Origin of the sequence: Pseudomonas fluorescens, assembly GCF_000967965.1 — a bacterium.
GTDB lineage: Bacteria > Pseudomonadota > Gammaproteobacteria > Pseudomonadales > Pseudomonadaceae > Aquipseudomonas > Aquipseudomonas grandcourensis.
Map to the genome: position 1 here is coordinate 116,004 of NZ_LACC01000012.1, position 115,343 is coordinate 231,346.

The following is a 115,343-nucleotide window of genomic DNA, read 5'->3' on the forward strand; positions in this document are numbered from 1 at the left end:
CATGAACCATCAGGTGGCGACGGCGACAGAAGAGCAGTCGGCGGTGACCGAAGAGATCAACCGTAACGTGCAGGGTATTTCCGATCTGGCCCGGGCGACGGCGGGGGAGGTCAGGGCCTGTCGGGATGATTGCCAGACGTTGCAGCGGTTGGCGGATGATCTGGCGCGGCAGATGGGTGGGTTCAAGCTGAGTTGAGAGACAACTTTGTGGCGAGGGAGCTTGCTCCCTCGCCACAAATACTTGCCGGTCGTCAGAACCACTCATCCTGCATCGTCAGGCACACATCATCCCGCGCCTCAAGAATCGCCAGCTCATGATGGCAACCCGGCACTTCCCACGTCAGGAAGTACCGCGCCGCCTGCAGCTTGCCTTTATAGAAACTGACATCCGCCGCATTGCCCTTGGCTAAACCTTCTTCGGCACGGATCGCCTGCTCCAGCCAGCGCCAGCCAATCACCGTATGACCAAACACTTTCAGGTACAGCGCTGAGTTCGCCAGGCTGCTGTTGACCTTGCCTTGCGCCAGATCGGTCAGCAGGCCGATGGTCACGGTTTGCAAACGAGCAACCAGTTTTTCCAGCGGTTCACGCAGCGGCGTCAATGAAGCAAACGCCTGTGCTCGCTCACCAGTGTCAGCGATCAGGCGGATCAGTTGCTTGAGCCCCGCGCCACCGTTCTGCGCCAGTTTTCGGCCCAGCAGGTCCAGCGATTGAATACCGTGGGTGCCTTCGTGGATCGGGTTCAGGCGGTTGTCGCGGTAGTACTGCTCCACCGGGTATTCGCGGGTGTAGCCGTGGCCGCCGAGGATCTGGATTGCCAGTTCGTTGGCCTTCAGGCAGAACTCCGATGGCCAGGATTTGACGATCGGCGTCAGCAGGTCCAGCAGTTCATGGGCCTGCTTGCGTTCGGCTTCGGTCGCAAGCGTCGTGGTGTCATCGAACAGGCGCGCCGCATAAAGACCCAAGTCAAACGAACCTTCGACGTAAGCCTTTTGTGTCAGCAGCATGCGTTTGACGTCGGCGTGCTGAATGATTGCCACTGGCGCGGTGTTCGGGTCCTTGCTGTCCGGTACGCGGCCCTGCGGACGCTCGCGGGCGTATTCCAGCGAGTACAGATAGCCGGCGTAACCGAGCATCACCGCACCCATGCCGACGCCGATCCGCGCCTCGTTCATCATCTGGAACATGTAGCTCAAGCCCTGGTGCGGTTTGCCCACCAGATAGCCGACACACTCACCGTTATCGCCGAAATTCAGCGCGGTGGACGTGGTTCCGCGCCAGCCCATCTTGTGGAACAGGCCAGCCAGCAACACATCGTTGCGTTTGCCGAGGCTGCCGTCATCGTTGACCAGGAATTTCGGCACGATGAACAGTGAAATACCCTTCACCCCGGCCGGTGCGTCCGGCAACTTGGCCAGGACCATGTGCACAATGTTTTCCGACAGCGAGTGATCGCCACCGGAGATGAAGATCTTGTTGCCCTTGAGGCGATAAGTGCCGTCGGACGCAGGTTCCGCGCGTGTACGAATATCCGACAACGACGAGCCGGCGTGCGGTTCGGTCAGGGCCATGGTGCCGAAAAAGCGGCCGTCGATCATCGGTTGCAGGAAGCGCTGCTTCTGTTCGTCAGTGCCGAAGCTTTCGATCAGGTTGGCCGCGCCCATGGTCAGGAACGGATACGACGTTGAAGCCGCGTTGGCCGACTGAAAGTGCGAAAAACAGGCTTGGGACAGCAAGGTAGGAAGCTGCATGCCGCCGGCGTCGAAACTGCGCGCGGCGTTCAGGAATCCGGCTTCGAGGAAGGCATCCACTGCCGGTTTCACTTCGGGAATCAGAATCGCCTGACCGTTCTCATAGCGCGGCTCGTTCTCGTCACCCTTGCGGTTGTGCGGGGCAAAGAACTTCTCGGCGATGCTGCGGGCGGTGCCAATGGCCGCATCGAAGGTTTCGCGGTTGTGCTCGGCGAAACGCTCACGCTGGGTCAGGCCCTCGGCATCGAGGACTTCATACAGCTCGAAAGCCAGATTGCGGGAACTGAGCAACGTCTCGGACATGGCGGCCTACCTTTTGTTGGAATGGGCCGAGTCTAAGTGGGGGGATAAAGGCTGAACAGGATGATTGATGACCGTGATAATGGGCCAGCGCAGCAACTTTGCAGGCACCACAAAACAACTGTAGGAGTGAGCCTGCTCGCGATGACGGCGGCACATCCGAAACAGATGTGACCGACAGACCGCTATCGCGAGCAGGCTCACTCCTACAGGGATTTGATTGCCAGGCAGCCATTGCAGCTGCCTGGCGTATCGGTTTTAGCCGATGGTCATCAGGCTGGCATTACCACCCGCCGCAGCGGTGTTGACGCTCAACGCACGCTCGATCACCAAACGCTCCAGCGCAATGTTGGTTTCGCCTTGCGACAGACCCTGCACACCGACGATGGCGCCGGCACGCTTGGCAACCTGCTGGCACACCGCACGCAACTGGTCGGAATGGCCGTGATGCACAACCGCATCAAACACCACTTCATCCTTGTTCCAGTCGGAAACCAGCTTGATGCGCGCCTGAATATCCTTCGGCAGACGTGCGAACAAGGCTTTGGTCATGTCAGCTTCAGGCCACACCGCCGAACCACCAACAGCCAATACCGCTGCCAGTTGCGTCAGCAGATCACCTTCGACTTCCGCCAGGCACAGCACGTGTTCACGCGGCAGGATCGCATAGCTGTTGCGCTCGCCGGTCGGGCCAGCCAGTACGCGGGTGATACCGCTTTGCGATTGCGCGGCGAATTGCACGCACAGGGTGCTCAGGTCGGCGAGCTTGTGGCTGTCGGCCCAGGCTTTCAGGGCGGTCAGTGGCTTGCTCATGGCGTCGCGCAGACGAACGTCCGGTGCCGCGGCAGCATCGCCGCGAGCGAAGGATTGTTCGATCGCATCCGCAGGGCGGGTCGACAGCAGGCGGTACAGGTACAGCGGGCCGCCGGCTTTCGGGCCGGTACCCGACAGGCCTTCGCCGCCGAATGGCTGCACGCCTACTACTGCACCCACGATGTTGCGGTTGACGTAGACGTTACCGGCATTGACGTTGTCGATCACCTTGGCGATGGTCTCGTCGATGCGGGTGTGCACGCCCAGGGTCAGGCCGTAGCCGGAAGCGTTGATCTGGCCGATCAGTTGATCGATGTCCTTGCGCTTGTAGCGAACCACGTGCAGCACCGGGCCGAAGATCTCCCGTTGCAGTTCGTCGAAGCTTTCCAGTTCGATCAGCGTCGGCATCACGAAGGTGCCGCGTTTGACTTCTTCGGCATCGGCGATGGCCACCTGGTACACGCTGCGACCTTTGTCGCGCATGGCCTGGATGTGCTTCTCGATGCCGGCCTTGGCTTCGGCGTCGATGACCGGGCCGATGTCCACGGACAGACGCTCAGGGTTGCCGAGACGGCTTTCAGCCATCGCGCCCTTGAGCATTTCGATGACGCGGTCTGCGGAATCTTCCTGCAAGCACAAGACACGCAGGGCCGAGCAACGCTGACCGGCGCTGTCGAAGGCCGAGGAAACCACGTCGATCACGACTTGTTCGGTCAGTGCCGAAGAGTCGACGATCATCGCGTTCTGGCCACCGGTTTCGGCGATCAGCGGGATCGGACGACCCTGGCTGTCCAGGCGACCGGCGATGTTGCGTTGCAGCAAGCGCGCGACTTCGGTGGAGCCGGTGAACATCACGCCTTTGACGCGCTCATCACCCACCAGGCCGGCACCGACGGTTTCGCCACGACCCGGCAGCAGTTGCAGCACGCCTTCAGGGATGCCGGCTTCGAGCAGCAGGCGCACGGCTTGGGCGGCAACCAGCGGAGTCTGTTCCGCAGGCTTGGCCAGTACCGGGTTACCGGCGGCCAGCGCAGCAGCCACCTGACCACTGAAGATCGCCAGCGGGAAGTTCCACGGGCTGATGCACACCACTGGACCCAGCGGACGGTGAGCGTCGTTGGTGAAATCGTTGCGTGCCTGCACCGCGTAATAACGCAGGAAGTCCACGGCTTCACGCACTTCGGCGATGGCGTTGGCGAAGGTCTTGCCGGCTTCGCGGGCCAGCAGGCCCATCAGCGGCTGGATCTCGGCTTCCATCAGGTCGGCGGCACGTTCCAGGATCGCAGCGCGCTCGGCGGGCGGGGTGGCCTGCCAGATCGGTGCAGCGTTGAGGGCGCACTGGATCGCGTTGTCGACGTCTTCGACGGTCGCTTCCTGTACATGGCCGACCACGTCACGCAGATCGGACGGGTTCAAGACCGGTGCCGGCGCTTCGGTGCTGGAGGCGCAACCGAGCATCGGCGCGGCTTTCCAGTGGTTGTGTGCGGTGGCGAGCAGGGCGCAGGACAGGGATGCCAAACGATGTTCGTTGGCCATGTCGATGCCGCTGGAGTTGGCACGCTCGGAACCGTACAGGTCACGTGGCAGCGGAATGCGCGGGTGCGGCAGGCCGAAACCACCTTCCACGGTCGCCATCTGCTCGATGCTGGCTACCGGATCGGCCACCAGTTCCTGGATGGAAATCGACTGGTCGGCGATGCGGTTGACGAACGAGGTGTTCGCGCCGTTTTCCAGCAGGCGACGCACCAGGTAAGCCAGCAGGGTTTCGTGGGTGCCGACCGGAGCGTACACACGGCACGGACGGTTCAGCTTACCTTCGGAAACTTTGCCTACAACCTGTTCGTACAGCGGTTCACCCATGCCGTGCAGGCACTGGAACTCGTACTGACCCGGGTAATAGTTCTGACCGGCGATGTGATAAATGGCCGACAGGGTGTGGGCGTTGTGCGTGGCGAACTGCGGGTAGATGACTTCCGGCACCGACAGCAGTTTGCGCGCGCAAGCGATGTAGGAAACGTCGGTGTACACCTTGCGGGTGTAGACCGGGTAGCCTTCCAGGCCTTCGACCTGGGCGCGCTTGATCTCGCTGTCCCAGTACGCGCCTTTCACCAGGCGGATCATCAGGCGATGACGGCTGCGGCGAGCCAGGTCGATCACGTAGTCGATCACGTACGGGCAACGCTTCTGGTAAGCCTGGATGACGAAACCGATGCCGTTCCAGCCAGTCAGTTGCGGCTCGAAGCACAGGCGCTCGAGCAGATCCAGCGACAGCTCCAGGCGGTCGGCTTCTTCGGCGTCGATGTTCAGGCCGATGTCGTATTGCTTGGCCAGCAGGGTCAGCGACAACAGGCGCGGGTACAGCTCGTCCATCACGCGCTCGTACTGCGCACGGCTGTAACGCGGGTGCAGGGCGGACAGCTTGATCGAAATGCCCGGGCCTTCATAAATCCCGCGACCGTGGGAGGCTTTGCCGATCGAGTGGATGGCTTGTTCGTACGAGGCCAGGTACTTCTGGGCGTCGTGCTCGGTGAGTGCGGCTTCACCCAACATGTCGTAGGAATAGCGGAAACCCTTGGCTTCGAACTTGCTGGCGTTGGCCAGGGCTTCGGCGATGGTTTCGCCGGTCACGAACTGCTCGCCCATCAGGCGCATGGCCATGTCGACGCCCTTGCGGATCATCGGCTCGCCGCTCTTGCCGATGATGCGGCTCAGGGACGAAGTCAGGCCAGCTTCGTTGTGGGTCGACACCAGTTTGCCGGTCAGCAGCAAACCCCAGGTGGCGGCGTTGACGAACAGCGACGGGCTGTTGCCCAGGTGCGGCTGCCAGTTGCCGGTGCTGATCTTGTCGCGGATCAGGGCGTCGCGGGTGCCTTTGTCCGGGATGCGCAGCAGCGCTTCGGCCAGACACATCAGCGCTACGCCTTCCTGGGACGACAGGGAGAACTCCTGCAGCAGGCCCTGAACGATGCCGGCACGGCCGCCGGCGCTCTTCTGGTTGCGCAGTTTTTCAGCAATCGAGGCGGCGAGTTTGTTGGTGGCTTCGGCCATCGGTGCCGGCAGGCGTGCCTGTTCGATCAGCATCGGCACGACTTCCGGCTCAGGGCGACGGTAAGCGGCGGTGATCGAGGCGCGCAATACCGATTGCGGCAGGATGCTTTCGGCGAATTCGAGGAAGCACTGGTGGGCGTGATCCTGAGGCGCGTCGACGCTGTCGTCGGAATCCTTGGTCAAACCGCTCAGCTCGGTCAGGGTTGCACCACCCTCGAGTTTTTCCAGGTAATTGAAGATTGCCTGCTTGATCAGCCAGTGCGGCGTGCGATCAATCGAGGTCGCGGCGGCCTTGAGGCGTTCGCGGGTCGGGTCGTCAAGTTTGACCCCAAGGGTGGTGGTAGCCATGTTTTTATCCTCATGTTTGCCACGACTGCGTGGCATCAGCTGGCGGCAAGATTAGCCGTGCGACTGTTGAGGTGCAACCGGGTGCAACCCTTTTTTTGTCGGAATATTACGCAACTCGTCAGGAAATAAATTCCGGTACGGCAGTGCCGCCTCTGCTTGGTGCTTTTTAGGGTGGTTGGCCCTCTTTCTTGCTCCGAAAAGGAGCAAAAATCGGGGTTTGATATTTATTTCCGACTGGGTGCAACTTATTCTCGAGAAACTGGTTGCACCTTATTTGCTTTGTTGAATAGCATTCGCGCCCAAGGTGCAACCCGGGAAAACCCGGGTGCTCCGGCTGATGGCTTTCCTGGGGAAACATCAGTCATAAATGCGCGGGAATCCGGATCGTCTGTCAAACGTATGCGTTTGCGAGCGGTTCACCAGCCGCCGCTACATAAAAACAAAGCCAGGGCGTAACTTAATGAGCGTAAGCAATCCAACCCTGATCACGTTTGTGATCTACATCGCAGCAATGGTGCTGATCGGCTTGATGGCCTATCGCTCCACCAACAACCTTTCCGACTACATTCTGGGCGGCCGTAGCCTGGGCAGCGTCGTGACCGCACTGTCCGCCGGTGCCTCCGACATGAGCGGCTGGTTGTTGATGGGTTTGCCCGGCGCGATCTACATGTCCGGTCTTTCCGAAAGCTGGATCGCCATCGGCCTGATCATCGGCGCCTACCTGAACTGGCTGTTCGTCGCCGGCCGTCTGCGTGTGCAGACCGAGCACAACGGTGATGCACTGACCCTGCCGGACTACTTCGCCAGCCGTTTCGAAGACAAAAGCGGCCTGCTGCGGATCATCTCTGCGGTCGTGATCCTGGTGTTCTTCACCATCTACTGCGCTTCCGGCATCGTGGCCGGCGCCCGTCTGTTCGAAAGCACCTTCGGCATGTCCTACGAGACGGCGCTGTGGGCCGGTGCTGCGGCGACGATTGCCTACACCTTTATCGGTGGATTCCTGGCGGTGAGCTGGACCGATACCGTACAAGCCACCCTGATGATCTTCGCGTTGATCCTGACGCCGGTTATCGTGCTGCTGGCCACTGGCGGCGTCGACACCACTTTCCTGGCCATCGAAGCGCAAGATCCAAGCAACTTCGACATGCTCAAGGGCACCACTTTCATCGGCATCATCTCGCTGATGGGCTGGGGTCTGGGCTACTTCGGCCAGCCGCATATCCTGGCGCGTTTCATGGCTGCCGATTCGGTTAAATCGATCGCCAAGGCCCGTCGCATCTCCATGACCTGGATGATCCTGTGCCTGGGCGGCACCGTGGCCGTCGGCTTCTTCGGTATCGCCTACTTCTCGGCGCACCCGGACGTGGCTGGCGCGGTCTCCGAGAACCACGAGCGCGTGTTCATCGAACTGGCCAAGATCCTCTTCAACCCATGGATCGCGGGTATCCTGCTGTCGGCCATCCTGGCTGCGGTGATGAGCACCCTGAGCTGCCAGTTGCTGGTGTGCTCGAGCGCCCTGACCGAAGACTTCTACAAGACCTTCCTGCGTAAATCCGCCTCCCAGGTTGAACTGGTGTGGGTCGGCCGTGCCATGGTGCTGTTGGTTGCCCTGATTGCAATCGCGCTGGCGGCCAACCCGGAAAACCGTGTACTGGGCCTGGTGAGCTACGCCTGGGCCGGTTTCGGTGCCGCATTCGGTCCGGTCGTGCTGATCTCCGTGATCTGGAAAGACATGACCCGCAACGGCGCACTGGCCGGTATCCTGGTCGGCGCGATCACCGTGATCGTCTGGAAACACTTCGAACTGCTGGGCCTGTACGAAATCATCCCTGGTTTCATCTTCGCCAGCCTGGCGATCTACTTCGTCAGCAAAATGGGTACGCCGACTGCTGGCATGTTCCAGCGTTTTGCTGCTGCAGAGAATGATTACCGCCTGAACAAGTGATGAGTGATGAGTGATGGGTTGAACTCTTCCCATCCCTGATAAAAGAACGGCTCGCAGCTCTATGCTGCGGGCCGTTTTTTTTTGAGGTCAATCTAGAGCGCGCTTTGGTTCCTGCCTCCGTTTGCGTCACCCTTTTCTTTGGAGCTTGTAGGAAATTTCCTGTTTTGCCCGGCTGCCTTGAATTACCTCTCTGGTCACGTACTTTGCGTTAGCCCACTCATTCCGAGTCGGTGTTACCCATCGTTATCAAGGGCGCGCTTCCCATGACTGGGGCGCCAGTAGAAAGGGAGATCAGCAATGGCAGAGGGATTTTTCATTCGCAAGGATGACAAGACGACCTGCGGTGGCAAGGTTCTGGAGGCTGATACAAACATCATGATGTTTGGTATCGCTCATGCTCGTGCGGGGGATCGGGTTTCCTGTGGCAAGGACGACAAAACCTATGTCATCGAGGGCGGTGTTTCATACATCGTGAGTCACGGAAAGCTGGTGGCGGGCTCGCTGGACAGCTACAGCAGCTGCCCCTGCAAAGCCGGGCTGATCCCATCGTTTTTCACAAATAGCTACATGTCCAGCCGCAATGCTGCGCCGCATGCCACCCGTGCAGCGACTCAACAGACGACCCCCACCGCCTCCAGCAACCCGGTAGCCTCACGACCTTCCAGCTTTGCGCCGGCGCCAAGCGTTCCCAATCCAGTGCGATCAAGCAGTACAGCGGCCGAGGAACCGGGCTTCTACATCGTGCCCAAAAGCACCACCCGCGAACAACTCGAGGCCTCGCTGTTCACCCTGCGCGACCCGGCGGTGATGGGCAAATTCAAGTTGCTCAATCCCAACCTGCGGGACGTCAAAGCTGGCTCGATGATCGTGCTGAGCGATCCCAATAACTACCAGTGCACCCGTGAAGAAGCGCTGCTTATGGATGTGGCAGCCAGGACCAATCAGGTGCTTGAAACGCTTACTCCGGAGGAGGCGGATTTTATGGTGGAACACCGGGATGCCCTTCAGACGATCTTGGGCTTCGGTTCGGGCGCCATAGGTGTCGGCGCGAGCATTTTCAAGAATAATCTGGATAACGTCGGCGATACCTTGCGTGAAATGGAAACGCTGCATCAGCGTTCATTCCTGCGCGATGGACATCTGAACTCACCGACATTTCTGGCCGAGCGCCAAAAGCTGCTGGCACAACTCGATAGTCACCTGACAAGCCTGACGCGCAAAGGCATCGGTTTCCCACACCACCCCAATTTGAACCGTGCAATGTTCCTATCTCCTCCCAGTCTGGTTCACCGCTGGACGGAAGCCGGCGGCGTGGGGCAGATGCCGGGGTATGCGACTCATCTTGATGGCGTGGCCAAGGCTTCAAAGTACCTCAAGTTCGGCGGCTGGGTCGGCACTGCGGTCGGTGGCGGGGCTTCGGCTATGAAGGTTCAGGATGTGTGTACGGCGGGCAGTACTGAAGTTTGCGAGCGAATCAGATTTACTGAGGCGGGTGCCTTTGCCGGGGGAATAGGAGGTGGTGTAGCTACTGGCACGATTTTATCGGCCCCCGTTGTCGGTGCAATATGTGCTGGTTTGAGCATACCTACAGCCGGTATAGGGACATTGGCATGCGGTATCGTAGTGGTTGGTGCTGGTTCTTTTGTCGGCGGCCTATATGGCGGAAAGGGTGGGGAGATAATCGGAGAACTTATATATGAGAATGTGAGATGACAACATCAGAATTAATTGTAGGTGGTTTGTGTGGGGGAGTGTTACTTGGGATCTATATTTGGATCGGGTTTGCGCTATACCTTGGCTATACAAGGGGTGAAGAATTGTCGAAATATTTCAAGAATAGCTCGTCACTGATTACTGCAAAGACGCACAAGCATACAGGCCCTTTTGGGAAGCTTCAGTTAGTGGGCGGCATAGCCAGTGTAGTTACGTTTCCTCGATTTTTTGTGAGATGTGGGTTGGCCAGCGCTGAGGATATAGAAAAATTTCCACTTATATTTAGGCGAAAACTAATTTTTTTGCAATGGAGTGTAATAGGCTTGCTCGCCAGTTTGGTGTTTCTAGTTACATTGTGGGAGTCAGGAGTTCTTAAGTAATATAAGCGTGGGTCAGTAGCTGGCTCGCGTAAGGCAAGACAGAATGCCAACTGCAGCCATTATTTTTGGCGAGTAAATTTGTTGTGGCAGGGCACTTCTTTGGCTGCTGGGGTTGCCTCGGTGAGGCGGGTTAAAAAACTGGCAAATTAAACTACGAGACGCTGACATGAGCGTGAGTGTCGCGCAAAAATTATTTTTGTGTATCAGCCTTACTGGTTTCGGCGGGCTTCTAATTTTCCTTTGCGTATCGTTGCATTTGGCTTACGCCAAAATGGATGTAATGCTGGATCATTTGAAAAACTGCCCGGCTATTATGGTCCGGGCTCCTTTCAAGAACGGCGGAGCTTGGGGAAGGCTATTCGTACTTGGTGCAGTAATGGGCGTGATGACTATGCCAAATTTTTATCTCCGTGATGGCGGGGCCGATGCGAAAGATCTGGAAGCTTTTCCTGGAGGACTTAGGAAAAAACTAATAGTTTTGCATTGGGGCGGGGTTGCTTGTATTGCTCTATTGCTAGCGCTTTTTGCAGTTAACGCGCTTGGCTACATCCAGTAATGCCCGGGTTAAGTTGCAAGAAGCTCTATGGTGGATTGAAATCGCTGCGAATTTTCTGGGCAAGGTCCTAGGACGTTTCCTTCAAAACGTAGCGGCTTTCATGAACTGGTGCCACGAGGGGTCTACCGATAGTCTTTGCCAGCCACTGACAACTCTGTGGCGGGGTGTAGGAACCTCTCAAGACCGTTAGAGCTACATTGGCGTCACTGCCTGGTTTGCGGCCGTTTTCATGCGGCCGTAAGATCAGTTGCGGCGGCTATGCGCGGGCACGCTTCGGCGTGGTCGAGTTTTGCTCTAAGGGTCTCGATATTCCTACCCCGTGCATAGCTGCCACCCTAGCCCGTAGGAAGGCTAATGGCAGGTCCATTTCTTCCTTAGAGCGTTAAAAATGAAATCAATACATCCCGATCCACCCTACGAAAAACCAATCCCCCATCCCGACAACCGCTTCATGGCATTGACCAGCAACTGCACCGATATGCCCACCCTGTTCGTCGACACCCACGCGCCACTCGACATCCTCGCCGATGCAGCCAACTACAGAATCCGCGCAGTCACCCAAGTGCTGGAGAACCTGTCCATGCGCGGTTCGATCGAGTGCGAGTCGTTCATCCTCAGCGATTTCGCCTTGCTCTGCGCCATTACGTTGCGCGATGGCTGTGATGTGCTGGATGTGGTTGGGCGGCGGTTGCGGGCGCGGCCTTTGGCATAGCGCTAGGCGGCTTTTGTGGCGAGGGAGCTTGCTCCCGTTCAACTGCGTAGCAGTTGTAGAACAGGGGAGTGCAGTGTGTCAGACCAGGCCGGGGTTCAGGTTTTGGGGCTGCTTCGCAGCCCAGCGGGAGCAAGCTCCCTCGCCACAGGGGGTGGTTACGGCCGCTCAGCTGCCAACCCCTGACTTGCCGGCCGGTAAAAGGTAAACTTCCCGGCCTTCGCAGGAGCAGCCATGAATTATCGTCACGCCTTCCATGCCGGCAATCACGCCGATGTGTTCAAACACCTGACCTTGACCCGCCTCATCGCCCTGATGTCGCGCAAGGAGCAGCCGTTTGCCTATCTCGACACTCACGCCGGCATCGGTCTGTATGACCTTCAGGGTGACCAGGCCAACCGTACCGGCGAGTACCTGGAAGGCATTGCGCGTTTGTGGGATCAGCCGGATCTGCCGATCCTGACCGCTGATTACATGCAGGTGCTGCACGAGATGAACCCGGATGGCCAGTTGCGCTATTACCCGGGCTCGCCGGAGCTGGCGCGACGCCTGACTCGCCCGCAGGACCGTGTGTTGCTCAACGAGAAACACCCGGAAGACGGCCTGCTGCTCAAGGACAACATGGCCGGTGATCGCCGGGTCAAGGTGCACCTGGGCGAAGGCTGGCATGTGCCGCGAGCCTTGCTGCCGGTGCCGGAGAAGCGTGCGGTGATGTTGATCGATCCGCCGTTCGAGAAGCTCGACGAGATGCAGCGCTGTGCCGCTTCGTTGAAGGAAGCGATCGGCCGCATGCGCCAGACCGTGGCGGCAATCTGGTACCCGGTGAAGGATCAGCGCGCGCTTCGCCGCTTCTATCAGGACCTGGCGGGTACCGGTGCGCCGAAGTTGTTGCGGGTGGAGTTGTTGGTGCATCCGCTGGATACGCCGAACAGCCTGAACGGTTCCGGGCTGGCGATTGCCAATCCGCCGTGGGGGCTGGAGGAAGAGTTGCGTGAGCTGCTGCCATGGTTGTCTGAGAAGCTGGGGCAGACACAGGGTGGGTGGCGGATGGATTGGTTGATTGCTGAGAGTTGATCAGCAATCAACAATCTGTGGCGAGGGAGCTTGCTCCCGCTGGGGTGCGAAGCACCCCTAAAAACCGGTAACTGCGTTCTTTCAGTAAGAACCGGTTCTCCGGTTTTGCGATTGCTGCGCAACCGAGCGGGAGCAAGCTCCCTCGCCACAGTTCAGGGTTAGTTGCCCGCCAGGCTCGGTGGCATGCACACGCCGGTACCGCCGATGCCGCAATAGCCTTCCGGGTTTTTCGCCAGGTACTGCTGGTGATACGTCTCGGCAAAGTAGACGGTCGGGGCCTGGTCGATTTCGGTGCTGATTTCACCGAGACCGGCCTTGGACAGCTCGGCCTGGTAGGTTTCCTTGCTCTTGAGCGCCGCGTCCAGTTGTTCCTGGCTGGTGGCGTAGATCGCCGAACGGTACTGGGTGCCGATGTCATTGCCCTGGCGCATGCCCTGCGTCGGGTTGTGCAGTTCCCAGAACATCGCCAGCAGTGCTTCGTAGCTGACCCTGGCCTTGTCATACACCACCAGCACTACTTCGGTGTGGCCGGTCAGGCCCGAGCAGACTTCTTCGTAGGTCGGGTTCGGGGTGAAACCGCCGGCGTAGCCGACCACGGTGCTGACCACGCCTTCGCGCTGCCAGAAGCGGCGTTCCGCACCCCAGAAGCAGCCGAGGCCGAAGATCGCGAAGTCGACGTCTTCGAAGAACGGGCCGAGCAACGGGGTGTCTTTAAACACAAAGTGCTTTTCAGGCAGGGTCATCGCGGTTTCGCGGCCGGGCAGAGCTTGTTCTTTAGTCGGGAGCACGTTTTTGTTCACCAGAATTTCCGAGCGCAGAACCATGATCAGTCCTCTCAGTCAGGATAATTAGACAGACAAGCAGTTTGCCCGAGAGTTGGATCGCTGTCAGGCGATTGGGCCACGGGGGTAGCGTTTGAGCTTGTCGATCAGCTCGTTGCCCGGGATCGGACGGTCGAACAGGTAGCCCTGGCCGACGTCGCAGCGGTGACGGCGCAGGAACGACAACTGCTCGGCGGTTTCGATGCCTTCGGCCACGACCTTGAGTTTCAGGTTGTGGGCCATGGCGATCACCGCGGAGGTGATTTCCATGTCGTCCTGGTTGTCCGGGATTTCGTGGATGAAGCTTCGGTCGATCTTGATGATGTCGATGGGGAATTTTTTCAAGTAGCTGAGCGACGAGTAACCGGTGCCGAAGTCGTCCATGGCCAGGGTCAGGCCCAGACGCTTGAGCTGGTCGAGCTGCAAGTGGGTGTCTTCGGTGGCTTCCAGCAGCAGGCCTTCGGTCAGCTCCAGCTCCAGCAAATGAGCCGGCAGGGCTTCCTCCTTGAGGATGTTGGCAATGGAGGCCACCAGGTCAGGGTCGGAAAACTGCTTGGGTGACAGGTTGATCGCTACTTGCAGGTTGCCCAGGCCGGCGGCGGTCAGCGCTTTGCTCATGCGGCAGGCCTGGCGGGCGATCCATTTGCCGATCGGAATGATCAGCCCGGTTTCTTCGGCGACGCTGATGAACTGATCCGGGCGGATCATGCCCTTTTCCGGATGGTCCCAACGCAGCAGTGCTTCCATGCCCAGCAGGCGACCGCTACGCAGGCACAGCTTGGGCTGGTAGAACACGTCGAGTTCGTTCTGGGTCAGGGCGCGGCGCAGGTTGTTTTCGACGAACAGCTTGTAGCTGGCCTCGGCGTTCAGCGCTTCGGTGAACACTTGCACCTGGTGCTTGCCGTTGGCCTTGGCCTTGTGCAGCGCCAACCCGGCGTTGCGCATCAGGGTTTGCGGGTCGCGCCCGTGCAGCGGCGCGCAGGCCAGGCCAACGGAGCCGGTGACACTGATCAACTGGTTGTCGACGAACATCGGTTTGTCGAGGGTCGCCAGCAACTGGTTGGCCACTTGCTGGCCGACGGTGAGGTCGCTGTTGTCCAGCAACACGGCGAATTCGTTGCTGGCGAATCGCGCCAGGCTGCCGCTCGGGATCAGGCTGTTGCGCAGGCGTCGGGCCAGGCTGATCAGCAGTTTGTCGCCGGTCTGGTGGCCAAGGCTGTCGTTGATCCGCTTGAAGTTGTCGATGTCCACCAGCAGCAGGCTGATCGGCGCGTCGCTGTCCCGGGCGAAGCGTTCATCGAGGTTGCGGATGAACGCCGGGCGGTTGCCGAGGTTGGTCAGGTTGTCGGTGTAGGCCAAGCGCTCGATTCGCTGCTGAGCGAGCTTGGTCTGGGTGATGTCTTCGTAGATGCCGATGTAGTGGGTCAGCTCGCGGTTGTCGCCGTAAACCTTGGAGATCGACAACTGGCCCCAATAGGGTTCGAGGTTTTTCCGGCGGCTCTTGAACTCGCCCTGCCAACTGTTGCTCTTGGCCAGCGCCGAAGGCGCGTCGAACAGCAGTTCGCTGAGGTTCTCCAGGGCCGGTAGTTCTGACAGGCGCTGACCGTGCACTTCTTCGGTGGAATATTGGGTGATCGCGGTGAAGCTCGGGTTGACGTATTCCACCACGCCGTCGCAGTTGACCAGCAAAAACGCGTTGGCACTCTGTTCGACCGCCCGCTGGAACAGGTGCAGGGCGCTGGTGGCGGTTCGCCGGTTGTGGTTGCTGATGACCTGGGCAAACTGGTCCGCCAGTTCTCCGGCGAAGGCGATTTCATCCGACTGCCAGGCGCGGGTCGCCCCGGTCTGCTCCAGGCACAAAACGCCGACCACCTGGCCATCGACGCGGATACTGGCATCGAGCATTGCGTTGACGTCGCGCGGGCGCATGCTTTCGGCCATCTCCCGGGTGCGCGGGTCGCGCATGGCGTTATGGGCGTCGATGGCACGGCCGGTGTGCAGGGCGTCGAGGTAATCGGGGAAAACACTGACATCGATCGGCTGCGGCAGCAGGTATTCCTGCTTCGTGCGGTGATAGGCCGAGATCGGCACCAGCATCGAGCCTTCGAGGTGCCACAGGCTGGCACTGTCGATTTCGTAGATGTCGCAGGCGCTGCGGGTGATCAGCTCGGCGGCTTCGCGCAAGGAGTTGTTGCTGCTGTAGCGTTGACGGGTGAGCAGCAGGATCAGGTCCTGCTGGGCACGCACCCGCTCCAGGTGCAGCAGTTGCTCCTGCTGGGCCCGCTGATTGAGTTCCAGGGCGATTTGCAGGCGCGAATTCTGGGTTTCCAGATCCAGGGCCGGTTGCAGCGGGTCATCCTCGAACAGGCCGTCGATGACCAGCAGGTAGCCGCGCAACAGGTGTCGATTGTGTTGTTTGTAGGCTTCGCCCAGTTCAAGCAGAGTCAGGGAGCCAGCGGCGGTGTGCAGGGTGTAGCGGATCAGGTAGTGCGTGCTTTCAGTCAGTTGCTGCTGGATCGCGTCGTGCAGTTGATAGCGCGCTTGCGGCTCCATCAGGCTGGCGTAGGGCGAGCCCACCAGCGCGCACAGCTCAACGGCGGGCAGGCCGAACTGGCGTTCGCAATTGGGATCGAGAAACAGCAGTGCCCAGCTGGGTTCATTAAGCCGTTCGAAACGCAGCATGCCGAGCCGCGAAGGCACAGGCAACTGCGTCACTACCTCGGCCACCATACGGCTGGCGGCATCGGGTTGGCTTTTCATGGAGAGAACTCGCTTCGAATATGCTGAACGCGCTGGGCTCTCGCCCTCTTTACTGTTGCCTGCGGCAAGGTTGCATCATTGCGACACCGACTGACAAGAGAGATGAAGGCCAAGTGCTATAAGAATATGTCGGCAGACGACGGGATTTCTTCAGTCGGTGGCAGAAAGTATTGCTATTCGCCGAAAAATCGCAGTTTTGCAAGTATTGCCAATGACTGCGATCTGTTTCCGGGTCAGCGAATCTGGATGCCAACGGACTGCAAAGGCTTGCCCTCCCGGTCGTGGAAATTCACCTGAAGCTGCCCGGCATCGACGACCAGGTGGGCAAAGTTATCCTGGCTGATCACGTTGCTGGTCAGCTCATGTCGATAGTCGCCGGAGGCGGTGCGGACCAAGGGTTGATCGAGGACGAACGTGGAGGCTGTGGCATAGGGCAACATTCTGCTGTTGCACAGCGGTGACGAGACGATGGTGTGGACTTCGAAGTCCGCATCCTCGCTGTGGGTCAGGCGACTGGTCAGCGAGCCGTGGACATCGCCGGAAATGAACACGACGTTTTTGATGCTGTGTGTGCGAATGGTCTCCAGCAACCGTAGCCGTTGTTCGGGGAAGGCTTGCCAGGCGTCATCATCCGAGCGTTTTTGGTCAGGGTAGAACATGACACTGGTGACCACGAATTTGATCCGCGCCGGGCTGTGGATCAGCCAGTCGCACAAGGCCTGTTCCTGGGCTATATCGAGAATGCGTCGGTCAGAGGCCGACAGATTACGTCGGGTTCGACTGTCGGTAACAAACCATTCGATATCACCTTCAGTAAATTGATACCAATATTTGTCCAGTCGTTTATTTATCAGTCCATCACTGGTTAGTGCATGGGCTGGGCTATGGCTGGCCTGATACAGCTCATAGGCCCTGATTGCGTTTGCATATAAGTAGTCATCGGACTTGCTCTTGTTGGCGGGCCAGTTGTCTTCTATTTCATGGTCGTCAAGGATCATGTAAGTGGGCAAGCTGGACATTAACCTGGTGATATTTATCTGCGAAAACGCCACGCGATATTTATGCAGGATTTCCTTGAGCTCCCGATCCGGGGCAATGATGTTCAAATCATCGACATAGATTTGGTCACCCGTCATCACCATCGCACTGACGGGAGGACTGGCTTGCTCCACCAGGCGTGAAATTGAAGCGAAGATTCTGTCGCCCAAGTGAGGGGCGAATGCGATGCCTGCGGTCATGCGCAGGTATCGGCAAGAGCCGATAATGTAGGCCCTTGAAAGGCCGGCCTGGCTGGAGCGGGTATGCAGGTGATAAATCTGTCGTGGCCATCGCAGCGGCAGTTCTTTCACCGTGTCGACGGTGTGCGCCGGGCTCATCGGGCTGAACCACCCGGCCTGATATTCATAGTCGGAGTCGGCGGACAGGTTGTTTAGTGCAAAGACTTCGCACATGTCGTGCTCGGGTTCGAGTTTCGCAAAGTTGCCTTTTGACCAGTGATCTTCGCCTTGTCGTCTATAGCGAATGCCGGCAAATACCAAGGTGTTTTTATTGTGTTCGCCGCGCAAAAAAATACGTGCGTGATTAGTGGTGGTGTGACCAATAATCGGGCCGACAGTTGGTTTGAGCATGTTTGAGTCCATTCGGCTGCTAACGAATTAGGTAGATGATTGTTTCGGGTGTAATAAGTAGTCTTTCGGCCAAGGCTAGTTATTTGGCCCGAAAAAATATCTGGCAGAAACGGATTCGAGTTGTGGGCGATATCAGCCACAAATGTAGGAAGACGTTTTAAGTAAAAAATTCAGGCAAAAAAAAGCCCCGCCAAATTGGCGGGGTTGAGGTACGAGCGTGGCGCTCGGAAACGTGGAACGCAACAGGCCCTCCGGTGAAGGAGGGCCGGTCGGTGTTACAGGAGCATGGTGCGGATGTCGCCCAGCAGATCGCTCAGACGCTTGGTGAAGCGTGCAGCAGCGGCGCCGTTGATCACACGGTGATCGTAGGACAGCGACAGCGGCAGCATCAGTTTCGGCTGGAAGGCTTTGCCGTCCCAGACTGGCTGGATGGTTGCCTTGGAAACACCGAGGATCGCCACTTCCGGCGCGTTGACGATCGGCGTGAAGCCGGTGCCGCCAATGTGGCCGAGGCTGGAAATGGTGAAGCAGGCGCCTTGCATCTCGTCCGACGAGAGCTTCTTGGTCCGGGCTTTTTCAGCCAGGGAAGCAGCCTCGGCGGCCAGTTGCAGCAGGCTCTTCTGGTCGACGTTCTTGATGACCGGCACCAGCAGGCCATCCGGGGTGTCGACGGCGAAGCCGATGTTCACGTATTTCTTGCGGATGATCGCTTTGCCGCTTGGTGCCAGCGAACTGTTGAAGTCCGGCAGTTCCTTGAGCAGGTGTGCGCAGGTCTTGAGCAGCAACGGCAGGATGGTCAGCTTGACGCCGGCCTTCTCTGCAACGGCTTTCTGGGCAACACGGAACGCTTCGAGCTCGGTGATATCCGCCGAGTCGAATTGCGTCACGTGCGGCACGTTCAGCCAGCTGCGATGCAGGTTGGCAGCGCCGACCTGCATCAGGCGGGTCATCGGCACTTCTTCGATTTCACCGAAGCGGCTGAAGTCCACGACCGGAATCGGCGGGATGCCCGCGCCACCGGTTGCGCCAGCAGCAGCGGCCGGTGCTTCCTTGGCCTTCTGCATCATGGCCTTGACGTAAACCTGCACGTCTTCCTTCAGGATGCGCCCGTGCGGGCCGCTGGCGCCAACGGCGCTCAGCTCGACGCCGAATTCGCGGGCCAGTTGACGCACGGCTGGGCCGGCGTGAACTTTTGCACCAGGCTTGGCTGGAGCGGCAGCCGGGGCAGCAACAGGTGCGGCGGCGGCAGGTGCTGCAGCGGCTGGAGCAGGTGCGCTCGGTGCGGCAGCGGCAGGCGCTGTAGCAGCGGCCGGAGCGGCGCCTTTGACTTTCAGTTTCAGGATCAGGTCGCCGGTACCGACTTCGTCATCGAGCTTGATGGAAACGCTTTCCACCACGCCAGCGGCAGGCGATGGGATTTCCATGCTCGCCTTGTCGGATTCCAGGGTGATCAGAGACTGGTCGGCTGCAACGGTGTCGCCGGCCTTGACCAGGACTTCGATGATCTTGGCCTTGCCCGACGAACCGATGTCCGGAACGTGGATGTCCTGAACGCTGTCGGCCACTGGAGCAGCCGGTGCGGCAGCGGCAGGCGCTGGAGCAGCGGCGGCAGGTGCGGCCGCCTGAGCTGGAGCGGCAGCAGCCGGTGCAGCAGCACCTGCCACTTCCAGATCCAGGATCAGGTCGCCGGTGCCGACTTCGTCGTTGAGCTTCACGCTGATGGCCTTGACCACGCCAGCGGCAGGCGACGGGATTTCCATGCTCGCCTTGTCGGATTCCAGGGTGATCAGCGACTGATCAGCTGCGACGGTGTCGCCGACCTTGACCTGGATCTCGATGATCTGGGCCTTGCCCGACGAGCCGATGTCCGGCACGTGCACTTGCTGAACGCTGGCAGCAGCCGGCGCAGCAGGAGCAGGGGCGGCGGCAGGTGCTGCAGCCGGTTTGGCTTCAGCCTTGGCGGCTGGCGCAGCGGCAGCCGCAGGGGCCGCTTGCGCGGCACCTTCGACTTCCAGCTCCAACAGTTCGTCGCCTTCTTTCAGACGATCGCCCAGCTTCACTTTCAGGCTCTTGATGATACCGGCCTTCGGCGCAGGCACTTCCATGCTCGCCTTGTCCGACTCAAGTGTCAGGATGCTCTGGTCGGCTTCGATACGGTCGCCGACCTTCACAAACAGTTCAATTACTTCACCTTCACCGCTGCCGATGTCAGGTACGCGAATGAGTTCGCTCACAGAATCTCTCCTCAGCAGTCCAGTGGGTTGCGTTTTTCCGGGTTGATACCGAACTTGGCGATGGCTTCAGCCACAACCTTAGGTTCGATGTCACCACGGTCAGCCAGTGCTTCCAGGGCTGCCAACACCACGAAATGACGGTCGACTTCGAAGAAATGACGCAGTTTCTTGCGGCTGTCGCTGCGGCCGAAACCGTCGGTGCCCAGGACTTTGAATTCCTTGGACGGTACCCACTGACGGATCTGCTCGGCGAACAGTTTCATGTAGTCGGTAGAGGCGATGACCGGACCTTTACGGCCGTTCAGGCACTCTTCGACGTAGCTCAGCTTAGGCTTCTGGCCAGGGTGCAGACGGTTGGTGCGCTCAACGGCCAGGCCGTCGCGACGCAGTTCGTTGAAGCTGGTAACGCTCCATACGTCGGCGCCGACGTTGAACTCTTCACGCAGGATCTTCGCTGCTTCACGGACTTCACGCAGGATGGTGCCGGAGCCCATCAGCTGAACGTGGTGCGCCGCTTCGCGGTTGTCTTCTTCGAGCAGGTACATGCCTTTCTTGATGCCTTCTTCGGCACCGGCCGGCATGGCTGGCTGCTGGTACGACTCGTTCATCACGGTGATGTAGTAGAAGACGTCCTGTTGCTCTTCGGTCATCTTCTTCATGCCGTCCTGAATGATCACCGCCAGCTCGTAGCCGTAGGTTGGATCGTAGGTGCGGCAGTTCGGGATGGTCGCGGCCAGCAGGTGGCTGTGACCGTCTTCGTGTTGCAGGCCTTCACCGTTCAGGGTGGTACGGCCGGCGGTGCCGCCGATCAGGAAGCCACGGGTGCGGCTGTCGCCAGCGGCCCATGCCAGGTCGCCGATACGCTGGAAGCCGAACATCGAGTAGAAGATGTAGAACGGCAGCATCGGCTGGTTGTGGCTGGAGTACGAAGTACCGGCAGCGATGAAGGAGCTCATGGCGCCCGCTTCGTTGATGCCTTCTTCGAGGATCTGGCCCTTCTGGTCTTCCTTGTAGAACATCACCTGGTCTTTATCGACTGGCTCGTAGAGCTGGCCGACGGAGGAGTAGATGCCCAGCTGACGGAACATGCCTTCCATACCGAAGGTACGGGCTTCGTCCGGGATGATCGGCACGATGCGCGGGCCGATTTCCTTGTCCTTGACCAGTTGCGCGAGGATCCGCACGAAGGCCATGGTGGTGGAGATTTCGCGGTCGCCCGAGCCGTCCAGGATCGCCTTGAGGGTGTCCAGTGGCGGAGTCGGGATGTTGAAGCTCTTGGCGCGACGCTGAGGTACGAAGCCGCCCAGTGCGGTACGGCGCTCGCTCAGGTAACGGGCTTCGGCGCTGCCTTCTTCGGGTTTGAAGAATGGCAGGTTTTCCAGCTCGTCGTCCTGGACTGGGATGTCGAAACGATCGCGGAACAACTTCAGGCTGTCGACGTCGACTTTCTTGGTGTTGTGCGCAGTGTTCTTCGCTTCGCCGGCACCGGTGCCATAACCCTTGATGGTCTTGGCCAGGATGACGGTTGGTTGTTCTTTGTGGTTGACCGCTTCGTGGTACGCCGCGTAGACCTTGTACGGGTCGTGGCCGCCACGGTTGAGCTTCCAGATCTCGTCGTCGGACAGGTCTTCGACCATCGCCTTGAGTTCAGGCGTGTTGAAGAAGTGCTCACGGACGAACGCGCCGTCTTTGGCTTTGTAGTTCTGGTACTCGCCGTCGATGACTTCGTCCATGCGACGTTGCAGGATACCGTGGGTGTCCTTGGCAAGCAGCGGGTCCCAGAAACGGCCCCAGATGACTTTGGTCACGTTCCACTGAGCACCGCGGAACACGCCTTCGAGTTCCTGGATGATCTTGCCGTTGCCGCGAACCGGGCCGTCGAGGCGCTGCAGGTTGCAGTTGATGACGAAGATCAGGTTGTCCAGCTTCTCGCGGCCGGCCAGGGAGATCGCGCCCAGGGATTCCGGCTCGTCGCACTCGCCATCGCCCAGGAAACACCAGACTTTCTGCTTGCCGGCAGGAATGAAACCACGGTGTTCCAGGTACTTCATGAAACGTGCCTGGTAGATCGCCTGGATCGGGCCCAGACCCATGGATACGGTCGGGAACTGCCAGAAGTCAGGCATCAGCCAAGGGTGCGGGTAGGACGACAGGCCCTGGCCGTCGACTTCCTGGCGGAAGTTGTTCATCTGGTCTTCGGTGATGCGGCCTTCCATGAATGCGCGGGCGTAAACGCCTGGCGAGGTGTGGCCCTGGAAGTAGATCAGGTCGCCGCCGTGTTCTTCGGTCGGGGCCTGGAAGAAGTAGTTGAAGCCGATGTCATACAGGGTCGCACTGGAGGCGAAGCTGGAGATGTGACCGCCGAGGTCAGAATCCTTCAGGTTCGTACGCATTACCATGGCCATCGCGTTCCAGCGTACCAGCGAGCGAATGCGGCGTTCCATGAACAGGTCGCCAGGCATGCGTGCTTCGTGGGTTACCGGGATGGTGTTGCGGTAAGGCGTGGTGATGGCGTAAGGCAACTGCGAACCGCTGCGGGTCGCCAGTTCACCCATACGGGTCATCAGATAGTGAGCACGGTCTTCGCCTTCTTTGTCGAGAACCGATTCCAGGGCGTCCAGCCATTCCTGGGTTTCGACGGGATCGAGGTCTTGCATGGCTTGCTCCAGGGCGGAAAGGCTTCCAGAATCGGTTGCCTGAGTTTGCGACTGGCCTTGTGGGCAGACGATATAAATTCTTGGATTGCCGATAGGTTGTTCCGGCGGCGTGTAGTTTTACTACAAATCTTCCGGCATTTCAGCCCGGCTAATGTATATACGAGTAGTAAAACTACAGAAGAGCGGCTTGTGGCCCCCGGCTGCGTTGTGAGAATAATCGTTAAGGTTGGTCTTTTTCCAACTACAAAAGGTAAAAGCTTGATGCTGTCTGCCAAAATTGAAGAAATTTCAGCTATTTCTAACTTTTGTTCGACACTCCCTCAGGTAGTGGGTTTTCGAAAACCACTACATGCAGTCCGTTGTACGCCGATCAAGGATAGACCATGAGCCTCCCTTCGCTTGCCGAACTGCCCGCCATTCTCCTGCCGCTTGTCACCCGCGCCGAGCAGTCGTTCCGGGCTGCCGTCGCCGCCCTGGACGATGACCATTGGCTGTCTGCCTGGACGCCGGAACGCTGGGCGCAATTTGCCCGCGTCACCGCCGCCAGCGATTTCGTGATTGAACAGTGTGTTCGTGACCCTTTGATGTTGCTGGAGCTGGTGCAGTCCGGCGAACTGGACCGTAGCTTCGCTCCCGGCGAGTTGTGCGGGCAGATCGCGGCCGCCGTGAGCGTGGCCGAGACCGAGGATCTGCTTGGCCGCGCCTTGCGCCGCCAGCGTGCACGCCATCAAGTGCGGATCATCTGGCGCGACCTGACCCGCCAGGCCGATTTGATCCAGACCTGCCGCGACCTTTCGGACATGGCCGATGCCAGCATCGATCAGGCCTATCAATGGTTGTACGTGCGCCATTGTCAGCAGTTCGGCGTGCCGACCGGGCGGCGCAGCGGCGAACCGCAGCAGATGGTCGTTCTCGGCATGGGCAAGCTCGGTGCCGTGGAGTTGAACCTGTCGTCGGACATCGACCTGATTTTTGCCTACCCCGAGGGCGGCGAAACCGTCGGCGTCAAACGCCCGCTGGATAACCAGGAGTTCTTCATTCGTCTGGGTCAGCGGCTGATCAAGGCCCTGGACCCGATGACCGTCGACGGCTTTGTATTCCGCGTCGACATGCGCTTGCGTCCTTACGGTTCGGCGGGCGCGCTGGTGCTGAGCTTCAACGCGCTGGAGCAGTATTACCAGGATCAGGGTCGCGACTGGGAACGCTACGCGATGATCAAGTCGCGGGTGGTGGCCGGCGATCAGGTGGCCGGCGCGCAACTGCAAGAGATGCTGCGACCTTTCGTTTACCGACGTTACCTGGATTTTTCCGCCATTGAAGCGCTGCGCACCATGAAGCAGCTGATCCAGCAGGAAGTGCGGCGCAAGGGCATGGCCGACAACATCAAGCTCGGTTCCGGCGGTATTCGCGAAGTCGAGTTCATTGCCCAGGCGTTCCAGCTGATCCACGGCGGCCGCGATCTGAGCTTGCAGCAGCGCCCACTATTAAAGGTGCTGAGCACGCTGGAAGGTCAGGGTTACCTGCCGCCGGCCGTGATCAGCGAGCTGCGTGAAGGTTACGAATTCCTGCGTTACACCGAGCACGCGATTCAGGCGATTGCCGATCGCCAGACGCAAATGTTGCCCAATGGCGAGCAGGATCAGGCGCGTATTGCCTTTATGCTGGGTTTCGCCAACTGGACGGCGTTCCACGAGCAACTGATGTACTGGCGCGGCCGTATTGCCTGGCACTTCGGGCAGGTGATCGCCGATCCCGATGAAGAGCAGGGCGCCGAAAGCGAAGTGGTGGTCGGTGGTGAGTGGTTGCCGCTGTGGGAAGAGGCCCAGGACGATGAGGCCGCCTGCCGCCAACTGGAGGAAGGTGGTTTCAAGGATGCCCCAAAAGCCTTGAGGGCCCTGGCCGGCTTGCGCAGCAGCCCGCAGTTGAGGGCGATGCAGCGTCTGGGTCGCGAACGTCTCGATGCTTTTATTCCGCGTTTGCTGGCGCAGGCCGTGGAACATGACAATCCGGACCTGGTACTGGAACGGGTGCTGCCGCTGGTTGAAGCCGTGGCCCGTCGTTCCGCTTATCTGGTGCTGTTGACCGAGAACCCCAGTGCGTTGCGGCGGTTACTGACGCTGTGCGCGGCGAGCCCGTGGATCGCCGAGCAAATCACCCGCTTCCCGCTGCTGCTCGACGAATTGCTCAACGAAGGCCGGCTGTTCAAGCCGCCACTGGCGCCAGAACTGGCGGCAGAGTTGCGCGAGCGTCTGACACGAATTCCCGAAGACGACCTCGAACAGCAAATGGAAGCCCTGCGTCACTTCAAGCTGGCGCACCGCCTGCGGGTGGCTGCCTCGGAAATCGCCGGCAGCCTGCCGCTGATGAAGGTCAGCGATTACCTGACCTGGCTCGCCGAAGCGATCCTGGAGCAAGTGCTGGCACTGGCCTGGCGCCAGACCGTGGCCAAGTACGGCACGCCGCTGCGCACCGATGGCACTTTGTGCGATCCCGGGTTCATCATTGTCGGTTATGGGAAAGTCGGCGGCCTGGAACTCGGGCATGGTTCGGACCTGGACCTGGTGTTCATCCACGACGGCGATCCGCAGGCTGAAACCGATGGCGTCAAACCCATCGATGGTGCGCAATTTTTCACCCGGCTGGGGCAGCGGATCATTCACTTGCTGACGGCGCAGACCAACTCCGGGCAGCTGTATGAAGTGGACATGCGTCTGCGGCCGTCCGGGGCGTCGGGGTTGCTGGTGAGTTCCCTGGGGGCGTTTGCCCGTTATCAGGAGAACGAAGCCTGGACCTGGGAACACCAGGCGCTGGTGCGGGCGCGGGTGTTGGTGGGCAGTCAGGATGTCGGCCAGGCCTTCGAGAAAGTCCGCGCTGCGATATTGGGCAAGACCCGTGATCTGCCGACCCTGCGCCAGGAGGTCAGTGAGATGCGCGCCAAGATGCGCGATAACCTTGGCAGCAAGAGCACGGCGGCCGGCACCGGGGCAAATGCCTTCGAAGCCACGGTGCCGTTCGATATCAAGCAGGACGCCGGAGGTATCGTCGATATTGAATTTATGGTGCAATACGCGGCCCTGGCGTGGTCCGAAACACACCCGCCATTGCTGCGCTGGACGGACAACATCCGCATTCTGGAAGGGCTGGAGCATGAAGGGCTGATGCCCGTCGAAGATGCCAGCCTGTTGCGTGAAGCGTATAAAGCTTACCGCTCCGCCGCCCACCGGCAGGCCTTGCAGAAGGACCCCGGGGTGATACCGGGCGACCAGTTCGCAGACGAACGGCAGCAGGTCATGCGGATCTGGCGTGAGCTGGGGCTGAGCTGAAACGCTCCGGTTGGAGCGAAGAGATTCAAATGTGGGAGCGAGCCTGCTCGCGATGAGGTCGTCACAACCAGCATCTATGCTGACGGTCAGGCCGCTTTCGCGAGCAGGCTAGCTCCCACGGTAGATCTGCGGTGTTTTGTAGAATTCTCGAGGCGGGGAGGCATAGGCCTCCCCGGTTCGTTTATGGAAACCACATGAAAATTCTGATCGTTGGGCCCAGTTGGGTCGGTGACATGGTGATGGCGCAGACACTTTTCCAGTGTCTGAAACAACGCCACCCGCAATGCGAAATCGACGTGCTGGCCCCCGAGTGGAGCCGGCCGATTCTTGAGCGCATGCCCGAAGTTCGCCAGGCCTTGAGCTTTCCGCTCGGTCACGGTGTCCTGGAGCTGGCAACGCGTCGGCGCATCGGCAAATCCCTGGCTGGCCAGTACGACCAGGCGATCCTGTTGCCCAACTCCCTGAAGTCGGCGCTGGTGCCGTTCTTTGCCGGCATCCCGAAGCGCACCGGCTGGCGTGGCGAATTCCGCTATGGCCTGCTCAACGACGTGCGCACGCTGGACAAGGATCGTTACCCGTTGATGATCGAGCGCTTCATGGCCTTGGCGTTTGAGCCGGGCGTTGAGCTGCCAAAGCCGTATCCGCGTCCGAGCCTGCAGATCGACCCGGTTACCCGCGAAGCTGCACTGGCCAAATTCGGCCTGGCCCTCGACCGTCCGGTGTTGGCCCTGTGCCCCGGCGCCGAGTTTGGTGAGTCCAAGCGCTGGCCGTCCGAGCATTACGCCAAGGTTGCCGAAGCGAAGATCCGCGAAGGCTGGCAAGTCTGGCTGTTCGGTTCGAAAAACGATCACGCCGTGGGCGAAGACATCCGCGCGCGGCTGATTCCCGGCCTGCGTGAAGAGTCAGTGAACCTCAGTGGCGGCACCTCGCTGGCCGAAGCCATCGACCTGATGTCCTGTGCCGATGCGGTGGTGTCCAACGACTCCGGATTGATGCACGTTGCCGCCGCCCTGAATCGCCCGCTGGTCGCGGTCTACGGCTCGACGTCACCAGGTTTCACACCACCATTGGCCGAGCACGTTGAAGTCGTTCGCCTGGGTATCGAATGCAGTCCATGCTTCGACCGCACCTGCCGTTTCGGCCATTACAACTGCCTGCGCCAACTCATGCCGCAAGCGGTGAACGAAGCCCTGCAGCGGTTGCAAGGCACTCCGGTCGAGGTCAAATAGCTTGCGGGTTCTGTTGATCAAGACTTCTTCGCTGGGCGACGTCATTCATGCGTTGCCGGCGTTGACCGACGCGGCGCGGGCGATTCCCGGCATCAAATTCGACTGGGTGGTGGAAGAAGGCTTTGCCGAAATCCCGACCTGGCATCCGGCGGTGGGCAAGGTGATTCCGGTGGCGATCCGTCGCTGGCGCAAAAACATCTGGCAGACCATCAAGAGCGGTGAGTGGAAACGCTTCAAGCAAAGCGTTCGCGCCACCAAATATGACTTGGTGATCGACGCCCAGGGCTTGCTGAAAAGCGCCTGGCTGACCCGTTACGTCAAGGCCCCGGTGGCCGGTCTCGATAAAAACTCGGCGCGCGAGCCCATCGCTGCGCGCTTTTACGATCGACGCCTGGCCGTTGCCCGTGGGCAGCACGCGGTGGAGCGAGTGCGTCAGTTGTTCGCCATCGCGTTGGGCTATGACTTGCCCAAAGGCCTGGGCGATTACGGGCTGAATATCGAGCGCCTGGTGGAGTTGCCGCGCAAGAACCCGTACGTGGTGTTTCTGCATGGCACCACCTGGGACACCAAGCACTGGCCCGAAGCCTACTGGCGCGAGCTGACCGAGCGGGTCGGCTACCTTGGCGTAGGGGTGAAGCTGCCCTGGGGCAATGCCCTGGAGAAAGCCCGGGCCGAACGCATCGCTGCAGGTTTCAAACACGCCGAAGTGTTGCCCAAACTGAACCTGGCCGGTGTCGGCAAGGTGCTGGCGGGCGCGCAAGCCTGCGTGGCGGTGGACACCGGCCTGGGCCATCTGGCCGCCGCGCTGGATGTGCCGACGCTGTCGCTGTTCGGCCCGACGAATCCGGGCCTGACCGGCGCCTATGGCAAGGTGCAGATTCACCTGGCCAGCGACTTCCCTTGTGCGCCGTGCCTGCAAAAGAAATGCACTTATCAACCGACGGCTGAAGATGCCCGTCAATTTGACCTGAAACGCGAGTGGCCCCTGTGCTTCACGCGTCTGAATCCCGAGCGTGTCGCCAGCCGACTGAGCACGTTGTTAATGGCTGAGGAGCTGCGCTGATGCAATTGGCATTTGTCTTGTACAAGTATTTTCCGTTTGGCGGCTTGCAGCGCGATTTCATGCGTATCGCCCTGGAGTGCCAGAAGCGCGGTCATCAGATTCGCGTCTACACGCTGATCTGGGAGGGCGACGTACCGCCGGGTTTCGAAGTGTTGGTGGCGCCGGTCAAGGCGTTCTTCAACCATCGGCGCAACGAGAAGCTCAGCGAATGGATGGAAGCTGACCTGGCCAAGCGCCCGGTGGACCGCCTGATCGGCTTCAACAAGATGCCGGGCCTGGACGTCTACTACGCCGCCGACGGCTGCTTCGAAGACAAGGCGCAGAACCTGCGTAACTCGCTGTATCGCCGTTGGGGCCGCTATCGCCACTTCGCCGAATACGAGCGAGCGGTGTTCGCCAAAGAGGCGAAGACCGAAGTGCTAATGATTTCCGAAGTCCAGCAGCCGCTGTTCATCAAGCATTACGACACGCCGCTGGAGCGCTTTCACCTGCTGCCGCCGGGCATCGCCCAGGACCGTCGCCGACCGGCCGATGCCGATGAAATTCGCGCCGGGTTCCGCGCGGAATTCAACCTCAAGGACGACGAACTGCTGCTGGTGCAGATCGGCTCCGGGTTCAAGACCAAGGGTGTGGACCGCAGCCTCAAGGCGCTGGCGGCATTGCCCGCTGATCTTAAGAAACGCACCCGGCTGTTTGTAATTGGCCAGGATGACCCCAAATTATTCCAGATGCAGAGTGCGACATTGGGGCTCGGCGACAACGTCACGTTCCTCAAGGGGCGCAGCGATATCCCGCGTTTCCTGTTGGGCGCTGACCTGTTGATCCACCCGGCGTACAACGAAAACACCGGAACGGTTTTGCTCGAAGCCCTGGTGGCCGGCCTGCCGGTGCTGGTGAGTGCGGTGTGCGGTTACGCCCATTACATCGCCGAGGCCGATGCGGGCCTGGTGCTGGACGAGCCGTTCGATCAGGCACAACTGACGCAGTACCTGACCGGCATGTTGAACGACGCTCAAGCAAGGGCGGCCTGGAGCCGCAATGGTCTGGCCTTCGCCGAAACGGCCGACCTCTATAGCATGCCGCAGCACGCGGCCGATGTGATTCTGGCGGAGCACGCTTAAATGAAGTTGATGCTGGCTGAACCGTTCAAGAGCCTCTGGGCTGGACGCGACCCGTTCGCCGAAGTCGAGGGGCTCAAGGGCGAGGTGTACCGCGAGCTGGAAGCACGCCGGACATTACGCACGGAAGTCGACGGCAGCGGGTTTTTCGTGAAAATCCACCGTGGCATCGGCTGGGGCGAAATCTTCAAGAACCTGCTCACTGCCAAGCTTCCTGTACTGGGTGCCGGTCAGGAGTGGAAGGCGATTCAGCGCCTGCAGGAAGTCGGCGTGCCGACCATGACCGCCGTCGCGTATGGCGAAAAGGGCAGCAACCCGGCCGACCAGCACTCGTTCATCGTCACCGAAGAGCTGGCGCCGACAGTCAGCCTCGAAGATTTCAGCATCAACTGGACCCGGCAGCCGCCCGAGCCAAAACTCAAGCGCGCGCTGATCGCCGAAGTCGCCCGCATGACCGGCATGATGCACCGCGCCGGGGTCAACCACCGCGACTGCTACATCTGCCATTTCCTGCTGCACACCGACAAGCCGGTGACCTTTGATGACTTCAAGCTCTCGGTGATCGACCTGCATCGTGCCCAGACCCGCCCGGCGATCACCTCGCGCTGGCGCAACAAGGACCTGGCCGCGCTGTACTTTTCCGCGCTGGACATCGGCCTGACCCGCCGCGACAAGCTGCGTTTCCTCAAAGGCTATTTCCAGCAGCCGCTGCGTCAGATCCTGATTGAAGAGGCGTCTTTGCTGGCATGGCTCGACGGCAAGGCCAACAAGCTCTACGAGCGTAAACAGCGATACGGGGATGCGCTCTGATGTCGGGTTGGAAACTGGATCCGGCCTACAGCGAGCTGGCCGATGACTTTGGCAGCCTCGAGGCTGTGTTTGCGCTGCAAGGCGAGCGTTTGACCAGTGACGTGCTCTCGGAGGTCATCCGTGTCGAGCGCAATGGCGTCAACTATTACGTCAAGCGGTATGTGGGCGCTGGCAAAGGCTTGCGGCGTTACCTGGGCAAGCCTCGGGTGAAGATGGAGTGGCAGAACCTCAAGCGCTTTGCCAAGTGGGGGATCCCCACTGCCGAAGTGGTGGCCTGGGGGCTGGAGCGGCGCGGTGCGGCCTACGCTCGCGGCGCGATGATTACCCGGGAGCTGCCGCGCACCGAGGACTTGTCGGCACTGGCCGAGCGCCGCGACCCGAAACTGTCGGATCGCGCCTGGGTCGATACCGTCAGTCGTCAGCTGGCCCAATACACCCGGACCATGCACGACCACCGCTTCACCCATAATGATTTGAAGTGGCGCAACCTGCTGATCGACGATGAGGCTCGAGTGTTTTTGATCGATTGCCCCAACGGCGATTTCTGGCGCGGTTTCTGGCTCAAGTACCGTATTACCAAGGATCTGGCGTGCCTGGACAAGGTCGCCAAATATCAATTGTCGGCTACCCAGCGCCTGCGCTTTTACCTGCAATACCGCAACCGGACCCGGCTCAACGCTGCGGACAAAAAACGTATCCGGCATGTGGTGAGATTTTTCGAGGGACGCGAATGACTGATTTTCTGGCCGCTGAGGACCGAGCGCTGCTTGAGCGCCATGGCCTCGGCACGTTCGAGGCACTCTGGGCCAAACAGCTCGATGCGGTGGACGAGCCCAACACCGGTCGCGGCGGCTGGAGCAGCGTGTTTCGGCTGGATCTGGAAGGTCATGGTTTCTACCTCAAGCGCCAAAGCAACTACCTGACCCGCACCCTGCGCGCACCATTCGGTGAGCCGAGTTTCGCTCGCGAGTTTCGCAACATCTCCCGTTACCGAAAGATGGGCATTCCGGCGCTGGAAGCGGTGTTCTACGGGGAGCGCAAGGTCAATGGCGAAGTCCGCGCGATCCTGATGACCCGTGCCCTGGACGGTTGGGACGACCTCGACTCGCTGTTGCAGCGCTGGGCTGACTTGAGCCCTGAGCAGCACTTGGAAATCCTCAAGGCCAGTGGCGAACTGGCCCGGCAGCTGCACGCTGCGCGCCAGGTGCACGGGTGCTTCTATCCCAAGCACATTTTCATGCGCGCCACCGGCAATGGCTATCAGGCTCAATTGATCGACTTGGAAAAGACCCGGCCGCTGCTGTACGGGCAGCGTGACCGAATCAAGGATCTGGAACCGCTGGCACGCCGCGCGCCCGAGTGGGGCGAGTCGCAACTGCGGCAATTACTGGCCGCTTATTTGGACCAACCGCAGGACAGCTTGTTGATCGACAGCTGGCTGCGGCGTTTGACGACGCGGCGCAGCCAAAAGGGACCACGCTGATGCGTTTATCCGAGTTGAAGTCCGCCGGCCGCAATCCGGCGTTGCCGCTGAGCGTTTCGCTGGCTGATGCCGCCGGCCCCGCCGAACTGCAACTGCTGAGCCTGTTGCGGGTGTTGCCGGGGCAGCGTTATGTCGGTGCCGGCGTCTGGCGTGGCCGGCCGGTGTTGGCCAAATTGCTGGTTGGCAGCAAGGCCGCACGGCATTTTCAGCGTGAACTGGACGGCGTGCGCCTGCTCTCTGCACAAGGGCTGACCACGCCGCAGCTGTTGGCCGATGGCCTGAAAGAAGGCGAGGGTGGCTGGCTGCTGTTTGATTTCCTTGAGCATGCCGAGAGCCTTGGTGACACCTGGAAGCAGGTTGAGCAGCAGCCCGTGCTGTCCGATGGACAAGGGGCTGTGCTGGCCGAGGCGTTGGGTGCAATCGGTCAGATGCATCGCAAGGGCCTGTGGCAGGAAGACCTGCACCTGGACAACTTGCTGCGCCAGGGCGGTCGCCTGTACCTGATCGATGGCGCGGGCATCTGCTGCGAGACGCCTGGCCAGCCGCTGTCCCGGCAGAAGGTCCTGGAAAACCTCGGGGTGTTCTTCGCCCAGTTGCCGAAGTCGATCGAACCCTTCATTGAAGAGTTGCTGGTGTATTACCTGCTCAGCAACGGCGAACACGCCTTGCCTATGGAAGCGTTGCAAAAGCAGATCGACAAGGTCCGCAGCTGGCGCCTCAAGGACTTCCTGATCAAGGTCGGCCGCGAGTGCACGCTGTTCAGCGTCCAGCGCGGGGCGTTCGGCTTGCGGGCGATTCGCCGCGAGGAAGAAGCGGCCATGCTGCCGGTGCTGGAGCAGGCTGACGCCTTGCTCGATCAGGGGCATCTGTACAAGACCGGCGGTGCGGCGAGCGTCGGCAAGGTCGAGGTGGATGGCCGCACGCTGGTGATAAAGCGCTACAACATCAAGGGTTTTGCCCACTGGCTCAAGCGTTTCTGGCGCCCGAGCCGGGCCTGGCATTCCTGGCGCGAAGGCAATCGCCTGGCGTTCCTCGGGATTGCCACGCCCAAGCCGCTGGCGTTGCTGGAAAAGCGTTTCCTGTGGCTGCGCAGCCGGGCTTACCTGATCACCGAGTACCTGCCGGGGCCGGACATCATCGAGCGTTTTGCGCCGTATGTGGAGCGTGGCGATGCACCGGAAGCCGAGTTGGCGGCACTGGATCATTTGTTCGCCGAGTTGATTCGTCTACGCATCAGCCATGGCGACTTCAAGGGACATAACCTGTTCTGGCAGCAGGATCACTGGGCGTTGATCGACCTCGATTCGATGTGCCGGCACGGCTCCCTCGGCAGCTTCGCCCCGGCGTATGCCAGGGATCGCGCGCGGTTCATGCGCAATTGGCCTGAAGGCAGTGCCCTTTATCAGGTCATCGATCAGCGTTTGCCCAAGGACATCTCCAGCGCGGCCTGAATCGGACCTTCGGTACTTTCGCGAGCAAGCCCGCTCCCACATAGCTCTCCAGCGAACACAAAATTTGTGCGCGACATGGATCAAGTGTGGGAGCGGGCTTGCTCCGGGCGGCGTTCCGACGAAGGGGCCGGAACTGCCAACCGAGAAGGGCGACAGGTTCTTGTGAACCGTCCTACGCGATCTTGGGAAGTCATGAGCTGTGGCTGAAACCGCCCCGATGCTAGTTTGCCTGACGTTCTCGGAGGGCAGGCTGTGACGATCAAAATGGCAGTTTCAGCGGGTGTTTTATCAGTGTCGCTAACGGGCTGCGGGACCGCTGCCACCGTCCTGCAGGATGAGGCCGACGCAGCGCGGGGGTTACGCAGGCAAAAGACCTATTGCCAGTCCATTCCCCGGGTCTACAGCGGCCTCGCTTACGACTTCTGTGTGTTAAATGCTCCGCCAGACCCTACGGGTATCCTTGTGCCGCTGGTTTTGGTGGACCTGGTCGTGTCTGGCGCGCTGGATACCGTTGTCTTGCCGTACACGATTTACCGGCAAAGCGTGGACGGTAGTATCTCCATCTATTGGCGACCTGTGCGCGGATAAAAAATGCCGCGAGGCCCCGGCCGTAGTTGCATGCCGCTTGCAGCTAGAGGTTTGCCGCCGCTTTTACGCTATAATCCCGCCCTTTAGCTGTCTCTCGCCCCTTGCGAGGGCACATTAATTTTTGAGGCGCTTGCGCCTGCATGCAGACTAAAGAGGCTAGACCCCTGTGGCATTGACGATTCTTGGCCTGTCCGGCGCCCTTAGCCATGATCCTTCCGCAGCCCTGTACATCGACGGCAAGCTGGTCGCGGCGGCTGAAGAGGAGCGCTTCGTACGCGATAAACATGCAAAGAACCGCATGCCCTACGAATCGGCGAAATTCTGCCTGGAACAGGCCGGTATCAAGCCGTCCGACGTTGACGTGGTCGCGATTCCGTTCGCACCGATCAGCCTGTTCGGCAAGGCCCGCTGGCAGTACGCCAAGCGTTACTGGTACGCCCCGGACCGCGCACTCGACGCAATCCTGATGGGTAACCGTCGCTACAAGCGCTATCGCAACAAGATCGTCTGGTGCCTGGAGCAACTGGGTTTTGATCCGAAGAAGATCAAGATCGAGCCGGTCGAACACCACCTGGCCCACGCCTCCAGCGCTTATCACTGCTCCGGTTTCAAAGAGAAAACCGCGATCCTGGGCATCGACGGCAAGGGCGAGTACGCCACGACCTTCTTCGGTTACGGCGAAAACGGCAAGATCCACAAGATCAAGGAATTCTTCGATCCGGACTCCCTCGGCGGCCTGTACGGCGCGATCACCGAGTTCCTCGGTTTCGATATGCTCGACGGTGAGTTCAAGGTCATGGGCATGGCGCCGTACGGCGACGCCAGCAAATACGATTTCTCGCGCCTGGCTTCGTTCGAAAACGGCGAGCTGGTGATCAACACCGACTACGCCAACGTCATCGGCCTGCGTCGCTACAAAGAGAAGGGCAAGGGTTACTACTTCTCGCCGAAGCTGATCGAGTGGCTGGGTCCAAAGCGCGAAGGCGACATCGCCGACGAGCCTTACATCCACTACGCCGCCAGCATTCAAGCGCTGTTCGAAAAAATTGCGCTGCAGATGATCGACTACTACCTGGGCAACGTGCTCAAGGAAACCGGCAAACTGGCCTACGCCGGTGGCTGTGCGTTGAACGTCAAGCTCAACCAGAAAATCATCGCCCGTGACGACGTCAAAGAGCTGTTCGTACAGCCGGCATCCGGCGACGCCGGTACCGCAGTGGGCGCGGCAGCCTATGTGTCCCACGCCCGTGGCGTACCGGTCGAGAAGATGGAACACGTCTACCTCGGCCCGTCGTACAGCAACGAAGACGTGATTGCCGCATGCGCCCGTCACGAGAACAAGCCGACGTGGCGCAAGCTCGACAACATGCCGGAGCAGATCGCCAAAATCATGGTCGATGGCAACCCGGTGGCCTGGTTCCAGGGCCGCATGGAGTTTGGTCCGCGTGCGCTGGGCGGTCGTTCGATCATTGGTTGCCCGAGCATTCCCGGCGTGGCTGACCGCATCAACCACCAGATCAAGTTCCGCGAGCGCTGGAGGCCTTTCTGCCCGTCGATGCTCGATACCGTCGCTCCGCAGATGATCAAGATCGATCACCCGGCTCCGTTCATGACCTTCACCTTCGAAGTGGCGGAAGAGTGGAAGACCCGCGTGCCGGAAGTCGTCCACGAAGACGGCACCTCCCGCGCCCAGGTGCTCAAGCGCGAATACAACCCGCGTTACTACGACATGATGAAAGCGTTGGAAGTGCTCACCGGCAACGGTGTGTCGCTGAACACCTCGCTCAACCGTCGTGGCGAGCCGATGATCTGCTCGCCGACCGACGCCCTGAACATGTTCTTCGGCTCGGATCTACAGTATCTGATCATGGAAGATATCCTGGTGGTCAAAGAGGGCGCGAACGCCTATGACACGTTCGGCTGAACGCCATGTGCTGCAGTTCTGCCACGGCTATGACGGGCCGTTCCTCGACTGCGCACGGCAGTACGCCAGCCTGTTCGCGGGGGCCGGTTATCGCGTGACCACGGTGTTTCTCACCGGGGTTGCCGACACCGAAGTCGCTGCGGGCTGTGCTTGCGATGAAGTGCTGTTCATGGAGTACAGCTCCAAGGCCATTCGTGGCCTGAAGCTGGGCGCCATCGGCGATCTGCGCAAGATCGCCGCTTCGCGCAACTTCAGTTTCTGCATCGCCCACCGCTTCAAGCCGATCTATATCGCCTTGCTCGGCACGTCGTTGCCGGTCATTGGCGTGCATCACGCTTTTGACGATTACAAGCGTGGCAGCCGCAAACTGTTCGCGCATATTTTCCGCAAGCGTTTGAGTCTGCTCGGTGTGTCCGACGCTGTGCGCGACGACATGCGCCAATGCCTGCCGAAGTGGCCGGCTTCGCGGATCCAGACCTTGTATAACCGTATCGATGTGGACGCCTTGCAGGCGACCCAGGTGTCGGCTCGCGAGGCCCGGGAAACCCTCGGTTTGTCGGCGGATGCCTGGATCGTCGGCAACGTCGGACGGCTGCATCCGGACAAGGACCAGGCCACGCTGCTGCAGGGTTTCGCCGAGGCGCTGCCGGGTTTGCCCGCCAACAGCCAGTTGGTGATTCTCGGCAAGGGGCGCCTGGAGGAGAACCTCAAGGCCCAAGCCCGGGAGCTAGGTATCGGTGACCGGGTTCTGTTCCTCGGTCAGGTGCCGGATGCGCGTAACTACTTCCGGGCCTTCGATGTGTTCGCCCTGAGTTCCGATCATGAACCGTTCGGCATGGTGCTGCTGGAGGCCATGGCCGCTGGCGTTCCATTGCTCGCCACGGCGTGCGGCGGAGCGAAAGAGGTGGTCGAAGGCGTGGGCATCCTGTTCCCGTTGGGCGATGCCGAGCGTCTGGCCCAAGGGCTGCAACATCTGGCCGGCATGGATGATCAGCAACGCCGGCAGTGTGCCGAGTTGATGCTCGAGCGCTTGCGCGAACGCTTTTCCGACCGCGCAGTACGCGATGCTTTCTGGCACTTGCCGCACGTTACCGAACTGGCACAGAGGGGCTGATGCTCAACCGATTTCAAGGCTGGCGCGAGCGTGGCTGGGCGGTAGTCGACGCCTCGACTTACACCGAATCCTGGCAGCGTTATGGCGGCAGCGTCGCGACGCATCCCATGGTGGTCGAGCGACTGGCGCAACTGGCTGACATTCCGGTGCGTTACCTTGCCTGGGTGCAGGGCGATGAGGTCAAGGCGGCGATCCCGACCTGGGGTCGCGACCTGGCCTTGTCCAAGGACGTACTCAAGCGTCGCGGCAAAAAAGGTCTGTTCGACCTGGGCAACGCCGAAATCATCCTGCCGGCCGCTGCCGATACCCAGGCGCCTTTGCGCCATCGCGCGCGGTATCTGTCGGCGCTGAACGAAGGTCGTTTCACTGGCATCAGGTTGCAGACCGAACAACTGGCCATGGCCCGCACGCCCGAAGAACTGTCGAAAAAATTTCGCTATAACCAGCGCCGCGAATTGCGCTTGCTGGAGGAGGCCGGCGGTGTGGTGCGGCCGGTGTCCGAATTTTCCAGCGCTGAGCTGGCGGCGATTTATTGCGACCTGTTCCAGCGCCGCTGGGGTTTCCCGGCGACGGGTGCCGAACGCATGGCCGAGGTCATCGAGTTACTGCGCGAGTTGCTGATCGGTTCGGTGATTTTCCTCAATGATGCTCCGATTGCGATTCAACTGGTGTACCGAGTCGAAACCCCGCAGTGGATCAGCGTCGAGTACATCAACGGCGGGGTCGATCCCGAGACTCGCGATTTCAGCCCTGGCAGTGTGTTGAGTTTCCTCAATACGCAAAGTGCCTGGGAGCATGCCCGGGCGCAGGACAAACCGTTGCGCTTTTCCTTCGGTCGCGCCGACCGTGAATACAAGGATCGCTGGTGCAACCCCGTGCCGGTCTTCACCGTATGAGCCAAGCCATGAGCCGCAAACAGCAACTGCTCAAGCGCCATCGGCGCAATAAACGTATCGGCCTGCTGATTGCGCTGGTGCTGTTGATTGTCATGGGTGTGCTGGTGGCTTGGTGGTTGCCGCTGGTGCTGGCGGTACTGGGCTGGATTGCCCACGAAGCCTGGTTTGCCGACCATCTGTTCTACTCACCGAAAGACGATTACCAGTACAGCTTTCCCCCCTACACGCCCCAGCCCAAGGTGCACCTGAACGGTGAACATTTGCGGCTGGACGAGGGCGTGATGCTGGTCGACGACGCGACGCTGGTGCTGGCTCTGCGGGTGAAAAGCACCTGGCTGGGTCGTTTTTTCGATCCGGTGGTCGAGTTGGCGGGGGGCGAAAACCCTGACCGACAAACCTTCGAACGGGGCGTGAACGGCCTGCGTTATCTCAATCTCAGTGGTCAGGCTCAGGCGCTGTCCCGTGGTGACCTGCGCTTGCGCGGGCGTTTCTGTCGCGTGTTCGGTGAGCCTGTGCTGTGGGCACTGGAACATCCGGATTACCGGCGTCAGCGGGTAATGGTCATCGCGCCCCACGCCGATGACGCCGAGCTGGCGGCCTACGGTTTGTACAGTCAGGCCGACGAAACCTGGATCGTCACGCTGACAGCGGGCGAAATCGAAGCCGAACACTACCAGCAGATGGGCCTGAGCAAGGTCGATGCGGCCCGTTTGAAAGGCCGCCTGCGTGCCTGGGACAGCATCGCCGTGCCACGTTGGGCCGGTGTAGCCGAGGCCCGCTGCGTACAACTGGGTTACTTCTGTCTGCAGCTGGCGAGCATGCAGGCTGCGCCTGCGGTGGCGGCGGGATCGCGGGAAGCAGACCTGAGCGACACCCGGCTGTTCCGTCAGTTGAATCCTTTCGCGCTGCCCGGCGATGCCGATGGTGCGCCGACCTGGAACAATCTGCTGGCGGATCTGCGAGAGTTGCTGCTGCGGGCCCGGCCCGAGGTCATCGTCCTGCCGCATCCGACCCTGGATCCGCATCCCGATCATATCTGCGCCCAGGCGGCAGTCCTCGAAGCCTTGCAAGGCCTGGACTGGCAACCGACCACGCTATTGGGCTATGCCAACCATCTGCACGACAACGACCGCTGGCCGATGGGCGATACCGGTGATGGCATCGCCTTACCACCTGCCTTCGATCCGGCCCAGGCGATGCAGCCTTATTGCCTGCCCTTGCCGCTGGAGCAGCAGCGAGACAAGGCCATGGCGATGGGAATGATGCACGACCTGCAGCCGGCGATGCCGTTCAAGCGTCGCTTGCGTCGGTTGATACAGCGCTTGTTGGCCGGCCGGTTGCCGCCCACCTATGGCCAGAACGAATTCTTTCGCAAGGCAGTCCGGCGCCACGAGCTTTTGTGGTCCATCAAGCACACACCAGGCAATGTTTCTCAGCGGGGAGAGTTATGAGTCAGCGGTCAAAGGTCCTGCAACTGCAGCCTGACTACAACGTCAAAGCCCATGATTTCGCCGACCTCGCGGAGCAAATCGTCAAGGCCCTGCCCAGTGATCGCTATGAAGTGACCGCTGCGTTTCTGCGCGGTAAGCCCGGGTCGGGCGAAGCGGTGAGCCGAGCCGACCGTTCGGTGTACTTCGAATTTTCAGACAAATCCCTCAAGGGCATGCGCCTGCGGGCCATGTGGCAGCTGTACAAGTTCTGCCGTCGGGAAAAATTCGATGTGGTGATCTGCAACCGCTTCAAGCCGGTGAACATGATGCTGGCGCTCAACCGCTGGTTGAAAGTGCCGTTATGCATCGGCATTTCCCACGGCTTTGGCGAGTACGACCGTTTTTACCGGCGCCGCCAGACCCAGCGCCTGATCGATCGTCACTGGCGCTTCGTCGGTGTGTCGCCTGCGGTGAAACAGTATCTGCTGGACTGTGACTGTGGCTTCACCGACCAGAATACCTACGCCATCACCAATGCCATCGACATCGAGCAGGCCGAAGGTCTGCAACACAGTCGTGAAAAGGCCCGTGAACTGTTGGGCATCGATCCGTCAGTGCGGCTGATCGGTGCGTTGGGGCGACTGGTGCCGGTCAAGGGCCATATCTATTTGCTGCAGGCCTTTGCCGCACTCAAGGACAAATACCCCAATACCCAGCTGGCGATCATTGGTGCCGGCCGTGAAGAGTCGCGCCTGGCGGCGGAAATCGACCGCCTCGGCCTCAGTGGTCGCGCCCATTTGCTGGGGTTCAAGGAAATTGCCCTGCAGTACATTCGCGCTTTCGATATCTGGACCATGCCCTCCCTGGCCGAAGGCCTCGGGCTGGCGCTGCTTGAAGGCATGAGCGGGCATTTGCCTGTCATTGCCTCGAACGTGCCGGCCATGTTGCCACTCATCGAGGGTGCCGGTGGCCTGGCGATTACGCCGAAGGATGTGCCGACGTTGCAGGCGGCGCTGGACACTTACCTTGGCCTTTCGGATGACGAACTCAAGGCCAAGGGCGAGCAAGCTTTCCGTTATCTGCAGCAACACCATGACATCGAGGAGTTCCGTCGCGAATACCTCAATCTGATCGAATCCGGCCTGGAACAGGCCCGCAAGGAACAGCCATGAACGACGCGCAACCCATCGTCACGGTCATTATCGCGTCGTACAACCACGCCCCTTACATCGAGGAAAGCATTCTCAGCGTCCTCAACCAGACCTATCAGAACATCGAGTTGCTGGTGGTCGACGATGGCTCGAAAGATGACAGCGTCGAGCGGATCAAGGCGTTGCAGGCCATCCATGGTTTCGACTTTCGGGTTCAGGAAAACCAGGGGCTGACCAATACCCTCAATGGTGCGATTGCCCGGGCCAAGGGCAGCCTGATCGTGCCGTTCGGTTCGGATGACATCATGTTGCCGGAGCGAATCGCCACCCAGGTCGCGCATATGGACGGCAAGCCCGAGGTCGGCATTTGCGCCGGTAACATCGAATTGATCGATGCCGACGGCAATCTCTATCCCGAGAAGCGCCAGCGCCGGGATGTGCCGTTCCGTCGCCTGGACTTCGATGACATGTTTCTGGAGCGCAAGCCCTATCCTCCGGCACCCACCCTGATGATCCGCCGCGAAGCGCTGGACAAGGTGGGCGGGTTCGACCCGACCATTCGCCTGGAAGACTTGCTGATCGAGTTGAAGGTGACCCATGCCGGTTACTTCATCGATGGTCTGAATGTATTGATGGCACGCTATCGCAAGCATGCCACCAACTCCTACAAGAACCACCGCTTCATGATCGACAGCATCCTGCGCACCTACGCGCTCTTCAGCGATCACCCGCTGTATGACGAGGTGCGCTACAAGTTTCTCAATTCCATGTTCCTCAAGACCGCCAACCGTGATCGCAAGCTGGCGCGCGAGTTGCTGGCGCAGATTCCGTTCAAGGCCTGGAACAAGAAAACCTGGCGTGGGCTGGGCCGGATGTATTTCTCACGGCTGGAGAAAGACTGAGCCAAAGACTGGATTCAAGGGGGGGGGAAGGCGGGGCATTGTCCTTGGTGACATGCCCCGGCAATGGCTCACCGTTATTGAGCCGTCTCCTCTGGAAGTTCTTTCCTCGGCTTCCTGGTCTGGCGCAACCAGTGCAGGGTTTTCTTGCCTGCATTGATACCGGGCTTTTCAATGTACAGGTAAGTCAGGCTGCTGATGATGATCAGCAGGCAGCTGCACACGGCCAGCAACGGCAGGAAGACCCAGGCTTGCCGGGCGTCCAGGTGCAATATCGGCGGCAGTCGCTGCACCAGTACCCAGAGCACGAATCCGTGCAGCAAATACGTGCTGTAGCTGATTTCCCCCAGCCAGCGAATGCTGCGTGGTCTCAGGGCGCCGAACAAGGTATTGCCGGACGCCACGATCACAAAGAATAGTGAAAGCAGCAGCAGCGCTACCAGGTTGAATGCCCGGTTGAACGCCGTAAAGGCGATCGTCAATGCGAGCAGGGCGATGATGCCCGCCAGCGGAGACAGGCTCCAGGCGACCCATTGTGGACGGCGAATCCAGTACGCCGCAGCGATGCCGCCGAGGAAGCTGGCCAGGTAGTGCTTCTTCAGCGAGTGTTCCCAGCCGACCACCTGGTACAGGGTGTAGATGCCGATCAGGCACAGCACCGTCTGCATCCAGCCGCCGCGGTATATGAACACCAAGGCGGCCAGTGGCAGGGCCAGGTAGAAAAACACCTCGTACCCCAGCGTCCAGGTGACGTTGGAGATCATCATGCCGGTCTGGTGGTATTGGTTGACGTCTGGCCGGTCGAAGGTCAGCCAGGCCAGGGCTTGGCCGATGACCTGGGCGCCGGAGTCCTTGAGTTCCCAGTCCTGCAAATAGAACACACAGACAAATACGGTCAACATCAGCGGCAGGTAGAGCGGATAGAGGCGAAACACCCGCGATACCGCAAATGCCAGCCAGTCGTGTTGCCGCCCGTGGGTGAGCAAGCGGTCCCAGAACAGAAAGCCGGTGATCATGAAAAAGAGGGCGACGCTGCCCTGGCCGAGCTGCGAGTAGAAGTTGCTCGGCGGAAAATCGATCACGCCGGTTTGCAGAAAGATCCACGTAATGATCGAGTGGTGAACGAACACGCCGAAGGCCAGATACCCGCGTAAGCCGTCGATGCCGGCAAAGCGGCTTTCGCCGGAATGTTCCAGCTGTCGGGTGATTCTCGGCACGTTGCGCAACAGTAGCGCAGCAGTCGCGATGGCGAGCAGGTAGGCCGTCATCGCGATAAGCGGGTTGGTTTCTATCATCCGTGAGCCCGGGCCGGAGGAATCCCGGCCAGCACGTGCCTGTTCAAATTATCCACGTCGGCTTTCGAAGCCGTCGCGGCGTATCCCTGCAGCAGCGCTTCGAAGTGATCCTCGAACAGCCAGTGCCGATCTGACGCATAGCGCTGCATGTGGCGCAGATTACGCCGACGCAGGGAAGGGCTCAATGATGATGGGTAAATTCGCAGGTCGGCCAGGTCGATCAGGCCGAACTCGCCGTCCTCCAGCACCAGTACATTGCCCAGGTGCAGGGAACGGAAGTAGACCCCTTGCTGGTGCAGTTGAGCCATGAATTTGCCGAAACGCTCCACCAGTGCCTGGCGTACCGCTGGCGCGGTGATACCTTGCAGGATCTGGCGCAGCGTGTTGCCCGGCAACGGGGAGTAATGCACAGCGCTGCTGCCGTCTTCGAACCGGTAAAGGTCGAGGATGTGCGGTGTCGGGATGCCCATGCTGCGCAGTTGCATGCTATTGACGGCAAAGCGATCGGAGTAGGGCGTGAAACTGCCCGAGGTATACCAGCGGCGGCGGCGGAACAGCTTGAGAAAACTGCCATCTGTCAGGCGCAGGACCTTGGGGCCCAGACCATCCTCTTCGATGATCCGGGCATCGGCAGTCAGCTGTTGCAGGGCGCTTGGTGTCGCGGTTTTGATCGGCATGTCCAGCAGGCGCCGGGCCCGTTGATTGATGCTCAATGCGGCAATCAGCGCCAAGGGGATCCACAGCAGGAACCAGTGCTCCTTGGGGCGAGAGATGATCCCGCCACCTTCAGTCAGGCCTGCACCGATACCGAAGGCCAGCCAGGCTGAGGCAATGATAAACAGCGGTTGCACGCGATGGCGCCGGCTGCTGATGAAGCCCCATGCGAGAAAGAACAGCCATGGCAGCAGGCCGATAAAACCGACGTAGTAGAGCACGCCCAAGGCAAAGCTATGGGGTTCCTGAAGGCTGTAGCCGACGCCGGGGTCCAGGGTCAGTTTGGCGTTGTAGCCGTGCCCGATCCATGGGTGTTCAGCGATCCTGCCCAGGGTCAATTGCCAGAGCTCGATGCGGAAGGAACTGCCTCTTTCGATGATCTTGTTCGAAAACAACGCGAACGTCGCCGTACCGGCGAAGAACATGGCGCCAAGCATGAAGGCCGAGCGTCGGCTCCAACAGATAAAGCACAGCCACAGCGTAGCCAGCGTCAGTGCAACCAGTGGCGTCCTGGAGCCGGTGGCCACTACTGTGGCGAACATGATCGCCATCGCCGGTACGCTCAGCCAAAGTACCTGGCGTCGCCTGCAGGTCATGCTCAGGCTCAGCCAGTAGGTACAAAAAAAGCCGAAAACGTGGGAGCTGAGCAGTGGGTTGTCGAAAGCGCCTAGACCGATCAGGCGCATTTCCGGTTGATAGATCTGGTCGAACCAGTACAGGTTGTAGACAGACATGACCAGCGCCACAGTCGCGGCGCAGAACAGCAGGGGCTGGATGATTTCGCTGCGATAGCGCACCAGCAGGTAGCAGCCAACGAACAGCAACAGGGTATGCAGTGGCGGTTTGAACTGACCAAAGTCGATTTCATCGCCTGGCCCCCAGGACAGGCTGAGCAATGCCCACGCCACAAACAGCAGGGCTGCAATGACGATCGGTTCGTGCAGCAGCTCTTTGCCGATCCGCGGACGCAAGCACAGTGCAATCAGTGCGGGAATGCTGAACAGGCCATAGTAAAGCTTGTGATGCACACTGCGCCCCGGCAGGAAAAACAGCGCACAAAGCAGTAATAAATAACCGAGCGGAAGGATCCACAAACAAATGAAATCGAAGATTCTGTTGGACGTGCTGTTCAAAGCGTTTAATTGCATGCTGGGTAACTTATTCCTGAATTGAGCGATCATACCAAGGCAGGGACATCTGGTGGCTATTTGACGCGTCACAATACACAGACTGTATGCGATTGCCAGAACCCAGGGGAAGCTGTGGTAAAGTCAGCGTCCTTTTCATCGACATTCGCGTGATATGGCCGACTCCAGTCTCTCCGCAAGCCCATCGAGCTTGAAAATCTACTTCCGCCTGCTCGGCTATGTCCGGCCGTATATCAGCCTGTTTCTGATCAGCATCGTCGGTTTTCTGATTTTCGCTTCGACGCAGCCAATGCTGGGCTACATCCTGAAGTACTTCGTCGACGGTCTATCCAACCCTGAAGCGGTGCTGTTTCCAAGTGTGCCCTATCTGCGGGATCTGCAACTGCTGCAGGCGGTGCCATTGTTGATTATCCTGATCGCCGCGTGGCAGGGGTTGGGGTCGTACCTGGGCAACTACTTCCTGGCCAAGGTTTCCCTCGGCCTGGTCCATGACTTGCGGGTCCAGTTGTTCAACAACCTGCTGGTGTTGCCAAACCGGTATTTCGACAAGCATAACTCGGGGCACCTGATTTCACGTATCACCTTCAACGTGACCATGGTCACGGGGGCGGCAACAGATGCGATCAAGGTCGTAATCCGTGAAGGCATGACGGTGATCTTCCTGTTTGCCTCGCTGTTGTTCATGAACTGGCGCCTGACGCTGGTCATGGTCGCCATCCTGCCGCTGATCGCCCTCATGGTGCGCACGGCCAGCAAGAAATTCCGCAAGCAGAGCAAGAAAATCCAGCTGGCCATGGGGGACGTGACGCATGTGGCGTCCGAAACGATCCAGGGCTATCGCGTGGTGCGCAGCTTCGGCGGTGAAAAGTACGAAGAGAAACGCTTCTTCGACGCCAGCCAGGGCAACACCGACAAGCAGTTGCGCATGACCCGCACCGGCGCCATCTACACGCCGCTGCTGCAATTGGTGATCTACACCGCCATGGCTGTGCTGATGTTCCTGGTGTTGTTCCTGCGTGGTGATGCGTCTGCCGGCGACATGGTGGCCTACATCACTCTGGCCGGCCTGCTGCCCAAGCCGATTCGCCAACTGTCCGAAGTCAGCTCGACCATCCAGAAGGGTGTGGCCGGTGCTGAGAGTATCTTCGAGCAACTGGATGTCGAGCCCGAAATCGATACCGGCACCATCGAGCGCGATGTCGTCAGCGGTCGCCTGGATGTGCGCAACCTCAGCTTCACCTACCCGGACACCGAGCGTCAGGTACTCAATGACATCAGTTTCTCGGTCGAACCCGGGCAAATGGTGGCACTGGTGGGACGTTCGGGCAGCGGCAAATCGACCCTGGCCAACCTGATTCCGCGTTTCTATCACCACGACAAGGGCGAAATCCTCATCGATGGCGTCGAAGTGGAGCAGTACAAGTTGTTGAACCTGCGTCGGCATATCGCCCAGGTGACTCAGCACGTGACCCTGTTCAGCGATACCGTGGCCAACAACATCGCCTATGGCGACCTGGCTGGCGCACCTCGTGAAGACATTGAAAAGGCGGCCAAGGATGCCTACGCGATGGACTTTATTGCTCAATTGCCTGAAGGCCTGGACACCCAGGTCGGGGAAAACGGCGTGCTGCTGTCCGGTGGCCAGCGTCAGCGCCTGGCGATTGCCCGGGCACTGTTGAAGAATGCTCCGCTGCTGATTCTCGATGAGGCGACTTCGGCACTCGATACCGAGTCCGAGCGGCATATTCAGGCAGCCCTGGATCAAGTCATGAAAGGTCGCACTACGCTGGTGATCGCTCACCGTCTGTCGACCATCGAGAAGGCCGACCTGATCCTGGTCATGGATCAAGGGAAAATCGTCGAGCGCGGCACCCATGAACAACTGCTGGCGCAAAACGGCTACTACTCGCGCCTCAATGCGATGGGCCTCGACGCCCCGGCTGAAGACATCGCCTGACCCCGAAAGGGCGAGCCTGGCTCGCCCTTTCGCACACCTGGCGTGCAACGCGTCAGGTGATTTGTATCCAGACCTTTACGCTTCTTGACCAAACCGGAATAAATCTCGGCAACGTGCTTGTTAAGGTTCCTGAACGAACTTTGACTTGAATCGAGAGGGCCCTCCCTTTCGTGCGGGTATCTGCATGTTGCAACGTTATCTCTGGAAGCTGTTGCCAAAATCGCAACGGGCTTTTTTGCTGGGGCGCCTGTCGGTCGTGGACCGTCAAGTGGTGAACAAGTCGATGTCGGCCAACGTCAGTTTCCCTGAGCCCTTCGAGCAGCGTTCCTGCCTGTTCATCCACGTCCCCAAATGTGCCGGCAGCAGCATCTGTGCGGCCATTTTTGACGACTGGAGCCCGGGCCACTTGCCGTTGTACTGGTACGAGCAGCAATTTCCCGAGCAGTTTGCCGCCAGCTTCAAGTTCGCGTTCGTTCGCGATCCCCTGGAAAGGGCCTACTCGGCCTACGCATTCCTGCGGGGCAACGCCTTGGGGAAGCGGGATCACGCGGCGCAGAAACTGGTCAGCCACTACCGTGACTTTGATGACTTCGTCGGCCGCTGGCTGCACTCCGAAACGATCCAGCGACAGTTGCACTTCGCCGCGCAAACGGATTTCCTGACGGATTCCATGGGGCATCTGGCGCTGGACTTCGTCGGCTACCAGGAGCACCTGGAGCGGGATTTCAGGCTGGTTTGCGAGCAATTGGGCTATCCGGTGGAGCTGCCCCACGTGAACAGGTCGCAGCAGCGGCGCCCGATGCTGGCGCGCGAGTTCTGCACGGTACGCACCCGCAGGCTGGTTCGGCGGGTCTATCAGCGTGATTACGAGGTGCTTGGATATGAATGAAGCCGTTTCGTTGTCCCGCCACTCGATCATGCCCTACCCGTTATTGCTGTCGAGCGAGGACCGTGCGGCCCTCAAGTCGCAGGCACCACGCTGTCTCTGGCTGACGGGGTTGTCAGGGGCCGGCAAGTCGACCCTGGCCAATGCCCTGGAGTTGCAACTCAATCTACAAGGGCTGCACACGTTCGTGCTCGATGGCGACAACCTGCGCGCCGGTCTGTGCCGTGACTTGGGGATGGGGGTTGAATGCCGTCGGGAAAATATCCGGCGCACCGCCGAGGTGGCACGCCTGATGGTCGACGCGGGGCTGATTGTGATCGTCGCGGCGATCTCGCCGTTCCGGGCCGAACGCGAGGCGGCGCGTCGATTGTTTGCCGACGGAGACTTCATCGAGGTGTTTGTGAGCACGCCGTTTGCGGTTTGTGCGCAACGAGATCCCAAGGGATTGTACCGGGCTGCCCGGGAAGGCCGGATCAAGGATTTCACCGGCATCGACAGTCCCTATGAGGCGCCGCTGCACGCGGAGTGCGAAATCGATACACAGGCGATGGATATGAGCGAGGCGTGCTGTCGTCTCGCGGGTTTTCTGCTCAAAAAATGAGCAATAAAACCCGGCGAATCATCCGGTTGCAGCCACCGCACAAGCCGACACCAACCCTGTGTTAATATCGCGCCCCTGTTCATTCTGTATGTGGGTTGCACCATGAAGTTGTCCATGCCGCGATTCGATCAAGCCCCTGTCTTGGTAGTCGGCGATGTCATGCTCGACCGTTACTGGCATGGTGGTACCTCACGGATTTCTCCTGAGGCACCGGTGCCGGTGGTCAAGGTCGATCACATCGAAGACCGCCCGGGCGGTGCTGCCAACGTTGCCTTGAACATTGCCGCCCTGGGGGCTCCGGCCTCGCTGGTCGGTGTCACCGGCGACGATGAAGCCGCCAACAGCCTGGTCAACAGCCTCAAGGGCGCAGGCGTGCGGGCCATCTTCCAGCGCATTGCGCACCAGCCGACCATCGTCAAGCTGCGGGTCATGAGCCGTCACCAGCAATTGCTGCGCATCGACTTCGAAGAACCCTTCGCCACCGACGCGCTGGCGCTGGCCGCGCAGGTCGATGAGTTGCTCGAAGGCATCAAGGTGCTGGTGCTGTCCGACTACGGCAAAGGCGCGCTGAAAAACCATCAGGCACTGATCCAGGCCGCCCGTGCCCGTGGCATTCCGGTGCTGGCCGATCCCAAGGGCAAGGACTTCTCGATCTACCGCGGTGCGAGCCTGATCACGCCAAACCTCAACGAATTCGAAACCATCGTCGGTGGTTGCGCCGATGAGCACGAATTGGTGAGCAAGGGCGCGCAGCTGATGCACGACCTGGACCTCGGTGCCTTGCTGGTGACCCGTGGCGAGCACGGCATGACCTTGCTGCGTCCGGATCATCCGGCGCTGCACTTGCCGGCCCGTGCCCGTGAAGTGTTCGACGTGACCGGTGCCGGCGACACAGTAATTTCCACCCTGGCGGCCGCGATTGCCGCTGGCGAAGAACTGCCACACGCGGTGGCCCTGGCCAACCTGGCGGCGGGTATCGTGGTCGGCAAGCTCGGTACGGCGGCCATCAGTGCGCCGGAATTGCGTCGTGCGATTCAGCGCGAGGAGGGTTCCGAGCGTGGAGTGCTCGGCCTTGAGCAGCTGTTGCTGGCGGTCGATGATGCCCGCGCGCACAACGAGCGGATCGTGTTCACCAACGGGTGCTTCGACATCCTGCACGCCGGTCACGTGACCTATCTGGAACAGGCGCGAGCTCAAGGCGATCGCCTGATCGTGGCGATCAACGACGATGCATCGGTCAGCCGCCTGAAAGGGCCGGGTCGTCCGATCAACAGTGTCGACCGACGCATGGCCGTACTGGCCGGTCTGGGTGCGGTGGACTGGGTCATCAGCTTCTCGGAAGGCACTCCGGAAAACCTGCTGAGCGCGGTCAAGCCGGACGTGCTGGTCAAGGGCGGCGACTACGGGATCGATCAGGTGGTCGGCGCGGACATCGTGACGGCCTACGGCGGTACCGTGAAAGTGCTGGGGCTGGTGGAAAACAGCTCCACTACTGCGATTGTCGAGAAGATCCGCAAGTCCTGATTGTGATGCGGGCTTGTTGTGGCGAGGGGGCTTTGTGGCGAGAGGGCTTGCCCCCGTTCGGCTGCGAAGCAGTCGTAGAACCATGCTCTGTGGTGTATCAGGTAGAACACGGTTGCAGGTTTTAGGGCCGCTTCGCGACCCAACGGGGGCAAGCCCCCTCGCCACAAAAGCCTCTTTGTCCCTCTTATCGTGCCGCCTTGCGCGGCACGATTTTCTTCAGCAGCAATTTTGCCTTGCCGCGCAACCGCGCCAGACCCGAATCCTTCCCCGGCGGGGTCAGACCCTGCTGCCTCACCCAGTCCTTCCAGCGAATTCGTTCATCGCGAACCAGCCAGCCTTCCTGTCGGGCAAAACTCTCGGCCAGGTACAGTCCGCGCGTGCTGGCCGGGTACAGCTGATCCTTTTTCAAGGTGTACAGCTCGGCCATGGGGTGGCCGTCCTGCAAGGGCATCAAGTACAGATCGGGGCGCTTGCGGTCGAGACGGGCGACGAGTTGATCGCCTTCCAGTCGTTCATCGACATGGAACAGGCTCAGGGATTTGGCTTCCTTGGGTACGTCCAGGCGCAAGTCGTAGATCAGTTGCAGCGAGGCCGTTGGCAAATGCACGTAAGCCCGCGGGCGCTCCATCAGCATCAGGTTGGCGCAGCGTACCGGCCGCGCCGAGCCGGACAGTGGTGACAAGCGAAACGGCAGGGCTTCACGGTAATGCAGGGCGGCCGAGTAGGGTGCCGGCAACCAGGTGTCGTTGAACCGCCCGCCGAGCCAACCTTCCGGGGTTTCCAGCAGGCATTCTTCGGCTATCTCCTGGATCGCTGTGTGCAAGGGCAGGTTCAGTTCATGGGCCGGCACGTACCCGGAGATCAGCTTGAGCACCACATCGCCACGGTCCTGCCGGCGTTGGCGCACCAGCACCCAATAGTCGCGATTCTGCCAATGCAGGGTCAGGCGCACCGAAACCCCAAGGTTGGCCAGTTCCAGGGCAAACCGTTCGCTGTCGCCGACCGTCACCGGGCGACGACGTTGCAGGGTCTGGGAGAAATTCAACGGCCTGCCGACGCTCTGGTAAGCCAGGCCTTCGGGGGTCGCTTCGACAAATAACGGTAGGGTCTTGAAGTTGCTCGGGTTCTTTCTGATGAGCGTACGCGACATGTCGGCTCCTGCTTAAGGCCGCGTGGGCGGCGTCAGTGGCTACGTAGGACCTGGGCAACGGTCGCGACATTGTGGGCGAGGTGCAGCGGATTGATGGTCCCGACAATAGCACTGGCAACACCCGGATGTTCAAACAACAACTCGAAACTGGCGCGCACCGGATCCACTCCCGGACTCAGGCAGACATGACCGCTGGCGAGGGCTTTCTTGACCAGAATGGCTTTGCCGTGTGCAGCAGCATAGTCAATGACGGCCTTTTCGTTTTGTTCGTTCAGATTGTAGGTGACCATCGCGCAGTCGCCTTGCTCCAGTGCCTTCAGGCCACCGTCGACGGTTTTGCCGGAAAAGCCGAAACCGCGAATCTTGCCTTCGGCCTTGAGCGTGGCGAGGGTCTCGTAGACTTCGCAGTCATTGAGGATCGCCAGGTCGTTACCATCGGAGTGCACCAGCACCAGGTCGATGAAGTCTGTTTCCAGGCGTTGCAGGCTGCGTTCCACCGACATACGTGTGTGTGCGGCGCTGAAATCGTGACGGGACTGACCGTCGGCAAACTCTTCGCCGACCTTGCTGACAATCACCCAATCCTGACGTTGACCGCGCAGCAACGGGCCCAGGCGTTCTTCGCTGCGACCATAGGCCGGGGCGGTGTCGATCAGGTTGATGCCCAGGTCGCGGGCGAGTTTGAGCAGCATGCGTGCTTCATCGTCATCGGGAATCTGGAAGCCGTTGGGGTACTTCACCCCTTGGTCGCGGCCCAGTTTCACCGTGCCCAGGCCCAGGGGGGAAACCAGCAGGCCGGTGCTGCCCAGCGGGCGATGCAAGTCGTGCAGGGTCGGTTGGCTCATGGCAGCAGTTGCTCCCAGGCCGGTACGCCCATCGGCGGCTTCGGCAGTTCAGGCAGTGCTGCCGGGTGGCTTGGCTGGATACCGTCGCGGGTCAGGCTGGCGATCACGCGGTCGGCGAAGTCCGGAGCCAGGGCGAGTTTGGTCGGCCAGCCCACCAGCAGTCGGCCTTCCTCGGCCACAAAGGCGTTGTCGGGACGGGTCAAACCTGATTGCAGCGGTTCGGCGCGATCCACGCGCAAGGTGGCCCATTGCACCGTGCTCAGGTCGATCCATGGCAGCAATTGGCCGAGTTCTTTCTGTGCGGTGGCGATCTGCTCGGCGGGCTCACGGGTCACGCCTTCGGATTCTGCGATATCGCCGCCCAGGTACCAGACCCATTGGCCATCCGCCGCCGGGTGCGTGGTCACAGTGATGCGCGGTTTGGTGCCACCGCCCAGGCAGTGGGCGTACAGCGGTTTGAGGCTTGGCCCCTTGGCGATGATCATGTGCAACGGGCGGCGCTGCATGGCGGGCTGGCTCAGGCCCAGCGTTTCAAGCAATGCCGCGGTTCCGGCACCGGCGCTCAGGACGATGCGCTGGGCACGGATCTCGCGCCCGTCCACCTTCAGGCCGACCAGCACGCCGCCTTCCAGCAACGGCTCGATCTTCTGCCCGGCGAGCAAGCCATCTCCGGCCAGGTCGGCCAGGCGCTGGATCAGGCTCGGCACGTCGACCACCAGTTCCGCCAAGCGATAGACCTTGCCCTTGAAGCGCTTGTCTTGCAGGGCCGGCGGCAATTGCTCGCCCTTGACCTGATCGACGCGACCGCGCACGGCTTTGCTGGCAAAGAAACTGGTGAGGTTGCCGGCGAGGGTGCCGGGGGACCAAAGGTAATGGGCTTCGGACAGCAGGCGTACGCCGGACAGGTCCAACTCGCCGTCACCGGCCAGGGCTTCACGCCAGCGGCGCGGCATGTCGGCGATGGCTTCCGAGGCGCCGGTCAGGGCGCCGTGCAGCGCGTATTTGGCGCCGCCGTGGATGATGCCCTGGGACTTCACACTCTGCCCGCCGCCGAGGCTGGCGCTTTCCACCAGCACGGTCGAAAAACCCTGGCGACGCAGTCGCGCATTCAGCCAGAGGCCGGCGACACCAGCGCCGACAATCAGCACGTCGGTGGAAATAACGGATGGCATGCAGCGACCTCTGTGTTCAAAGCGAAGCCGCAAGTTTCAAGCTTCAAGCTTCAAGCTGCAAGCAAGAGTGGGAGAATATCCCTCTTGCAGCTTATGGCTTGCAGCTTGTAGCTGCTCTTAATGCCCCGCAGTTTTGGAGAACAGCTGGATGACCACAACACCCAGCACAATCAACGCCATCCCCAGCATCGCCGGCACGTCCAGCTTCTGCCCATAGATAAACAGCGCCGCGACGCTGACCATCACGATCCCCATACCGGCCCACACGGCGTACGCTACGCCCACCGGAACGCTGCGCACCACCAGGGTCAGCATCCAGAAGGCGATGCCGTAACCGACGATGACCAACACCAGTGGCAGCGGGGTGCTGATGCCTTTGACCGCTTTCATCGAAACAGTGGCAATCACTTCGGCGCAGATGGCAATGGCCAGGTAGTAGTAAGCGGTCATGGGTCAATCCTCGTGTGAAGTGTTGCTCTCTGAGGTCGGCATTCTAGAGATTCGCCAGATGCGGTAAAGTCATTACCTATCTGTTTTGAAGATGGGTTGAGCCATGAGTATGCAATGGAATCTGGAGCAGCTGCGGTTGTTTGTCAGCGTAGCGGAGCAGCGGTCGTTTTCTGCCGTGGCGCGGGATCAGCGCAAGGCGCAGTCGGCGGTCAGCAGTTCGATAGCGTTACTGGAGGAAGACCTGGGCGTCAGCCTGTTCGACCGCAGCAGTGGCCGTCAGCCGAAACTCACTGAAGCCGGCACGGCTTTGCTGGACGAAGCACGGGAGGTGTTGCGCCAGTGCGAACGACTCAACGGCCGGGCGCTGGCGATGATGCGCGGGCAGGAGGCGCGACTGCGTGTGGCGCAGGATGAAGCGATGCCTTATCAGCCGATCATCGAGAGCTTCGAGGCCCTGGCGGAAAAATTCCCCAGCCTTGAAGTGCAACTGACCAGCGCGGCCCAAGGCGATGTTGCGCGCAAGCTGGTGGAGCGGCGCGCCGATCTGGGGCTGCTGTTCTTTCACGATCAGATTCCCGAGGCACTTGAGCGACGGGTGCTGGGCAGTGTGGAAATGGTGACGGTGTGCGGCAAGGATCATCCGTTGGCGCTCAAAGGCGCAGTGGACGGCCAACAACTGGCGCAACATCGGCAGTTGCTGATGTCCACGGAGTCGAGCATTTATCCCGGCAGTGATCCTGCCAGCCCGCAAGTCTGGCGCGCCGACAGTTTCTATGTGATGGCCGAATGGCTGGTGCGCGGCCTCGGCTGGGCCTGGTTGCCACGCCACGTGGTGCAGTACCCGACCTATCAGAACCAGATGGTCGAACTGGTCAGCGAATGGACCCCGCCGGCCCTGGTGGTGGAGCTGGTATGGCGCCGGGATGAACCGCTCGGCCCGGCCGCGCGCTGGCTCGCCGAACGTTTTGCCGTGCACTTGCAGGCGATTGGCGAAAAAAGCCGATAAACTCCGCCGCCATGAATAGAACTCTCTACACCGCGCTGTTTTATCTGGGGCTGCCATTGGTAGCGATTCGGCTTTGGCTGCGCGCGCGCAAGGCGCCGGCGTACGCCAGGCGCATCGGCGAGCGCTTTTCCTGCGGGATGCCGGCGATGAAACCGGGCGGTATCTGGGTGCACGCCGTGTCGGTGGGCGAAAGCATTGCGGCCGCACCGATGATTCGCGCCTTGCTGGCGCGTTATCCGGATCTGCCGATCACCGTGACCTGCATGACCCCGACCGGTTCGGAACGCATCCACGCACTGTTCGCCAATGAGCCGCGCATCCAGCACTGTTATCTGCCCTATGACTTGCCTTGCGCTGCCCGGCGCTTCCTCGATCGGGTCCAGCCGAAACTGGCGGTGATCATGGAAACCGAATTGTGGCCCAACCATATCCATCAATGTGCCAAACGCGGGATCCCCGTGGCGCTGGCCAATGCGCGGCTGTCCGAGCGTTCGGCCAAGGGTTACGGTCGGTTCCCCAAGCTGACCCAGCCAATGCTGGCCGAGATGAGTCTGTTCGCGGTGCAGACCGAGGCCGAGGCGCAACGCTTGCGCAACCTGGGCGCGCGGACCGAAACCGTCGAAGTGACCGGTTCGATCAAGTTCGACCTGACCATTGACCCGCAACTGCTGGAGCGCGCCGTTGAATTGCGCGGGCAATGGCAGGCGCTGGAGCGACCGGTGTGGATCGCGGCCAGTACCCATGACGGCGAAGACGAGGTGGTGCTGGCGGCCCACCGTCAGTTGTTGGCCAGTCACCCCGATGCCCTGCTGATTCTGGTGCCGCGTCATCCGGAACGCTTCAATTCGGTGTTCGGGTTGTGCCAGCAACAAGGGTTTGCCACGGTCCGGCGTTCCAGAGGCGATGCGGTCAGCGCGAATACTTCAGTGCTGCTTGGCGACACCATGGGCGAGTTGCTGTTTCTCTACGCCCTGGCTGACAGCGCATTCGTCGGTGGCAGCCTGGTGCCGAATGGCGGGCATAACCTGCTGGAACCGGCGGCCCTGGCTAAACCTGTGTTGAGCGGTCCGCATCTTTTCAACTTCCTCGAAATCGCCGCGCAGTTGCGCAGTGCCGGGGCGTTGCAGGAAGTGGAGGATGCCGAAGGGCTGGCGGTGGCGGTGCAGCGGCTGTTCGAACTGCCGCGAGATGCGCAGCGCATGGCAGAGGCCGGGTTGAAAGTGATGCGCGCCAATCAGGGGGCATTGCAGCGGTTGCTGGATGGGTTGGGGCGGTTGATCAAGCGGTAGACCGAGTCGTATTCATTCGCGAGCAGGCTCGCTCCCACACTCGAAACACTGTGGGAGTGAGCCTGCTCGCGAAGCTTTTGCTTTTACTGATCAGGCCGCGCTTTCAACTGCTCCTCTGCCGCCTTGGCCAGATCCGGTGGCAGGAAGTCCTTGTCCGGGTTGTAGTTCGGATTGAGCCAGCGTGCCAGGACTTGCAGGTCCCCCGGATTCAATGTGCCGGCCTGTTGCTTCAAGCGCAGGTTGTCGAGGATGTAGTCGTAGCGGGTGTTGTTGTAGTCGCGCACCGAGGTGTAGAGCTGACGCTGCGCATCCAGCACGTCGACGATGTTTCGCGTACCCACCTGATAGCCGATTTCAGTCGCTTCCACCGCGCTCTGGTTGGAGATGATCGATTGCTTGCGCGCCTGTACCTGCTCGACATCGGTGTTCACCGCGCGGTGCAGGTCGCGGGTGTTTTCCACGATCTGTCGGCGCAGGGATTCGCGTTGCTGCTCGGTCTGGTCCAGTTGTGCATAGGACTGACGCACCTGGGAGTTGATCAGGCCGCCGCTGTAGATCGGGATGTTCAGTTGCAGGCCCAAGGTCGTTTGCTCGACGTTGCCGCCGTATGCCTGGGGCAGGTTGTTCGGGTTGCTGAAGCCCAGTGCATCGTTGTCACCTTTCTCGTACTTGGCGACCGCATCAACCGTTGGCAAGTGCCCGGACCTGCGCTGCTTGAGGGTCTGCTCGGCGGCGCTGACGGCATAGTTGCTGGCCAACAGATTGAGGTTCTGCCTGCCCGCCGTTTCGACCCAGGCCTTGGCGTCGTTCGGTACTGGCGGCAGGATCGGCAGGTTATGGCTGATGCCCCAGATTGAGTTGTACTGACGGTTGGTCAGGGTGATCAATGCTTCAAAGGCGTCGTCCACCTGGCGCTGAGCAACGATGCGGTTGGCGCGCGCGGTGTCGTAGCTGGCCTGTGAGTTCAAGACGTCGGTCTTGTCCGAGAGGCCGACATCGAAACGTTCGTTGGATTGGTCGAGCTGGCGTTTGAACGCCGCTTCTTCGGCCTTGGTCGAGGCCAGGTTGTCCTGGCTGCGCAGCACGTTGAAATAGCTGTCAGCGGTTTGCAGGATCAGGTTTTGCTCGGTCGCCGAGAGCTGCAGGGCAGCCTGTTCGTTGACTTCCTTGGCGGCCTGGAACTGGAACCAGCGATCGGCGCGGAACAGCGGCTGCGCCAAAGTGGCCTGGTAGGAATGAGCATCGCGGTTGGTCGTGCCCGAAGGTTGATCGAGCGAGGTGCGCACCTCGGCAACATTGGCGCCGCCCGAGAGGTTCGGCAGCAGCCCGGCGCGGGCCTGGGGTACGACTTCTTTCTGCGCGCCGTATTGGGCGATGGCAGCCGCCAGGTCGGCGTTGTTGTTGACGGCTTCCTGATACACGCTGACCAGGTCCGTCTTGGCCGATAAGGGCACATCTGCTGCCCAGGCCATTCCGTTGGACGCACAAGACACGGCGAGGGCCAGTGAGAGTTTGCGCAGCATAGACGATCCCTAGAATTGATATTACAGAGGTAATTTGAGCGCCAAGGCTAAGGCCCCGCTTTGACAGCGTCAATGCCGGCTCAGCGTAGCGAGTGTAGTTGTGCATTGGGGCGGCAACAATCCTGATACTGCGTGTAATTACGCCATTCATCACGGTATTTGCAGTGGGGTTGGCGTTCTTTGCCAGTTGTGTCTAGACTGGCCGGGTTCTTGTCGGGGTGCCTTGCTATGAGGCTGAGATCGAATAATTTCGGATCCCGTTGAACCTGATCAGGTTAGCGCCTGCGTAGGGAACAAGATTTCTCGTCACCCGGCGAGTCCTCTTGTGCTTCGTCCGGGATGTTGTTCGACAATCGAACACCCCTCGAGCACTGAGCACAGCACAGCTGGTCTTCCCAGCGCCCGTGCGTCCATTCGTTTACAGGTTCGCTCCGACAAAAATCCACTGCCTGGATGTGTGTCTGGAGAGCCCGTGATGACTACAAAAGCAAAAATCGCCACTAACCTGAGTGACTCGGCCAAGGTCGATCAGCAATCGGTTCAGCCGTTTACCCGCTCGCAAAAAATCTATGTTCAGGGCACACGCCCGGACATCCTCGTGCCGATGCGCGAAATCAGCCTGGACGTGACGCCGACCGACTTCGGTGGCGAGGTCAACGCACCGGTAGTGGTGTACGACACTTCGGGCCCGTACACCGACCCCAATGTCATCATCGATGTGCGTAAAGGCCTGGCCGACGTGCGTTCGCCGTGGATCGAATCCCGTGGCGACACCGAGCGCCTGAGCGGCCTGAGCTCGAATTTCGGCCAGGAGCGCCTTGCCGATCCGGAGCTGACCAAGCTGCGCTTCGCCCACGTCAACAACCCGCGCCGCGCCAAGCCGGGTGCCAACGTCAGCCAGATGCACTACGCGCGCCAAGGCATCATCACCGCCGAGATGGAATACGTTGCCATCCGCGAAAACATGAAGCTGGAAGTGGCCCGCGCCGCCGGCCTGCTGGACCAGCAACACGCCGGCCACAGCTTCGGCGCCAGTGTGCCGAAAATCATCACCCCCGAATTCGTCCGTGACGAAATCGCCCGTGGCCGCGCGATCATTCCGGCCAACATCAACCACACCGAACTGGAACCGATGATCATCGGCCGTAACTTCCTGGTGAAGATCAACGGCAACATCGGCAACAGCGCACTGGGTTCGTCGATCGAAGAGGAAGTGGCGAAACTGACCTGGGGTATTCGCTGGGGTTCGGACACGGTCATGGACCTGTCCACCGGCAAGCACATCCACGAAACCCGCGAGTGGATCATCCGCAACTCGCCGGTGCCGATCGGTACGGTTCCGATCTACCAGGCCCTGGAAAAAGTCGGCGGCGCGGCCGAAGACCTGACCTGGGAGCTGTTCCGCGACACGCTGATCGAGCAGGCCGAGCAGGGCGTCGACTACTTCACCATCCACGCCGGCGTGCTGCTGCGCTACGTGCCGATGACCGCCAAGCGCGTGACCGGCATCGTCTCCCGTGGCGGTTCGATCATGGCCAAGTGGTGCCTGGCGCACCACAAAGAGAACTTCCTCTACACCCATTTCGAAGACATCTGCGAAATCATGAAGGCCTACGACGTCAGCTTCTCGCTGGGCGATGGCCTGCGTCCGGGCTCGATTGCCGACGCCAACGACGAAGCGCAGTTCGGCGAACTGGAGACCCTCGGCGAGCTGACCAAGATTGCCTGGAAGCACGACGTGCAGTGCATGATCGAAGGCCCGGGCCACGTGCCGATGCAGCTGATCAAAGAGAACATGGACAAGCAGCTGGAGTGCTGCGACGAGGCGCCGTTCTACACCCTCGGCCCGCTGACCACCGACATCGCGCCGGGCTACGATCACATCACCTCCGGTATCGGCGCGGCGATGATCGGCTGGTTCGGTTGCGCCATGCTCTGCTACGTGACGCCGAAGGAGCACTTGGGCCTGCCGAACAAGGATGACGTGAAGACCGGGATCATCACCTACAAGATCGCCGCGCATGCCGCCGATCTGGCGAAGGGGCACCCGGGCGCACAGATCCGCGACAATGCCTTGAGCAAGGCGCGTTTCGAGTTCCGTTGGGAAGACCAGTTCAACCTGGGGCTCGATCCGGACACCGCGCGTTCGTATCACGACGAAACCCTGCCGAAGGATTCGGCCAAGGTCGCGCACTTCTGCTCGATGTGCGGGCCGAAATTCTGCTCGATGAAGATCACCCAGGAAGTCCGCGAGTATGCGGCCAACCAACGGATCGAAGCGGTCGACGTGGACGTCGCCCAGGGCATGGCCGAACAGGCCGAGCGCTTCAAGCAGGAAGGCAGTCAGCTGTACCAGAAAGTTTGATTCGGCACTGATAACCCTGTGGCGAGGGGGCTTGTCGGGCCGCCGCACCGCCCCGTTCGGCCGCGAAGCGGTCGTAAATCCGGCGATGAGTTCTCACAGGCAGAATTCAGTTGTCTGTTTTGGGGCTGCTTCGCAGCCCAACGGGGGCAAGCCCCCTCGCCACAAGGGCGTGTGTGAACAACACAACAACAAATGTCCCTCTGAGATAACACCCTTGAGCATTCAACCCAGCACTTATTCTCCCGATATCGCAGTGCCGACCGACAAACGTGTCTTCGGCGGCCGCGACCTGTTTTCCCTGTGGTTCTCCCTCGGCATCGGCCTGATGGTCCTGCAGACCGGTGCATTGCTCGCGCCGGGCCTGGGCCTGTCCGGATCGTTGCTGGCAATTTTTCTCGGCACCCTGGTCGGCGTTCTGCTGCTGGCCACCGTCGGGGTGATCGGCAGTGACACCGGCCTGTCGTCGATGGCCGCGCTCAAGCTCAGCTTAGGCGCCAAAGGCGCGAGCCTGCCGGCGGTGTTGAACCTGCTGCAACTGATCGGCTGGGGTTCGTTCGAAATCATCGTCATGCGCGATGCCGCCAGCCTGTTGGGCGCGAAGGCTTTCAGCGAAGGCAGCCTGCTGTCCAATCCCGTGCTGTGGACGCTGTTCTTCGGCGCACTGGCGACCTTGCTGGCCGTCAGCGGTCCGCTGACTTTCGTGCGGCAGATCCTGCGCAAATGGGGCATCTGGCTGCTGCTGGCCGCGTGCACCTGGCTGACCTGGAACCTGTTCGCCAAGGCTGACCTGGCCGCGTTGTGGGCCCAGGCCGGTGACGGGTCGATGCCGTTCGCCGTGGGGTTCGACATCGCCATTGCCATGCCGCTCTCGTGGTTGCCGCTGATCGCCGACTACTCGCGCTTCGGCAAACGGGCGAAAAACGTCTTCGGTGGCACCGCCATCGGTTTCTTCATCGGTAATTTCTGGCTGATGAGCCTGGGCGTGGCCTACACCCTGGCGTTCGCGCCGAGCGGTGAAGTCAATGCCTTGCTGCTGGCGCTGGCCGGTGCCGGCCTGGGGATTCCGCTGCTGCTGATTCTTCTGGATGAATCGGAAAACGCCTTTGCCGATATTCACTCGGCGGCGGTGTCCAGCGGGATTCTGCTGCGCGCCAAAGTCGAGCACCTGGCACTGGCCATCGGCGTTATCTGCACGCTGATTGCCCTGCTGGCGCCATTGGCTCAGTACCAGAACTTCCTGTTGCTTATCGGTTCGGTGTTTGCGCCGTTGTTCGGCGTGGTGTTGGTGGATCACTTCATCCTGCGCAAGCGCAGCGCCCAGGTGGCCTCGGCCGCACTGCGCTGGCCGGCGCTGCTCGCCTGGCTGGGCGGGGTCAGCACCTATCACTTGTTGGCCAACCTGTATCCGGACATCGGTGCAACCCTGCCGGCACTGGTAGTGGCAGGGTTGCTCCAGCTCGTGCTGGGCCGGGCCTTCAGTTACGGCCGGGAAACAGCTCGGGCTTGATGATGCCGTTCAGGCGAGGGTAGGGGATCTTCAGTTCGACATGGCCCAGCGCGTAAGGCGCGATGGTGCTGGTTTCGTACTTGAGGATCACCCCTCCGTAGGTCAGCGCCACGTTCTGGGTTTTCTGGAACGGCCAGCTCTTCACGAACTCCGGTTCCTGATCGAGCTTGGTGCTGATCAGCCAGCTGTTGTGTGCCACTTGCGCGGCTTTCCAGAACGCGTCTTCCTGCCCTGGCACCAGCATGTCCGACAGCGTCAACACTTTATGCTGCTGGCGCGAATAGTTGATGAAACCTCGACCTGGGGTGCCATGGGCACCGCCAGTGTCCAGGTAGCTGGACAATTCGACGATCACCAAGCCGTCATGCTGCTCGCGTACCTTTGCCTGCAGATAGCTGCTGTTGCGCGGGCCGGCGGTGCGCAAAAACTCATCGCGATAGGCTGCCAGGGTCGGCGCGACGGGGGCGTCAGGCGAGGTACGGGTCAATTGCAGCAGGCGTTTTTCGATGATGCCGTCCAGTGCAGGCTCGTCCGGGAAGTGCAGGGTGTCGATGTTGACCAGCGGGCAATCCGGGTTGCTGCAACCGGGCTTGAGTTGCTCGGAGGCGTCGCGGGTGGTTTCCAGCGGCGTCCGGTAGTTGGGCTGGAACAGGCTCGCGCAAGCGCCCAGGGTCAGGGCGATAGCGGCCACGGAGGCGATTTTGAAAAGCGACATGAGCGTCCTTTCTGAAACAGGGGAAGGCAAAAAGTTACCGGCTTCGACTCTCAACAAAGCAGTCAGTTCGCCACTAAGCTAATTAGAGTGGGTTTCGCCCTCACCGTCTATCCCGCTGACGGGAAAGGGGCTGCATCAAACGTCACGGGCGCGTTAGGATGGCGCGAAGTCGAGGCCCAGGAAAAAAGCAACCTCGAACAGGATTTGCAGTAAAAGAGGATAGTCATGACGGATTTTGCCAACGCCATTCCGACCGCCGTTGATATCGTGCGGCGCGAAAAGTGCTACGAGGGCTTCTACAAACTCGAACGCGTGCACTTGCGCCACGAATTGTTCGCCGGGGGCATGAGCCGCGAGATCAATCGTGAAGTGTTCGTTCGCCATGACGCGGTCTGCATGCTGCCTTACGACCCGCAGCGCGATGAAGTGGTGCTGATCGAGCAGTTTCGCGTCGGTGCCATGGGCAAGACCGACAACCCGTGGCTGATCGAACTGGTCGCTGGTCTGATCGACAAGGATGAAGTGCCGGAAGCAGTTGCTCACCGCGAGGCGCAGGAGGAAGCTGGGCTGGTAATCGGGGCGCTCTGGCCGATGCTCAAATATTTTCCATCGCCGGGCGGCAGCAACGAGTTCGTGCATTTGTACCTGGGGCGTTGTGACACCACCGGGGTTGGCGGCCTGCATGGGCTGGAGGAAGAGGCAGAAGATATTCGCGTCACGGTCTGGGCTTTCGAAGATGCCCTGCAAGCCGTGCGCGACGGACGTATTGCCAACGCGGCGAGCATCATTGCCTTGCAATGGCTGGCTTTGAACCGTGTTGAAGTGAGGGGGTTATGGTCGTAAACAAGCTGCGCGATCGCTATCGGGTGGACCTGGTGGGGCTGCAAGCGTCCTGCGAGGCGAACTACGCGCGCCTGATGCGACTGCTGCCGGACATGCGCAGCGAGCCTGCCGCGCGGCGCATCGCCGTGACCCATGGCGACCAGATGCTCGGCGTGCTGGCCCTGGAAGTGCTGCTGACCTGTCCTTACACCACGACCCTGCAAGTGCGTCAGGAGCACAGCCTGCCCTGGCTGCCGGTGCCGCAACTGGAAGTGCAGGTCTATCACGACGCGCGCATGGCCGAAGTGGTCAGCGCCGAACATGCACGACGCTTTCGCGGCATCTATCCTTACCCGAATGCCTCGATGCACCAGCCGGACGAAAAGGCCCAGCTGAACATGTTTCTGGGCGAATGGCTGAGCCATTGCCTGGCGCTGGGGCATGAGTACGAAGTAGTACGTTAGTTGTGAAGCGCAGTTGTGAACTGTGTCAGGTTCACAGGTTTCCCCTTTTGATCGTCCCCCAGCATAATTGCGGCACTTATCCATCCCCGTGATCACGCCCTGGGAGAACGCCTTGCCGAGCGTATCCACATTGACCACCGCCGATCCGGCGTTGCTGGTGCAAATCTCCGACAGCCACCTGTTTGCCGAAGCGGACGGCGTGTTGCTGGGCATGAACACCCGCGACAGCCTGCAAAAGGTCATCGAACTGGTGCGCGCGCAACAGCCGCGGATTGACTTGATCCTGGCCACAGGTGACCTGTCCCAGGACGGGACGCTGGAGTCCTACCAGCTGTTTCGCGACATGACGCGCCAGCTCGATGCGCCGGCGCGCTGGATTCCCGGCAATCACGATGAGCCGCAGATCATGGCCGAGGCGGCGGTGCAGAGCGCTTTGCTGGAACCTGTGGTGGATATCGGCAACTGGCGGGTCACCTTGCTCGATTCGGCGGTGCCAGGCTCGGTGCCGGGTTATTTGCAGGATGAACAGCTGCAGTTGCTCGCCCGCTCGTTGAGCGAAGCGCCGGAACGCCATCATCTGGTGTGCTTCCACCATCACCCGGTGTCCATCGGTTGTGCATGGATGGAGCCGATTGGCTTGCGCAATCCCGAGGCGCTGTTCGCCGTGCTGGACCGTTTCGAACAGGTGCGTGCAGTGTTGTGGGGGCATGTGCATCAGGAAGTCGACCAGATGCGCAATGGTGTGCGGTTGATCGCCTCGCCCTCGACCTGCATCCAGTTCGAGCCGGGGAGCGAGGATTTCAAGGTCGGGGAACAGGCGCCGGGCTATCGCTGGTTGCGGTTGCTGCCCGACGGGCGGCTGGAAACCGGGGTGGAGCGGGTCACCGGGTTTGATTTCACCGTGGATTACGGTTCCAACGGCTACTGAAACACCCCCCCCTGTAGGAGCAGCCGGTCGACGCTCGATTGCTCGCGATTAGCCTGAGAGCGCCGCAGGGCGCCAGGTTTTCACCGTTATCGTTGACGACCATCGCGAGCAAGCTCGCTCCTACAGTAAACTCCGCCTCTTTAGCCGACGCACAGGGAGCTCAAATGTCCGGTTCGATCCTTTATATCCACGGCTTCAACAGCTCGCCGTTGTCGAAGAAGGCCTGCCAGTTGATCGACGTGATGGAGCGACTGGGCCTGAGCGAACACTTGCGTGTTCCGGCATTGCACCACCACCCGCGCCGCGCTATCGAGCAGCTGGAACAGGCGATCGCCGAGCTGGGGCGACCACTGCTGGTCGGCAGCTCGCTCGGCGGCTACTATGCCACTCACTTGGCTGAGCGCCTTGGCTTGAAAGCCCTGTTGATCAACCCTGCCGTCAGCCCGCACCGGATGTTCGACGGCTTTCTGGGGACGCAGAAAAACCTGTATACCGAAGAGACCTGGGAAATGACCCACGACCACGTGACGGCCCTGGCCGAACTGGAAGTGCCGGCACCCCAGGAACCGCAGCGTTATCAGGTATGGTTGCAGACAGCTGACGAAACGCTGGACTATCGCCTCGCCCAGCAGTATTACCGGGCATGCGCCTTGCGTATCCAGGCCGGCGGCGACCACAGTTTCCAGGGTTTTGCCACGCGACTGCCGGCCATGTTGAGTTTTGCCGGCATTGGCGCCGATTTGTATCAGGCAATCGATTTCACCGCATTGTGAGCGATAGCCCATGAATTCTTTTTTCACCGAACACTGACGACGAGACCCCATGGCCACTCCCAGCGCTAGCTCTTATAACGCAGACGCCATCGAAGTCCTCTCGGGCCTCGACCCGGTGCGCAAACGCCCCGGCATGTACACCGACACCAGTCGGCCGAACCACCTTGCCCAGGAAGTCATCGACAACAGTGTCGACGAAGCCTTGGCCGGGCATGCCACATCGGTACAGGTGATCCTGCATGCCGACCATTCCGTAGAAGTCAGCGACGACGGCCGTGGCATGCCGGTGGACATTCACCCCGAGGAAGGAGTTTCGGGCGTTGAGTTGATCCTCACCAAGCTGCATGCCGGTGGCAAGTTCTCCAACAAGAACTACCAGTTCTCCGGCGGTCTGCACGGGGTGGGTATTTCCGTGGTCAACGCCTTGTCCACCGAAGTGCGGGTGCGGGTAAAGCGTGACGGCAACGAATACCAGATGACCTTCAAGGATGGCTACAAGGCCACCGAGCTGGAGATCATCGGTACGGTCGGCAAGCGCAACACCGGCACCAGCGTGTTCTTTGCGCCGGATCCGAAATACTTCGACTCCCCAAAATTCTCCATCAGCCGCCTCAAGCATGTGCTCAAGGCCAAGGCCGTTCTGTGCCCGGGCTTGCTGGTCAGCTTTGAAGACAAGGCCACCGGCGAGAAAGTCGAATGGCATTACGAAGACGGCTTGCGTTCCTACCTGGTGGATGCGGTCAGCGAATTCGAGCGCCTGCCGAACGAACCGTTCTGCGGCGCTTTTGCCGGTAACAAAGAAGCCGTGGATTGGGCGCTGCTGTGGCTGCCGGAAGGCGGCGATGCGGTGCAGGAAAGTTACGTCAACCTGATCCCGACCGCCCAGGGCGGTACCCACGTCAACGGCTTGCGCCAAGGCCTGCTCGACGCCATGCGCGAGTTCTGCGAGTTCCGCAGCCTGCTGCCGCGTGGTGTGAAGCTGGCGCCGGAAGACGTCTGGGAGCGCATCGCCTTCGTGCTGTCGATGAAGATGCAGGAACCGCAATTCTCCGGCCAGACCAAGGAGCGCCTGTCTTCTCGTGAAGCGGCGGCGTTCGTCTCCGGTGTGGTCAAGGATGCGTTCAGCCTGTGGCTCAACGCCAACCCGGAAACCGGCATGCTGCTGGCGGAACTGGCGATCAACAACGCCGGTCGTCGCCTCAAGGCCAGCAAGAAGGTCGAGCGCAAACGCATTACCCAAGGCCCGGCGCTGCCGGGCAAGCTGGCCGATTGTGCCGGGCAAGACCCGATGCGTTCCGAGCTGTTCCTGGTCGAAGGTGATTCCGCTGGCGGCTCGGCCAAACAGGCGCGGGACAAGGAATTCCAGGCGATCCTGCCGTTGCGCGGCAAGATCCTCAACACCTGGGAAGTCGACGGCAGCGAAGTGCTCGCCAGTCAGGAAGTGCACAACATTGCCGTGGCCATCGGCGTCGATCCAGGCGCGGCGGACATGAGCCAGCTGCGCTACGGCAAGATCTGCATCCTCGCCGACGCCGACTCCGACGGTCTGCACATCGCAACTTTGCTGTGCGCCTTGTTCGTCCAGCATTTCCGCCCGTTGGTGGATGCCGGTCACGTCTACGTCGCGATGCCGCCGTTGTACCGCATCGACCTGGGCAAAGAGATCTACTACGCCCTCGATGAAGCCGAGCGCGATGGCATCCTCGATCGCCTGGTGGCCGAGAAGAAGCGCGGCAAGCCGCAAGTCACCCGATTCAAGGGGCTGGGCGAAATGAACCCGCCGCAGTTGCGCGAGACCACCATGGACCCGAACACTCGGCGTCTGGTGCAGTTGACCCTGGAAGATTTCGAGGCTACCTCGGAAATGATGGACATGCTGCTGGCGAAGAAACGCGCCGGTGACCGCAAGACCTGGCTGGAGTCCAAGGGCAACCTGGCCGAGGTGCTGGGCTGATGCGTCTGGGCTTTGCCCTGGCCTGTGGGTTGCTGCTGACGTCGATTACGGTATTTGCCGAGCCGGCGCCACAGCTGCGCCTGTTGTCCGGGCATGCCGTCGAAGGCATGCGCGGCGGCAACCTGTCCGGGCTGGCGCAGTGCGGCAATGACCTGTGGACGGTTTCCGACCGTGATGATGACCAGATCTACCGCCTCGATACCCGCGAATCCGTATGGCAGGCCGAAACGGTGCACATCGACGTACCGACGGTGCCTGACAGCGGTTTGCCTTGGGGGCTGAAGGCTCGCGTCTGGGGGGCTTCGTTTGTGCGTGGCGGTGATCTGGACTTCGAAGGCATCACCTGCGACAGCGCCGGCAATCGCTACATCGTCAGCGAAGGCCATGCCGCTGTCTTGCAAGTGCCGCCAACGGGGCCTGCCACCTGGCTGAAAGTTTCGCCGATGATGGTTCGCGAAGCACGGGCCAGAGGCCTGCTGTTGCAATTCAATGCGCTGTTCGAAGGGCTGGTGATCAATCCGGCGGGGGATCAGATGTGGCTCGCCGCCGAGCGTCAAGGCCGGGGACTGCTGATGATCAAGCGCCAGCAGACGTTGTGGGATTGCGACGGTGGTTGCGTGTTGCTGAGCGAGGCGGGCATGGAAATGCAGCCCGAGCAGTTTCCCCATGCCAAGCCTGTCCCGCGGGATTTTTCTGACCTGTCGCTGTTCAACGGCAAGCTGTTCACCCTTGAACGCAATGCCTTCCAGATCTGCCGCCGTGATGCACAGACGGCCAAGGTCGAGCGCTGCTGGTCGTACGCCGACGAGCTGTTGCAGGAAAACCGTCGTTATTCACAGAATTACGGGTTGGAAGAAGCGTTGATCGTGGATGCCGATGGCGCCTGGATCGGCGTTGACAATAACTTCGGCGCGCGCGCCGATGGCGAAGTCCGCCCGGTGGTCTGGCGCTTCGCTGCACCGGACGGTGGCTGGAGTGCCAATCCATGAGGCAACAAAGCCCGGGGCAGCGAATCGGCCGGGTGTTCATGGTGCTGGCCTGGTGTGCGGCGCTGTTTCTGGCCACGCGTTTTTTCGGCCAGTGGGAAGCGCGTCAGCAAAATCCGAATGTGGTAGTCAGTTCGGAGCAGGGCGAAGGTTTCATCGAGGTGAAACTGGTGAGCAATGTGCAGGGGCATTTCGTCGCCAGCGGCCAGATCAACGGCCAGCCGGTGGACTTCATGCTCGATACCGGGGCGACCGATGTATCGATCCCTCTGGACCTGGCCAAGCGTTTGAAGCTCGAAGAAGGATTCGGCGTGACCCTGAGCACGGCCAATGGCCTGAGCCAGGGCTATCGCACCCGTATCGAACGCCTGCAACTGGGCGACATCGTGCTGCGGGATGTACGCGCACTGGTGGCCCCGGGGCTGCATGGCGATCAGGTGTTGCTCGGCATGAGCGCACTGAACAAACTTGAATTTACCCAGCGCGGTGGCACCATGCTGCTGCGCCAGACAACGAACCGATGAGGCCCGCATGAGCGACTCCCTTGATCTCAGCCTGGACGGTGTAGAACGCCGGTCACTGGCTGACTTCACCGAAAATGCCTACCTCAACTACTCCATGTACGTGATCATGGACCGTGCCCTGCCGCATATCGGCGACGGCCTGAAACCGGTACAGCGTCGCATCATTTATGCGATGAGCGAGTTGGGGCTGGACGCCGATTCCAAGCACAAGAAATCGGCGCGTACCGTCGGTGACGTGCTCGGTAAGTTCCACCCCCACGGCGACTCGGCCTGCTACGAAGCCATGGTGCTGATGGCCCAGCCGTTCAGCTATCGCTACACGCTGGTCGACGGCCAGGGCAACTGGGGTGCGCCGGACGATCCCAAGTCCTTCGCCGCCATGCGTTATACCGAAGCGCGGCTGTCGCGTTATTCCGAAGTGCTGCTCAGCGAGCTGGGCCAGGGCACGGCGGACTGGGGCCCGAACTTCGACGGCACGCTGGACGAGCCACTGGTGTTGCCGGCCCGTCTGCCGAACATCCTGCTCAACGGCACCACGGGTATCGCCGTGGGCATGGCCACCGACGTTCCGCCGCACAACCTGCGGGAAGTCGCCACGGCGTGCGTGCGTTTGCTCGACGAGCCGAAGGCCACGGTCGAGCAGCTCTGTGAACACATCCAGGGCCCGGACTACCCGACCGAAGCGGAAATCATCACCCCGCGCGCCGACCTGCTGAAAATCTACGAAACCGGTCGTGGTTCGGTGCGCATGCGCGCCGTGTATCACATCGAAGACGGCGACATCATCGTCACCTCGCTGCCGCATCAGGTCTCGGGCGCCAAGGTGCTGGAGCAGATCGCCGCGATGATGCAGGCCAAGCCGTCCAAAGCGCCGCAAATTGCCGACCTGCGTGACGAATCCGACCACGAAAACCCGTGCCGGATCGTGATCATTCCGGGTGCGCGGAAAAACTTCGACCACGATGCGCTGATGCAGCACCTGTTCGCCAGCACCGAGCTGGAGTCGAGCTACCGGGTCAACATCAACATCATCGGCCTGGACGGCAAGCCGCAGCTGAAAAACCTGCGGGCGCTGCTGGTCGAATGGCTGGAGTTCCGGGTGCAGACCGTGCGTCGTCGCCTGCAATTCCGCCTCGACAAGGTCGAGCGTCGCCTGCACCTGTTGGATGGTTTGTTGATTGCCTACCTCAACCTGGATGAAGTGATCCACATCATCCGAACCGAGGAGCATCCGAAAGCTGCGCTGATCGAGCGTTTCGCCCTGAGCGAAATCCAGGCTGACTATATCCTCGACACCCGTCTGCGTCAGTTGGCGCGACTGGAAGAGATGAAGCTGCGTGCCGAGCAGGATGAACTGCTCAAGGAACAAGCCAAGCTGCAGGCCCTGCTGAGCAGCGAAACCAAGTTGAAAAAACTGGTGCGCAGCGAACTGATCAAGGACGCTGAAACCTACGGGGATGACCGTCGGTCGCCTATCGTCGAGCGCGCCGAAGCCAAGGCCCTGACCGAGCACGATCTACTGCCGAACGAGAAAGTGACGGTCGTGCTGTCGGAAAAAGGCTGGATTCGCTCCGCCAAGGGCCACGAGATCGACGCCACCGGGCTTTCCTACAAGGCCGGGGACGGTTTCAGGGCGCTGGCAGCCGGGCGCTCCAACCAGTTTGCCGTGTTTATCGACTCCACCGGCCGCAGTTATTCGGTGGCCGCCCACACCTTACCGTCGGCCCGTGGCCAGGGCGAGCCGCTGACCGGTCGCCTGACGCCGCCGCCAGGGGCGAGTTTCGAATGTGTGCTGATGCCGGAAGACGATGCGCTGTATGTGATTGCCTCCGACGCCGGCTACGGCTTCGTGGTCAAGGGTGAAGACCTGCAGGCCAAGAATAAGGCGGGCAAGGCCCTGCTGAGCCTGCCGAACAACGCCAAGGTCATGCTGCCGCGCCCTGTGGCCGATCGTGAGCAGAACTGGCTGGCGTCGGTGACGACCGAAGGTCGCCTGCTGATCTTCAAGATCAGCGACCTGCCACAATTAGGTAAGGGCAAAGGCAACAAGATCATCGGGATTCCCGGTGAGCGAGTGGCCAGTCGCGAAGAGTATGTGACGGACATCGCCGTATTGCCGGACGGTGCAACATTGGTGTTGCAGGCCGGGAAACGTACCTTGTCACTGAAAGCGGACGACCTCGAACACTACAAGGGTGAACGTGGCCGTCGTGGCAATAAGTTGCCGCGTGGCTTCCAGCGGGTAGATGCGCTGCTCGTCGAAAACCTCAATTAGGCGACCTAGGGGGCGTTCTCGACTGGTTTCACCACCGCGCCGGGTCTGCTGTTGAGCAGGGCAAGGCGCGAGAAGCGAGGTTTGGTCATTCCAAATAAGCTTCGAGCAACACAGCCCAGCACAACAGCAGGCCCGGCCCTTCGGGTTGTGCCTTAAAGCGGGCCAGGCTGCGTTGGAGGCCTTGGAAAGGGAACAACCATTACCAGCGGCCTGCGCCTTGCCTGGCCCGCTTTAAGGCGACAACGCGGTGGTGAAACCAGGCGAGAACGCCCCCTGGAAGCGCCGAACTACGAATTAACCCGTAGTTCGGCGCTTTGCGCTGGAGTCGGAACGCATATTCACGGATGATATGGCCTTTCAAACGCCGGCATTGCCGCGCGTTCTTCATATTTGTTGAGTATTTTCACTGTGGTCAGCCTTTTAGCAACCACCTGGATGGGACGATGACTGCTCTGCGCCTTCCTTTTATTCTTTTGCTCGCCGGCGTTCTTGGCCTGGCGGGTTGCAGCGTTCACCAACCGGTGTCGCTGTATCAGCTGGACGCTGGTAGTCCGGTTCAGCCTGCGCAGAACGCGGGCATGGCGGTATTGTTGGGGCCGGTCACGGTGGCCGACTACCTGCAACGCGAAACCCTGTTGCAGCGCCAGCCGGATGGCAGCCTGCAAGCCTCGACCGACGGTCGTTGGGCTGGCAGCCTTTCGTCGGATATCGATCAGCTGCTGCTGCGTCAGGTTGCAGGTCGCCTGGACAGCCAGCGCGTAGTGCTGGCCCCGGCGACAGTAGGCTTCACCCCAGACGTTCAGGTGCTGCTGACCATCACGCGCCTGGATTCAGGTGAAAAACAACCGGCGATTCTCGACGCGCAATGGCGCCTGATCGACCGTCGCGGGCAGGTTCGCGAAAACCGCATCATCCATTTGCAGGAGCAGCATGCCGGCAGTACGGCGGCTCAGGTTCAGGCACAGGGTGTGTTGTTGCAACGCCTGGCCGAACAACTGTCGGTGGCGCTCAAGCCCCTGGCCAATCAGCCACCGATCGCCGAAGTCCCGCGCAAGCCGGCAGCCAAGGCGGCAGCACCTGCGGTAGAACAGGAAAAACAGCCGAAGATTCCGATGGCCGCGCCTATTCGTACGGATATGGAAGTGTTCCGCTTCTAAGCCTGGATGGATTTGAAACAAAGCCCGCATTGATGCGGGCTTTGTTGTTTCTGCAGGTTGGAGATATCTGGTGTCAGTTCCGGCCTCTTCGCGGGCAAGCCCGCTCCCAGAATTATCTCTGTGAACACAGATCTTGTGTACGACCACGTCCCCTGTGGGAGCGGGCTTGCCCGCGAAGGCGTCATGACAGGCAACAAAAAAGCCCGCAGACGATCGCTCATCTGCGGGCTTCTTCACATCGGGGTCAAGGCTTAAGCGCGACGCTCGTGCATCCGCGCCAATTGCCGTTCAAGCATCGATGGATACGGCTCCATCAACCGTTCCACGCAGCACGCACCTTCAGGGCTGGCAATCGGGCGGATCCGTGCGCGTTGGCGGATCAACGCGTCGTCACTGATCTTGCGCTCCACCAGCAGCAGGTTGCGGCTGTGTTGCGACAGGGCCAGTGCGTCCTGGGCGGGATCAGTCAGCAGCAGGTCGATCTGGCTCAGGCCGAACAGTTCCTCACCCAGTGTCAGGCCCAGCTGCAATTGCAGGGTGATGCCGCTGTCCGCGACTTCGATCTGCAACTGGTGGCCCAGGGCCCGCAGCAGCTCGCCACAGCAAATGGCGTTGGTCAGGTAGTCGTCGCCGCTGTCTTCGGTGTGGAACAGCATCAACGTGCTGCCATCGTTCAAGGTTTCCACTTCGCCTTGATACAGCGACGCGGCCTGGTCGAGGCAGTCGCGATAGCGTTCGAGCAGTTCTTCAAGACGCGCCCGCGGCAGGCGTCGCAGTTGCTCCTGGGAGCCCAGTTGCACCGCCAGCACCGCGCTGTGTTGCGGCACGCTCGGTGTGGCCTTGCGAATCACCGGTTGCGGGGTGCTATCCAGCGACTCGTCGCGCAGATCGGCGAACGGGTCTTCATCATCGTCATCTTCGACGGTGCTGACGATCTGCCGTGGGGCTGGCTTGAGCGCCGCTACCGGGCGGCTCTCGTCGAAACTCGGATCGCGCAGGTTACGGACTTCGAAGGCCGGGTCGGCCTCGTCATCCATGTCGTCGAATTCCGGTTCCGGTTCCGGTTCCGGCACAGGGGCGGGCTCCGGGGCGAAGTTGGCGTGCAGCTGACGCGCCAGGTCGCCGATTTCGTCCTGGCGGTCGGTGGCCGGGGTGTATTCATCGATATTGCGCAGCCACACCCGCAATTGCAGCAGCGGCGTGGAGAGATAACGCCCCATGCGCAGGCTCAGTGCCAGGGACAAAGCCAGCAGGATGGCGCTCAGAATGCCCATGCTTTGCAGGCTGATGGTCATCGGTTGCTGGAACTGGTCCATGTCCAGGCTGATGCGCAATTGCCCGGCAGTCACGTCCTGGAAGGTGATCTTGCTCTGGTACATGCCCTCGGCTTCGCCCAGCAGGCCATGCTTGGGACGCTGGCCGGACTCGGCGAGGATGCGGTTGTCCGGGCTGTAGATGGCGGCGTGGGCCACCAGCTTGTTCTTGGTCAGGTTATTGAGCAGCACATTGAGGCTGAGGATGTCGTTGGACACCAGCAGCTCGGTGGCCGAGGTGGCCGTCTGCGTGGTCAGGCTTTCGCCCAGCGCATCCGCCTGCTCGTGCATGGCCTGCTTGAACTGCAGGCCCATCACACCGGCATAGATGACCAGGGCCAGGGCGACCAGGATCACGTTATGGCTGGCGATGCGCAATGCAATCGGTACACGGCGGTGGCGCAGTGCCCGGAAGATCAGCAGGAAGAAGTTGTCGGTTTTTACTGGCGTAGGCCGGTTCACTTGAGCTCGGCTCTTTTGTCCGTGGAGTTGACGCGCAGTATAGCGACAGGCCCTAGGCCGTCAAAGCGCTCACGGTGCCCGATGGTCACTGAAAGTGGGTAGAATGCGGTTTTTTTCCACCTGCGGGGGTGCGCCTTGCGCGAAATCGTCCTGATAAACATCACGGGAGTCGACCGTCCGGGTCTGACTGCGGCCATTACCGGCGTTCTGGCCCAGGGTGGTGTGAATATTCTCGACATCGGTCAGGCGGTGATCCACGACACCTTGTCGTTCGGCATCCTGGTTGAAATTCCCGACACCGAGCAAGGCAAGTCTGTGCTCAAGGACATCCTGTTCAAGGGTTACGAGCTCGATCAACAGGTGCGTTTCACGCCAGTGTCCGAAGTGGATTACCAGCAGTGGGTCGGCAACCAGGGCAAAAAGCGCCACATCGTGACCCTGTTGACCCGCAAGGTGACAGCCGGGCAGTTGCAGGCCGTGAGCTCGATCACCGCCAAATATGGCCTGAACATCGATCACATCGATCGTCTGTCCGGGCGCATGCCGCTGGACACCCCGGCCGACAAGGGCAAGGGCTGCATCGAGTTTTCCGTGCGTGGCGAAGCGGCTGATCCGCAGGCGCTGCGTGCCGAATTCCTCAGCGTCGCCCAGGAACTGAACGTCGACATCGCCTTCCAGGAAGATTCGCTGTTCCGTCGCAACCGTCGCCTGGCAGTGTTCGATATGGACTCAACGCTGATCGAAGCCGAAGTGATAGATGAGCTGGCCAAGGCTGCCGGCGTCGGCGACAAAGTGTCGGAAATCACCGAGCGGGCGATGGCAGGTGAACTGGACTTCCGCGCCAGCTTCAAGGAGCGCCTGGCCTTGCTCAAAGGTCTGGACGTCAATGTGCTGGATTCCATCGGCGCCTCGCTGCGCCTGACCGAAGGCGCCGAAACCCTGTTCGCCGAACTCAAGCGCCTGGGCTACAAGACTGCGATTCTGTCGGGCGGCTTCACTTACTTCGCCAAGCAATTGCAGGCCAAGCTGGGTATCGACTACGTGTTCGCCAACGAACTGGAAGTGGTCGACGGCAAAGTCACTGGCGTGGCGGTCGAGCCGATTGTCGATGCGCAGCGCAAGGCGGATTTGCTGAAGGAACTGGCACACAAGGAAGGCTTGCGCCTGGAGCAGACCATTGCGGTCGGCGATGGTGCCAATGACTTGCCGATGCTGGCGATTGCCGGGTTGGGCGTGGCGTTCCGCGCCAAGCCGCTGGTGAAGCAGTCGGCCAAGCAGGCGATTTCCACCTTGGGCCTGGATGGCGTGCTGTACCTGCTGGGCTTCCGCGATCGCGACGGCCAGCTCTGATACACCCGATACAAATGTGGGAGCGGCGGTGCGGCGATCCGACTTGCTCGCGAAGGCGTCATCACATTCAACATCTATGTTGACCGTAAGTCCGCTTTCGCGAGCAAGCCCGCTCCCACAGGGGTACAGCTCGGTCCTTAGGCTTTTGGAGAGCCCATGCCCTGCCCCATCTGCACGGCTGAACCGGCGGTCATTTCTTCAGCCCACTTCACCTGATCCGGCCCGAACAGCACGACGGCGGTCGAACCCAGCTTGAAGCGTCCCAGTTCCGCACCTTTTTCCAGATGGATCGGCGCGCGCGCGGCTTCGTCGTAGCGGAAGGTTTTCAGCTCGCGTTTCGGCGGCGTAACCAGGCCGGCCCACACGGTTTCAATCGACGCAACGATCATCGCACCCACCAGCACCACAGCCATCGGCCCGCGCTCGGTGTCGAAAATGCACGCCACGCGCTCGTTGCGGGCGAACAGTTCCGGAACGTTTTCAGCGGTGGTCTGGTTGACCGAGAACAGGCGACCCGGGATGTAGACCATCTCGCGCAGGGTGCCGGCCAGCGGCATGTGCACGCGGTGGTAGTCCTTCGGCGACAGGTAGATGGTCGCGAAGTCGCCACCCATGAACGGCGCAGCGTTTGCCGCGTCGCCACCCAACAATTCCAGCACGCTGAAGCTGTGGCCCTTGGCCTGGAACACGCGGCCGTGCTCGATCGGGCCGAGCTGGCTGATCGCGCCGTCGGCCGGGCTGAGGATCGCGCCCGGGGTTTCGTCCAGCGGACGGGCGCCGTCTTTCAGGGCGCGGGTGAAGAAGGCGTTGAAGTGCTCGTAGGCGGTCAGGTCTTCGACCAGCGCCAGGGACATGTCCACCTGATAACGCTTGGCGAACCAGGCGGTAAAGGCATTCTTGAACCAGCGCACGCGGCATTCGGCGATGCAGCCGGCCAGTCGCGAGAGCAGGTTGTGGGGCAGCAGGTACTGGCCGAGGAGAAACAGACGCTTGTTCATTAACGGTCCTTAAAAATCTTAAATTTCTACCGGGGTATCGGGATGGTTGCCCCATTCGCCCCAGGAGCCGGCGTAGCCCTTGACCCGCGGATAACCGAGAGCCTTGGCCACCAGATAGGTGAAGCCAGAGCGATGGTGTGTCTGGCAGTGGGTAATCACTTCTTTGTCTTTGCTGATCCCGAGTTGTTCGAGAATCTGCGGCATGTCGGTGCGGATGCGCAGCTGGCGCGTCTGATCCATGCCGGCGGTCCATTCGAAATTGACCGCGCCGGGAATGTGCCCGCCCTTGGCTGCCAGGACTTTCTCACCGGAGTACTCCAGCGGCCCGCGTGCATCCCAGATCGCCAGGTCGGCGGCGCCGAGACGGCTTTGCAGGTATTCGCGGGTGGCGGTGGGTTCGTCGTGCAAGGTCAGTGGAACCGGGCCGCCCACGGATGGCGGGATCTGGATCGACATGGGCAAGCCTTCCGCCAGCCAGGCCGGCAGGCCGCCATCTATATAGTGGTACTTGCTGTGGCCGATGACATCCAGCAGCCAGATGAAGCGCCCGGCCCAACCGCCGCCTTCGTCGTCATACACCACGTAGACCGCATCGGGGTTGTGTCCCAGCTCACCAAACAGCGCTTCGAGTGCTGCCTGCGGAGGCATCAGCCCCGGGGCGGGGGCCTGGCCGAGCTGCGTGCGTTTCGGATCGACAAAGCGCGCGCCGGGAATGTGCCCTTCGGCGTAGCGGGCGGGACTGGTCAAGTCCACGAGAATCAGTTCGCGGGCGTCGAGTCGAGGGAGCAAGTCGCTCGGCTCGATCACCAGCGGCAAGCCAGAGAAGTCAGACATGTGAGGTCTCCAGAGCACAAAAGGGAGGATTGTAACGCAGCTTATTGGCCTCGGTGGCTAAAGCTGTGCAGGGCTTTTTCGATGCACTGTGCGGTTTTACCGAAGGCCTGTACGGAAATTTCCGAAAATGGCCCGCCGCCCTGATCCGCCACGACGATCATGATCACCCGGCCATTGTTGACCAGCGAACGCAGCAGCAAGTGTTCGCCGCTGAACTGCGAACGCAGGCTGTTGGGCAACAGGGCCGAGAATTGCGCGTTGTTGGCGGGCGTCAGGCGCACCTGGGCCTGCTGCGCGAGCAGGCGCTGCAACACGTTGCTCTGGCTGACCACGAAATTCAACCCGGCTGCCTCCTTCGGCAGCCCGGCCGTCTGGTGCACGCGCAGGTTGGCGTGGGTGCGGTCGGCCATCAGGATCATCACCCGGCGCATGCCGCAGGCCACGAGGGCGTCCCGGGCGGCGATGGTCAAGTGCATGGCGTTGGTGAAGCGACTCGGCTCGACCAGTAATTCGGCGCATTGCTTGCGCCACTTCGCCAGGTCTTCGGCGGTGGGTGCCGCCGCCGGCAGCAAGCCTGCGTGGACACGGGTCATGCCCCATGGCCAGATCAGCGACTCGGCGGGGTGCCAGAGGTCGGGCATGGCGTGTTGGCGTGCGCTGTTTGCGGCCTGCTGGTGCAATTGTTGCTGCAGTTCGTCCATCGGCATTTGCAGGTAAAGGCTGGTCAGGTACTGCCAGCGCTCACTGTGGGGGCTGTCCCAGGCGTGTTGCGCCGACAGTGCCAGCCCGTTGGCCAGCAGCACCGTATTGGCTGGTTGATTGAGCCAGCGGCGAAGGGTCGGATCGTCATCGAGGCGGTTCTGCTGGCGCAGTGGATGCCCGCTGTCACGGGCAATGCGCAGCACTTTCACCAATTCCCGCTGCTCGGTGAGCAGCAGTCGATAGCCTTGCTGCACCCAGATCGGCAAGCGCCAGGCCTCCACCAGCGCCTGGCCGATGTCCAGCAGGCGTACGCCAAACAGTTGCTGCTCGACTTTGTGTGCCGACTCGCCTTTATGGATGACCCGCAGCTCCCAGTCTTCGAGCAGTTTTGGATGGGTCAGTGCCAGTGGCCACAGGGGCGAAAGAAACAGCAGGCTGCCCCAGTGGATGTCCTGCCACAGGCGCGCCAGGCGACTGGCAAAAAAACCGTTGGCCTGTTGCGTGGCGTGCTGGCTGATCATCTGCAACTGACGCAGGGCTTTGGGAATCTCGGACTGGGGTTCGGCGGGCAGGCGCGCGAGCAGTTCTTCGGTGCGTTTCAGGCCGAGGCGATTGATCGCGACCTCAAGGTTTTCCGCAGGCTCGGCCATGCCGCCATGGGGGTGCCGGTTGGCTTCGCGAATCACGCTCAAGGCCAGGGCCGGGCTGCTTTGCATGAGGTCGGCGATATCGCGTAGCGAGCTGCGATTGTCGCGGATGGCCCTGCAAACCAGGTCGTGGCTGGCTTGCGGAACCGGCAGGCGCACGCCATCGAGAAGCTTGACCCAGCCTTCGAGAGTGGTCGGTTTCGGGGTTGGGACGTTCGTTTCGTTAACCATGGTGGGAGGCGATCATCGTCAACATTACCTATGCCCGCAAGGGGTCAAATTAGCTTTTCGCCTGAACTGGCTATAGTCTGGCGCAGTTTTGCCGATAAGTAGAAGAAGAGATTTTTTAACTTCCGAATATGACCTTGAACCCGACTCAGTAAGTGCTCTCCTAACCTATGGCTAAAATTATCGGCATCATCGTCGTATTCGCGAGCGTGCTCGGCGGATACGTGCTTTCCCACGGCAAGATTGCCGCCCTGATCCAGCCTTTCGAGGTCATGATCATCGGCGGTGCGGCCCTCGGCGCCTTCTTGCAGGCCAACCCCGGCTACATGACGATGCACGTGCTCAAGAAGTCCCTGGGCATGTTCAGTTCGCGTTTCAACCACGCCTTCTACCTTGAAGTGCTGGGCCTGATCTACGAGATCCTCAACAAGAGCCGCCGCGAAGGCATGATGGCCATCGAAGGTGACATCGAAGATGCCGCCGCGAGCCCGATCTTCGCCAAGTACCCGACGGTGCTAAAGGACGAGCGCATGACTGCGTTCATCTGCGATTACCTGCGCATCATGTCCTCCGGCAATATGGCTCCCCACGAGCTGGAAGGCCTGTTCGACATGGAACTGTTCAGCCTCAAGGAAGACCTCGAACACCCATCCCACGCGGTCAACGGCATCGCCGACGCCATGCCTGGTTTCGGTATCGTCGCGGCGGTACTGGGGATCGTGGTGACCATGGCCTCGCTGGGTGAAGGCGACCAGAAGTCCATCGGCCTGCACGTGGGTGCGGCACTGGTGGGTACCTTCTTCGGTATTCTCGCCGCCTACGGCTTCTTCGGCCCGCTGGCCCATTCCCTGGCCCACGATGCCAAGGAAGAGCTGAACGTCTACGAAGCCATCAAGGCCTCGCTGGTGGCTTCGGCTTCCGGCATGCCGCCATCGCTGGCCGTGGAGTTCGGGCGCAAGGTCCTGTACCCGGCGCACCGTCCAAGCTTCGCCGAGCTGGAACAAGCGGTTCGCGGTCGTTAAGCCATGGAAAATAACCAGCCGATAATCATCAAGCGCGTCAAGCGCATCGCCGGCGGGCACCACGGGGGCGCCTGGAAAATCGCCTTCGCCGACTTCGCCACGGCGATGATGGCGTTCTTCCTGGTGTTGTGGCTGCTGTCCACCGCCACGCCGGAACAGAAGATTGCCATCGCCGGTTACTTCAAGGACCCGATCGGCTTTTCCGAAAGCGGCACGCCCTACATCATCGATCTGGGCGGCACGCCGACCCTGGCGCCGGAAAACACCCTCAACCCCGAGGTGAAGTCCCAGCCGCAGCCGGACAAGGTCACCGTCGATACCGATCAGGTCGAAGGCATGGCCGAGCAGGTCGAAAAAGAGCGCCTCGAACTGTTGCTGCAAGAACTGCAGAACAAGGTCGAAGAAAACCCGCAGATGCAGAAGTTCAAGGATCAGATCCTGTTCGAAATCACGCCGGACGGCCTGCGTATCCAGATCATGGACGCGGAAAACCGCCCGATGTTCGACTCTGGCTCAGCTCGCTTGAAGCCGTATTTCGAAGACATCCTGCTGGCTATGGCAGACACCATCAAGGCGGTGCCGAACAAGATCAGCATCAGCGGCCACACCGATGCCAAGCCATACACCGGCACCGGTGACTTCGGTAACTGGGAGCTTTCGGCCAACCGTGCCAACGCCGCACGGCGTGCGCTGGTGGCGGGCAGTTATCCGGATGCTCAGGTGGCGCGTGTGGTCGGCTATGCCTCGTCGGCGCTGTTCGATCGCGAGCATCCGTTCAACCCGGTGAACCGCCGTATTGACATCGTGGTGCTGACCAAGAAAGCCCAGCGTGCGATCGAAGGTTCGCAAGGGGCGGAGCCTGCTCCTGATGCGCCGCAAGGTTCGGCTGTTCCGGGGGCCGCACCGGCTGCACCGGCCGACCCGAACGCGTTGCCGGCGGACAAGGAACCGCTGCCGGCCCACGAACTGCGCGAGCGTCTAAACCTGTTCGACGACCCGGCACCGAAACCGGGCGAGCCAGCTAAACCGGCTGAACCGCCCAAGCAGTGACCCACAAAAAAGCCGACAGCGATGTCGGCTTTTTTGTCGGCGTTCTCTCCGTTAAAAGCCGCGGATGACTCGGGACTTGAGATCGGCGTGAAAACGATCCGCATTGGATTTGTTGACGCTGCGCGCCGACTCGCTGCCGGTCACTGATTCCAGTGACATCGAGCGCTTGAGTGTCGCTTCGTTGCGATAAGCATCGATAAAGAACTCGATGTCCCGGTCGCTGGTCAGCTTCGGCCATTTATCGAGGTACAGCGGCAGCTCTGTCGGGCCGGTCTTGAACGAGCATATGCGTCGGTTGGTAATGGTCGCCTCGCCGATTTCGAACGGCACCCACCAGGACAGCGCGGTTTTCTCCGACACCACTGCCAGCAGGTGCGTGCATTCGCTGATGTTGCGGGTGATCACCCCGGTGATGTCGTCGGTGGTCTGGGATTCGGCATCCAGTACGTCGAGGTAGGTCTTGATGTTGGCCTGGATCAGGCGCGCGTTGATCTTGACCGCGTGGGCGCGGTCCATGTGGCGGTAGCTGATAAACACTGGCATCAGAAATGTCCCTTGATCGCGAGTTCGCGGTAATAGGCACCGAGGGCGGTGAGGCGGCAACCGGTGGAGTGGATGGCGGCGTAGTACATGTGTTCGGCGTCCACCGGTTCGACCAGGCTGTGGCGGTTGCACTTTTGCAGTTGGGCGAAGACCTCGCCCTGTTCCGGGTTGAACTCGGGTTCGGTGGGCTCAAAGCTGGGGGCAAGGGGGTACACTGACTCTGCTTCGGCAAACCATTCGGGGAGTTTGCGCAGGATTTCCTTGGGGATCAGCGGTGACACTTCACGCAGGGAAATGAACTGCGAGACGTTGGTCTTGAACACCGGACGCTGTTCCCAGGCATCAAGGGCGTTGTCGACGAAGGAATAGAGGCTGCCGGGGGTGATCTTGCCCAGGATGTTCGCTGCTCCACCGTGCAGGGCCTGGAGCAGCAATCCGGTGAACACGCCGTGCTGCACGCCCTCCATTGCCGGCTCTTCCTTTTTGCAGGCGGTCAGAATCGTCATGCCTTCTCCGACCACGCTGCCCTCACTGCGCAAGGCGCGCAGTTCGCCGGCCGAGCCGCTCTGGCAGCAGTCGAGAATGATCACTTTGTTTTTGATCTTCGTGGCCTTGCTCGCCCAGTTGAGAATGTCGCTGAGGCGTATCCCGTCCTTGGCGCTCTTGTAATCCTGCGGGATCAACATGCCTTCGTCGGTGTCGGTATCGAAGCTGCCGTGGCCGGCGAAATACAGCAGCGCGACATTGCAGTCCCCGGAAAACAGCTCGACGATCTGGTCTTCGAGTTTTTCCCGGCTCAGGTAGTCCTCGGCGGAGGTCAGTACGATGTTCTTGAAGTTCGGATCGCCATTGGCGTCGGTCCTCAACACCGAGGCCATGGCCATGGCGTCATTGCTGCAACCGCTCAGGCGCGACACATGGGTGTAGTCGTTGATGCCGATAAACAGTCCCTTGCGCATGGTTACACCGCCGTATGCTTGCGAATCGCATCGATGATGCTGTTGGTGTTCCACGCACATTCGGCATGTGCCGCGTCACGCACCACCGTGGAAATGCGCTCGGCACCGAACGGCTTGATCGCAATGATCACCTTGCCCATGCGCTTGGCGATCTCGATTTCCTTGTTGATCCACTTGCTGTACGTGGAATACATCCCGGCCATGATCAATACCGCCGAACACGGGCGGATCTTGTTTTCGATAGCCTCCTCGAGTTGTTTGTCGGTTTTTGCGCCGACAATCGGGTTGTCCGGTGGCACCGAAAAATTCTTGTAGGTGAAACCGGGCTTGGCGTTGAGCAGGCGCACGAGATTGTCGTGGGCGTCGGAGTAGTTCCACGAATGGCTGATGAACAGGTGGTAGGTTTGCATGGGTGTCCCTCGGAGTCGCTGGAGTGCGAAGAGGGTCTGAAACTAGGCTATTGGCTGGCGGCTACAAGGGGATGTGATTTAAAGAGAAATGCCCTACAAGCGTCGGTGCGGGTGTCTTACAGAAAAGTCTGATGTTTAAGCGGGGGGGGGGCGATCCAGCCGCCGACCGCCCCGCTGCAGGCAGGGCGGTCGGCACGTCTGTTTAGTAGCCGTTTTCCGGCAGGCTGGCGATGATCGAGCGGTAGCTGTTCATCCGTTGCTGCTGCACGCGGCCGTCTTCAAGGGCCTTGAGCAGGGCGCAACCGGGTTCGCGGTCATGCTTGCAGTCACGGAAGCGGCAGGTGCCGAGCAGATCGTTGAACTCGATGAAGCCGGCTTCGACGTCGGCACGGCTGACGTGGCCCAAGCCGAATTCGCGGATACCCGGGGAGTCGATCAGCTCACCGCCGCCGGGGAAGTGGAACAGGCGCGCGGTCGTCGTGGTGTGCGTACCCTGGCCAGACAGTTCGGACAACGGACCGACGCGGGTTTCGACATCCGGCAGCAGGCTGTTGACCAGCGACGACTTGCCGACACCGGACTGGCCGACGAACACGCTGATGCGCCCGTCCAGTTGCGTCTGCAATTGCTCCATGCCGTTACCATGATGCGCCGACACTTCCAGCACCGGATAGCCGAGGGTGCGGTATACGGCGAGCAAGGCATTCAGCGCAGGAGCGTTGTTTTCGTCGATCAGGTCGAATTTGTTCAGCAGCAACAGCGGTTTGATGCCCGCATGCTCGGCCGCCACCAGATAGCGGTCGATCAGGTTGGCGTGGGGCTCGGGCAGCGGTGCAAACACGATGACGATCATGTCGACGTTCGCCGCAACAGGCTTGAGCTGACCACGGCTGTCCGGGCGACACAGCTCGGTGTTGCGCGGCAGTTGTGCCACGATCACGCCGATGCCCTGGTTGCCGGCACGCCAGACCACCTGATCACCGGTCACCAGCGCCGGCAGGTTGGCGCGCAGGTGACAACGGAATACCTGGCCGGCCAGTTCGCCGTCGCGGGCCTCGACTTCGACCTGCACACCGAAGTGCGCGATCACCAGGCCGTGCTGTTCCGGGCCCAGATCGCCGCCCTCAAGCGCCTCGACAGCCGAGGACTCGCGTTTGGCGGCGCGGGCAGCGCGTTCGCCCTGAATCTTTTCGATGCGCCAGTTTTGACGACGATTGAGTTGGCGTTTGGCCATGGGTGTTCCGTATCAAGAATGCAGCGATTAGGTAAAACGGCCGCGAGTTTAGCACGCCCGGCTACCGGCCTAGGCTAAACTGCGCAGCATTGCCTAGGAGCCGACACATGCAAAACCCACAGAACCTTATCTGGATCGACCTGGAAATGACCGGTCTGAACCCGGACACCGATGTCATCATCGAAATGGCCACCATCGTCACAGACAGTGACCTGAACACCCTGGCCGAAGGCCCGGTGATCGCCATTCACCACAGCGACGCAATCCTCGCCGGTATGGATGAGTGGAACACCCGTCAGCACGGCGGTTCCGGGCTGACCCAGCGGGTTCGCGACAGCCGCATCAGCATGGCCGAAGCCGAAGCCGAAACCATCGCCTTCCTGGAGAAGTGGGTGCCGAAGGGCAAATCGCCGATCTGCGGCAACAGCATCTGCCAGGACCGTCGCTTCCTTTATACCCACATGAAATCTTTGGAAAGCTATTTCCACTACCGTAACCTCGACGTGTCCACGCTCAAAGAGTTGGCTGCGCGCTGGGCACCGGACGTGCGTGACAGCTTCAAGAAGGGCAGCACCCACCTGGCGCTCGACGATATCCGTGAATCCATCGCTGAGTTGCAGCACTACCGCAAGCATTTCATCAAGGCTTGAAGATGCCCGGCGAGGGCTTCTGTGGCGAGGGGGCTTGCCCCCGTTGGGGCGCGCAGCGGCCCTAAACCAGCCAGCGTGTTCTATCAGGCAAGCCGCGCGTGCTGGTTTACGACTGCTTCGCAGCCGGACGGGAGCAAGCTCCCTCGCCACAGGGTGTGTCTGCCCTCTTTTGGTGCTCCAGCGAAGTCAGTAGACTGCGCGCCTTTCTGCAAGGACCGCCACTATGCTGCTGATGCTCTATCTGATTGCCATCACCACCGAAGCCATGACCGGAGCCCTGTCTGCCGGCCGTCGTGGCATGGACTGGTTTGGTGTGGTGCTGATCGCTTGCGTCACGGCGCTGGGTGGCGGGTCGGTGCGCGATGTGCTGCTCGGGCACTACCCGCTGACCTGGGTCAAACACCCGGAATACCTGGTGCTGACCACGGCTGCCGCCATGATCACGGTGTTCACGGCGCGCTGGATGCGGCATCTGCGTTCTCTGTTCCTGGTGCTCGATGCCATGGGCCTGGTGGCGTTCACCCTGATCGGCTGCATCACCGCCCTGGAAATGGGCCATGGCATGTTGGTCGCCTCCGTCAGTGGCGTGATCACCGGCGTCTTCGGCGGCATCCTGCGGGACATTTTCTGCAACGATATTCCGCTGATCTTCCGGCGTGAGCTCTATGCCAGCGTTTCGTTTGCGGCGGCATGGTGTTACATGCTGTGTATCTACCTGCAATTACCCGGTGAACAATCGATTCTGATCACCCTGTTCGGTGGATTTTTGCTGCGCTTGCTGGCGATCCGCTTTCACTGGGAAATGCCAAAGTTTGTTTATAACGACGAGCAGTGAGTGTTGTGACTCTTACTGCTTCAAGAAAATGTGCGGTAATTATTTAACACTTTATGAACTATTACTTTTTATAAACTGATTTTTCATTTCAGTTTATAGGCTACTTGTAATGGTTGATGCATGTTCAGAGAGTTGCACTGGTAATAGTCGTAATCGACTCATCGAAGAAAAAATCCCGGACTGGCTAATCCAGGCATCAGCTCACAGACGCTTGGCGCTGCGTCGAGCGCCTGTCGCCGTTGCTGATTGGTACAGAACCGCATCAGAGGCCTCTCACGCCACCCTGGCTCAAGCTATCAAGACTGCCTGGTTGTCGCAGTCCAGGCTGGATAGAGTGTTCGAGCCGCTTGCCGATGTCCGTCGGTTTGCCGAGCCTTTGCTCCAGAAGGCATTGAAAGATCGTTTTGGTGTTGAGCTGGATGTCTCCCGAACGTTTCTGCGACTCTACCTGCCAACGGGCATTGTGAAGGGGTATCAAGTTAAAACCCTTTCCCTGCTTGATGCCGCTCTGCATAACTTCGAAATGAAAGAATCGGCGGCGAATTACTTTGACAGTGCTTCCTGTTTTATCAGCGAGCCCGATACTCGTGGCCACTTCAATGTACTGTCGATTAATGAGCGAATAGGTATTGATGTTTTTATTTCGATTTGTCGCGACCTGGATATCGGTGGCCAGTACTCACAGCAATTGGAAGCCATATTATTACCGAAGGATGCGGTAGCCAAAGCCGGCCTTGAATACAGAGTCAAAAGCAGTCAAAAGGACGCGTTCAGAGCGGCTGTGTTGTTGGCGCGGATGAACGGGGATATCGGCGCGGATTCACAGGCCTTGCTGCTGCGCCTGCTTGATGGCGTGCGCAGCCCGGCCATGCATTGTTATCAATTGCAGATCATGACGGCCCGGCTGACCGGGATCATGCTGTTGGCGGGTGATCTGGAGCGTTCTTCCAGGGTTGAGCCGCTTTTGGTGTACATACCCGATGATCCACAGCACCCGATCAAGGAGTATCCGTCGACGCTGGCGTTCAAGGCAGTATTGACAGAGCAACTGCGCTCACCGGCCTACCAAAGGTTTTTTGCCCGGTTTATCGCCCATGAGCAGCGCGGGGCATTTTTTGCCGCGCTCGACCAGCAATTGAACGTTGTGAAGTGGCATCCCCCGCAACCAGCAGACCCACGACCTGCCTGGCGCAATACGCCAATTGATAAACCCGTACTGCGATTTCACGTGCATAAGGTTCAGAGTGACCCGTGGCAATGGCTGTACCAGGGCGCGCTCAACAAAATCCTCAACGATGCACGCACCATCGCTGTGCCCACGGCGGACGAAGACCGCCAGTCGCGCTGGGCGTTTTGGGACAGTGTGCAGAGGGTGGCATCCATCATCCTTCAGGTCGCCACCCTGGTAGCCATGCCGTTCGTGCCTTTCGCGGGCGAGTTGATGTTGGCCTACACAGCCTATCAACTGTTGGACGAGACCTTCACCGGCATTCTCGATTGGGCCGAGGGACAGGTCGCCGAGGCGGCCGATCATCTGCTGGGCATTGCCGAAAACCTGGCTCAGCTTGCGGCCTTCGGAACGGCGGCGGCCGTGGTTGGCAGAGTTCTGGCGGTCAAGCCATCGGCATTTGTCGAGGGGCTCAAACCGGTGATACTGCACGACAGCCGCACTCGTTTGTGGAGTCCCGACCTCGCGCCTTATGAGCAACCTCTCTCACTACCGACGGGAGGTGCTACGGACGAACTGGGGCTTGAGCATCACGCTGGCAAGACTTTCCTCACGCTTGAAAGTCGCACCTATGAAGTGGCTGTCGACCCTGACAGCAGCGCCTACCACGTGCGCCACCCGGAGCGGCCGAACGCCTATCGGCCGCGCCTGACCCACAACGGCGAAGGCGCCTGGGCCCATGAAGTCGAGCGCCCAATGGAGTGGCAAGGTGCACAACTGTTCCGGCGCCTGGGGCACTCGGTTGCGGAATTCTCCGACGAGACGGCGCGACGCATCCTGACGGTCAGCGGTATCGACGAAGCCATGTTGCGGCACTTGCATGTTCACGCACATCGCCCACCAGCCTTGCTGGAAGATACGATCCGACGGTTCAAACTCGATCAGCGCATTCAGGTTTTTCGAGAGCAAATGCTCAGCTCTGATCCGGACATCCATGCCAAGGCTGAAGTTCAACTGCAAAAACGTTTGTTGCAGATGCAGCAGGTCAGTCTGCCCGAAGGTCAGTCAGGCGATGGCCATCTATTGGAAGCCTTGTGGGACGTCCTTGACGAGCGCGAGCAGAAACATCTTCTGGGTTTGAGCCCGGCACCGGACGACCCGCTACCAGCGCGGCATGTTCGAGCCACGTTGCTGCGTAAGAGGATGGCTCGATGGACAGAGGAATTCCGAACGTCGCTGTTCACGTTTATGGAAGAGGTGTTCGAGTCGGCGGCGGATATGGATACTCAGCAGATGCGCCGGATTTTTCCGGATCTGCCTCGAACCATTGCTCAAGAGCTATGGCGTGAAGCCAGCGCCGCCGAACGACTGCACCTGCTGAACAGGCCGGGAATGCCTCGGCGCATAGCGCATGAGGCGTTGTTTTACTTGCGCGAGTTACGGCTTAACCGCGCCTGTGAAGGGCTTTACCTGCATGCGTTATCCAGCGCAGACACCGACAGACTGGCTTTGCACATGCTCGAGTCCCTGGAAGGCTGGAAAGCCGATATTCGCCTGGAGGTGCGTGACGGGCACTTCGAAGGCTTGCTGCTGGACAGTATTGGAGCGGTCGACACGCCGACTCGTAAAGTGTTGGTCAGGCGGGGTGGGCTATATGAGGCCCATGATGAGCGGGGCGAGCTACTGCACGGCCCCGACGATCTTTTTGGCGCGATCCAGCATGCACTTCCGCAGACATGGCGCGATGCTCTGGACCTGCCGCATGTAGGTCAGGGCCGCGATCTCGAACAAGCGCTCAGGCGTCTTCCCTTGCTGCCTCGCCCTGAAGTGAGGGCACTGTTTGGGCAGCCACCACTGGAGCCTGGCAGTCGCTCTCCCATGCGGCTGGCTATCGGTCGTACCGGTTATCTGCTGGGCGGTGGCGATAGTCCTCCAGCGGAGGCCGGGTCAATCACCCAGCGTCTTCGAAGGCTGTTTCCAACGCTTGACGAAGAGCAACTCGACATCATGCGTCGAGAGCACCTGTCCGGCGATCCATCAGGGGCGGTGGCTCGCCTGGAAGGTGAACTCCTTACATTGGTCAATGACCTGGAGACCTGGGCCGCGGATGTCCCTGCCGTTCACCCGCTGACCGGGACATCCCTGAATGCCGGAGAGGTCGCCGTGCAGCGCCAGCGCCGGACGCTGTTTGCTCAGACCGTGCAGGCGAGTTGGCGTCGGCAGCTCACTGATCACAATCGTTTTGATACCGGCCGGTTTTATTCCAGGCTGGATATGCTCGGCGAGCTACCGAAGGTGACGGCCGACTTCAGCCATGTTTCCGAGTTCCTGCTGATCAATGACAGTCCGTATCTGCTCATGGGCGATTTCCTCGAAAATTTCCCCAACCTGAGGTTTCTGGCCCTCAAAGGTTTGCGACTGGACAGGTTTCCAGGTGCAGCCTTGCGTATGCGCGAATTGGTCAGCCTGAGTCTCGAAGGTTGCCATCTGCGTTTGGACGAGGCGTCCGTGGACGGTCTGGCGCACATGGAGCGACTTGAACGGCTTGACCTGGACAACAACCCGTTGGGGGTGACGCTGCATGTGGGGCACATGAAGGGGCTGGAGGAGTTGCGACTCAGATCAACGGAGTTGACGGTAGTCCCTGAAGGGTTGTTTGACCTGGAAAAACTGCGCTATGCCGACTTGAGCGGCAATCAAATCGTGGAACTGCCGGACGAATTGTTCGAGGTCGAAGACGTGCGCGAGGTCGAATACAACTTTGCTGACAACCCATTGAGTGAGTCGAGCAAAATTCGTATTGCTGCATATGATGAAAACTCCAGTCTCGACAGAAAACTATTGATTCAGGTTGATGATGGAGTTGAGGGTTTTAGTGAAAGTGAATCATCGAGTGATTCCGAGGTTGATGATAGTGGGGTGGGTAGTCCCAGTGAGGTGTCCGATGAGGAAAATTGAATATTGTTGTTTGATGTTTATTTGGGTAGCTAAAGATGCATGGAAACAATGTTTTTGGTTTTGGAAATAACCTGTAGTTCAGTGTCTGGTTTTGTCTTCTGTAGGTGTTTAGGTCGTTAATTTTAGTCGGTTGAAATGACGCAGGCTGTTTGCTATTGGTTGTCAGCGTAATGCGGGTTCTGGGTTTTTTGTTAATGCCAGGGTCTGAATTAAATGACGTTGATAAATAATGAGGCTGACTTATGAACGATATGAAAAAACCAACAGTGGCGGGTTATTCGACCCAGGATGAAATTACGATATCGAGCCTGAAAGTAAGATTCGACGCTCCCGGAGTCGAGTCTAAAAGAATTTTTGCCAACGGCAGGATGCAAGTCCGGATCTTGGTATTTGTCGTCGCGGTCAACCAGTCCGGTGCGCCGGTGCCCTTGCAGTATTTTCCGGACTTGATCAGTACACGGCTGATTCGGTTTCATGACGGCCAGCCGTTGGCACAGGACGCCTATGCAGGCGTGCCAGTGCCAGGCTGGAGCGTAAGTGTACTGGAGAACAGATATGCCCATGACATGCCGGGAACGACTCCAGCCACTGGAGGGACTGGCGGAACTACGGGCACCCCGCTTGAGTTCTGGGTGTCATCTTCAGAGATAGGGCAATTGCATATTGCGGCTGAGGTGACGGTGCAGGGCAAGGTCTATAGAAGCAACAATACGGTGAACCCTGACGGTACAATGAATAATGAAAGCATTGTCGTTAGTGCTGAGCGGAGTCCGGAATACAGTCATGAACTGTTTTCCTGGAGGTCGCATGAAATCTTCGGTGCATGGAATGGTGTCCGGTTGTTCCGTTATGACCTTGGCCTGTACTTGGGCGGGCAACAAGTAAAGCTGATTGATTGGGATACTCATCAGTACGGTGAGTCGGGCCGATGGCCGGTCAAGTTTTGCTACACAGGCATGCTTACATCGCTTCGGGGCTCAAGGTCTTTTACGGGGATAATGCTTCCCGTACGAGCAGCAGAAGTTGATGTTGTCGGTGTCAGGTTGCCTGTTATTCAACGCGTCGGAGAACTGGTTGCTTTTAAAGGTATTCCTCCGGTGTATAAATTCAGTCGTGAAGAGCTGAGGCTGGACCCTTTCTTTTTTACCGCGTTGGATGAGTTTGGCAACACTCATCATCTGTCATTGGTTGTTGATATTCAAAGCAATGAGTTTTTGTTGGTTAGAGGTTGAGTCGAGGTTTCGGCGGTTTTTCAGCTTTATGAAGAACCATTCGCACATGACATTTGAAAGGAGTTCAAATGGCTGCTTTAAAACAGGAGAATTTTCATTCTGCGGCATTCAACTTTGAAGGTTTTCTGGCCGGGGGAGTCGATCCCCGTACGGGTATCTATACCTGTTCTCTGACGCTGGGCGAGTTGACCTCCGGAGTCATGAACGGCCCATCCTTGCCGGTCAGGCTTTTCTATAGCCCGCTCAATGGCGGCGATGACGGTTTGGGGCAGGGCTGGTCCCTGGCATTGACCCGTTACGACATCGTCAGTGGCATGTTCACGCTGTCGGCGGGGGAGCGTTACAAGGCGCGGCAGACATCAACGCAACTGGTGTTTGATGAGTTGAAGCTGGAGACGCTCAAAGTTCAGCGCTCCGGTCCAGGGCGCTTTGACGTTGTGCACAAGAGTGGTTTGCGTGAGCAGTTGCGTGTTTATGGCGACAGCGATCTGGCGGTGCCAATGAAGATCGTTGCCGCCAATGGTACGGCGATCCTGCTCGATTACACGGCGATCAATGGTGAGCCGGTCCTCGCGGCGGTGCGAGACGAACATCGGACGTTGCTGAGCATCACCCGCACCGCAGGGCAGGTGAGACTGACCCAGAATCCCGGTACTCCATGCGAAGCGACCTTTGTACTGAAGTTGGCTAACGATGCAGTGTCCACCATTCGTTTGCCGGACGGTGGGCTCTGGTCGATGACCTACGAGACCATCAAGGGGCTCGAGTGCCTGACACAAATGACCTCGCCATTGGGCGCCCGTGAGTTGATTCGCTACCAGAGTGACGGCCATCGCTTTCCTCCGGGAGCGCCGGTCCCCGCCATTCCCTATGTGATTTCACACACGGTGTTCCCCGGGCAAAAGCAGCCTGCAATCACGACGAACTACACCTACTCGCGACAGAATTTCCTGGGCTTTGATGACCCGGATATCCGCTGGTCCAAAGACGGCGATACGCTTTACCAGAGCTCGTCGGATTACCACTATGCCTCAACCGAAACGTTGATGAGGGGGCCCGTGGTGCACCGTTCCATCAAGCGAACCTACAACAAATACCATCTGCTGGTCGCGCAAGTGAGGACCTGCAATCAGAAGCTGACGTCCCAATCGATTGAGTACCACCTTGAGCCCGGCAAGAGCTTCGATCGGCAGCCGGCGCAGTTTCGGATGCCCAAGGCCCGGACGCTGCGCTATGACAATCGCAAGACCGGGGCCTCTCGCGAAGAAGTGATCAAGACCGAGTTTGACGCCTGGGGCAACCTGCTCAAACAGGTGGAAGCGAACGGCGTTGTCACCCTTTCGGAGTTTTATCCGGCGGCGGGTGCTGACGGTTGCCCTGCTGATCCTTTGGGTTTTGTGCGTTTTGAAAAGCAAAGAACCGTGCTCCCCGCATCAGGTTTTGCCGATGCCGCGACTATGCTGGTTCGCTTTCGCTACCGTTCGCTCGGGCAGGCCGGGCAGGCCGGTCACGATGTAGTCCTTGAGCAGAAAGTGCTTTATGAGCAGGCGACGGCCGGTGACCTCCGGTGTTCACAGGTCGACCTGATGTATGTCGATCAGCCAACGGACACCCTGCGTCACGGTCTGCTGAAAAAACAGACCACCACCCGTAACGGTATGGCCAATGAAACCGAGTTTTACTACACCTTCAACGATGTCTCGCTCGACCTGAAAACCATTGAGACCAGTTTTGATGGCGCCCGCAAAACATCGACCCTGACGTATTCGACACTCAACGGCTTGAAGTTGGCGGAGCAAAGCGAAGACGAAGGGCAAGTCGAATACACCTACGACGGCCTCGGTCGCGTGCTGAGTGAAACGGTCGCTTCCACATCGGCCTTCGCGGTGACGCGCAGTACGCAATATCAACTGCCGAGCATTGGTAATGTGCCGGCGGCGACGCTGACGACGGATGTCAACGGCGTACAGCAAAAGACCTGCTTCGACGGTCTTGGCCGGGTGATCTCGATCGATGAGCAGGATGCCGATCAATCAACACTGGGTGAGTTTCGCCAGGTTTATGCCACGCGCTACGACAGGCTAGGACAATTGACTGACGAAACGCTGACCGACTGGTGGCCGGGGCAGACGCGAATGCTCAACACTCATTTCGATTTCGATGACTGGGGGCAACTCAAAACCACAGTCCACCCCGATGGTCGCCAGGAACATTGCGATTATGATCCGGTCAGCAGGCAGGAGGCGAAATGGCAGGAGGGCATGGGCAAGTCGGTCACCACCTACAATGCATTCGGAAAACCCGACAGCGTTGAGCTGTTCGATACCGGTGGGCAACGCCAGGGCAAGCATCAGTATGAGTACGACGGACTGGGCCGCAGTGTCGGGCAGACCGACCCGGTCGGCAACCGGACGACTTTCGAGTATGACGTCTTCAATCGCCTGACCCGCAGCGTTCTACCCGATGCTCATGTGGTGCAGACTGAATATGCCGCTCATAGTGATGAGCCCTTGCCCATTGAGGTCACGCTGGCCGGTCGCAGTCTGGGGCAACAACGTTTTGACGGACTTGGGCGCCTGGTTCAGAGCCGTTGTGGCGGCCGGACGACCGATGCCGGATACGAGGCCGGTTTCAGCCAGCCAGCCTGGAAGCAGATGCCCAGCGGCGAGCGGATCGAGTTTCAATATGAGCACCACTTGGGTGGCCGCGTGAAGGAGCGCAAGGCGACCGGTCTGTTGGCCCGTTACGAGTATCACCCGCGACTCGGCGAATTGACCAAGTGCGTCGAGCAACAGCGCGAAACCCGACTGGAGTACTACCGGTCCGGGCGTCTCAAGCGTGAGACCTTGAAGGTGGAGGCGGTCGAGAAGAGCCTCTCCTACACGTATACGCTGCTCGGTCGGCCGCTCAGTTGCACCGATGTGCTGGGTGAGGAACACAAGACTGAATACGACGAACAAGGGCGCCCGAAATCCTTTGCGCAGCCTGCGCTCAAAGCCACGTTTGCCTACAACGCACTGGGGCAACTGTCGACCGTTGATGCACGAGCAACCGATGGCCAGGGTTCGATGGTGACCCGGTTGATCTACGATGATCTGGGGCGTGAAGTCACGCGCACATTCGAAGTGAGTGGTGGCATTACGCGGACCCTGTCGTCGAGCTACACCCTGGCGGGGAAGCTGGCGCAAAAGACCCTGAAGCAGGGAGATGAAGTCGTGCGCAGCGAGCAGTTCTCCTACGACTCGCGCGGCCGGCTTGGCAACTATTCCTGTACGGGCACACAACGACCGCTGGACGCCCAGGGCAAAGAAATCATCCGGCAGTGCTATGTGTTCGACGCCTTCGACAACATCGTGTCCCTGGAAACCGAATTTCCCGGTGGCCGCAATCTCGAGTTGTTCGAATTCAGCGCCAGTGATCCGACCCAATTGACGGGCATTCGCAACAGTCATGCGGATTACCCGGCGCCCGTCGTGTTGCAGTACGACGCCAACGGTCACTTGATCGTCGACGAACAAGCGCGTCGGCTGACTTACGATGCGTTAGGGCGCCTGACTCAGGTGGCGGGTGCCGTCGGGGCGGTGGTACGCAGCTATCACTACGATGCGCGGGATCAATTGGCGGAACTGTCGCAGCCGTCAGGCACGGCGATCCAGTGTTTCTACCGGGCCGGGCGGGCGATCAACGAAATCTGTGGTCCGGACGCCAGCACTTCATTGCGTCAGGACGACATTTTGCTGGGCCAGGACCGCAAGGGCGACGCTGCCGGCGTTCGCTTGCTGGGTATCGATCAGCAACAGACCACGCTGACCGAGCTTCTGGCTGGACAGAGTCGCCATGTGGCCTACAGCCCTTATGGACATAGTCCGTCAGAAGGCGGGCTGTTGAGCCTGTTGCGCTTCGCCGGCGAGCCACTCGATCCTCTGACCGGTTTGTATCTGCCGGGCAATGGCTATCGAGCCTACAGCCCAGCACTGATGCGCTTTATCAGCCCGGACAACCTCAGCCCCTTCGGCGCCGGTGGCTTGAACCCCTACGCCTACTGCGCGGGCGACCCGATTAATCGCATAGACCCGACCGGGCACATTTGGCAGTCGTTGCTTGGCATCACCCTGTCTGTTGTCGGCCTGGCACTCAGTGTTGCCACCCTGGGTGCGGCCACGCCCTTGGCATTGTTGAGCATATCGCTCGCGGCCACATCGACCGCGTTAGCAATTTCCGGGATTGTCGTGGATGAACTTGCGCCGGATTCTGGCGTTGGTGACGCACTGGGCTGGGCGAGTCTGGTCACGGGCGGGTTGTCCGCAGCCTGCGGGGTAGGTGCCTTGGGTCGAAGTGCGGTCAAGGCAGGCAACAGGCTGGCCGGGGCCTACAAGTCGGGGCTGAGCAGCGATCCAAAAGCGGCGGCCAAGGCGATGGCCAGCGGGATGGGAAAGGCCAAAAAAGCCTCGGGCATCGTCAAGGGCAAGGGGGCCAAAAAGGCCGCGAAGGCAGCCCAGGCCGGTGAAAGCGGTCCGAGTACCCCGACGCGGTGGACGCGAACCGGTATTGGTGACGAGTCAATCCCGTCAGACCTGAAGCCGGCCTACCGGGGCGAATGGGAGAAGTTCAAAGGCGGTCTGGATCAGGGGCTTCATCCCAAGCAGGCGGCCGAGCTGATGGATGACCCGTTTTTCAAGAAACTGAGTGGCGCCAATAATCAATGGACGGTGCGCATCGGAGGCAAGGACCGTGTTTCGTTCGCGATCCACGACAGAAGCCACGAAGTGCAGATCCTGCAAATCGGCGGGCATCCCTGATTTGTTTACATTGGCGCAGGTTACAGCGGCGTTGCCTGCCGCTCGGCATGCTGGCGTAGCGCCCACTCCACATGCTCCCTGACCAACTCCGACGGATACTCCCGTCGCGCCTTCAGCGCCTCCAGCACCGGGATCGTTGAAGGCGCATTCCCCAGCCCCACCGCCAGGTTGCGCAACCAGTTTTCGTAACCGGTCCGGCGCAGCGGCGAGCCTTCGGTGCTGCTGAGAAATTTCTCTTCATCCCACATGAACAGTTCCGCCAGCCCGGCATTGTCCAGATTGTGCCGCGGCTTGAAGTCGCTTTCACCGGACGGGCGGGCGAAGCGGTTCCATGGGCAGACGATCTGGCAGTCATCGCAACCGAACACCCGGTTGCCGATCAGCGGCCGCAAGTCTTCAGGGATCGCGCCTTTGAGTTCGATGGTCAGGTAGGAAATGCAGCGTCGGGCATCCAGCACATAGGGGCCGACGAAGGCGTTGGTTGGGCAGATGTCGAGGCAGGCGCTGCACCGCCCGCAGTGTTCGGTGGCGTGGGGCGGGTCGACCGGCAGCGGCAAGTCGACGAACAGTTCGGCGAGGAAGAAATAGCTGCCTGCCTTGCGATTCAAGACCAGGGTATTTTTGCCGATCCATCCAAGACCCGCCTGTTCGGCGATGGCTTTTTCCAGCACCGGCGCGCTGTCGACGAAGGCACGAAAGCCGAACGGGCCGATCTCGGCCTGAATTTTTTCCGCCAGTTGTTGCACGCGTTTGCGGATCAGCTTGTGGTAATCACGGCCCAGAGCATAACGGGAGACGTAGGCTTTTTCCGGTTGGGCCAACACTTTCGCCATTTGGGTGTCGCCGGCCAGGTAGTCCATGCGCAGCGAAACCACGCGCAACGTACCCGGCACCAGCTCTTCCGGGTGCGAGCGTTTGCTGCCGTGGGCGCCCATGTAGTCCATTTCGCCGTGGTAGCCGGCTTCGAGCCAGCGTTCCAGGTGCTGCTCATGCTCGGCCAGGTCGAGGCCGCTGATGCCGACTTGCTGGAAGCCCAGCTCGCGACCCCAGTCCTTGATGGATTGGGCGAGAGCAGGCAGGTCTGTGGTAATAGCGGGCATGAGACGAGAGAAACCGGAGCTGAGGTGCGTATAATTCTGCCAGACATCGGAGCCCGAAGACGCATGCCGCACACTAAAGATGAATTACCCGACGCGCTGTATAGCGCCGCCCAGGTACGAGCACTCGACGCGAGCCTGATTGCCGCCGGCACAGCGGGCTTCGAATTGATGCAGCGCGCGGCGCGAGCGACGTGGCGGGCGCTGGTGCGGCAATGGCCGACAGCGAACGAACTGAGCGTGCTGGCCGGACATGGCAACAACGCCGGGGACGGGTATCTGGTGGCCGTATTGGCCCAGCGTGCCGGTTGGTCGGTGCGGGTGCTGGCGGTAGGGGAACCGCAGCGCTTGCAGGGTGATGCGGCGTTGGCCCATGCCGAGGCGGTGTCTCAAAATGTGCTCATCGAGCCTTGGACGGCACAATCCGGATTGCGCGGCATTGTGCTGGATGCTTTGCTTGGCACTGGTCTGAGCGGCGATGTCCGTGAGCCGTATACCAGCGCCATCGCCGCGATCAATGCCAGCGGGCTGCCGGTTGCGGCGGTGGATATTCCGTCAGGATTGTGCGCGGATACGGGGCGCATCCTTGGTCATGCCGTGCATGCCGACCTGACGGTCACGTTCATTGGCTTGAAGGTGGGGTTGTTCACCGGCGAGGCGGCCAATGTGGTCGGTGAACTGCTGTTCAACGACTTGCACGCTGACCCACAGCTGATAGAAGGCGCTGCTTTCACCGCCCGTCGCCTGACCGCTGCTAACCTGCAGCGTCCAACGGCGCGGGCACAGGCTTCCCATAAAGGTAAGTTCGGCCATGTGTTGCTGATCGGTGGCGACCGTGGGTTGGGTGGCGCGATTCTGCTGAGCGCGCAAAGTGCGCTGCGCAGCGGGGCGGGCATGGTGTCGGTGGCGACTCGCAGCGAACATGTGTGCGCCGCGCTGGCGCGGATCCCCGAGGCGATGGTACTGGGCACTTCGTCGGCCAATCAGTTGATGGGTTTGCTTCAAAAAGTTTCTGTGTTGGTTGTCGGTCCGGGGCTGGGCCAGGCTGGCTGGGGGCGCAGCTTGTTGTCGGCCGCTGCCAATGCACCGCTGCCGCAAGTCTGGGACGCCGATGCGCTGAACATGTTGGCCGAGGAGCGTGTGAGTTTGCCCGGCAATTGCGTGATCACTCCGCATCCGGGCGAAGCGGCACGTTTGCTTGGGGTGAGCACTGCCGACGTTCAGTCTGACCGTCCCGCCGCAGCCCATGCCTTGAGTAAAAAATATACAGCTGTCGTCGTACTGAAAGGTGCCGGCAGCCTGATCGCTCATCCCGATGGGCGTCTGGCGCTGTGTCGTCAGGGGCACCCGGCCATGGCCACCGCTGGTTTGGGCGATGTGCTGGCCGGTTTGCTCGGCGCATTGCTGGCCCAGGGCATGGAGCCATTCGACGCAGCATGCCTGGCGGTCTGGTTGCACGCCAATGCCGGCGAGCAACAAGGAAAATTCGGCCGTGGGCTGGCGGCCAGTGATCTGATTCCAGCCATTCGTCAGTTGTTGGAGGAGCAAGCACCGTGTCTGAAGTAACCCTGTACCTGGCTGATGAGCAGGCCATGAGCGACTTTGGCGCACGCATTGCCCGAATCACCCAAGGCCATGGCCTGATTTTCCTTGAGGGCAACCTGGGGATGGGCAAAACCACGTTGTCCCGAGGCATCATCCGCGGTCTGGGGCATGTCGGGGCAGTCAAAAGCCCGACCTTCACCCTGGTCGAGCCTTACGAGATCGGCGACATTCGCGCCTTCCATTTCGATTTGTACCGTCTGGTCGATCCGGAAGAGCTAGAGTTCCTCGGTATCCGCGACTACTTCGAAGACGATGCCCTGTGTCTGATCGAATGGCCCGATAAAGGTGCAGGCTTTTTGCCAAAGCCTGACCTGACCATTACCATTAGCCCGCAAGACAGCGGGCGTTCGCTGAAAATTTTATCCCAGGGCTCGCGTGGCGAGGCCTGGTGTGCCGCTTTGGCATTGGAATCCAAATAGATGATGGGGTTAGGTATGCGCTTTCGCGCGTTGGTGGCTGCCGTAGGGGTGTTGTTTTTGGCGGTGACCGTCGACGCTGTGGCCGATTCGAAGGTCAACAGTGTTCGTCTGTGGCGGGCACCGGACAACACTCGACTGGTGTTTGACCTGACTGGCCCGGTGCAACACAGCGTCTTTACCCTGACGGCTCCGGATCGCCTGGTCATCGACATCAATGGCGCGACCCTCGGTGCGCCGCTCAACGTCAACACCTCGAACACCCCGATTACCGCCATGCGCTCGGCCCAACGCACACCGACCGACCTGCGGGTGGTCATCGACCTGAAAAAGGCCGTGACGCCGAAAAGCTTCTCCCTGGCGCCGAACGCCCAGTACGGCAACCGGTTGGTGGTCGATCTGTTCGATAACGCCGCAGACGCCGCGCCTCCTCCAGCACCGACACCGTCGGTCGCCACGGTGCCCGCCGTGCCGGTCTCGCCTGTGGAACCGGCGATCAAGCTGCCGCCGGCTCCGGCCGGCAAACGCGACATCATTGTGGTAATCGACGCCGGTCACGGCGGCGAAGACCCGGGTGCCTCGGGCTCCCGCGGTCAACGGGAAAAAGACGTGGTACTGGCCATCGCCCGTGAACTGCAACGGCAGGTCAGCGGTATGAAAGGCTTCCGCGCCGAACTGACCCGTACCGGCGACTACTTCATTCCGTTGCGCGGCCGTACTGAAATCGCCCGCAAGAAAGGCGCCGACCTGTTCGTCTCGATCCACGCCGACGCCGCACCCTCCGCTGCCGCGTTCGGTGCCTCGGTGTTTGCCCTGTCCGATCGCGGCGCGACTTCCGAGACCGCCCGCTGGCTGGCCGACAGCGAAAACCGTTCCGACTTGATCGGTGGTGCCGGCAACGTCAGCCTCGATGACAAGGACCGCATGCTCGCTGGCGTATTGCTCGATTTGTCGATGACGGCATCCCTGACCTCCAGCCTGAATGTCGGCCAGAAAGTTTTGAGCAACATTGGCCGGGTGACACCGTTGCACAAGCAACGGGTTGAGCAAGCCGGGTTCATGGTGCTGAAGTCGCCGGATATTCCGTCGATCCTGGTGGAAACCGGGTTCATCTCCAACGCCAACGAAGCCTCGAAGCTTGCGGCGTCGAGCCACCAGCAGGCGCTGGCGCGTTCGATCAGCAGTGGCGTGCGCCAGTTCTTCCAGCAGAACCCGCCGCCGGGCACTTACATTGCCTGGCTGCGCGATTCCGGCAAGATTGTGCAGGGGCCGCGTGACCACCGCGTCAACCCGGGCGAGACCCTGGCGATGATCGCCGTGCGCTATCAGGTATCGCCCGCGACCCTGCGCAGCGCCAACAACCTGTCGAGCGATGAACTCAAGATCGGTCAGCACCTGACGATTCCGGGCACTGAACTGGCGGCCAAAGAATGAATCAGGTTGTGAACAGCGGCGCTCGAATCGAGCTGCTCAGCCCGCGACTGGCGAACCAGATTGCCGCGGGTGAGGTGGTCGAGCGCCCGGCTTCGGTGATCAAGGAGCTGCTGGAAAACAGCCTCGACTCCGGCGCCAAACGCATCGACGTCGATGTGGAGCAGGGCGGCGTCAAGCTGCTGCGGGTGCGCGACGATGGCAGCGGCATTTCCGCCGATGACCTGCCGCTGGCCCTGGCCCGTCACGCCACCAGCAAGATCCGTAACCTGGAAGACCTCGAACAGGTCATGAGCCTGGGGTTTCGCGGCGAGGCCCTGGCATCGATCAGTTCCGTCGCGCGCCTGACCCTGACCTCCCGAACCCGCGACGCCGATCAGGCCTGGCAGGTCGAGACCGAGGGTCGTGACATGGCGCCCCGTGTGCAGCCTGCGGCCCACCCGGTGGGCACTTCGGTTGAAGTGCGCGACTTGTTTTTCAACACGCCGGCGCGGCGCAAGTTTCTCAAGACCGAAAAAACCGAATTCGATCACCTGCAAGAAGTGATCAGGCGCCTGGCCCTGGCGCGCTTCGATGTGGCGTTCCATCTGCGCCACAATGGCAAGACCATCCTCAGCCTGCACGAGGCCCATGATGATGCGGCCCGTGCCCGGCGCGTGGCGGCGATCTGCGGTCCGGGTTTCCTGGAGCAGGCACTGCCAATCGAAATCGAGCGCAACGGCCTGCATCTATGGGGCTGGGTCGGTTTGCCGACCTTCAACCGCAGCCAGGCGGATTTGCAGTATTTCTTCGTCAATGGCCGTGCCGTGCGCGACAAACTGGTGGCCCATGCAGTACGCCAGGCCTATCGCGACGTGCTGTTCAACGGCCGGCACCCGACCTTCGTGCTGTTTTTCGAAGTCGATCCGACCGGCGTCGACGTCAACGTGCACCCGACCAAGCACGAAGTGCGCTTCCGTGAAGGGCGCATGGTCCACGATTTCCTCTACGGCACCTTGCACCGCGCCTTGGGCGATGTGCGCCCCGACGATCAACTGGCGGCACCGGTTGCCACGGCCATCGTCCGGCCTACCGGCCTCGAAGCCGGTGAATTTGGGCCCCAGGGAGAAATGCGCCTGGCCGCCAATGCGCTGCTGGAACAGCCCCAGGCTCAGCCGTCGTTCAATGCACCGGCGGGTTCGGGAGCTGGCGCGGGTTATCAGTATCAATACACGCCGCGACCGCAGTCCGGTGTGCCTGTCGCCGAAGCACAGGCCGCCTATCGCGAGTTTTTTGCGCCGCTGCCCGAGGCCAATGCCGTCGCGCTGCCGGCCGGGCAGGACGACATCCCGCCGCTGGGTTATGCGCTGGCACAACTCAAGGGCATCTACATTCTTTCGGAAAACGCCCAGGGCCTGGTGCTGGTGGACATGCATGCGGCCCACGAGCGGATCATGTACGAGCGTCTGAAGGTGGCGATGGCCAGTGAGGGCCTTAGCGGCCAGCCATTGCTGGTGCCGGAGTCCCTGGCCGTCAGTCAGCGTGAAGCCGATTGTGCCGAGGAGCACGTCGCCTGGTTCCAGCGCCTGGGCTTTGAGTTGCAACGCCTGGGCCCGGAAACCCTGGCGATCCGGCAGATCCCGGCACTGCTCAAGCAGGCCGAAGCCAACCGGCTGGTCGCCGACGTCCTGGCTGATCTGATGGAGTTCGGCACCAGCGACCGCATTCAGGCGCACTTGAACGAATTGCTCGGGACCATGGCCTGCCACGGCGCGGTTCGTGCGAATCGGCGCCTGGCTCTGCCGGAAATGAACGGTCTGCTGCGTGACATGGAAAACACCGAGCGCAGCGGTCAATGCAACCATGGCCGACCGACCTGGACCCAGCTGGGCCTGGACGATCTGGACAAACTGTTCCTGCGCGGTCGTTGATGAGCCAGTTCCCACCTGCGATTTTCCTGATGGGCCCGACCGCCGCCGGCAAGACCGACCTGGCTATCGAACTCACCAAGGTCCTGCCTTGCGAGTTGATCAGTGTCGATTCGGCGCTGGTCTACCGTGGCATGGACATCGGCACCGCCAAGCCTTCCAAAGAGCTGCTGGCGCAATACCCGCATCGCCTGATCGATATTCTCGACCCGGCCGAGAGCTATTCGGCCGCGGATTTCCGCCGTGACGCCCTGGAAGCCATGGCCGATATCACCGCGCGCGGAAAAATTCCGCTGCTGGTGGGCGGCACCATGCTCTATTACAAGGCTTTGGTTGAAGGCCTGGCAGATATGCCGGCCGCCGATCCCGAGGTCCGCGCGCAAATCGAAGAAGAGGCTGCACGCCTTGGCTGGCAAGCCTTGCACGAACAATTGGCGGTGATCGATCCGGAGTCCGCGGCGCGAATACATCCGAACGATCCCCAGCGATTGAGTCGAGCACTGGAAGTTTATCGTGTCAGCGGTCAAAGCATGACCGCCCTACGATTGCAACAATCTGTGCAAAGTACTGAAGCAGCCGCTTCGGGACTGCAACAATTGCCCTATACTGTCGCGAACTTGGCCATTGCTCCGGCAAATCGCCAGGTACTGCATGAGCGAATTAAACAAAGATTCACTTTAATGTTGGAACAGGGATTCATTGACGAGGTCGTAGCCCTGCGTAATAGAGGTGACCTGCATGCCGGGTTGCCGTCTATACGTGCAGTAGGCTACCGCCAAGTCTGGGACTACCTGGATGGCAAGCTGACGTCAGCCGAGATGCAGGAGCGTGGAATCATTGCCACGCGCCAATTGGCGAAACGCCAGTTCACCTGGCTGCGCAGTTGGACTGATCTGCATTGGCTGGACAGTCTGGATTGCGACAATCTGCCGCGCGCCTTGAAATACCTTGGGACCATCTCCATATTGAGCTGAGTCCTTGCAATTGCCGTCTATCCTTGGGGGTGTGGCGGCCAAAGCCATCTGATTACCTATTTTTTTATATTGAATCCTTAAAGGAGTGCGGCACATGTCAAAAGGGCATTCGCTACAAGACCCTTACTTGAATACTTTACGTAAAGAGAAAGTTGGGGTGTCCATCTACCTGGTCAACGGTATCAAGCTGCAAGGCACGATCGAGTCTTTCGACCAGTTCGTTATCCTGCTGAAAAACACCGTCAGCCAGATGGTCTACAAACACGCTATCTCTACAGTGGTGCCGGTTCGTCCAATTCGTCTGCCTAGCGCAACCGAATCCGAAGCAGGTGATGCTGAGCCAGGTAACGCCTGATAGGAGTCTCCTTTGTTCTTTGAGCGCCACGGTGGTGGTGAGCGAGTAATCCTCGTTCACTTGGATGGACAGGACCCTGAGGCGCGCGAAGATCCGCAGGAGTTTCAGGAATTGGCTAATTCGGCGGGTGCCGAGACCGTCGCGTTTTTCAACGTGCCGCGTCATCGGCCAACCGCCAAGACCCTGATTGGCAGTGGCAAGGTCGAGGAACTGCGCGACCTGGTCAAAGCCGAACAGGCCGATCTGGTGATTTTCAATCACATCCTCACACCCAGTCAGGAACGTAACCTCGAACGTGTTTTCGAGTGTCGCGTGATCGACCGTACCGGTCTGATTCTCGATATTTTCGCCCAGCGCGCCCGTACCCATGAAGGCAAGCTCCAGGTCGAACTGGCCCAGCTTGACCACATGAGCACCCGGCTGGTTCGTGGTTGGACTCACCTTGAGCGCCAAGGTGGCGGTATCGGTATGCGTGGCCCGGGTGAAACCCAGCTGGAAACCGACCGCCGTTTGCTGCGGGTTCGCCTGCGGCAGATCAAGGGTCGGCTGGAGAAAGTGCGCAGCCAGCGAGAACAGTCGCGCCGTGGCCGATCGCGTGCGGATATTCCTACCGTGTCCCTGGTGGGGTACACCAACGCCGGTAAATCCACGCTCTTCAATAACGTGACGAAATCCGACGTCTACGCAGCTGACCAATTGTTCGCCACGCTGGACCCGACGCTGCGTCGTCTGGATATAGACGATTTGGGGCCGATTGTCCTGGCGGACACTGTGGGTTTCATTCGCCACTTGCCCCACAAGCTGGTCGAAGCATTTCGGTCTACCCTCGAAGAGTCGAGCAACTCCGATCTGTTGTTGCACGTGATCGATGCGGCCGAACCAGATCGCATGTTGCAGATCGAGCAGGTAATGGTGGTGCTCGGCGAGATTGGTGCTCAGGACTTGCCGATCCTCGAGGTCTATAACAAACTCGATTTGCTTGAAGGCGTTGAGCCACAAATCCAGCGTGACGAAAACGGCAAGCCCCAACGAGTTTGGCTTTCGGCGCGTGATGGCAGTGGTCTGGAATTGCTTGAGCAAGCCATTGCCGAGTTACTGGGCAGTGAATTGTTTGTCGGTACCTTGCGCTTGCCGCAACGATTCGCTCGACTGCGTGCGCAGTTCTTCGAACTCGGTGCGGTGCAGAAAGAAGAGCACGACGAAGAAGGCATCAGTTTGCTGGCCGTTCGTTTGCCCCGGGTCGAGTTGAATCGACTGGTAAGCCGCGAGGGATTGCAGCCGATGGAATTCATCGAGCAACACACTTTGCAATAAAAGCCTGGGAAAGCGGTTGTGCCGTGGTGACAGGCATTCTGTAGCATTGGTCGGCGCGCCGTGGGTGCGTCTTTGCTTTATCAGATGGAGAGCGCTATGGCTTGGAATGAGCCGGGTGGCAACTCGAATAATCAGGATCCTTGGGGTGGCAAGCGTCGTAACAACGGCGACCGCAAGGGGCCACCGGATCTCGACGAGGCCTTCCGAAAGCTGCAGGAAAGCCTGAACGGTTTGTTCGGTGGCGGTAAGAAACGTGGTGGCGACGACGGCGGTGGTCCGGGCAAGAGTGGCGGCTTTGGCGGCCTGCTCGGCATCGGTCTGGTCGTGTTGGCCGCCGTTTGGCTGTACAGCGCGGTTTATGTCGTCGACGAGCAGGAGCAGGCCGTGGTGCTGCGCTTCGGCAAGTACTACGAAACCGTGGGTCCGGGCCTGAACATCTACTTCCCGCCGATCGACAAGAAGTACATGGAGAACGTCACGCGTGAGCGTGCCTACACCAAGCAGGGCCAGATGCTGACTGAAGACGAGAACATCGTCGAAGTGCCGTTGACCGTGCAGTACAAGATCAGCAACCTGCAGGACTTCGTGCTGAGCGTCGATCAGCCGGAAATCAGCCTGCAGCACGCGACCGACAGCGCCTTGCGCCATGTGGTGGGTTCCACCGCGATGGACCAGGTACTGACCGAAGGTCGTGAGTTGATGGCTAGCGAGATCAAGGAGCGTCTGCAACGCTTCATGGACACCTATCGCACCGGTATCACCGTTACCCAGGTCAACGTGCAGAGCGCAGCGGCACCGCGTGAAGTCCAGGAAGCCTTCGATGACGTGATCCGTGCCCGTGAAGACGAGCAGCGTTCGCGCAACCAGGCCGAAACCTATGCCAACGGCGTCGTGCCGGAAGCTCGTGGTCAGGCCCAGCGCATCCTTGAGGATGCCAATGGCTACCGTGACGAGACCGTCTCGCGCGCCAAGGGTGAGGCCGATCGCTTCACCAAGCTGGTCGCCGAGTACCGCAAGGCTCCTGAAGTCACCCGCCAGCGTCTGTACCTCGACACCATGCAGGAAGTCTTCAGCAACACCAGCAAGGTTCTCGTGACCGGCAACAAGAACGGCCAGAGCAACCTGCTGTACCTGCCGCTGGACAAGATGGTCGAAAGTGGTCGCAACACCGGCACTCCGGTGACCAGTGCGGCAGCCACCGGCAATGAAGCGAATGCGCGTGCGGCAGCAGATCTGCAGCAACAGCAAGCACGTACCAGGGAGAGTCGCTGATGAGCAATAAATCGCTGATCGCCCTTATTGTCGGCGTCGTCGTGGCGATCGCTGCCTGGAACTGCTTCTACATCGTGGCTCAGACCGAGCGTGCGGTGTTGCTGCAGTTCGGTCGCGTGGTCCAGACCGATGTTCAGCCAGGCCTGCATGTGAAAGTGCCCTACGTTAACCAGGTGCGTAAATTCGACGCACGCCTGATGACGCTGGATGCACCGACACAACGCTTCCTTACGCTGGAAAAGAAAGCCGTGATGGTCGATGCCTACGCCAAGTGGCGCGTGAAGGACGCAGAGCGTTTCTACACCGCGACTTCCGGCCTCAAGCAGATCGCCGACGAGCGTCTGTCTCGTCGCTTGGAATCGGGCCTGCGTGACCAGTTCGGTAAGCGCACCCTGCACGAAGTGGTGTCGGGTGAACGTGATGCGCTGATGGCGGATATCACGGCTTCGCTGAACAAGATGGCCGAGAAAGAGCTGGGAATCGAAGTGGTCGATGTTCGGGTCAAGACCATCGACCTGCCGAAAGAAGTGAACCGCAGCGTGTTCGAACGTATGAGCACCGAGCGTGAGCGTGAAGCTCGCGAGCACCGCGCCAAGGGTAACGAACTGGCCGAAGGCATCCGTGCCGACGCCGATCGTCAACGCCGCGTGCTGCTGGCTGAAGCCTATCGTGAATCCGAAGAGGTTCGCGGTGACGGTGATGCCCAGGCTGCTGCGATCTACTCCAAGGCCTACGGTCAGGATCAGGAGTTCTACGCGTTCTACCGTAGCCTGCGCGCCTACCGTGAAAGCTTCGCGAACAAATCCGACGTCATGGTCCTCGACCCAAGCAGCGACTTCTTCCACTATCTGGAAAAAGCCAAGCCTTGATACGGCGTTGACCTGAATTATCCCCCGCCGGGCGGCTAAAACCTCTGGCGGGGTGATCCTTTGGGAAAACGTGTGTATGATGCGGCAGCCGGGAAATTCCCGGCTTTTTTGCGTCTGCATGTTTGATTGCTGTTTTAAAGCAGATGCCGGGCCGATTGGCTCGACAGTTTTTCGAGGAAAGTGGTTGGCGAAGCCGGTAGAAGGGCTTTTCGCTCCGTCGCTCATGCGCGTGGTTTGTGCGCAAGCCGATCATTTTCTGCTTCACTCAAGGCTCGCCGACAGGCTGGTCGCCCGGAGATAGGGGAAGGCGTAATGGCAACGGTAGACCGCTGGCTTCTGCCAGATGGCATCGAAGAAGTACTGCCACCGGAAGCTGCGCGTATTGAAATCGCGCGTCGTCAGGTGTTGGATCTGTTCCAGAGCTGGGGTTACGAGTTTGTCGTGACTCCCCATATCGAGTACCTGGAATCCCTGCTGACCGGTGCGGGCCAGGACCTGGATCTGCGCACCTTCAAGGTCATCGACCCGCAATCGGGCCGTCAGATGGGTTTCCGTGCCGACATCACGCCGCAAGTGGCGCGCATCGATGCGCATACCCTGCGCCGTGAAGGCCCAAGCCGCCTGTGCTATGCCGGTAGTGTCCTGCACGCTCAGCCTCGTGCCTTGTCGTCCTCGCGCAGCCCGATTCAACTGGGTGCCGAGTTGTACGGCGACGGCAGCCCGAGTAGCGACGTCGAAGTCATCAGCCTGATGCTGGCCATGCTGCAACTGGCCGATGTGCCGGATGTGCACATGGACCTCGGTCATGTTGGCATCTATCGCGGCCTGGCCCGTGCCGCCGGGTTGTCCGGTGAAGTCGAGCAGCAGTTGTTCGATGCCTTGCAACGTAAGGCCATCGACGAGGTCATTACCTTGACCGAAGGCTTGCCTGCCGATCTGTCGGGCATGCTGCGGGCGTTGGTTGATCTGTGTGGCGATCGTGAAGTGCTGGCTGCGGCCCGCGAGCGCTTGGCCAAGGCGCCGGCCCCTGTTCTGGCAGCGCTGGACGACTTGCTGGCGATTGCCGAGCGGCTGTCCGTGCGTTTCCCTGAGCTGCCGCTGTATTTCGACCTGGGCGAGCTGCGTGGTTACCACTACCACACCGGTGTGGTGTTCGCCGTGTTCGTGCCGGGCGTTGGCCAGTCCATTGCCCAGGGCGGTCGTTACGACGACATCGGCGCCGACTTCGGTCGCGCCCGTCCGGCGACCGGCTTTTCCACCGATTTGAAAACCCTGGTGACCCTGGGGCGTGCTGAGATCGAGCTACCGTCTGGCGGTATCTGGATGCCTGACAGTACGGATGCGGCACTCTGGCAGCAGGTTTGCCAGTTGCGCAGCGAGGGTCAGCGTGTCGTTCAGGCCTTGCCTGGACAACCTTTGGCCGCCGCCCGTGAAGCGGACTGCGACCGGCAATTGATTCAGCAGAACGGGCTTTGGCAAGTTTCGCCACTGGCTTCTTGAGTTTTCCCGCCGGCTGCCGCCGGCACCAAGTTTGCGCGAATGAGGACAAGTGTTATGGGTAAGAATGTCGTAGTCCTGGGCACCCAATGGGGTGATGAGGGCAAAGGCAAGATCGTTGATCTGCTGACCGAACATGCTGCCGCCGTAGTGCGCTACCAGGGTGGCCACAACGCTGGTCACACTCTGGTGATCGATGGCGAAAAAACTGTCTTGCACCTGATCCCGTCGGGCGTGCTGCGCGAAGGCGTGCAGTGCCTGATCGGCAACGGCGTGGTAGTTGCACCTGACGCTCTGCTGCGCGAGATCACCAAGCTGGAAGAAAAAGGTGTGCCAGTGCGCGAGCGCCTGCGTATCAGCCCGTCCTGCCCGCTGATCCTGTCCTTCCACGTTGCGCTGGACCAGGCCCGTGAAAAGGCCCGTGGCGAGCTGAAGATCGGTACCACCGGTCGCGGCATCGGCCCGGCCTACGAAGACAAGGTTGCACGTCGTGGCCTGCGTGTGGGCGACCTGCTCAACATGCCGCGCTTTGAAGACAAGCTGCGTGAACTGGTGGATTACCACAACTTCATGCTGGTGGGTTACTACAAAGAGCCAGCCATCGAATTCGACAAGACCCTGGCCGAATGCAAAGAATACGCTGAGCTGCTCAAGCCGCTGATGCTGGACGTGACTGCCGAGCTGCATGACCTGCGTCGCGCTGGCAAAGACATCATGTTCGAAGGCGCCCAGGGTTCGTTGCTGGACATCGACCACGGTACCTACCCGTACGTGACCAGCTCTAACACCACCGCTGGCGGCGTTGCTACCGGTTCGGGTGTTGGTCCTATGTTCCTGGACTACATCCTGGGCATCACCAAGGCTTACACCACGCGTGTAGGTTCGGGTCCATTCCCGACGGAGCTGTTCGACGAAGTCGGTGCGCACCTGGCCAAACAAGGTCACGAGTTCGGCGCGACTACCGGCCGTGCTCGTCGTTGTGGCTGGTTCGACGCTGTTATCCTGCGTCGCGCTATCGATGTGAACAGCATCTCGGGCATCTGCCTGACCAAGCTGGACGTACTCGACGGTCTGGAAACCATCAACATCTGCGTTGGCTACAAAGATGCAGAAGGCAAGGCCGTTGCCCCGACTGACGCTGACAGCTACGTGGGCCTGCAGCCTGTGTACGAAGAAGTGCCGGGCTGGACCGAATCGACCGTGGGTGCCAAAACCCTGGAAGAGCTGCCAGCCAACGCCCGTGCTTATATCAAGCGCGTTGAAGAGCTGATCGGCGCGCCGATCGACATTATTTCGACGGGCCCGGACCGCAACGAAACCATCGTTCTGCGCCATCCGTTTGCTTAATAAGCCGTTGATGTAAAACACAAAGGCCCCTTAATTGGGGCCTTTGTCGTTTATGCCTGTTGGACGGCATGACCTTTGCTGTGAACATAAAAAAAAGCATTGCTTCCGGCGTGCTATCAATTTAATGGCGCCAAAGCAGAGGGATTTCAGATGTCGGCCGTTCTCTCATTGTTACAAAGCCGTTTGTTGCGGCCCGTGTTCGTTACCCTTGGTATCGCCCTTTTGGTGCAGGTGCTGGTGGCTGTCGCTCTGACCCGGAGCACGGTGACCGCGCTGGAAGCCGATCTGGGCATGCGCCTGGGTGCGGACAGCCAAAAGCTTTCCGCTGAGCTTGAGCAGGCGGGGCGCGAAGTCACGTCGAGCCTCGACAGCCTCTCCACCAGCACGCGTCAACGCCTGACGGCCGGTTTGTCCTCGCGACTGAAGGACGAGCAGGCGCAGTTGCGCTCAACGCTGGAAAAAGACCTGAAGGACTCCGCCAGCGACATGGCGCAGCTTCTGGCTTCCGTCGCGCCCCGCGCCATGTGGGACAACGATGTTCCGACACTTTCCGAGTTCGCCCGCCGGGCCCAGCGCAATCCCAATGTGCTGTTCGTGGTGTATGACGACGCCACCGGCCAGCACCTGACGCGCTACCTCAACCGGGAAAACCCGATCAACAAGGCGCTGCTGGAAAAAGGCCAGGGCGAGCGTGCGCTGGACAAGGTGCTGGATGCTGCGAAGAACGATCCTTCGGTGTTCTACATCGAGGCCCCGATCAATCCTAACGGCGTAGAAATCGGCAAGGTCCTGATGGGGGTCTCGACGGCTTCGGTGGAGACTGACTTGGCGGCCCTCGACAAGCGCTTCTCGGCCTTGATCGCCAGCAGCGATCAACTGGTGGGCGACAGCCTCAAGGGCGCGGCCGCCGACAGCGCAGCGGCCATGCGCTCGCGGCTGCAGTCGGCGCAGTCCACGGCGGCTGAAATGAAGGCCAATACCACCAGCACCGTGCAGGAAGCCGCTACGACACTGCGCTGGCGCATCGGCGTGTGCCTGGCGGTGGTGGGCTTCGGTGTCCTGCTTTTGTTGGCGGTGGTGCTTGGTCGCCGAGTGGTCAATCGCCTGAAAATGCTGATCGTTGCCATGGATGACCTGGCGGCGGGCGAGGGCGATCTGACCAAGCGTGTGCAGATCAACAGCAAGGATGAAATCGGTGACATGGCCTCGGCGGTCAATCGCTTTGTGGATAAGTTGCAGCCGATCGTGCGCGAGGCGGGCGATGTAGCCCAGCGTACCGGTGTGGAAATCGGTGCCATGACCTTGCGCAACGCCGGTGCGGATGCGGCGGCTGGCATGCAGCGCGACGAGGTGGCGGAGAGTTTGCGCGCGCTGTCGCAAATGGCTGATGAAGCCCAGTCGGAAAGCCATGCCATGCAGGCGGCGCTGAAGCAGGTGGTGGACATTCGTCAGGCCACCGATGAAAACACCCGGACCTCGGCGAAAGTCGGCAGCCTGATCGAGGCGTTGGCCGGTCAGGTCGACACCGGGGCGCAAGTCATCGAGCGGCTGGCGCAACAAAGTGAACAGATTGAGGTGGTGCTGACGGTGATCCATGGCATCGCTGAGCAAACCAACCTGCTGGCGCTGAACGCGGCGATTGAAGCGGCACGTGCCGGCGAGACCGGGCGCGGGTTTGCGGTGGTGGCCGATGAGGTGCGGGCGCTGGCGAGCAAGACGCAGAGCTCCACCGGCGATATTCAGGCGCACATCGTGGCGTTGCAGCAGGGTGCGCGTGAAGCGGTGGCGGCAATCGGTCAGGCCGGGCGCCAGGCCAGTGAGGGTTTGCTGGTGCTGCGTGACAGTGCGCGGTTGCAGCAATCGGTGCAGGCATCGGTCGAGCAGGTCCATGCGGCGATCGGTCTGGCGACCCAGGCGGCGGCGCATCAGGCACAGGGCGCGCAGGCAGTGCGGGGGCGGGTCCAGACCATTCACGCCCAGGCCGAGAAAGCGGCGCAAGCTGTCGTGGAGACCACGGCGAGCGGCAAGGTGCTTGATGGTCTGGCGGCGCAGTTGAAGGCGAGCCTGGGGCAGTTCAGGGCTTAAAAGATCAAAGGGTCGCAGTCTTCGGCAGCTCCACAGGGGGCTTTGCGTTTCTCTGTAGGTGCTGCCGAAGGCTGCGATCTTTTGCTTTGTCAGCGGCTCAGATACATCCGGGTCGTGAGCAAATAGACCGGCAACCCCGACACCAATATCAACAACGCTGCATAAGGCGCAGCCGCCGCAAACTCCACATTCGCGGTGTGCGCCCAGACTTCCGTCGCCAGGGTGTTCAGCCCGGTGGGGCTCAACAGCAAGGTCGCCGTCAGTTCCTTCATCGCATCCAGGAACACCAACGCAAACGCCGCCCCCAACGCCGGGAAAATAATCGGCAGCGTCACTCGGCAGAAGGCGCTGAATGACGAGGCTCCCAGTGTGCGAGCGGCCTCCTCAAGCTGCGGTGCTGCTTTGTTCAGGGCGGTGCGGATTGGCGCCTGGGCCAGTGGCAGAAACAGCAGGGCGTAGGCGATCAGCAGCAATGCCGAAGTCTGGTAAAGCATCGGCACGTAGTGCAGGGCGAAATACACCAGGGTCAGGGCAATGACCAGTCCCGGCAGCGCATGCAGCAGATACGGCAGGCGCTCGGCCCAGATCGCCAGTTGGCCTTTGTAGCGCACGACCAGCAGGCCGACCGGCACCGCCAGCACCAGGCACAGTGCAGCGCCACCCAGCGACAGTGCGAGGGATGACATCAATGCCTCGCCGATTGCCGCCACGGGAAAGGCTGCCGATGATCCCACTGCCAGCCAGTAGGCGAGCATGCCCAGCGGAATCCCGCTGCCAATGATTGCCAGTAGCAGGCAATAAAGCTGTCCCGCCACTGCCCAGGGGCCCAGTTGAACCTGTTCCGCGCGTCGCGCCGCACCTTGGCCGGTGCGTACGTGTCGACCCTTGCCGCGAACGCGCAGCTCCAGCCACAGCAACGCCAGGCACAACATCAGCAGTACGGCGGAGAGCATCGCCGCGTTGGCATTGCTGAACTCCAGCTCGAACTGCTGATAGATCGCCGTGGTGAAGGTTTGCAGGCCGATGATCGACAAGGCGCCGAACTCCACCAGCATGTGCAGGGCAATCAGCAACGAGCCCGCCAGCAGCGAAGGCCAGAGCAGGGGCAGGGTGACCTTGAAAAATACGCCCCAACGATTCTGCCCCAGCGTGCGCGCGGACTCTTCGAGGGACGGGTCAAGGTTGCGCAGGGTCGCCGCCACGGGCAGAAAGATCAGCGGGTACTTGGACAGGCTCATCACCAGGATCGCCCCGCCAAGTCCCTCAAAATGAGCGCTGAGGGAAACCCAGGTGAAGCTGCTGACAAAGGCCGGAACGGCGAACGGCAGGCAGAGGATCACGCCCCACAATCGTCGGCCCGGCAAATTGCTGCGCTCCAGCAGCCAGGCCAGTGTCAAGCCGATTACCCCGCAAACAACGGTGACCCCGATCATCAACGCGAGTGTGTTGCGCAGCAGGCCGAACACATAAGGTCGCCATAGCAAATGCAGTGCTTCTGCCCAGCCTGCCTGCCAGGCTTTCAGGCCGACATACAGCAGAGGCAGGAGGCTGAGCGCTACCAACAGCAACACGGGCAGTATCAGCCAGATAGACGGCTGCTTGCGTCGTGGTGCGTATGCGTGATGCGCGGACAGTGAGGCGCCCATCAATTCAGGCCAACGTCACGTTCCAGGTCCAGCGCTTCTTCGGCGTTGCCGAGGTCGGCAGGCGTGACTTTTGGTGCTTCCAGTTCGCTGAATGGCTTGAGCCCGCGATCTGATTCCATGCCTTTGTGCAGCGGGTATTCGGCGGTGGTCTGGGTGATCACGCGCTGGCCTTCCTCGCTGGCCATGTAGGCGAGCAATTGCTGTGCTTCCTTGGGGTGTTTGCTGGATTTGAGCACGGCAGCACTGGAAACCGTGATGAGTCCACCGACGTCGCCGCCAGTGAAGTAATGCAGTTTCGAGTCGAGCTGGCCTTTTTCACGCTGCAGGGCGAACCAGTAGTAATTGTTTACCAGCACGGTGGCGACTTCGCCATTTTCCACTGCTTTCAATGCGACCATGTTGTTGCTGTAGGTCTTGCCGAATGCGCGCAGACCGGTCAGCCATTCTTCGGCTGCGTCCATGCCGTGCACCTTGATGATCGCTACCGCTTGCTCCTGGAAGGCACCGCTGGTGGGTACGAAGCCGACCTTGCCTTGCCATTTCGGATCGGAGAATTCCATCACCGAGGTCGGCAGGTCTTTTTCATCGATCAGCTTGGGGTTGAACGCAACGACGCGCACCCGGGCAGTCACGCCAATCCAGGTGCCGTTGCCGGCGACGTATTCCTTGGGCAGAACGGCCAGCGTGGCGTCATCCGTCTTGGCCAGCAGGCCTTGTTCGCCGAGTTTGTTCAGTGGTGGCGACTCTTCGGTGTAGATCACGTCGGCGGGGGAGCGATTGCCTTCTTCGACGATCTGGCTGGCGAGCTGGTTGCTGCTGCCTTTGCGCACATTGACGTGGATGCCGGTCTTGGCTTCGAAAGCTTTGGCGACCGCGTCGCCGACTTCTTTGTGCTGGCCGTTGTAGAGGGTCAGGGCAACCGGATCGGCGGCTTGGGTGAGGGGAGTGGCCAGTGCCAGGCCGAGCAGGGTGATTGTCAAGCCGCGGCGCAGGGTATTTCGAAACATCATTCGCAGGGTTCCTCACTGTCGCATTGCAAAAACTTGCAACAATGATAAACGATATTGTTTCTCAAATGCGCGCTGCGATGTTGAAGGGCGTTTGGTAAGTGCGGTAAATGGGGGGGCTTTTGTGGCGAGGGGGCTTGCCCCCGTTCGGCTGCGAAGCAGTCGTAAACTCGGCAAATGCGGTGTAGCGAAGTATGCGCTGGCGCCGCTTCGCGACCCAACGGGGGCAAGCCCCCTCGCCACATGAATGGTGGTGGTTCGAGCATTTTCAAATGCCAGAAACGCAAAAACCCGCTTTCGCGGGTTTTTGTGAAATCCAAGGTCGTAACCTTGAATTTGAATTGGTGCCCAGAAGAAGACTCGAACTTCCACGACCTTGCGGTCACCAGCACCTGAAGCTGGCGTGTCTACCAATTTCACCATCTGGGCATTCATCTTCAGCGTTGCCGCTGTTGATGTGGCGCACTATACGGAGAGCGTTTTGATCTGTAAACCCCTGATTCTAAAAATAATAAACCAGTGGTCAAAAATGCAAAAACCCGCTTTCGCGGGTTTTTGTGTGAGCCTTGAAATTGAACTAATCTCAAGCTCGAAATTGGTGCCCAGAAGAAGACTCGAACTTCCACGACCTTGCGGTCACCAGCACCTGAAGCTGGCGTGTCTACCAATTTCACCATCTGGGCAGTATCGGCAACGTTGTCCGTCGTCGATGGCGCGCACTATACGGAGCGTCTTTTTAACTGTAAACCCCCAGGGTCAAAAAAACCTGGAAAATTTCGCCAGTGGTCTTCAAAACAGCTTTGCGGTGTCGATACAGGGCTTTAGAAGGGGCGTCTTAGCCTGAAATTTCCCGTTTCATTACGCCTATGCCAAACTAACCCGCATATAGACAAGGTGAAAACTCTCTAATGGCCGATTGGCAGTCCCTCGATCCCGAGGCCGCTCGTGAAGCGGAAAAATATGAAAACCCTATTCCTAGCCGTGAACTGATCCTTCAGCACCTTGCTGATCGAGGTTCGCCTGCTAACCGCGAGCAACTGGTCGAAGAGTTTGGTCTGACCACAGAAGACCAGATCGAAGCCCTGCGCCGCCGTCTGCGCGCCATGGAGCGCGATGCTCAACTCATCTATACCCGCCGCGGCACTTATGCGCCGGTGGACAAGCTCGACCTGATCCTGGGCCGCATCAGCGGTCACCGCGATGGCTTCGGCTTCCTGGTGCCGGACGACGGCAGCGACGACCTGTTCATGAGCCCGGCGCAGATGCGCCTGGTGTTCGATGGTGACCGTGCGCTGGCCCGGGTTTCCGGTCTGGACCGTCGTGGTCGTCGCGAAGGCATGATCGTCGAAGTGGTGTCCCGCGCTCACGAAACCATTGTCGGCCGCTACTTCGAAGAGGGCGGCATCGGTTTCGTGGTTGCCGACAACCCGAAAATCCAGCAGGAAGTGCTGGTGACGCCAGGTCGTAACGCCAACGCGCAGATCGGTCAGTTCGTCGAAGTGAAGATCACTCACTGGCCGACGCCACGCTTTCAGCCGCAAGGCGACGTGGTTGAAGTCGTGGGCAACTACATGGCGCCGGGCATGGAAATCGATGTCGCCCTGCGCACCTACGACATTCCTCACGTCTGGCCTGACGCCGTGCTCAAGGAAGCCGGCAAGCTCAAGCCGGAAGTCGAAGAGAAAGACAAAGAGAAGCGCATCGACCTGCGTCATCTGCCGTTCGTCACCATCGACGGCGAAGATGCCCGCGACTTCGATGATGCGGTCTACTGCGAAGCCCGTCCGGGCAAGCTGCGTCTGTTCTCCGGCGGCTGGAAGTTGTACGTGGCGATTGCCGACGTATCCAGCTACGTGAAACTCGGTTCGGCGCTGGATGCCG

General features: G+C 60.3%; 85 protein-coding genes, 2 tRNA genes and 1 riboswitch (2 of these 88 cut by a window edge). Of the genes, 59 read left to right on the forward strand and 28 right to left on the reverse strand.

Annotation, left to right across the window (positions count from 1 at the left end; genetic code table 11):
* Positions 1–196, forward strand: the 3' portion of a protein-coding gene (locus tag VC35_RS30320; protein WP_404942355.1) for a methyl-accepting chemotaxis protein. The gene continues 536 nt to the left of window position 1, outside the view; the window shows 196 of its 732 coding nt (coding positions 537–732); its start codon lies beyond the left edge, outside the window; it ends in the stop codon at positions 194–196.
* 55 nt (positions 197–251) lie between these two features.
* Here the strand turns inward: VC35_RS30320 and VC35_RS10260 are convergent, their stop codons facing one another.
* The gene (locus VC35_RS10260) at positions 252–2,054 is read right to left on the reverse strand and encodes an acyl-CoA dehydrogenase (RefSeq protein ID WP_046039715.1); all 1,803 of its coding nucleotides are present in this window, start codon (positions 2,052–2,054) and stop codon (positions 252–254) included.
* A 255-nt stretch (positions 2,055–2,309) separates the two neighbouring features.
* Positions 2,310–6,260, reverse strand: a complete 3,951-nt coding sequence (gene putA, locus VC35_RS10265; RefSeq protein ID WP_046039716.1) for a trifunctional transcriptional regulator/proline dehydrogenase/L-glutamate gamma-semialdehyde dehydrogenase — start codon at positions 6,258–6,260, stop codon at positions 2,310–2,312.
* Positions 6,261–6,720: 460 nt separating this feature from the next.
* Between putA and putP the strand changes: the two genes are divergently transcribed.
* The 5 genes from putP to VC35_RS10290 all read left to right on the forward strand — a co-directional run bounded on the left by putP (position 6,721) and on the right by VC35_RS10290 (position 12,637).
* Entirely contained in the window at positions 6,721–8,205 is a 1,485-nt protein-coding gene (putP, locus tag VC35_RS10270; protein WP_046039719.1) for a sodium/proline symporter PutP, read from the forward strand.
* 297 nt (positions 8,206–8,502) lie between these two features.
* The gene (locus VC35_RS10275; RefSeq protein WP_046039721.1) at positions 8,503–9,918 is read left to right on the forward strand and encodes a PAAR domain-containing protein; all 1,416 of its coding nucleotides are present in this window, start codon (positions 8,503–8,505) and stop codon (positions 9,916–9,918) included.
* Positions 9,919–10,464: 546 nt separating this feature from the next.
* Positions 10,465–10,854, forward strand: a complete 390-nt coding sequence (locus VC35_RS10280; protein WP_046039722.1) for a hypothetical protein — start codon at positions 10,465–10,467, stop codon at positions 10,852–10,854.
* A 388-nt stretch (positions 10,855–11,242) separates the two neighbouring features.
* Complete coding sequence (locus tag VC35_RS10285) at positions 11,243–11,566, forward strand: hypothetical protein (protein ID WP_046039724.1); 324 nt, start codon at positions 11,243–11,245, stop codon at positions 11,564–11,566.
* A 231-nt stretch (positions 11,567–11,797) separates the two neighbouring features.
* On the forward strand, positions 11,798–12,637 hold the full coding sequence (locus VC35_RS10290; RefSeq protein ID WP_046039726.1) for a 23S rRNA (adenine(2030)-N(6))-methyltransferase RlmJ: 840 nt from the start codon (positions 11,798–11,800) through the stop codon (positions 12,635–12,637).
* A 158-nt stretch (positions 12,638–12,795) separates the two neighbouring features.
* Here VC35_RS10290 and msrA read toward each other — a convergent pair whose 3' ends face one another.
* From msrA to aceE, 5 genes are all read right to left on the reverse strand, one after another.
* Positions 12,796–13,461 (reverse strand): peptide-methionine (S)-S-oxide reductase MsrA, encoded by a 666-nt coding sequence (gene msrA / locus VC35_RS10295; protein WP_046039728.1) that lies wholly within the window; start codon positions 13,459–13,461, stop codon positions 12,796–12,798.
* Between the two features lie 63 nt (positions 13,462–13,524).
* The gene (locus VC35_RS10300) at positions 13,525–16,218 is read right to left on the reverse strand and encodes a putative bifunctional diguanylate cyclase/phosphodiesterase (RefSeq protein ID WP_046039730.1); all 2,694 of its coding nucleotides are present in this window, start codon (positions 16,216–16,218) and stop codon (positions 13,525–13,527) included.
* Positions 16,219–16,451: 233 nt separating this feature from the next.
* Complete coding sequence (locus tag VC35_RS10305; protein ID WP_046039732.1) at positions 16,452–17,846, reverse strand: alkaline phosphatase D family protein; 1,395 nt, start codon at positions 17,844–17,846, stop codon at positions 16,452–16,454.
* Between the two features lie 275 nt (positions 17,847–18,121).
* The gene (gene aceF, locus VC35_RS10310) at positions 18,122–20,080 is read right to left on the reverse strand and encodes a dihydrolipoyllysine-residue acetyltransferase (RefSeq protein WP_046039735.1); all 1,959 of its coding nucleotides are present in this window, start codon (positions 20,078–20,080) and stop codon (positions 18,122–18,124) included.
* Positions 20,081–20,091: 11 nt separating this feature from the next.
* On the reverse strand, positions 20,092–22,737 hold the full coding sequence (aceE, locus tag VC35_RS10315) for a pyruvate dehydrogenase (acetyl-transferring), homodimeric type (RefSeq protein ID WP_046039738.1): 2,646 nt from the start codon (positions 22,735–22,737) through the stop codon (positions 20,092–20,094).
* A 383-nt stretch (positions 22,738–23,120) separates the two neighbouring features.
* Between aceE and glnE the strand changes: the two genes are divergently transcribed.
* From glnE to VC35_RS10390, 15 genes are all read left to right on the forward strand, one after another.
* A complete protein-coding gene (gene glnE / locus VC35_RS10320) occupies positions 23,121–26,060 on the forward strand; it encodes a bifunctional [glutamate--ammonia ligase]-adenylyl-L-tyrosine phosphorylase/[glutamate--ammonia-ligase] adenylyltransferase (protein ID WP_046039740.1) in 2,940 nt (979 codons plus the stop codon).
* Between the two features lie 194 nt (positions 26,061–26,254).
* Positions 26,255–27,289, forward strand: a complete 1,035-nt coding sequence (waaF, locus tag VC35_RS10325) for a lipopolysaccharide heptosyltransferase II (protein ID WP_046039741.1) — start codon at positions 26,255–26,257, stop codon at positions 27,287–27,289.
* A 1-nt stretch (position 27,290) separates the two neighbouring features.
* Entirely contained in the window at positions 27,291–28,352 is a 1,062-nt protein-coding gene (waaC, locus tag VC35_RS10330) for a lipopolysaccharide heptosyltransferase I (RefSeq protein WP_046039742.1), read from the forward strand.
* Positions 28,352–29,473 (forward strand): glycosyltransferase family 4 protein, encoded by a 1,122-nt coding sequence (locus VC35_RS10335; protein ID WP_046039743.1) that lies wholly within the window; start codon positions 28,352–28,354, stop codon positions 29,471–29,473. The genes waaC and VC35_RS10335 overlap by 1 nt, the downstream gene beginning before the upstream one ends.
* The gene (gene rfaP / locus VC35_RS10340) at positions 29,474–30,280 is read left to right on the forward strand and encodes a lipopolysaccharide core heptose(I) kinase RfaP (protein WP_046039744.1); all 807 of its coding nucleotides are present in this window, start codon (positions 29,474–29,476) and stop codon (positions 30,278–30,280) included.
* On the forward strand, positions 30,280–31,014 hold the full coding sequence (locus tag VC35_RS10345; RefSeq protein ID WP_046039745.1) for a lipopolysaccharide kinase InaA family protein: 735 nt from the start codon (positions 30,280–30,282) through the stop codon (positions 31,012–31,014). The genes rfaP and VC35_RS10345 overlap by 1 nt, the downstream gene beginning before the upstream one ends.
* Positions 31,011–31,763, forward strand: a complete 753-nt coding sequence (locus VC35_RS10350; protein WP_046039747.1) for a lipopolysaccharide kinase InaA family protein — start codon at positions 31,011–31,013, stop codon at positions 31,761–31,763. Before VC35_RS10345 ends, VC35_RS10350 begins: the two co-directional genes overlap by 4 nt.
* Positions 31,763–33,214 (forward strand): lipopolysaccharide kinase InaA family protein, encoded by a 1,452-nt coding sequence (locus tag VC35_RS10355; protein WP_046039748.1) that lies wholly within the window; start codon positions 31,763–31,765, stop codon positions 33,212–33,214. Before VC35_RS10350 ends, VC35_RS10355 begins: the two co-directional genes overlap by 1 nt.
* Positions 33,215–33,466: 252 nt before the next feature.
* Entirely contained in the window at positions 33,467–33,802 is a 336-nt protein-coding gene (locus tag VC35_RS10360) for a YceK/YidQ family lipoprotein (protein ID WP_046039986.1), read from the forward strand.
* Positions 33,803–33,968: 166 nt separating this feature from the next.
* The gene (locus tag VC35_RS10365; protein ID WP_046039750.1) at positions 33,969–35,726 is read left to right on the forward strand and encodes a carbamoyltransferase family protein; all 1,758 of its coding nucleotides are present in this window, start codon (positions 33,969–33,971) and stop codon (positions 35,724–35,726) included.
* On the forward strand, positions 35,710–36,840 hold the full coding sequence (locus VC35_RS10370; RefSeq protein WP_046039751.1) for a glycosyltransferase: 1,131 nt from the start codon (positions 35,710–35,712) through the stop codon (positions 36,838–36,840). The genes VC35_RS10365 and VC35_RS10370 overlap by 17 nt, the downstream gene beginning before the upstream one ends.
* Complete coding sequence (locus tag VC35_RS10375; RefSeq protein WP_046039752.1) at positions 36,840–37,736, forward strand: antimicrobial resistance protein Mig-14; 897 nt, start codon at positions 36,840–36,842, stop codon at positions 37,734–37,736. The genes VC35_RS10370 and VC35_RS10375 overlap by 1 nt, the downstream gene beginning before the upstream one ends.
* A gap of 8 nt (positions 37,737–37,744) precedes the next feature.
* The gene (locus tag VC35_RS10380; RefSeq protein ID WP_046039988.1) at positions 37,745–39,187 is read left to right on the forward strand and encodes a PIG-L deacetylase family protein; all 1,443 of its coding nucleotides are present in this window, start codon (positions 37,745–37,747) and stop codon (positions 39,185–39,187) included.
* Positions 39,184–40,338 carry a glycosyltransferase family 4 protein gene (locus VC35_RS10385; RefSeq protein WP_046039753.1) on the forward strand — a complete coding sequence of 385 codons (1,155 nt, stop codon included), beginning with the start codon at positions 39,184–39,186 and terminating at the stop codon, positions 40,336–40,338. The genes VC35_RS10380 and VC35_RS10385 overlap by 4 nt, the downstream gene beginning before the upstream one ends.
* The gene (locus VC35_RS10390; RefSeq protein ID WP_046039754.1) at positions 40,335–41,219 is read left to right on the forward strand and encodes a glycosyltransferase; all 885 of its coding nucleotides are present in this window, start codon (positions 40,335–40,337) and stop codon (positions 41,217–41,219) included. The genes VC35_RS10385 and VC35_RS10390 overlap by 4 nt, the downstream gene beginning before the upstream one ends.
* Before the next feature lie 74 nt (positions 41,220–41,293).
* Here VC35_RS10390 and VC35_RS10395 read toward each other — a convergent pair whose 3' ends face one another.
* Entirely contained in the window at positions 41,294–42,511 is a 1,218-nt protein-coding gene (locus VC35_RS10395) for an acyltransferase family protein (RefSeq protein WP_046039756.1), read from the reverse strand.
* Positions 42,508–44,373: a bifunctional O-antigen ligase/aminoglycoside phosphotransferase family protein gene (locus VC35_RS10400; RefSeq protein WP_046039758.1), complete on the reverse strand. Its 1,866-nt coding sequence runs from the start codon at positions 44,371–44,373 to the stop codon at positions 42,508–42,510. The genes VC35_RS10395 and VC35_RS10400 overlap by 4 nt, the downstream gene beginning before the upstream one ends.
* Before the next feature lie 154 nt (positions 44,374–44,527).
* Here VC35_RS10400 and msbA point away from each other — a divergent pair, with 154 nt between their 5' ends.
* The 4 genes from msbA to hldE all read left to right on the forward strand — a co-directional run bounded on the left by msbA (position 44,528) and on the right by hldE (position 49,341).
* Positions 44,528–46,330, forward strand: a complete 1,803-nt coding sequence (gene msbA / locus VC35_RS10405) for a lipid A export permease/ATP-binding protein MsbA (protein WP_046039760.1) — start codon at positions 44,528–44,530, stop codon at positions 46,328–46,330.
* 184 nt (positions 46,331–46,514) lie between these two features.
* Complete coding sequence (locus VC35_RS10410; protein WP_046039761.1) at positions 46,515–47,219, forward strand: sulfotransferase family 2 domain-containing protein; 705 nt, start codon at positions 46,515–46,517, stop codon at positions 47,217–47,219.
* Positions 47,212–47,817, forward strand: coding sequence for an adenylyl-sulfate kinase (gene cysC, locus VC35_RS10415; protein WP_046039762.1), 606 nt, complete (start codon positions 47,212–47,214; stop codon positions 47,815–47,817). The genes VC35_RS10410 and cysC overlap by 8 nt, the downstream gene beginning before the upstream one ends.
* A 102-nt stretch (positions 47,818–47,919) precedes the next feature.
* A complete protein-coding gene (hldE, locus tag VC35_RS10420; protein ID WP_046039763.1) occupies positions 47,920–49,341 on the forward strand; it encodes a bifunctional D-glycero-beta-D-manno-heptose-7-phosphate kinase/D-glycero-beta-D-manno-heptose 1-phosphate adenylyltransferase HldE in 1,422 nt (473 codons plus the stop codon).
* Positions 49,342–49,525: 184 nt separating this feature from the next.
* Here hldE and VC35_RS10425 read toward each other — a convergent pair whose 3' ends face one another.
* The 4 genes from VC35_RS10425 to VC35_RS10440 form a co-directional block, all read right to left on the reverse strand.
* Positions 49,526–50,491: a hypothetical protein gene (locus VC35_RS10425; RefSeq protein WP_046039764.1), complete on the reverse strand. Its 966-nt coding sequence runs from the start codon at positions 50,489–50,491 to the stop codon at positions 49,526–49,528.
* A 32-nt stretch (positions 50,492–50,523) separates the two neighbouring features.
* On the reverse strand, positions 50,524–51,336 hold the full coding sequence (locus tag VC35_RS10430) for an aldo/keto reductase (RefSeq protein ID WP_046039765.1): 813 nt from the start codon (positions 51,334–51,336) through the stop codon (positions 50,524–50,526).
* Complete coding sequence (locus tag VC35_RS10435) at positions 51,333–52,508, reverse strand: NAD(P)/FAD-dependent oxidoreductase (protein WP_046039767.1); 1,176 nt, start codon at positions 52,506–52,508, stop codon at positions 51,333–51,335. The genes VC35_RS10430 and VC35_RS10435 overlap by 4 nt, the downstream gene beginning before the upstream one ends.
* A 117-nt stretch (positions 52,509–52,625) precedes the next feature.
* Positions 52,626–52,958 (reverse strand): DMT family transporter, encoded by a 333-nt coding sequence (locus tag VC35_RS10440; RefSeq protein ID WP_046039768.1) that lies wholly within the window; start codon positions 52,956–52,958, stop codon positions 52,626–52,628.
* Between the two features lie 103 nt (positions 52,959–53,061).
* Here VC35_RS10440 and VC35_RS10445 point away from each other — a divergent pair, with 103 nt between their 5' ends.
* Both VC35_RS10445 and waaA read left to right on the forward strand, forming a co-directional pair.
* Positions 53,062–53,964: a LysR family transcriptional regulator gene (locus VC35_RS10445; protein ID WP_185754764.1), complete on the forward strand. Its 903-nt coding sequence runs from the start codon at positions 53,062–53,064 to the stop codon at positions 53,962–53,964.
* Between the two features lie 11 nt (positions 53,965–53,975).
* On the forward strand, positions 53,976–55,253 hold the full coding sequence (waaA, locus tag VC35_RS10450) for a lipid IV(A) 3-deoxy-D-manno-octulosonic acid transferase (RefSeq protein WP_046039772.1): 1,278 nt from the start codon (positions 53,976–53,978) through the stop codon (positions 55,251–55,253).
* 83 nt (positions 55,254–55,336) lie between these two features.
* Here the strand turns inward: waaA and VC35_RS10455 are convergent, their stop codons facing one another.
* Positions 55,337–56,776 (reverse strand): TolC family outer membrane protein, encoded by a 1,440-nt coding sequence (locus tag VC35_RS10455; RefSeq protein ID WP_046039773.1) that lies wholly within the window; start codon positions 56,774–56,776, stop codon positions 55,337–55,339.
* Between the two features lie 204 nt (positions 56,777–56,980).
* Positions 56,981–57,086, forward strand: a riboswitch (TPP riboswitch).
* Positions 57,087–57,251: 165 nt separating this feature from the next.
* Here VC35_RS10455 and thiC point away from each other — a divergent pair.
* On the forward strand, positions 57,252–59,141 hold the full coding sequence (gene thiC / locus VC35_RS10460; protein ID WP_046039775.1) for a phosphomethylpyrimidine synthase ThiC: 1,890 nt from the start codon (positions 57,252–57,254) through the stop codon (positions 59,139–59,141).
* Positions 59,142–59,355: 214 nt separating this feature from the next.
* Positions 59,356–60,648, forward strand: a complete 1,293-nt coding sequence (cytX, locus tag VC35_RS10465) for a putative hydroxymethylpyrimidine transporter CytX (protein ID WP_046039777.1) — start codon at positions 59,356–59,358, stop codon at positions 60,646–60,648.
* Here cytX and VC35_RS10470 read toward each other — a convergent pair.
* The gene (locus VC35_RS10470) at positions 60,617–61,363 is read right to left on the reverse strand and encodes an RsiV family protein (RefSeq protein WP_046039779.1); all 747 of its coding nucleotides are present in this window, start codon (positions 61,361–61,363) and stop codon (positions 60,617–60,619) included. The genes cytX and VC35_RS10470 overlap by 32 nt on opposite strands.
* Positions 61,364–61,588: 225 nt before the next feature.
* Between VC35_RS10470 and VC35_RS10475 the strand changes: the two genes are divergently transcribed.
* The 9 genes from VC35_RS10475 (at position 61,589) to VC35_RS10515 (ending at position 71,246) form a co-directional block, all read left to right on the forward strand.
* Complete coding sequence (locus VC35_RS10475) at positions 61,589–62,206, forward strand: NUDIX domain-containing protein (protein ID WP_008016925.1); 618 nt, start codon at positions 61,589–61,591, stop codon at positions 62,204–62,206.
* Positions 62,197–62,649, forward strand: a complete 453-nt coding sequence (locus VC35_RS10480; RefSeq protein WP_007977461.1) for a DUF1249 domain-containing protein — start codon at positions 62,197–62,199, stop codon at positions 62,647–62,649. Before VC35_RS10475 ends, VC35_RS10480 begins: the two co-directional genes overlap by 10 nt.
* A gap of 112 nt (positions 62,650–62,761) precedes the next feature.
* On the forward strand, positions 62,762–63,577 hold the full coding sequence (cpdA, locus tag VC35_RS10485) for a 3',5'-cyclic-AMP phosphodiesterase (protein WP_046039783.1): 816 nt from the start codon (positions 62,762–62,764) through the stop codon (positions 63,575–63,577).
* A 164-nt stretch (positions 63,578–63,741) separates the two neighbouring features.
* Positions 63,742–64,350, forward strand: coding sequence for a YqiA/YcfP family alpha/beta fold hydrolase (locus VC35_RS10490; RefSeq protein WP_046039786.1), 609 nt, complete (start codon positions 63,742–63,744; stop codon positions 64,348–64,350).
* Between the two features lie 49 nt (positions 64,351–64,399).
* Positions 64,400–66,304: a DNA topoisomerase IV subunit B gene (gene parE, locus VC35_RS10495; protein ID WP_046039788.1), complete on the forward strand. Its 1,905-nt coding sequence runs from the start codon at positions 64,400–64,402 to the stop codon at positions 66,302–66,304.
* The gene (locus VC35_RS10500) at positions 66,304–67,293 is read left to right on the forward strand and encodes an esterase-like activity of phytase family protein (protein WP_046039789.1); all 990 of its coding nucleotides are present in this window, start codon (positions 66,304–66,306) and stop codon (positions 67,291–67,293) included. The genes parE and VC35_RS10500 overlap by 1 nt, the downstream gene beginning before the upstream one ends.
* Complete coding sequence (locus VC35_RS10505; protein ID WP_046039790.1) at positions 67,290–67,814, forward strand: retropepsin-like aspartic protease family protein; 525 nt, start codon at positions 67,290–67,292, stop codon at positions 67,812–67,814. Before VC35_RS10500 ends, VC35_RS10505 begins: the two co-directional genes overlap by 4 nt.
* Before the next feature lie 7 nt (positions 67,815–67,821).
* Entirely contained in the window at positions 67,822–70,089 is a 2,268-nt protein-coding gene (parC, locus tag VC35_RS10510; RefSeq protein ID WP_046039792.1) for a DNA topoisomerase IV subunit A, read from the forward strand.
* Between the two features lie 443 nt (positions 70,090–70,532).
* Positions 70,533–71,246, forward strand: a complete 714-nt coding sequence (locus VC35_RS10515; protein ID WP_046039793.1) for a PqiC family protein — start codon at positions 70,533–70,535, stop codon at positions 71,244–71,246.
* A 251-nt stretch (positions 71,247–71,497) separates the two neighbouring features.
* Here the strand turns inward: VC35_RS10515 and VC35_RS10520 are convergent, their stop codons facing one another.
* On the reverse strand, positions 71,498–73,021 hold the full coding sequence (locus tag VC35_RS10520; RefSeq protein WP_046039795.1) for an AhpA/YtjB family protein: 1,524 nt from the start codon (positions 73,019–73,021) through the stop codon (positions 71,498–71,500).
* Positions 73,022–73,156: 135 nt separating this feature from the next.
* Here VC35_RS10520 and serB point away from each other — a divergent pair, with 135 nt between their 5' ends.
* Entirely contained in the window at positions 73,157–74,371 is a 1,215-nt protein-coding gene (gene serB, locus VC35_RS10525; RefSeq protein WP_046039796.1) for a phosphoserine phosphatase SerB, read from the forward strand.
* A gap of 137 nt (positions 74,372–74,508) precedes the next feature.
* Here serB and asd read toward each other — a convergent pair whose 3' ends face one another.
* Genes asd through VC35_RS10540 form a run of 3 tightly spaced genes read right to left on the reverse strand, consistent with a single transcriptional unit; the run spans position 74,509 to position 77,783 of the window.
* On the reverse strand, positions 74,509–75,369 hold the full coding sequence (asd, locus tag VC35_RS10530; protein ID WP_046039797.1) for an archaetidylserine decarboxylase: 861 nt from the start codon (positions 75,367–75,369) through the stop codon (positions 74,509–74,511).
* A gap of 18 nt (positions 75,370–75,387) precedes the next feature.
* Positions 75,388–76,203 (reverse strand): thiosulfate sulfurtransferase, encoded by an 816-nt coding sequence (gene rhdA / locus VC35_RS10535; RefSeq protein WP_046039798.1) that lies wholly within the window; start codon positions 76,201–76,203, stop codon positions 75,388–75,390.
* Positions 76,204–76,244: 41 nt separating this feature from the next.
* A complete protein-coding gene (locus tag VC35_RS10540) occupies positions 76,245–77,783 on the reverse strand; it encodes an HDOD domain-containing protein (protein ID WP_046039799.1) in 1,539 nt (512 codons plus the stop codon).
* A gap of 167 nt (positions 77,784–77,950) precedes the next feature.
* Between VC35_RS10540 and motA the strand changes: the two genes are divergently transcribed.
* Together motA and motB are read left to right on the forward strand one after the other, a co-directional pair.
* Complete coding sequence (gene motA, locus VC35_RS10545) at positions 77,951–78,802, forward strand: flagellar motor stator protein MotA (RefSeq protein ID WP_046039800.1); 852 nt, start codon at positions 77,951–77,953, stop codon at positions 78,800–78,802.
* 3 nt (positions 78,803–78,805) lie between these two features.
* Positions 78,806–79,852 carry a flagellar motor protein MotB gene (motB, locus tag VC35_RS10550; RefSeq protein WP_046039802.1) on the forward strand — a complete coding sequence of 349 codons (1,047 nt, stop codon included), beginning with the start codon at positions 78,806–78,808 and terminating at the stop codon, positions 79,850–79,852.
* 51 nt (positions 79,853–79,903) lie between these two features.
* Here motB and VC35_RS10555 read toward each other — a convergent pair whose 3' ends face one another.
* The 4 genes from VC35_RS10555 to rsgA all read right to left on the reverse strand — a co-directional run bounded on the left by VC35_RS10555 (position 79,904) and on the right by rsgA (position 82,998).
* Positions 79,904–80,395 (reverse strand): toll/interleukin-1 receptor domain-containing protein, encoded by a 492-nt coding sequence (locus VC35_RS10555; RefSeq protein WP_046039803.1) that lies wholly within the window; start codon positions 80,393–80,395, stop codon positions 79,904–79,906.
* Positions 80,395–81,354, reverse strand: a complete 960-nt coding sequence (locus VC35_RS10560) for a caspase family protein (protein ID WP_046039804.1) — start codon at positions 81,352–81,354, stop codon at positions 80,395–80,397. Before VC35_RS10560 ends, VC35_RS10555 begins: the two co-directional genes overlap by 1 nt.
* A 2-nt stretch (positions 81,355–81,356) precedes the next feature.
* Positions 81,357–81,764, reverse strand: a complete 408-nt coding sequence (locus tag VC35_RS10565; RefSeq protein WP_046039806.1) for a TIR domain-containing protein — start codon at positions 81,762–81,764, stop codon at positions 81,357–81,359.
* 202 nt (positions 81,765–81,966) lie between these two features.
* Entirely contained in the window at positions 81,967–82,998 is a 1,032-nt protein-coding gene (rsgA, locus tag VC35_RS10570) for a small ribosomal subunit biogenesis GTPase RsgA (RefSeq protein ID WP_007978809.1), read from the reverse strand.
* Positions 82,999–83,105: 107 nt separating this feature from the next.
* Between rsgA and orn the strand changes: the two genes are divergently transcribed.
* The 5 genes from orn (at position 83,106) to VC35_RS10595 (ending at position 94,640) form a co-directional block, all read left to right on the forward strand.
* A complete protein-coding gene (orn, locus tag VC35_RS10575) occupies positions 83,106–83,648 on the forward strand; it encodes an oligoribonuclease (RefSeq protein ID WP_046039808.1) in 543 nt (180 codons plus the stop codon).
* 223 nt (positions 83,649–83,871) lie between these two features.
* Positions 83,872–84,483 carry a trimeric intracellular cation channel family protein gene (locus VC35_RS10580; protein WP_046039809.1) on the forward strand — a complete coding sequence of 204 codons (612 nt, stop codon included), beginning with the start codon at positions 83,872–83,874 and terminating at the stop codon, positions 84,481–84,483.
* A gap of 334 nt (positions 84,484–84,817) precedes the next feature.
* The gene (locus VC35_RS10585) at positions 84,818–88,609 is read left to right on the forward strand and encodes a dermonecrotic toxin domain-containing protein (RefSeq protein WP_259674433.1); all 3,792 of its coding nucleotides are present in this window, start codon (positions 84,818–84,820) and stop codon (positions 88,607–88,609) included.
* A gap of 242 nt (positions 88,610–88,851) precedes the next feature.
* The gene (locus VC35_RS10590; RefSeq protein WP_046039812.1) at positions 88,852–89,841 is read left to right on the forward strand and encodes a hypothetical protein; all 990 of its coding nucleotides are present in this window, start codon (positions 88,852–88,854) and stop codon (positions 89,839–89,841) included.
* A gap of 68 nt (positions 89,842–89,909) precedes the next feature.
* Positions 89,910–94,640, forward strand: coding sequence for an RHS repeat-associated core domain-containing protein (locus tag VC35_RS10595; protein WP_046039813.1), 4,731 nt, complete (start codon positions 89,910–89,912; stop codon positions 94,638–94,640).
* Between the two features lie 20 nt (positions 94,641–94,660).
* Here the strand turns inward: VC35_RS10595 and queG are convergent, their stop codons facing one another.
* Complete coding sequence (gene queG / locus VC35_RS10600) at positions 94,661–95,740, reverse strand: tRNA epoxyqueuosine(34) reductase QueG (RefSeq protein ID WP_046039815.1); 1,080 nt, start codon at positions 95,738–95,740, stop codon at positions 94,661–94,663.
* A 63-nt stretch (positions 95,741–95,803) separates the two neighbouring features.
* Between queG and VC35_RS10605 the strand changes: the two genes are divergently transcribed.
* From VC35_RS10605 to VC35_RS10660, 12 genes are all read left to right on the forward strand, one after another.
* Entirely contained in the window at positions 95,804–97,303 is a 1,500-nt protein-coding gene (locus VC35_RS10605; RefSeq protein ID WP_046039817.1) for a bifunctional ADP-dependent NAD(P)H-hydrate dehydratase/NAD(P)H-hydrate epimerase, read from the forward strand.
* Entirely contained in the window at positions 97,291–97,761 is a 471-nt protein-coding gene (gene tsaE / locus VC35_RS10610) for a tRNA (adenosine(37)-N6)-threonylcarbamoyltransferase complex ATPase subunit type 1 TsaE (protein WP_007973252.1), read from the forward strand. The genes VC35_RS10605 and tsaE overlap by 13 nt, the downstream gene beginning before the upstream one ends.
* Complete coding sequence (locus tag VC35_RS10615) at positions 97,762–99,192, forward strand: N-acetylmuramoyl-L-alanine amidase (RefSeq protein WP_046039818.1); 1,431 nt, start codon at positions 97,762–97,764, stop codon at positions 99,190–99,192.
* The gene (gene mutL / locus VC35_RS10620; RefSeq protein ID WP_046039820.1) at positions 99,189–101,099 is read left to right on the forward strand and encodes a DNA mismatch repair endonuclease MutL; all 1,911 of its coding nucleotides are present in this window, start codon (positions 99,189–99,191) and stop codon (positions 101,097–101,099) included. Before VC35_RS10615 ends, mutL begins: the two co-directional genes overlap by 4 nt.
* Entirely contained in the window at positions 101,099–102,070 is a 972-nt protein-coding gene (gene miaA, locus VC35_RS10625; protein ID WP_046039821.1) for a tRNA (adenosine(37)-N6)-dimethylallyltransferase MiaA, read from the forward strand. The genes mutL and miaA overlap by 1 nt, the downstream gene beginning before the upstream one ends.
* Positions 102,071–102,164: 94 nt before the next feature.
* Positions 102,165–102,425, forward strand: coding sequence for an RNA chaperone Hfq (gene hfq / locus VC35_RS10630; RefSeq protein ID WP_007902656.1), 261 nt, complete (start codon positions 102,165–102,167; stop codon positions 102,423–102,425).
* Between the two features lie 12 nt (positions 102,426–102,437).
* Positions 102,438–103,739, forward strand: a complete 1,302-nt coding sequence (hflX, locus tag VC35_RS10635) for a ribosome rescue GTPase HflX (RefSeq protein ID WP_046039823.1) — start codon at positions 102,438–102,440, stop codon at positions 103,737–103,739.
* A 96-nt stretch (positions 103,740–103,835) separates the two neighbouring features.
* On the forward strand, positions 103,836–105,011 hold the full coding sequence (gene hflK, locus VC35_RS10640; RefSeq protein ID WP_046039825.1) for an FtsH protease activity modulator HflK: 1,176 nt from the start codon (positions 103,836–103,838) through the stop codon (positions 105,009–105,011).
* Entirely contained in the window at positions 105,011–105,880 is an 870-nt protein-coding gene (hflC, locus tag VC35_RS10645; protein ID WP_046039827.1) for a protease modulator HflC, read from the forward strand. Before hflK ends, hflC begins: the two co-directional genes overlap by 1 nt.
* 312 nt (positions 105,881–106,192) lie before the next feature.
* Positions 106,193–107,380, forward strand: a complete 1,188-nt coding sequence (locus VC35_RS10650) for an ATP phosphoribosyltransferase regulatory subunit (RefSeq protein WP_046039828.1) — start codon at positions 106,193–106,195, stop codon at positions 107,378–107,380.
* A 54-nt stretch (positions 107,381–107,434) separates the two neighbouring features.
* A complete protein-coding gene (locus VC35_RS10655) occupies positions 107,435–108,724 on the forward strand; it encodes an adenylosuccinate synthase (RefSeq protein WP_046039830.1) in 1,290 nt (429 codons plus the stop codon).
* A gap of 150 nt (positions 108,725–108,874) precedes the next feature.
* The gene (locus VC35_RS10660) at positions 108,875–110,809 is read left to right on the forward strand and encodes a methyl-accepting chemotaxis protein (RefSeq protein ID WP_046039831.1); all 1,935 of its coding nucleotides are present in this window, start codon (positions 108,875–108,877) and stop codon (positions 110,807–110,809) included.
* Between the two features lie 89 nt (positions 110,810–110,898).
* On the opposite strand, the gene VC35_RS10665 is transcribed toward VC35_RS10660, so the two are convergent.
* The 4 genes from VC35_RS10665 to VC35_RS10680 form a co-directional block, all read right to left on the reverse strand.
* Entirely contained in the window at positions 110,899–112,455 is a 1,557-nt protein-coding gene (locus VC35_RS10665; RefSeq protein ID WP_046039833.1) for an ABC transporter permease, read from the reverse strand.
* Positions 112,455–113,465 (reverse strand): extracellular solute-binding protein, encoded by a 1,011-nt coding sequence (locus VC35_RS10670; RefSeq protein ID WP_046039834.1) that lies wholly within the window; start codon positions 113,463–113,465, stop codon positions 112,455–112,457. Before VC35_RS10670 ends, VC35_RS10665 begins: the two co-directional genes overlap by 1 nt.
* Before the next feature lie 339 nt (positions 113,466–113,804).
* Positions 113,805–113,891: transfer RNA gene (locus VC35_RS10675), tRNA-Leu, on the reverse strand.
* 167 nt (positions 113,892–114,058) lie between these two features.
* Positions 114,059–114,145, reverse strand: a tRNA-Leu gene (locus VC35_RS10680).
* 225 nt (positions 114,146–114,370) lie between these two features.
* Here VC35_RS10680 and rnr point away from each other — a divergent pair.
* Positions 114,371–115,343, forward strand: partial view of a ribonuclease R gene (rnr, locus tag VC35_RS10685; protein ID WP_046039835.1) — the 5' portion only. 1,655 nt of this gene lie beyond the right edge of the window; 973 of the gene's 2,628 nt are visible here — the first part of the coding sequence; the start codon lies at positions 114,371–114,373; its stop codon lies off the right edge, out of view.

Excerpts from the sequence above, each read along its gene's own strand:
- VC35_RS10260 (WP_046039715.1), bottom strand. The coding sequence starts at position 2,054 with ATGTCCGAGACGTTGCTCAGTTCCCGCAATCTGGCTTTCGAGCTGTAT.
- putA (WP_046039716.1), bottom strand. The coding sequence starts at position 6,260 with ATGGCTACCACCACCCTTGGGGTCAAACTTGACGACCCGACCCGCGAA.
- putP (WP_046039719.1), top strand. The coding sequence starts at position 6,721 with ATGAGCGTAAGCAATCCAACCCTGATCACGTTTGTGATCTACATCGCA.
- VC35_RS10275 (WP_046039721.1), top strand. The coding sequence starts at position 8,503 with ATGGCAGAGGGATTTTTCATTCGCAAGGATGACAAGACGACCTGCGGT.
- VC35_RS10280 (WP_046039722.1), top strand. The coding sequence starts at position 10,465 with ATGAGCGTGAGTGTCGCGCAAAAATTATTTTTGTGTATCAGCCTTACT.
- VC35_RS10285 (WP_046039724.1), top strand. The coding sequence starts at position 11,243 with ATGAAATCAATACATCCCGATCCACCCTACGAAAAACCAATCCCCCAT.
- VC35_RS10290 (WP_046039726.1), top strand. The coding sequence starts at position 11,798 with ATGAATTATCGTCACGCCTTCCATGCCGGCAATCACGCCGATGTGTTC.
- msrA (WP_046039728.1), bottom strand. The coding sequence starts at position 13,461 with ATGGTTCTGCGCTCGGAAATTCTGGTGAACAAAAACGTGCTCCCGACT.
- VC35_RS10300 (WP_046039730.1), bottom strand. The coding sequence starts at position 16,218 with ATGAAAAGCCAACCCGATGCCGCCAGCCGTATGGTGGCCGAGGTAGTG.
- VC35_RS10305 (WP_046039732.1), bottom strand. The coding sequence starts at position 17,846 with ATGCTCAAACCAACTGTCGGCCCGATTATTGGTCACACCACCACTAAT.
- aceE (WP_046039738.1), bottom strand. The coding sequence starts at position 22,737 with ATGCAAGACCTCGATCCCGTCGAAACCCAGGAATGGCTGGACGCCCTG.
- glnE (WP_046039740.1), top strand. The coding sequence starts at position 23,121 with ATGAGCCTCCCTTCGCTTGCCGAACTGCCCGCCATTCTCCTGCCGCTT.
- waaF (WP_046039741.1), top strand. The coding sequence starts at position 26,255 with ATGAAAATTCTGATCGTTGGGCCCAGTTGGGTCGGTGACATGGTGATG.
- VC35_RS10335 (WP_046039743.1), top strand. The coding sequence starts at position 28,352 with ATGCAATTGGCATTTGTCTTGTACAAGTATTTTCCGTTTGGCGGCTTG.
- rfaP (WP_046039744.1), top strand. The coding sequence starts at position 29,474 with ATGAAGTTGATGCTGGCTGAACCGTTCAAGAGCCTCTGGGCTGGACGC.
- VC35_RS10345 (WP_046039745.1), top strand. The coding sequence starts at position 30,280 with ATGTCGGGTTGGAAACTGGATCCGGCCTACAGCGAGCTGGCCGATGAC.
- VC35_RS10350 (WP_046039747.1), top strand. The coding sequence starts at position 31,011 with ATGACTGATTTTCTGGCCGCTGAGGACCGAGCGCTGCTTGAGCGCCAT.
- VC35_RS10355 (WP_046039748.1), top strand. The coding sequence starts at position 31,763 with ATGCGTTTATCCGAGTTGAAGTCCGCCGGCCGCAATCCGGCGTTGCCG.
- VC35_RS10370 (WP_046039751.1), top strand. The coding sequence starts at position 35,710 with ATGACACGTTCGGCTGAACGCCATGTGCTGCAGTTCTGCCACGGCTAT.
- VC35_RS10375 (WP_046039752.1), top strand. The coding sequence starts at position 36,840 with ATGCTCAACCGATTTCAAGGCTGGCGCGAGCGTGGCTGGGCGGTAGTC.
- VC35_RS10380 (WP_046039988.1), top strand. The coding sequence starts at position 37,745 with ATGAGCCGCAAACAGCAACTGCTCAAGCGCCATCGGCGCAATAAACGT.
- VC35_RS10385 (WP_046039753.1), top strand. The coding sequence starts at position 39,184 with ATGAGTCAGCGGTCAAAGGTCCTGCAACTGCAGCCTGACTACAACGTC.
- VC35_RS10390 (WP_046039754.1), top strand. The coding sequence starts at position 40,335 with ATGAACGACGCGCAACCCATCGTCACGGTCATTATCGCGTCGTACAAC.
- VC35_RS10395 (WP_046039756.1), bottom strand. The coding sequence starts at position 42,511 with ATGATAGAAACCAACCCGCTTATCGCGATGACGGCCTACCTGCTCGCC.
- VC35_RS10400 (WP_046039758.1), bottom strand. The coding sequence starts at position 44,373 with ATGCAATTAAACGCTTTGAACAGCACGTCCAACAGAATCTTCGATTTC.
- msbA (WP_046039760.1), top strand. The coding sequence starts at position 44,528 with ATGGCCGACTCCAGTCTCTCCGCAAGCCCATCGAGCTTGAAAATCTAC.
- VC35_RS10410 (WP_046039761.1), top strand. The coding sequence starts at position 46,515 with ATGTTGCAACGTTATCTCTGGAAGCTGTTGCCAAAATCGCAACGGGCT.
- cysC (WP_046039762.1), top strand. The coding sequence starts at position 47,212 with ATGAATGAAGCCGTTTCGTTGTCCCGCCACTCGATCATGCCCTACCCG.
- hldE (WP_046039763.1), top strand. The coding sequence starts at position 47,920 with ATGAAGTTGTCCATGCCGCGATTCGATCAAGCCCCTGTCTTGGTAGTC.
- VC35_RS10425 (WP_046039764.1), bottom strand. The coding sequence starts at position 50,491 with ATGTCGCGTACGCTCATCAGAAAGAACCCGAGCAACTTCAAGACCCTA.
- VC35_RS10430 (WP_046039765.1), bottom strand. The coding sequence starts at position 51,336 with ATGAGCCAACCGACCCTGCACGACTTGCATCGCCCGCTGGGCAGCACC.
- VC35_RS10435 (WP_046039767.1), bottom strand. The coding sequence starts at position 52,508 with ATGCCATCCGTTATTTCCACCGACGTGCTGATTGTCGGCGCTGGTGTC.
- VC35_RS10440 (WP_046039768.1), bottom strand. The coding sequence starts at position 52,958 with ATGACCGCTTACTACTACCTGGCCATTGCCATCTGCGCCGAAGTGATT.
- VC35_RS10445 (WP_185754764.1), top strand. The coding sequence starts at position 53,062 with ATGAGTATGCAATGGAATCTGGAGCAGCTGCGGTTGTTTGTCAGCGTA.
- waaA (WP_046039772.1), top strand. The coding sequence starts at position 53,976 with ATGAATAGAACTCTCTACACCGCGCTGTTTTATCTGGGGCTGCCATTG.
- VC35_RS10455 (WP_046039773.1), bottom strand. The coding sequence starts at position 56,776 with ATGCTGCGCAAACTCTCACTGGCCCTCGCCGTGTCTTGTGCGTCCAAC.
- thiC (WP_046039775.1), top strand. The coding sequence starts at position 57,252 with ATGACTACAAAAGCAAAAATCGCCACTAACCTGAGTGACTCGGCCAAG.
- VC35_RS10470 (WP_046039779.1), bottom strand. The coding sequence starts at position 61,363 with ATGTCGCTTTTCAAAATCGCCTCCGTGGCCGCTATCGCCCTGACCCTG.
- VC35_RS10475 (WP_008016925.1), top strand. The coding sequence starts at position 61,589 with ATGACGGATTTTGCCAACGCCATTCCGACCGCCGTTGATATCGTGCGG.
- VC35_RS10480 (WP_007977461.1), top strand. The coding sequence starts at position 62,197 with ATGGTCGTAAACAAGCTGCGCGATCGCTATCGGGTGGACCTGGTGGGG.
- VC35_RS10490 (WP_046039786.1), top strand. The coding sequence starts at position 63,742 with ATGTCCGGTTCGATCCTTTATATCCACGGCTTCAACAGCTCGCCGTTG.
- parE (WP_046039788.1), top strand. The coding sequence starts at position 64,400 with ATGGCCACTCCCAGCGCTAGCTCTTATAACGCAGACGCCATCGAAGTC.
- VC35_RS10500 (WP_046039789.1), top strand. The coding sequence starts at position 66,304 with ATGCGTCTGGGCTTTGCCCTGGCCTGTGGGTTGCTGCTGACGTCGATT.
- VC35_RS10505 (WP_046039790.1), top strand. The coding sequence starts at position 67,290 with ATGAGGCAACAAAGCCCGGGGCAGCGAATCGGCCGGGTGTTCATGGTG.
- parC (WP_046039792.1), top strand. The coding sequence starts at position 67,822 with ATGAGCGACTCCCTTGATCTCAGCCTGGACGGTGTAGAACGCCGGTCA.
- VC35_RS10515 (WP_046039793.1), top strand. The coding sequence starts at position 70,533 with ATGACTGCTCTGCGCCTTCCTTTTATTCTTTTGCTCGCCGGCGTTCTT.
- asd (WP_046039797.1), bottom strand. The coding sequence starts at position 75,369 with ATGAACAAGCGTCTGTTTCTCCTCGGCCAGTACCTGCTGCCCCACAAC.
- rhdA (WP_046039798.1), bottom strand. The coding sequence starts at position 76,203 with ATGTCTGACTTCTCTGGCTTGCCGCTGGTGATCGAGCCGAGCGACTTG.
- VC35_RS10540 (WP_046039799.1), bottom strand. The coding sequence starts at position 77,783 with ATGGTTAACGAAACGAACGTCCCAACCCCGAAACCGACCACTCTCGAA.
- motA (WP_046039800.1), top strand. The coding sequence starts at position 77,951 with ATGGCTAAAATTATCGGCATCATCGTCGTATTCGCGAGCGTGCTCGGC.
- motB (WP_046039802.1), top strand. The coding sequence starts at position 78,806 with ATGGAAAATAACCAGCCGATAATCATCAAGCGCGTCAAGCGCATCGCC.
- VC35_RS10555 (WP_046039803.1), bottom strand. The coding sequence starts at position 80,395 with ATGCCAGTGTTTATCAGCTACCGCCACATGGACCGCGCCCACGCGGTC.
- VC35_RS10560 (WP_046039804.1), bottom strand. The coding sequence starts at position 81,354 with ATGCGCAAGGGACTGTTTATCGGCATCAACGACTACACCCATGTGTCG.
- VC35_RS10565 (WP_046039806.1), bottom strand. The coding sequence starts at position 81,764 with ATGCAAACCTACCACCTGTTCATCAGCCATTCGTGGAACTACTCCGAC.
- rsgA (WP_007978809.1), bottom strand. The coding sequence starts at position 82,998 with ATGGCCAAACGCCAACTCAATCGTCGTCAAAACTGGCGCATCGAAAAG.
- orn (WP_046039808.1), top strand. The coding sequence starts at position 83,106 with ATGCAAAACCCACAGAACCTTATCTGGATCGACCTGGAAATGACCGGT.
- VC35_RS10580 (WP_046039809.1), top strand. The coding sequence starts at position 83,872 with ATGCTGCTGATGCTCTATCTGATTGCCATCACCACCGAAGCCATGACC.
- VC35_RS10590 (WP_046039812.1), top strand. The coding sequence starts at position 88,852 with ATGAACGATATGAAAAAACCAACAGTGGCGGGTTATTCGACCCAGGAT.
- VC35_RS10595 (WP_046039813.1), top strand. The coding sequence starts at position 89,910 with ATGGCTGCTTTAAAACAGGAGAATTTTCATTCTGCGGCATTCAACTTT.
- queG (WP_046039815.1), bottom strand. The coding sequence starts at position 95,740 with ATGCCCGCTATTACCACAGACCTGCCTGCTCTCGCCCAATCCATCAAG.
- VC35_RS10605 (WP_046039817.1), top strand. The coding sequence starts at position 95,804 with ATGCCGCACACTAAAGATGAATTACCCGACGCGCTGTATAGCGCCGCC.
- VC35_RS10615 (WP_046039818.1), top strand. The coding sequence starts at position 97,762 with ATGATGGGGTTAGGTATGCGCTTTCGCGCGTTGGTGGCTGCCGTAGGG.
- mutL (WP_046039820.1), top strand. The coding sequence starts at position 99,189 with ATGAATCAGGTTGTGAACAGCGGCGCTCGAATCGAGCTGCTCAGCCCG.
- miaA (WP_046039821.1), top strand. The coding sequence starts at position 101,099 with ATGAGCCAGTTCCCACCTGCGATTTTCCTGATGGGCCCGACCGCCGCC.
- hfq (WP_007902656.1), top strand. The coding sequence starts at position 102,165 with ATGTCAAAAGGGCATTCGCTACAAGACCCTTACTTGAATACTTTACGT.
- hflK (WP_046039825.1), top strand. The coding sequence starts at position 103,836 with ATGGCTTGGAATGAGCCGGGTGGCAACTCGAATAATCAGGATCCTTGG.
- hflC (WP_046039827.1), top strand. The coding sequence starts at position 105,011 with ATGAGCAATAAATCGCTGATCGCCCTTATTGTCGGCGTCGTCGTGGCG.
- VC35_RS10650 (WP_046039828.1), top strand. The coding sequence starts at position 106,193 with ATGGCAACGGTAGACCGCTGGCTTCTGCCAGATGGCATCGAAGAAGTA.
- VC35_RS10655 (WP_046039830.1), top strand. The coding sequence starts at position 107,435 with ATGGGTAAGAATGTCGTAGTCCTGGGCACCCAATGGGGTGATGAGGGC.
- VC35_RS10660 (WP_046039831.1), top strand. The coding sequence starts at position 108,875 with ATGTCGGCCGTTCTCTCATTGTTACAAAGCCGTTTGTTGCGGCCCGTG.
- VC35_RS10665 (WP_046039833.1), bottom strand. The coding sequence starts at position 112,455 with ATGGGCGCCTCACTGTCCGCGCATCACGCATACGCACCACGACGCAAG.
- VC35_RS10670 (WP_046039834.1), bottom strand. The coding sequence starts at position 113,465 with ATGATGTTTCGAAATACCCTGCGCCGCGGCTTGACAATCACCCTGCTC.